Annotated in this window: 102 protein-coding genes and 4 pseudogenes (2 of these 106 running past the window's edge); 46 read left to right on the forward strand and 60 right to left on the reverse strand. The window is 67.0% G+C overall.

Annotation, left to right across the window (positions count from 1 at the left end; genetic code table 11):
• Positions 1-148, forward strand: partial view of a DUF3597 domain-containing protein gene (locus PJ250_RS02480; RefSeq protein WP_271646986.1) — the 3' end only. The gene continues 293 nt to the left of window position 1, outside the view; 148 of the gene's 441 nt are visible here — the last part of the coding sequence; the start codon falls outside the window, past its left edge; it ends in the stop codon at positions 146-148.
• A gap of 79 nt (positions 149-227) precedes the next feature.
• Here PJ250_RS02480 and PJ250_RS02485 read toward each other — a convergent pair whose 3' ends face one another.
• Together PJ250_RS02485 and PJ250_RS02490 are read right to left on the reverse strand one after the other, a co-directional pair.
• Entirely contained in the window at positions 228-449 is a 222-nt protein-coding gene (locus PJ250_RS02485; RefSeq protein ID WP_271646987.1) for a hypothetical protein, read from the reverse strand.
• A gap of 336 nt (positions 450-785) precedes the next feature.
• Positions 786-2627, reverse strand: coding sequence for a methyl-accepting chemotaxis protein (locus PJ250_RS02490; RefSeq protein WP_271646988.1), 1842 nt, complete (start codon positions 2625-2627; stop codon positions 786-788).
• Between the two features lie 182 nt (positions 2628-2809).
• Here PJ250_RS02490 and PJ250_RS02495 point away from each other — a divergent pair, with 182 nt between their 5' ends.
• The 4 genes from PJ250_RS02495 to PJ250_RS02510 all read left to right on the forward strand — a co-directional run bounded on the left by PJ250_RS02495 (position 2810) and on the right by PJ250_RS02510 (position 5720).
• Positions 2810-3367, forward strand: coding sequence for an RNA polymerase sigma factor (locus PJ250_RS02495; RefSeq protein ID WP_271648494.1), 558 nt, complete (start codon positions 2810-2812; stop codon positions 3365-3367).
• On the forward strand, positions 3364-3858 hold the full coding sequence (locus tag PJ250_RS02500) for a hypothetical protein (RefSeq protein ID WP_271646989.1): 495 nt from the start codon (positions 3364-3366) through the stop codon (positions 3856-3858). The genes PJ250_RS02495 and PJ250_RS02500 overlap by 4 nt, the downstream gene beginning before the upstream one ends.
• Before the next feature lie 14 nt (positions 3859-3872).
• Positions 3873-4763, forward strand: a complete 891-nt coding sequence (locus PJ250_RS02505; protein ID WP_271646990.1) for a DUF4097 family beta strand repeat-containing protein — start codon at positions 3873-3875, stop codon at positions 4761-4763.
• A 96-nt stretch (positions 4764-4859) separates the two neighbouring features.
• Complete coding sequence (locus PJ250_RS02510) at positions 4860-5720, forward strand: helix-turn-helix transcriptional regulator (protein WP_271646991.1); 861 nt, start codon at positions 4860-4862, stop codon at positions 5718-5720.
• Between the two features lie 14 nt (positions 5721-5734).
• Here PJ250_RS02510 and PJ250_RS02515 read toward each other — a convergent pair whose 3' ends face one another.
• Complete coding sequence (locus PJ250_RS02515) at positions 5735-6490, reverse strand: SDR family oxidoreductase (protein ID WP_271646992.1); 756 nt, start codon at positions 6488-6490, stop codon at positions 5735-5737.
• Between the two features lie 98 nt (positions 6491-6588).
• On the opposite strand from PJ250_RS02515, the gene PJ250_RS02520 reads away from it, so the two are divergent.
• The 3 genes from PJ250_RS02520 to PJ250_RS02530 all read left to right on the forward strand — a co-directional run bounded on the left by PJ250_RS02520 (position 6589) and on the right by PJ250_RS02530 (position 9021).
• Positions 6589-7497: an AraC family transcriptional regulator gene (locus tag PJ250_RS02520; protein WP_271646993.1), complete on the forward strand. Its 909-nt coding sequence runs from the start codon at positions 6589-6591 to the stop codon at positions 7495-7497.
• Between the two features lie 264 nt (positions 7498-7761).
• Positions 7762-8037, forward strand: coding sequence for a hypothetical protein (locus PJ250_RS02525; protein WP_271646994.1), 276 nt, complete (start codon positions 7762-7764; stop codon positions 8035-8037).
• Between the two features lie 165 nt (positions 8038-8202).
• Positions 8203-9021 (forward strand): glycine zipper family protein, encoded by an 819-nt coding sequence (locus tag PJ250_RS02530; RefSeq protein WP_271646995.1) that lies wholly within the window; start codon positions 8203-8205, stop codon positions 9019-9021.
• Positions 9022-9076: 55 nt separating this feature from the next.
• On the opposite strand, the gene PJ250_RS02535 is transcribed toward PJ250_RS02530, so the two are convergent.
• Entirely contained in the window at positions 9077-10150 is a 1074-nt protein-coding gene (locus PJ250_RS02535) for a GGDEF domain-containing protein (RefSeq protein ID WP_271646996.1), read from the reverse strand.
• A gap of 245 nt (positions 10151-10395) precedes the next feature.
• Entirely contained in the window at positions 10396-11133 is a 738-nt protein-coding gene (locus PJ250_RS02540; RefSeq protein ID WP_271646997.1) for a PspA/IM30 family protein, read from the reverse strand.
• Positions 11134-11377: 244 nt separating this feature from the next.
• On the opposite strand from PJ250_RS02540, the gene PJ250_RS02545 reads away from it, so the two are divergent.
• Positions 11378-12358 carry a Gfo/Idh/MocA family protein gene (locus PJ250_RS02545; protein ID WP_271646998.1) on the forward strand — a complete coding sequence of 327 codons (981 nt, stop codon included), beginning with the start codon at positions 11378-11380 and terminating at the stop codon, positions 12356-12358.
• A 201-nt stretch (positions 12359-12559) separates the two neighbouring features.
• Here the strand turns inward: PJ250_RS02545 and PJ250_RS02550 are convergent, their stop codons facing one another.
• The 4 genes from PJ250_RS02550 to PJ250_RS02565 all read right to left on the reverse strand — a co-directional run bounded on the left by PJ250_RS02550 (position 12560) and on the right by PJ250_RS02565 (position 15486).
• Positions 12560-13048, reverse strand: a complete 489-nt coding sequence (locus PJ250_RS02550) for a TspO/MBR family protein (RefSeq protein WP_271648495.1) — start codon at positions 13046-13048, stop codon at positions 12560-12562.
• Between the two features lie 75 nt (positions 13049-13123).
• On the reverse strand, positions 13124-14023 hold the full coding sequence (locus PJ250_RS02555) for an SDR family oxidoreductase (protein WP_271646999.1): 900 nt from the start codon (positions 14021-14023) through the stop codon (positions 13124-13126).
• 111 nt (positions 14024-14134) lie between these two features.
• Positions 14135-14410 (reverse strand): hypothetical protein, encoded by a 276-nt coding sequence (locus PJ250_RS02560; protein WP_271647000.1) that lies wholly within the window; start codon positions 14408-14410, stop codon positions 14135-14137.
• An 83-nt stretch (positions 14411-14493) separates the two neighbouring features.
• The gene (locus PJ250_RS02565; protein WP_271647001.1) at positions 14494-15486 is read right to left on the reverse strand and encodes an alpha/beta hydrolase; all 993 of its coding nucleotides are present in this window, start codon (positions 15484-15486) and stop codon (positions 14494-14496) included.
• A gap of 158 nt (positions 15487-15644) precedes the next feature.
• Between PJ250_RS02565 and PJ250_RS02570 the strand changes: the two genes are divergently transcribed.
• On the forward strand, positions 15645-17123 hold the full coding sequence (locus PJ250_RS02570; protein WP_271647002.1) for a GGDEF domain-containing protein: 1479 nt from the start codon (positions 15645-15647) through the stop codon (positions 17121-17123).
• Between the two features lie 69 nt (positions 17124-17192).
• Here PJ250_RS02570 and PJ250_RS02575 read toward each other — a convergent pair whose 3' ends face one another.
• The 5 genes from PJ250_RS02575 to PJ250_RS02595 all read right to left on the reverse strand — a co-directional run bounded on the left by PJ250_RS02575 (position 17193) and on the right by PJ250_RS02595 (position 21217).
• Positions 17193-17978: a glutaminyl-peptide cyclotransferase gene (locus PJ250_RS02575; RefSeq protein WP_271647003.1), complete on the reverse strand. Its 786-nt coding sequence runs from the start codon at positions 17976-17978 to the stop codon at positions 17193-17195.
• 75 nt (positions 17979-18053) lie between these two features.
• Positions 18054-18380, reverse strand: coding sequence for a hypothetical protein (locus PJ250_RS02580; RefSeq protein WP_271647004.1), 327 nt, complete (start codon positions 18378-18380; stop codon positions 18054-18056).
• Positions 18381-18530: 150 nt separating this feature from the next.
• Positions 18531-18989 carry a gas vesicle accessory protein GvpU gene (gene gvpU, locus PJ250_RS02585; RefSeq protein ID WP_271647005.1) on the reverse strand — a complete coding sequence of 153 codons (459 nt, stop codon included), beginning with the start codon at positions 18987-18989 and terminating at the stop codon, positions 18531-18533.
• 175 nt (positions 18990-19164) lie between these two features.
• On the reverse strand, positions 19165-20223 hold the full coding sequence (locus tag PJ250_RS02590) for a M28 family peptidase (protein WP_271647006.1): 1059 nt from the start codon (positions 20221-20223) through the stop codon (positions 19165-19167).
• Positions 20224-20545: 322 nt separating this feature from the next.
• Positions 20546-21217 carry a carbonic anhydrase gene (locus PJ250_RS02595; protein ID WP_271647007.1) on the reverse strand — a complete coding sequence of 224 codons (672 nt, stop codon included), beginning with the start codon at positions 21215-21217 and terminating at the stop codon, positions 20546-20548.
• A gap of 847 nt (positions 21218-22064) precedes the next feature.
• On the opposite strand from PJ250_RS02595, the gene PJ250_RS20600 reads away from it, so the two are divergent.
• From PJ250_RS20600 to PJ250_RS02610, 3 genes are read left to right on the forward strand one after another with little or no spacing between them, the layout of a single operon-like run.
• Positions 22065-22247: a DUF3649 domain-containing protein gene (locus PJ250_RS20600; protein WP_333909496.1), complete on the forward strand. Its 183-nt coding sequence runs from the start codon at positions 22065-22067 to the stop codon at positions 22245-22247.
• Complete coding sequence (locus PJ250_RS02605; RefSeq protein ID WP_271647009.1) at positions 22244-23857, forward strand: PepSY-associated TM helix domain-containing protein; 1614 nt, start codon at positions 22244-22246, stop codon at positions 23855-23857. The genes PJ250_RS20600 and PJ250_RS02605 overlap by 4 nt, the downstream gene beginning before the upstream one ends.
• Positions 23854-24183 (forward strand): DUF3325 domain-containing protein, encoded by a 330-nt coding sequence (locus PJ250_RS02610; protein WP_271647010.1) that lies wholly within the window; start codon positions 23854-23856, stop codon positions 24181-24183. The genes PJ250_RS02605 and PJ250_RS02610 overlap by 4 nt, the downstream gene beginning before the upstream one ends.
• 92 nt (positions 24184-24275) lie before the next feature.
• Here PJ250_RS02610 and PJ250_RS02615 read toward each other — a convergent pair whose 3' ends face one another.
• From PJ250_RS02615 to PJ250_RS02630, 4 genes and pseudogenes are all read right to left on the reverse strand, one after another.
• Complete coding sequence (locus tag PJ250_RS02615; RefSeq protein WP_271647011.1) at positions 24276-24806, reverse strand: cold shock domain-containing protein; 531 nt, start codon at positions 24804-24806, stop codon at positions 24276-24278.
• 857 nt (positions 24807-25663) lie between these two features.
• Entirely contained in the window at positions 25664-26155 is a 492-nt protein-coding gene (locus tag PJ250_RS02620; protein WP_333909497.1) for a VOC family protein, read from the reverse strand.
• 490 nt (positions 26156-26645) lie between these two features.
• Positions 26646-27392: pseudogene (locus tag PJ250_RS02625) on the reverse strand (SDR family oxidoreductase); the annotation flags it as partial.
• Between the two features lie 116 nt (positions 27393-27508).
• Positions 27509-28015 (reverse strand): MarR family winged helix-turn-helix transcriptional regulator, encoded by a 507-nt coding sequence (locus PJ250_RS02630; RefSeq protein WP_271647012.1) that lies wholly within the window; start codon positions 28013-28015, stop codon positions 27509-27511.
• Positions 28016-28290: 275 nt separating this feature from the next.
• On the opposite strand from PJ250_RS02630, the gene PJ250_RS02635 reads away from it, so the two are divergent.
• Positions 28291-28845, forward strand: coding sequence for a hypothetical protein (locus PJ250_RS02635; RefSeq protein WP_271647013.1), 555 nt, complete (start codon positions 28291-28293; stop codon positions 28843-28845).
• A 237-nt stretch (positions 28846-29082) separates the two neighbouring features.
• Here the strand turns inward: PJ250_RS02635 and PJ250_RS02640 are convergent, their stop codons facing one another.
• Positions 29083-29688: a TetR/AcrR family transcriptional regulator gene (locus PJ250_RS02640; RefSeq protein ID WP_271648497.1), complete on the reverse strand. Its 606-nt coding sequence runs from the start codon at positions 29686-29688 to the stop codon at positions 29083-29085.
• Positions 29689-29760: 72 nt separating this feature from the next.
• Here PJ250_RS02640 and bdcA point away from each other — a divergent pair, with 72 nt between their 5' ends.
• Complete coding sequence (gene bdcA / locus PJ250_RS02645) at positions 29761-30474, forward strand: SDR family oxidoreductase (RefSeq protein ID WP_271647014.1); 714 nt, start codon at positions 29761-29763, stop codon at positions 30472-30474.
• Between the two features lie 941 nt (positions 30475-31415).
• Here bdcA and PJ250_RS02650 read toward each other — a convergent pair.
• From PJ250_RS02650 to PJ250_RS02705, 12 genes are all read right to left on the reverse strand, one after another.
• On the reverse strand, positions 31416-31838 hold the full coding sequence (locus PJ250_RS02650; protein ID WP_271647015.1) for a Dabb family protein: 423 nt from the start codon (positions 31836-31838) through the stop codon (positions 31416-31418).
• Between the two features lie 438 nt (positions 31839-32276).
• Positions 32277-34205: an alpha-L-fucosidase gene (locus tag PJ250_RS02655; protein ID WP_271647016.1), complete on the reverse strand. Its 1929-nt coding sequence runs from the start codon at positions 34203-34205 to the stop codon at positions 32277-32279.
• Between the two features lie 237 nt (positions 34206-34442).
• Positions 34443-34763, reverse strand: a complete 321-nt coding sequence (locus PJ250_RS02660; protein WP_271647017.1) for a type II toxin-antitoxin system RelE/ParE family toxin — start codon at positions 34761-34763, stop codon at positions 34443-34445.
• Positions 34751-35008, reverse strand: coding sequence for a type II toxin-antitoxin system Phd/YefM family antitoxin (locus tag PJ250_RS02665; RefSeq protein WP_271647018.1), 258 nt, complete (start codon positions 35006-35008; stop codon positions 34751-34753). Before PJ250_RS02665 ends, PJ250_RS02660 begins: the two co-directional genes overlap by 13 nt.
• Before the next feature lie 361 nt (positions 35009-35369).
• Positions 35370-35984 carry an RNA polymerase sigma factor gene (locus PJ250_RS02670; protein WP_333909498.1) on the reverse strand — a complete coding sequence of 205 codons (615 nt, stop codon included), beginning with the start codon at positions 35982-35984 and terminating at the stop codon, positions 35370-35372.
• Positions 35985-36052: 68 nt separating this feature from the next.
• Positions 36053-36853 carry an XAC0095 family protein gene (locus tag PJ250_RS02675; protein ID WP_271647019.1) on the reverse strand — a complete coding sequence of 267 codons (801 nt, stop codon included), beginning with the start codon at positions 36851-36853 and terminating at the stop codon, positions 36053-36055.
• A gap of 362 nt (positions 36854-37215) precedes the next feature.
• A complete protein-coding gene (locus PJ250_RS02680; protein WP_271647020.1) occupies positions 37216-37569 on the reverse strand; it encodes a hypothetical protein in 354 nt (117 codons plus the stop codon).
• Between the two features lie 496 nt (positions 37570-38065).
• Complete coding sequence (locus PJ250_RS02685; RefSeq protein ID WP_271647021.1) at positions 38066-38491, reverse strand: hypothetical protein; 426 nt, start codon at positions 38489-38491, stop codon at positions 38066-38068.
• A gap of 762 nt (positions 38492-39253) precedes the next feature.
• Positions 39254-39544, reverse strand: coding sequence for a hypothetical protein (locus PJ250_RS02690; protein WP_271647022.1), 291 nt, complete (start codon positions 39542-39544; stop codon positions 39254-39256).
• Between the two features lie 56 nt (positions 39545-39600).
• Positions 39601-40149 carry a hypothetical protein gene (locus PJ250_RS02695; protein WP_271647023.1) on the reverse strand — a complete coding sequence of 183 codons (549 nt, stop codon included), beginning with the start codon at positions 40147-40149 and terminating at the stop codon, positions 39601-39603.
• 564 nt (positions 40150-40713) lie between these two features.
• Entirely contained in the window at positions 40714-41871 is a 1158-nt protein-coding gene (locus tag PJ250_RS02700) for a vWA domain-containing protein (protein ID WP_271647024.1), read from the reverse strand.
• A 226-nt stretch (positions 41872-42097) separates the two neighbouring features.
• Complete coding sequence (locus PJ250_RS02705; protein ID WP_271647025.1) at positions 42098-42646, reverse strand: hypothetical protein; 549 nt, start codon at positions 42644-42646, stop codon at positions 42098-42100.
• A gap of 446 nt (positions 42647-43092) precedes the next feature.
• Here PJ250_RS02705 and PJ250_RS02710 point away from each other — a divergent pair.
• The 3 genes and pseudogenes from PJ250_RS02710 to PJ250_RS02720 all read left to right on the forward strand — a co-directional run.
• Positions 43093-43934 (forward strand): annotated as a pseudogene (locus PJ250_RS02710) (IS3 family transposase); the annotation flags it as partial.
• 61 nt (positions 43935-43995) lie between these two features.
• Positions 43996-45095, forward strand: a protein-coding gene (locus PJ250_RS02715; protein WP_271647026.1) for an IS3 family transposase whose coding sequence is annotated in 2 segments (ribosomal slippage) — positions 43996-44257 and positions 44257-45095 — 1101 coding nt in all. Because the reading frame shifts where the segments join, the coding sequence is not laid out codon by codon here.
• Between the two features lie 20 nt (positions 45096-45115).
• Positions 45116-45388: pseudogene (locus PJ250_RS02720) on the forward strand (transposase); the annotation flags it as partial.
• Between the two features lie 142 nt (positions 45389-45530).
• Here the strand turns inward: PJ250_RS02720 and PJ250_RS02725 are convergent.
• From PJ250_RS02725 to PJ250_RS02745, 5 genes are all read right to left on the reverse strand, one after another.
• Positions 45531-45989 carry a hypothetical protein gene (locus PJ250_RS02725; RefSeq protein WP_271647027.1) on the reverse strand — a complete coding sequence of 153 codons (459 nt, stop codon included), beginning with the start codon at positions 45987-45989 and terminating at the stop codon, positions 45531-45533.
• A 427-nt stretch (positions 45990-46416) separates the two neighbouring features.
• On the reverse strand, positions 46417-47475 hold the full coding sequence (locus PJ250_RS02730; protein ID WP_271647028.1) for a DUF4062 domain-containing protein: 1059 nt from the start codon (positions 47473-47475) through the stop codon (positions 46417-46419).
• Between the two features lie 37 nt (positions 47476-47512).
• Positions 47513-48319, reverse strand: coding sequence for a TSCPD domain-containing protein (locus tag PJ250_RS02735; RefSeq protein WP_271647029.1), 807 nt, complete (start codon positions 48317-48319; stop codon positions 47513-47515).
• 113 nt (positions 48320-48432) lie between these two features.
• Complete coding sequence (locus PJ250_RS02740; protein WP_271647030.1) at positions 48433-48927, reverse strand: hypothetical protein; 495 nt, start codon at positions 48925-48927, stop codon at positions 48433-48435.
• 139 nt (positions 48928-49066) lie between these two features.
• Complete coding sequence (locus PJ250_RS02745; protein ID WP_271647031.1) at positions 49067-51220, reverse strand: adenosylcobalamin-dependent ribonucleoside-diphosphate reductase; 2154 nt, start codon at positions 51218-51220, stop codon at positions 49067-49069.
• Between the two features lie 504 nt (positions 51221-51724).
• Here PJ250_RS02745 and PJ250_RS02750 point away from each other — a divergent pair.
• The 7 genes from PJ250_RS02750 (at position 51725) to PJ250_RS02780 (ending at position 58707) form a co-directional block, all read left to right on the forward strand.
• Positions 51725-53185, forward strand: coding sequence for a Do family serine endopeptidase (locus PJ250_RS02750; RefSeq protein ID WP_271647032.1), 1461 nt, complete (start codon positions 51725-51727; stop codon positions 53183-53185).
• A 177-nt stretch (positions 53186-53362) separates the two neighbouring features.
• On the forward strand, positions 53363-53698 hold the full coding sequence (locus tag PJ250_RS02755; protein WP_271648499.1) for a hypothetical protein: 336 nt from the start codon (positions 53363-53365) through the stop codon (positions 53696-53698).
• Between the two features lie 25 nt (positions 53699-53723).
• On the forward strand, positions 53724-54245 hold the full coding sequence (locus tag PJ250_RS02760; protein ID WP_271647033.1) for a phage holin family protein: 522 nt from the start codon (positions 53724-53726) through the stop codon (positions 54243-54245).
• Complete coding sequence (locus PJ250_RS02765) at positions 54242-54790, forward strand: protein sip-5 (RefSeq protein WP_271647034.1); 549 nt, start codon at positions 54242-54244, stop codon at positions 54788-54790. Before PJ250_RS02760 ends, PJ250_RS02765 begins: the two co-directional genes overlap by 4 nt.
• Before the next feature lie 5 nt (positions 54791-54795).
• Positions 54796-55887: an AI-2E family transporter gene (locus tag PJ250_RS02770; RefSeq protein ID WP_271648500.1), complete on the forward strand. Its 1092-nt coding sequence runs from the start codon at positions 54796-54798 to the stop codon at positions 55885-55887.
• A 727-nt stretch (positions 55888-56614) separates the two neighbouring features.
• Positions 56615-57334 carry an HAD-IA family hydrolase gene (locus PJ250_RS02775; protein ID WP_271647035.1) on the forward strand — a complete coding sequence of 240 codons (720 nt, stop codon included), beginning with the start codon at positions 56615-56617 and terminating at the stop codon, positions 57332-57334.
• Positions 57331-58707: a leucyl aminopeptidase family protein gene (locus tag PJ250_RS02780; RefSeq protein WP_271647036.1), complete on the forward strand. Its 1377-nt coding sequence runs from the start codon at positions 57331-57333 to the stop codon at positions 58705-58707. The genes PJ250_RS02775 and PJ250_RS02780 overlap by 4 nt, the downstream gene beginning before the upstream one ends.
• A gap of 78 nt (positions 58708-58785) precedes the next feature.
• Here the strand turns inward: PJ250_RS02780 and PJ250_RS02785 are convergent, their stop codons facing one another.
• The 5 genes from PJ250_RS02785 to PJ250_RS02805 all read right to left on the reverse strand — a co-directional run bounded on the left by PJ250_RS02785 (position 58786) and on the right by PJ250_RS02805 (position 64200).
• Positions 58786-60501, reverse strand: coding sequence for a diguanylate cyclase (locus PJ250_RS02785; RefSeq protein WP_271647037.1), 1716 nt, complete (start codon positions 60499-60501; stop codon positions 58786-58788).
• Positions 60502-60602: 101 nt separating this feature from the next.
• Positions 60603-61205, reverse strand: coding sequence for a response regulator transcription factor (locus tag PJ250_RS02790; RefSeq protein ID WP_271647038.1), 603 nt, complete (start codon positions 61203-61205; stop codon positions 60603-60605).
• Positions 61206-61297: 92 nt separating this feature from the next.
• The gene (locus PJ250_RS02795; RefSeq protein ID WP_271648501.1) at positions 61298-62488 is read right to left on the reverse strand and encodes a sensor histidine kinase; all 1191 of its coding nucleotides are present in this window, start codon (positions 62486-62488) and stop codon (positions 61298-61300) included.
• Between the two features lie 69 nt (positions 62489-62557).
• On the reverse strand, positions 62558-63316 hold the full coding sequence (locus PJ250_RS02800) for an ABC transporter permease (RefSeq protein WP_271647039.1): 759 nt from the start codon (positions 63314-63316) through the stop codon (positions 62558-62560).
• Complete coding sequence (locus PJ250_RS02805; protein ID WP_271648502.1) at positions 63313-64200, reverse strand: ABC transporter ATP-binding protein; 888 nt, start codon at positions 64198-64200, stop codon at positions 63313-63315. The genes PJ250_RS02800 and PJ250_RS02805 overlap by 4 nt, the downstream gene beginning before the upstream one ends.
• Before the next feature lie 231 nt (positions 64201-64431).
• Here PJ250_RS02805 and PJ250_RS02810 point away from each other — a divergent pair, with 231 nt between their 5' ends.
• The 5 genes and pseudogenes from PJ250_RS02810 to PJ250_RS02830 all read left to right on the forward strand — a co-directional run bounded on the left by PJ250_RS02810 (position 64432) and on the right by PJ250_RS02830 (position 70299).
• A complete protein-coding gene (locus tag PJ250_RS02810; RefSeq protein ID WP_271647040.1) occupies positions 64432-65676 on the forward strand; it encodes an efflux RND transporter periplasmic adaptor subunit in 1245 nt (414 codons plus the stop codon).
• Between the two features lie 153 nt (positions 65677-65829).
• Positions 65830-66519, forward strand: a complete 690-nt coding sequence (locus PJ250_RS02815) for an ABC transporter ATP-binding protein (protein ID WP_271647041.1) — start codon at positions 65830-65832, stop codon at positions 66517-66519.
• A gap of 10 nt (positions 66520-66529) precedes the next feature.
• The gene (locus PJ250_RS02820) at positions 66530-67696 is read left to right on the forward strand and encodes an ABC transporter permease (RefSeq protein ID WP_271647042.1); all 1167 of its coding nucleotides are present in this window, start codon (positions 66530-66532) and stop codon (positions 67694-67696) included.
• Positions 67697-67707: 11 nt separating this feature from the next.
• Entirely contained in the window at positions 67708-69033 is a 1326-nt protein-coding gene (locus tag PJ250_RS02825; RefSeq protein ID WP_271647043.1) for an ABC transporter permease, read from the forward strand.
• Between the two features lie 152 nt (positions 69034-69185).
• Positions 69186-70299, forward strand: a pseudogene (locus tag PJ250_RS02830) (alpha/beta fold hydrolase).
• 41 nt (positions 70300-70340) lie between these two features.
• On the opposite strand, the gene PJ250_RS02835 reads toward PJ250_RS02830, so the two are convergent.
• The 10 genes from PJ250_RS02835 to groES form a co-directional block, all read right to left on the reverse strand.
• Positions 70341-70955: a nucleotidyltransferase family protein gene (locus tag PJ250_RS02835; protein WP_271647044.1), complete on the reverse strand. Its 615-nt coding sequence runs from the start codon at positions 70953-70955 to the stop codon at positions 70341-70343.
• On the reverse strand, positions 70952-71959 hold the full coding sequence (locus tag PJ250_RS02840; RefSeq protein ID WP_271647045.1) for an XdhC family protein: 1008 nt from the start codon (positions 71957-71959) through the stop codon (positions 70952-70954). The genes PJ250_RS02835 and PJ250_RS02840 overlap by 4 nt, the downstream gene beginning before the upstream one ends.
• A 41-nt stretch (positions 71960-72000) precedes the next feature.
• Positions 72001-72900: an EamA family transporter RarD gene (gene rarD / locus PJ250_RS02845; RefSeq protein ID WP_271647046.1), complete on the reverse strand. Its 900-nt coding sequence runs from the start codon at positions 72898-72900 to the stop codon at positions 72001-72003.
• Positions 72897-73805 carry a drug/metabolite exporter YedA gene (yedA, locus tag PJ250_RS02850; protein ID WP_271647047.1) on the reverse strand — a complete coding sequence of 303 codons (909 nt, stop codon included), beginning with the start codon at positions 73803-73805 and terminating at the stop codon, positions 72897-72899. The genes rarD and yedA overlap by 4 nt, the downstream gene beginning before the upstream one ends.
• A gap of 175 nt (positions 73806-73980) precedes the next feature.
• Complete coding sequence (locus tag PJ250_RS02855) at positions 73981-76191, reverse strand: carboxy terminal-processing peptidase (RefSeq protein ID WP_271647048.1); 2211 nt, start codon at positions 76189-76191, stop codon at positions 73981-73983.
• Positions 76192-76421: 230 nt separating this feature from the next.
• Positions 76422-77429, reverse strand: coding sequence for a lipoyl synthase (gene lipA, locus PJ250_RS02860; protein ID WP_271647049.1), 1008 nt, complete (start codon positions 77427-77429; stop codon positions 76422-76424).
• 272 nt (positions 77430-77701) lie between these two features.
• A complete protein-coding gene (locus tag PJ250_RS02865; RefSeq protein ID WP_271647050.1) occupies positions 77702-79891 on the reverse strand; it encodes a translocation/assembly module TamB domain-containing protein in 2190 nt (729 codons plus the stop codon).
• Positions 79892-79963: 72 nt separating this feature from the next.
• A complete protein-coding gene (locus PJ250_RS02870; protein WP_271647051.1) occupies positions 79964-81037 on the reverse strand; it encodes a 3-deoxy-7-phosphoheptulonate synthase in 1074 nt (357 codons plus the stop codon).
• Between the two features lie 315 nt (positions 81038-81352).
• Entirely contained in the window at positions 81353-82993 is a 1641-nt protein-coding gene (groL, locus tag PJ250_RS02875) for a chaperonin GroEL (protein ID WP_271647052.1), read from the reverse strand.
• 58 nt (positions 82994-83051) lie between these two features.
• Positions 83052-83342: a co-chaperone GroES gene (gene groES, locus PJ250_RS02880; RefSeq protein ID WP_271647053.1), complete on the reverse strand. Its 291-nt coding sequence runs from the start codon at positions 83340-83342 to the stop codon at positions 83052-83054.
• A 638-nt stretch (positions 83343-83980) separates the two neighbouring features.
• Between groES and PJ250_RS02885 the strand changes: the two genes are divergently transcribed.
• From PJ250_RS02885 to accC, 5 genes are all read left to right on the forward strand, one after another.
• Positions 83981-84376, forward strand: a complete 396-nt coding sequence (locus tag PJ250_RS02885) for a type II toxin-antitoxin system RelB family anti-toxin (protein ID WP_271647054.1) — start codon at positions 83981-83983, stop codon at positions 84374-84376.
• Between the two features lie 90 nt (positions 84377-84466).
• Entirely contained in the window at positions 84467-86722 is a 2256-nt protein-coding gene (locus tag PJ250_RS02890; RefSeq protein WP_271647055.1) for a protein-disulfide reductase DsbD family protein, read from the forward strand.
• The gene (locus tag PJ250_RS02895; RefSeq protein WP_271647056.1) at positions 86722-87351 is read left to right on the forward strand and encodes a TlpA family protein disulfide reductase; all 630 of its coding nucleotides are present in this window, start codon (positions 86722-86724) and stop codon (positions 87349-87351) included. Before PJ250_RS02890 ends, PJ250_RS02895 begins: the two co-directional genes overlap by 1 nt.
• Positions 87352-87600: 249 nt before the next feature.
• Positions 87601-88089, forward strand: a complete 489-nt coding sequence (gene accB / locus PJ250_RS02900; RefSeq protein WP_271647057.1) for an acetyl-CoA carboxylase biotin carboxyl carrier protein — start codon at positions 87601-87603, stop codon at positions 88087-88089.
• 10 nt (positions 88090-88099) lie between these two features.
• Complete coding sequence (accC, locus tag PJ250_RS02905; protein WP_271647058.1) at positions 88100-89467, forward strand: acetyl-CoA carboxylase biotin carboxylase subunit; 1368 nt, start codon at positions 88100-88102, stop codon at positions 89465-89467.
• 74 nt (positions 89468-89541) lie between these two features.
• Here the strand turns inward: accC and PJ250_RS02910 are convergent, their stop codons facing one another.
• Positions 89542-89913: a hypothetical protein gene (locus PJ250_RS02910; protein ID WP_271647059.1), complete on the reverse strand. Its 372-nt coding sequence runs from the start codon at positions 89911-89913 to the stop codon at positions 89542-89544.
• Complete coding sequence (locus PJ250_RS02915; RefSeq protein WP_271647060.1) at positions 89910-90842, reverse strand: hypothetical protein; 933 nt, start codon at positions 90840-90842, stop codon at positions 89910-89912. Before PJ250_RS02915 ends, PJ250_RS02910 begins: the two co-directional genes overlap by 4 nt.
• A gap of 205 nt (positions 90843-91047) precedes the next feature.
• Between PJ250_RS02915 and prmA the strand changes: the two genes are divergently transcribed.
• From prmA to fis, 3 genes are all read left to right on the forward strand, one after another.
• On the forward strand, positions 91048-91971 hold the full coding sequence (gene prmA, locus PJ250_RS02920; protein WP_271647061.1) for a 50S ribosomal protein L11 methyltransferase: 924 nt from the start codon (positions 91048-91050) through the stop codon (positions 91969-91971).
• A gap of 427 nt (positions 91972-92398) precedes the next feature.
• Positions 92399-92905, forward strand: coding sequence for a DUF3426 domain-containing protein (locus PJ250_RS02925; protein ID WP_271647062.1), 507 nt, complete (start codon positions 92399-92401; stop codon positions 92903-92905).
• Between the two features lie 134 nt (positions 92906-93039).
• Positions 93040-93312 carry a DNA-binding transcriptional regulator Fis gene (gene fis / locus PJ250_RS02930; protein ID WP_271647063.1) on the forward strand — a complete coding sequence of 91 codons (273 nt, stop codon included), beginning with the start codon at positions 93040-93042 and terminating at the stop codon, positions 93310-93312.
• 39 nt (positions 93313-93351) lie between these two features.
• On the opposite strand, the gene PJ250_RS02935 is transcribed toward fis, so the two are convergent.
• The gene (locus tag PJ250_RS02935) at positions 93352-93918 is read right to left on the reverse strand and encodes a hypothetical protein (protein ID WP_271647064.1); all 567 of its coding nucleotides are present in this window, start codon (positions 93916-93918) and stop codon (positions 93352-93354) included.
• A gap of 194 nt (positions 93919-94112) precedes the next feature.
• Here PJ250_RS02935 and purH point away from each other — a divergent pair, with 194 nt between their 5' ends.
• The 6 genes from purH to PJ250_RS02965 all read left to right on the forward strand — a co-directional run bounded on the left by purH (position 94113) and on the right by PJ250_RS02965 (position 102931).
• Positions 94113-95699, forward strand: coding sequence for a bifunctional phosphoribosylaminoimidazolecarboxamide formyltransferase/IMP cyclohydrolase (purH, locus tag PJ250_RS02940; RefSeq protein WP_271647065.1), 1587 nt, complete (start codon positions 94113-94115; stop codon positions 95697-95699).
• Between the two features lie 137 nt (positions 95700-95836).
• Positions 95837-97126 carry a phosphoribosylamine--glycine ligase gene (gene purD / locus PJ250_RS02945; RefSeq protein WP_271647066.1) on the forward strand — a complete coding sequence of 430 codons (1290 nt, stop codon included), beginning with the start codon at positions 95837-95839 and terminating at the stop codon, positions 97124-97126.
• Positions 97127-97471: 345 nt separating this feature from the next.
• The gene (locus PJ250_RS02950) at positions 97472-99478 is read left to right on the forward strand and encodes a methanol/ethanol family PQQ-dependent dehydrogenase (RefSeq protein ID WP_333909516.1); all 2007 of its coding nucleotides are present in this window, start codon (positions 97472-97474) and stop codon (positions 99476-99478) included.
• Positions 99479-99552: 74 nt separating this feature from the next.
• Positions 99553-101211, forward strand: a complete 1659-nt coding sequence (locus PJ250_RS02955) for a quinoprotein dehydrogenase-associated putative ABC transporter substrate-binding protein (RefSeq protein WP_271647067.1) — start codon at positions 99553-99555, stop codon at positions 101209-101211.
• Positions 101212-101261: 50 nt separating this feature from the next.
• Positions 101262-101882: a c-type cytochrome gene (locus tag PJ250_RS02960; RefSeq protein WP_271647068.1), complete on the forward strand. Its 621-nt coding sequence runs from the start codon at positions 101262-101264 to the stop codon at positions 101880-101882.
• Complete coding sequence (locus PJ250_RS02965; RefSeq protein ID WP_271647069.1) at positions 101879-102931, forward strand: LpqB family beta-propeller domain-containing protein; 1053 nt, start codon at positions 101879-101881, stop codon at positions 102929-102931. Before PJ250_RS02960 ends, PJ250_RS02965 begins: the two co-directional genes overlap by 4 nt.
• Before the next feature lie 21 nt (positions 102932-102952).
• On the opposite strand, the gene PJ250_RS02970 is transcribed toward PJ250_RS02965, so the two are convergent.
• Genes PJ250_RS02970 through PJ250_RS02995 form a run of 6 tightly spaced genes read right to left on the reverse strand, consistent with a single transcriptional unit; the run spans position 102953 to position 110467 of the window.
• The gene (locus PJ250_RS02970) at positions 102953-103642 is read right to left on the reverse strand and encodes a response regulator transcription factor (RefSeq protein WP_271647070.1); all 690 of its coding nucleotides are present in this window, start codon (positions 103640-103642) and stop codon (positions 102953-102955) included.
• Complete coding sequence (locus PJ250_RS02975; RefSeq protein WP_271647071.1) at positions 103642-105690, reverse strand: sensor histidine kinase; 2049 nt, start codon at positions 105688-105690, stop codon at positions 103642-103644. Before PJ250_RS02975 ends, PJ250_RS02970 begins: the two co-directional genes overlap by 1 nt.
• 13 nt (positions 105691-105703) lie before the next feature.
• The gene (cysW, locus tag PJ250_RS02980) at positions 105704-106549 is read right to left on the reverse strand and encodes a sulfate ABC transporter permease subunit CysW (RefSeq protein WP_271647072.1); all 846 of its coding nucleotides are present in this window, start codon (positions 106547-106549) and stop codon (positions 105704-105706) included.
• A gap of 1 nt (position 106550) precedes the next feature.
• Entirely contained in the window at positions 106551-107432 is an 882-nt protein-coding gene (cysT, locus tag PJ250_RS02985; RefSeq protein ID WP_271647073.1) for a sulfate ABC transporter permease subunit CysT, read from the reverse strand.
• Between the two features lie 30 nt (positions 107433-107462).
• On the reverse strand, positions 107463-108530 hold the full coding sequence (locus tag PJ250_RS02990) for a sulfate ABC transporter substrate-binding protein (protein ID WP_271647074.1): 1068 nt from the start codon (positions 108528-108530) through the stop codon (positions 107463-107465).
• On the reverse strand, positions 108527-110467 hold the full coding sequence (locus tag PJ250_RS02995) for an ABC transporter ATP-binding protein (RefSeq protein WP_271647075.1): 1941 nt from the start codon (positions 110465-110467) through the stop codon (positions 108527-108529). Before PJ250_RS02995 ends, PJ250_RS02990 begins: the two co-directional genes overlap by 4 nt.
• 175 nt (positions 110468-110642) lie before the next feature.
• Between PJ250_RS02995 and yccS the strand changes: the two genes are divergently transcribed.
• Together yccS and PJ250_RS03005 are read left to right on the forward strand one after the other, a co-directional pair.
• Complete coding sequence (yccS, locus tag PJ250_RS03000; RefSeq protein ID WP_271647076.1) at positions 110643-112862, forward strand: YccS family putative transporter; 2220 nt, start codon at positions 110643-110645, stop codon at positions 112860-112862.
• Positions 112863-113152: 290 nt separating this feature from the next.
• Positions 113153-113438, forward strand: the beginning of a protein-coding gene (locus PJ250_RS03005; protein WP_271647077.1) for an SDR family NAD(P)-dependent oxidoreductase. It continues 509 nt past the right edge of the window; 286 of the gene's 795 nt are visible here — the first part of the coding sequence; the start codon lies at positions 113153-113155; its stop codon lies off the right edge, out of view.

Genomic DNA, 113438 nt, shown 5'->3' on the forward strand with positions numbered 1-113438 from the left:
CCTGGATGCGCGCAAGCAGTTGGCCGAGGAACTGGACGTGCACGCCGGCGCCCATGGCAGCGCCGAGCAGAACATCGCCCTGCATAAGGCGGTCATGCGCAAGTTGGCCGAGAACGGCGGCAAGGTCCCCGCCGACCTGAAGGACTGACGCCCGCCCGCCGCCCGCCGCGATCGGCGCCGGGCGGAACGGGGCGCGTTGCGATGGCCCCCCTAGGCGGCCGTCGCGATCAGCTCGCGCTGGCCAGCCGGCGGCCGCCGCCAAGCAGCCTGGCTGGCAGCAGCAGCACGGCCCGCAGCAGCGCGAAGACCGCGCCGAAGGTCACTCCGACCAGCCGGAACGGCAGCGACAGCAGCCACACCAGCGGCCAGGCCACCAGGGCCAGGAGCGCCAATGGCCAGCACAGCACGGCCAACAGGCACCACAGCAACAGCGTCGTCAGGGTCCGCATGGGAAAAACTCCCGGGAGCCGAAGGAAACGCAAGCCTACGCCATCGGCGCCAGGCCCGGCGCAAGGCCGTACGGCTCAGCGCCGGTGGCCGCTGGAAGGTCTGGTCACCATCCGTCCCACCCTGGACGAAGGGCTCCAGCGCGGCGGAGCACAGCATGCGCGCCACGGCCCGCATTGCCTGGCGGGCAGTACGGCGGTCGCCGACGACCGGCGCGATCCCGTCGGCGGCGCGCAGGCGGACATTGAGCAGCCCTCTGGACGATCCCTGTCCGGTGGCGGGTCAAGGCGCGGGCATGTCGGCCGGCGCGACACGCGGCAACGCCGCGCGGCCCCTTTTCACTCCAGCGTATAGCCCACGCGGAAGCCGCCCCAGTGGCGGCGGCCGACCATCACCGGCACCGACAGGTCGAACATGATCTGCCCGGTGTCGCGGCGATAGACCTGCAGGCGATAGGGGTCGGTATGCGCGCCCACGCTGCGACCGACTCGGTCGGTGAAGATGCGCTTGGTGCGGTTGCCGACCAGATCGACCGCCGGGTCCCCGGTCAGCGGCTGGGTGAAGCGCAGGTTGTGGGTGGGCACGTAGCCGTCCGGATTGGCGCAGATGGCGAAGACGATCCACGGCTGGGCGTCGAGCACCGGCTCCTGGAAGGCCGGCAGCACCTGGTCGCACAGCCGGTCGAAGCCGCTGGTGTACTTTTCCGGCGAGGTCCCCGGGATGGGCGTGTAATCGCGGCCGAACAGCGCGGCCGGCTCGATCCGGTGCTGGTCCAGCGCCTGCTGCAGGGCCATGCCGATCCTGCGCGCGGCCTCCTCGGCCAGGGCGCGCACCGTGGCATGACGCGGCTCGCGCATCGGGTCCTCGGGCAGGCGGAACAGGCCCACGCAGTCGCGCAGGGTCTCGGTGCCAGCCCCCAGCGCCTCGCTGCGGCGGGCGACCTGCTCGGCGTGCTCCAGGTTGGAGCGGCCCAGTGCGACCACCGCATCGACCGAGGATTCGATCGCCCGGATCTCGCCCCCCTGTGCGCCCAGCCGTTCGGCCACGGTGGCCATCGCCCCGCTGGCCCGCCCCATCAATGCGCCGATCCCTTCCAGCACCTCCTCGGTCCGGCGGGCGGACTGGGCACCCTCGCCCACCGCGGCGCTGGTTTCATCGATGATCACCCGCACGTCGCGCGCGCCGCTGGCCGCACGTTCGGCCAGGCGCCGGATCTCTCCGGCCACCACGGCAAAGCCCTTGCCGGCGGGGCCTGCGTGGGCCGCCTCGATGCTGGCATTGATGGACAGGATGTTGGTCTGGAAGGCGACCGAGTCGATGACCTCGATCACCTCGCTGGCACGCGCGGCGCGGCGCTCGACCTCCAGCATGGCCGCGTTGAGCCCACTGGCGGCCTCGCGGCCCTGGCGTGCGCGTTCATCTGCGCTGGCGGCCACGTCCATCACCTGGCGCAGTTCCTCGCCCACGCCCTGAAGGCGCTCGGTCAGGCGGCGGGTCGCCTCCATGACCTCTTCCAGGGCCTCGCCCTGCGCCTGCGTCTGACGTGCGAGTTCGTCGTTCTCGGCCACCAGGTGCGGGACCTGGCTGGCAATCTGCACAGACAGCGCCACGGCCTGGCGGATCGCCTCGGCCAGGTTGCCGAAGCCCGCGCGCAGCTTGCCGCCGACCTCGCCTTCCACGTCGGCGGGCATCATCGGCGGGGTCAGTTCGCAGGCCGCCAGCGCCTGCCCGGCCTGCAGCAGCAGCTGGCGATCGGCGGCGGCCTGGGCCAGGCGCTGCACCAGCGGCTGCATCGGGGTGGAGACCGCCATCGGCGTGGCAGTGGTGGTGGTGGACAGTGCGCGCGCATCGCGCAGCAGGGCAGCGGTTTCCACATGCGGCAACGACAGCAGCCAGCCGCCGGCCTGGGCCTCGCGCTGGTAGCGCACCCGGCGCGCGGGGTCATCGCCGGGCGCGACCCACACCCCCTCGGTGCCCAGCACGGCCGGGTCGAGCCCCCACAGCTGCGCGGCCGGCGCGCCGGCCAGTTGCTCGGCGCTGCAGCCCAGCACGTCCAGGGCCATGCGGTTGCCGGCGGTGATCAGGCCCTCGGCCGAGAGCCGAAGCAGGGCCACCGGCACCTCCGGCAGGGTATCGAGCGTGGTTCCGGCGGACTGCGCCGGCGGCGGAGACGACGACATGAGCTTCTCCCTACATCCTTGGAGCACTATCGGCCGCGGTGGCCCCGGGTTGAGCCTGGCGCGACAGGCCGGCCCCGGGGGGCGCCGCGGGCTGGCGAACAGGCCGCGCGAAGGCCGTTTTAAACCCTTTGGCCAACCGCTGCATCACACTGGGCATGCTGACCACGGCCGCCACGATTCCCATGGACGTACCCGACATTGCCCAGGAGGACGTGGATGCGCCGCAGGCGCGCGCCGCCGCGCGTGGCGACACCCAGGCCTTCGAGCAGCTCTACCGGCGGCATGCCGGCCGCGTGCACGGGGTGATCGTACGCTTGGTGGGCGGGCATGGCGCGCGCGCCGAGGACCTGACCCAGGAAACCTTCGTGCGGGCTTGGCGCGCGCTGCCGGAGTTCCGGTTCGAGAGCGCGCTGTCGACCTGGCTGCACCGGCTGGCGGTCAACACCGCGCTGATGGAACTGCGCAGCCGCCGCGGCGGACCGCGCTGGGAAGAGGAAGCCGACCACGACGATGCGGTCATGGTCGACCCACGCGCGCAGGGACCTGCGCTGCGCATGGACCTGGAGCGCGCGGTGGCCACCCTGCCGCCGCGTGCACGCGCGGTGCTGGTCCTGCACGATGTGGAAGGCTGGAAACACGAAGAGATATCCGCGCAGTTGGGCATGGCGGTGGGCAGCTCAAAGGCCCAACTGCACCGCGCCCGCCAGCTGTTGCGGACCCGTTTGGAGGCACACGCATGAACACCGACGACAACGACCTGCGCTTCGCCCTGCGCGGCCTGCGCCAGGACATCGAACCCGGGCGCGACCTGTGGCCGGGCATCGCTGCGCGCCTGGAGGCCGAAGCGGCCGCCCCCGCGCCGCGCCGGGCCCACCGCTGGCGCCGCCGGCGCTGGCAACCCCTGGCCCTGGCCGCCTCGGTCGCCCTGGTGGCGCTGGTCGGCGTGCGCATGAAGGCCGTGCTGGATGCCCCGGCGCCCGCCGCGCCATCGCATATGCCGCTGCGCGCCGAAGCCGTGCGCATGACCCGCGACTACCAGGTCGCCCTGGCCCGCATGCAGGGCGTGGACATGCCGCTGGCGCTGGCCCCGACCGTGCAGGAGCTGGACCGCAGCGCCGACCAGATCCTGCACGCCATCGACCGCGACCCACGCTCGCCGCAACTGCTGCAGACCCTGCGCTACACCTACGACCGTCGCCTGGCGCTGACCCGCCGCGCGGCCCTGAGCTGAAAGAGACCCGACCCATGCGCCCGATCGCCCTGTCCCTGCTGTTTCTCCTCGCCACCGCCGCACGGGCGTCCACGCCCATCGACCAGACCCGCCCTCTGGATCCGCGCGGCAAGGTCGAGGTGCAGAACGTCAAGGGCCGCATCCAGGTCCGCGCCTGGGACCGGCCGGAAGTGCAGATCCGCGGCTCCCTGGGCGAGGGGGTGGAGAAGCTGGAGATCGAAGGCGACCGCGGCAGCCTGGAGATCAAGGTGCGCTATCCGCGCAATGGCGGCTGGGGTGGAAAGTCCAGCGAACCCAGCGACCTGCTGCTGATGGTGCCGCTGCGCGCCTCGCTGGATCTGCACGCGGTCTCGGCCGATGTGGACGTGTCCGGCGTGGCCCCCGACAGCCTGTCCATCGAGAGCGTCAGCGGTCAGGTCACCGTGGCCGCCGCGCCCGGAACGCTGTCGGTGGAGAGCGTCAGCGGCGATGTCACCGTGACCGCCAACAGCCCGGAGGTCAGCATCAACACGGTGAGCGGCGGGGTCGACCTGCGCGGACGCCTGGACGGCAAGGTCGAGGCCGAGACCGTGTCCGGCAGCATCCGCGTGGCGGTGAAGGACCAGGCCCTGCGCGACCTGTCGACCAACAGCGTCAGTGGCGACACCCGGGTGTCCACGGCGCTGGCGCGCAACGGCAAGCTGTCGCTGTCCAGCGTCAGCGGTGGCCTGCTGGTGGTGCTGCCGCGCGCGGTCTCCGCGCACGTCACCGCCGAGAGCTTCAGCGGCACGCTGCGCGCGCCCGATGCCACGATCGAACGCCCGCGCCATGGCCCCGGGAGTTCGCTGGACGCCCGCTACGGCAGTGGCGAGGGCGAGGTCACCCTGGAGACCTTCTCTGGCGATGCCGAGCTGCGCCTGGAGTAGGCCACCGCGCATTCCAGGGCCTGCACGGCCGGCCAGGCCCATCGTGGTAAAAGCTGCGTCCCATCCTAGTAACGCGATGCAGCCAGGACACCCGCCATGGCCAACGATCCCCGCCTCGGCCAATACCTGAAAGACCGCCGCGCGCGCCTGGACCCGGCCGCGCTGGGTTTTGCCTCGGCCCGTCGGCGCACGCCCGGCCTGCGCCGCGAGGAGGTCGCCCAGCGCGCCAGCATCAGTCCGACCTGGTACACCTGGCTGGAGCAAGGACGTGGCGGGGGCCCCTCGGCCGAGGTGCTCGAACGCCTGGCCCAGGCCCTGCTGCTGACCGATGTCGAGCGCGAGCATCTGTTCCTGCTCGGCCTCGGCCAGCGCCCCGGCCCGCGCTACCCCTCGCACGAGGCGATCAGCCCGCGCCTGCAGCGGGTGTTGGACGCCCTGGCGCCCAACCCGGCCCTGCTCAAGACCCTGACCTGGGACGTGGCCGCCTGGAACCGCCCGGCCGCCGTCGTGCTCACCGACTACGGCCGCCTGCCGCCCGAGCAGCGCAACATCCTGCGCCTGATGTTCCTGGACGGGCGGGTGCGCAATGCGCAGCACGACTGGGAAAGCGTGGCGCGCTTTGTGGTGGAGACCTTCCGCGCGGACATCACCCGTGCCGGCGCGACCGAACGCGCGCAGCCGCTGATCGACGAACTGCTGCGCGGCAGCGCGGACTTCGCCCGGCTGTGGGCGACCACCGACGTGCGCCAGTTCGGCGCGGGTCGCAAACAGCTGCACCACCCCGAGCACGGCCCGCTGTCGCTGGAGTTTTCCTCCTTCGTCGTCGAGGGCCGTGCCGATCTGTCCATGCTGGTGTACATGCCCAGCACCGCCGAGGACGCGGCGCGCATCCAGGCCCTGCTGGACGCGGCGCCGGCCTCCACGCGCGCCACCCCCAGCGCGGCCCTGGCGGCCTGAGGCCGCCCGGGGGATCAGACGATCCCGGCCTCGGTGGCCCACTGCCAGGCATCGGTCCCGGCCGGCAGGCGCCTGGGGCAGTCCGGATCGGTGGCCGCGCGCAGCACCGCCTCGGCCACGTCGGTGGCATGGGTGATCGGCCGGTCCGCCGCCCGCAGGCTGTCGAAGGCCTCCTGCACCATCGGCGCGTAAGCGTCGGGGATGGCGCCCTGCATGCGCGGGGCGGCGTTGCGCCCGAACTGGGTGCTGGGCGCGGCTCCGGGCAGCACCAGCGTGGCGCGCACGCCGAACGGTGCGACTTCCACCGCCAGCGATTCGGTGAACGCGTTCACCGCCGCCTTGCTGGCCGTGTAGACCGACAGCAACGGCAGCGGGCGCACGGTGACGGTGGAGGTCACGTTGACCACCACGCCCTGCCCGCGCTCGCGCATCTGCGGGAGCACCGCGCGCGTCATGGCGATGGTGCCCAAGGTGTTGGTCTCGAACACCTCGCGCGCCGCCTCGGCGGAGGTGGCTTCCAGCGGGGTGAGCACGCCGATGCCGGCGTTGTTGACCAGCACATCGATGGGCCCGGCCGCCTGCACGCAGGCGGCGATGCTCTCGGCATCGGTCACATCCAGCGGCAGCACCCGCAGCCGCGGCGAGGCCGGCAACAGGTCGGCCTGCGGCGTGCGCATGGTGGCCACGACCTGCCAGTCATGGGCCAGGAAGTGGCGCGCAGTCTCCAGGCCGAAGCCGGAGGAACAGCCGGTGATCAGGACGGTTTTCATGGTGGAACTCCTCTGCAAGAAAGACGAGCCTCAAGATAGGCGCCCGGATCAGGACGCAATACACTAGAAAGTCCTGGATTCTTCCGCGAGCGTCCGATATGTCCGATCCACTGACCGAGGTCGTCGGCCTGCTCAAGCCTTCGGCGGCCCTGTCCAAGCAGGTCGTGGCGGCCGGCGCCTGGCGGGTGCGCCGCACCGAGGTCGGGCAACCCTTCTACTGCGTGGTCCTGGACGGCAGCGCCCTGCTGGAAGCGCAGGACCAGCCGCCGCTGCTGCTGGAACGCGGCGACTTCGTGCTGCTGCCGGCCGCACAACAGTTCACGATGTCCTCGGTGTCCCCGGAGCCGCTGGAGGACAGCGACCCGGCGCATTTCGTCCTGCGCGACGGGCTGCTGCACGTGGGGGACCCGCAGGCGACGCCCAATGCGCAGACCCTGCTGGGCTATTGCGCCTTCGGCTCGCCCGATGCCCGGCTGCTGGTCTCGCTGCTGCCGCAGCAGGTGCATGTGCGCGACCAGCCCCGGCTGGCGACGCTGGTCGCGCTGGTGCGCGATGAATCGCGCGCCCAACGCCCCGCGCGCGAGGTGATTCTGGCCCGGCTGCTGGAGGTGCTGTTGATCGAAGCCCTGCGCGCCAGCGCCGACACCGGCGCCTCGCCGGGCCTGCTGCGCGGGCTGGCCGACCCGCGCCTGGCCCAGGCCCTGCGCGGATTGCACGCCGCCCCCGGGCATCCGTGGAGCGTGACCGAACTGGCCCGGACCGCCGCGCTGTCGCGCTCGGCGTTCTTCGAGCGCTTCCAGCGCGCGGTGGGCGTGGCACCGATGGAGTACCTGTTGTCCTGGCGCATGGCCCTGGCCCGCGACCTGCTGCGCCACCAGGGCCTGGGCGTGGCCGAGGTCGCCCAGCGCGTGGGTTATAGCTCGGCCAGCACCTTCACTGTGGCCTTTACCCGCCACGTCGGCCAGCCCCCGGCCCGCTACGCGCGCGACACCGCCCACGCGGCCTGAGCGATCGGTCGCCCACAAGACAACATCCCCGGCAGCGGGCCGGGGATGCGGAGGGTTCAGGCGGTCCGGGGAGCCATGCGGCAAAGAACCACCCACCCGCTGCCGGGGTTTTGATCGTGGCGGCACTCCCGGCTGATCCGCCTGGCGCGCAGCTTGGGCATCGCACGCGGCAGGGTGATGACAGCGGCCGAAGCAAAGTCCTGATCGCCGCGTTACATCCGCGAGTTCACCCTCGACGGTTCCCCCACATGCCTGGAGACCTCCATGGACACCACACGCAAGCACTGGCGCTCCGGCCGCGTGGCCGACACCGCAATCCGGGTCGAGATCTGGAGTGGCGAAGACGGCAAGGCCATGGTCCGCGCGATCCAGGTCGGCGAGTTCCCGCCCACGACCTATGGCGATGGTGAACTGCGGGCCGACTCGGCCGACGCCGCCTTTGCCCTGGCCGAGCGGACCGTGCAGGCCGAACTGGACGCACTGCCCGAAGACCAGGTCGGCGCCGCGCGCGATCCCCATCGCGACGCATCGCGCGATTGACCGACGGCAGGCGCACCTGGGCACCTTCACAAGTCGCAACGCCGACCGCCGCGAGCGTCCCGCCCTCACGCGCGTGGCACGTGCCATTAACGGCGCACTTCGCACAGTCGTTCCACACCCCGATGGCCCGCCCCATCCGCCCGGGCCCCCGACTGGAGAATGATCATGAGCGACATCAAGCGCGAACACGACCTGCAGGACCACGATAGAGCCGTCTCCGAAGAACAGGTCCACCCCAACCCCAATCGCGACCCGATCAGCGGCGCGCGTGGTGCGCATCCGGTCGGGGTGGGCGTCGGTGGCGTAGTGGGCGGTGCGGCGGCCGGTGCCGCGGCCGGCACCGTGCTCGGCCCGATCGGCACGTTGATCGGTGCCGCCGTCGGCGTGGTGATCGGTGGCGCCGCAGGCAAGGGCGTGGCCGAGAAATTAGACCCCACCGTGGAAGCCGATTACTGGCGCGCCGCGCACAAGCATCGTCCGTACTACGACCCGTCCAAGGACTTCGATCGCGACTACGCCACGGTCTATGGGTTCGGCCTGCAGGCGCGCGAAGCCGAACCGGAACGTCGTTGGGAAGAGCACGAGGCCGAGCTGGCGCGCACCTGGCCCGAGCGCCGGGGCGATTCCACGCTGGAGTGGGAACAGGCGCGCCCGGCTGCGCGCGATGCCTGGGAACGTGCGGACCGCAGCCTTGATGCCTATACCCGCAGCGACGCGCATTTCCGCGAACGGTTCGAGCAAGCGTCCTATCGTCGCCCGGACGCGGGCTATGAGGACTATGCCCCGGCCTATCGCTATGGCACCCGTGCGCGCTACAGCGAGACCTATGGCGGCCGCATGTGGGACGACACGGTCGAGGACGACCTGCGCCGCGAATGGGACCAGGCGCGCGGCCCGTCGCCGCTGGACTGGGAGCATGCGCGCAGCGCGGTGCGCGATGCCTACACCACCGATGAGCCGTTCGACGGCGGCCGCCGCGGGTAAGCCCTGTGCCGGTCTCGATCGGCCGGCACCCCATCCTTGCGCACCATGCGGTGCCTCAAGCGTCGCTTGCGGGCCTCACCGAGGTCCGCTCCGCGCGCGCGAGCCTGGTTGGCATGCCGCGTGTCGCGTCGTACCAGCAGACCCGATCTCGTCCCGCGTCCTTGGCCTCGTAAAGCGCGCGATCGGCCTGCGCGATGAGCTGACCCAGCGAAACCGGCTCGGCAGCAGCTTGGATGCCGCTGCCGCCGATGCTGGTGGTCAGGACCATGCGCGTCCCGACATGCAGGATCGGGCGCTCGCTCAACGCCACGCGCAGCAGTTCGGCCAACACCTGCGCGCGCGCCGCCGCCACGCCGGGCAATAACACCAGGAACTCCTCTCCGCCATAGCGCCCCAATATCGCCTCGCGGGGAAGTTGGCTGTGCAACCGCTGCGCGGCCTGTCGCAGCACCGCATCGCCTGCATCGTGACCATGCCGGTCATTGATGCGCTTGAAATGATCCAGATCCAACAGCAGCAGCGCGAAGGGCTGCGCGGCGCGGCGGCAGCGCGCCAGGGCCTGGGTGCCGTCGGCGGTCAATGCGCGCCGGTTGCGCAACCCGGTCAACGCATCGGTCCGCGCCGCATTGCGCAGATCCACCATCTGCCGTTGGATGATCAGCAGCAGAAGGGAGAAGCACTGCGCCAGCGTCAGCGCGAACCCCGCCACCATCGTTGCACTGGTGGCCAGCCCGGTCTGAATCAGATCCTGGCTCGCGGTATCGCGTGGCGAGAGCATCGCCATGCGCGCTACGTAACCAAGCGCATCGGCGAGGAAGAACCCCGCCGCCAGACGCCGGCTCAATCGCAAGTCCGCCCGCCCCCGTGCGAGCAGCAGCCAGACCGACCACAGGTCCCAGACCAGCATGTGCACCGAAAACAGGGTCATGCGCACGTAGAGATCGGGGAACCAGGTGAAGATCGTGATTCCCGCTGTCAGGGCGCCCACCAAGGCCAGCGGCCAGCCCCACGACATCCGCACCCCCACAAAGCGCGCCACGCCAACGAGCAGCATCGCGCTGGACAGGCTGAGCAGGGCATTGCCGACGTGGATGGAGAGCGGATCCGGGAGATGCCCGCGCAAGCCCACCAGCAGGGTGCCCGCGCAGATGCACCACAGCCCGCCGGTCCACAGACGCAGGACCGGTTCACCGCGCAGGATCAGCAGGATCAGGCTGAACCCGATCGCGATGCCGACGCTGGTCAAAAATGCGGCAAATCCCAGTGTGGTGAGGTCAAGCGACATCGTCGTTGGGCGGTCGGCGCGTGCGGTGTGGAGAGAATGCTAGCCCAGCGGTCCCGGACAGGCCCGCGGAGAAGCCTGGACCGGGAACGTCAGTGCAGCACGCTGGACACGATCTGGTCGACTTCGTGATCACGCTTGGCGGCGGCCAGCGGATCCATGCGCGTCTGCGCGGTCTTGGCCAGGATGGATTTGATGGCCTCGCTGGCCTCGCCCAGCGGGACTTCCCCGGCCAGGCGCTGGAAGGTATCGCGACTGTTGTAGCCGCTGTTGTCCTTCAGGTAGCGGTCGTACATGGCCACCAGGTCCTCGCAGGCCCGGGCCAGCGCGCGCGGACTGCCTGCGGCCAGCGCGCGTCCCAACTGGTCGAAGCTATGCAGGCAGTCAGCCAACCACAGCAGGTCGTAGCGCGCCTTGGCCTGCTCGCTGCCCTGGTGGCCGCGGGTATAGGCACTGTAGTTGCGGACCGCCACGGCCACGCGCGCGACGTGTTCCAGCAGCGTCCCGACCTCGGCCGACAGGTCCAGGTGATCGAGCATGAGCATCGGCAGGGTCCGCTCCTCGCTCGGCGCCGACGCTTCCTGCGACTCGGCGGCGGCCTGCAGCTCGGCATAGTCGCGCTGCAGACGATCCAGCTCGCGCCGCAAGGTTTCGGCCTGGCTCTTGAGCTGCAGCAAAGCGGCGCGATAACGCTCGATCCTGGCCTCGCTGTCCGCGTGCGCCTGCAGCGCTTCCTCGGCCGTGCGCCCGCGCAGCACCGCCAGCGCCGTGGCCACCACGGCCCAGAGCGACACGAGCGCAACGATCAGATAGGGCACCAGGGCGCTCATGCGATTCCTTGGAAAGACACATCCAAGGTCGGCTGGCGCGGCGGTGACTTGAGACGCCATGTGTCGATCTGTGACGCCCTTGACACGCGCAACCCGCGCGCCCAGGCAAGCGCCATAAAGTGACGCATCGCGTCGCCCGGCGCAGGTGCCGCGGCGCCCTGTCTTCCCGGGTCGCTTATCCTGGCAGGCGCGGCGGAGTGCCGCGCGCCAAATCACGTGTTCCCAGGCCAACAAGGAGCCTGTTTTGGACAAGCCACTGCGCTGGGGCATTCTGGCCACCGGCGGGATCGCCGAGACCTTCACCCGCGACCTGCAGATCGCTGGCCTGCACGTCCAGGCGGTCGGTTCGCGGACACAGGACTCGGCCCAGGCCTTCGCCGCGCGCTTGGGCGTTCCCACCGCGCACGGCAGCTACGCCGCGCTGGTCGCCGATCCGCAGGTGGACCTGGTCTATATCGCCACCCCACACCCACAGCATGCCGATGCCGCGCTGCTGGCGATCGAGGCAGGCAAGCACGTGCTGGTGGAAAAGCCCTTCACCCTCAACGCCGGCCAGGCCGTGCAGGTCGTCGCGCGCGCACGCGCACGCGGGGTGATCGTGATGGAAGCCATGTGGACCCGCTTCCTGCCGCACATGGTGCGCCTGCGCGAGGTGATCGCCGCCGGCACCATCGGCGCGCTGCGCTCAGTGGTCGCCGAGCATCGCCAGCAGATGCCGACCGATCCGGCGCACCGGGCCAATGCGCCGGCGCTGGGCGGCGGGGCATTGCTGGACCTGGGCGTCTATCCGGTGTCCTTCGCCGTGGATCTGCTGGGCGAGCCGGTGGAGATCACCGCCCGCGCGCGCATGAGCGCCACCGGCGTGGACGCGGAGATCGCCACGATCATGCGTCACGCCCATGGCGCGCTGTCCACGAGCGTCTCGGCCCTGGACGCGGCCGGGACCAACAGTGCCGTTGTGTACGGCGCGCGGGGGCGCATCGTGATTGATCCACTCTGGTTCACGCCGACCAGCTTCAGCGTGTACGACGCAAGCGGCGGGCGCGTCGAGCGCTTCGAACATGCCGTGCCCGGCCACGGCATGCAGTACCAGGCCATCGAGCTGGAAGCCCTGGTTCGCGCCGGCCGCGAGTCGCAGCGGATGCCGCCGACGCAGAGCGTGCAGATCATGCGGGTGCTCGACCAGATGCGCGCGCAGATCGGACTGGTCTATCCGGGCGAGTGAGCCGCTCCCCGCCACGATCCGTTCGAGGTGTCGGATGGAGCAAGGCTCACGGGCCGTCGGCGGCCCACCGCAGGATGTGAATTCAACGCGGCGCCTGCGGCCCGGTCCTGATCCGCATCCGGGCACACGGGGCGGCCCTCCCGATGCAGATCGCCCGCGTCGCCGGCACCCTCCGACGCGGCGACCGCAGACGGATGTGCGCTACCCCAGCTCCTGCGGATTGAGCTGCCACACCGCGTAGTTGAGCGCGGCGGCGAAGCTCACCCAGGCCAGGTAGGGCAGCAGCAGCGCGCCGGCCACCGGACTGGTCCGCCAGAACAGCACGATCGTGACCACGATCAGCATCCACAGCAGCACGATGTCCAGCAGCGCCAGCGCGCCCTGATGCCAGCCGAAGAACAGCCAGCTCCACAGCGCATTGAGCGCCAGTTGCAGCAGGAACACCCACAGCGCACGACGCTGCGCGGCGAAACCGCCGTGCCGCCACACCCGCCAGGCGGCCACGCCCATGCAGGCATACAGCACGGTCCACACCGGGCCGAACACTGTCGCCGGCGGCGCCCATGCGGGCTGCGCCAACTGACCGTAGAACGCGGCGGCCTGCACCGAGGCCGCCGCGCCGATGGCCGCCGCGATGAAGACCACCACGATCCAGCCGAACAGGCCCGCCGCCTGCACCTTGCCCGTCATCGTGCGCATCACTGTCCGTCCTGCCTGCTGTCAAGAGCCGGGGCAGACCCTAGCGCAGGCAGGGCGAACGCCGCGTCAGTCGATGGCGGTGTAGTCCATCGCGGCCAGATCGGTGATCAGGTCCGGCCCAGTCGGCGTCCAGTCCAGGCGTCGTCGGGTGATGGCGCTGGAGGCCACCATGGCCGTGCGGGCGAACATCGCCATCCAGCCGAAGTAGTCGGCCACCTCCGGATCGCCGCGCAGCGACACCAGCGGCAGGCCCATGCCGGCGGACACGGTGCTGGCGATCTGGTAGAGCGGCACGCCCTCCTCGGCCACCGCATGGTGGCGCAGGCCGGGCTGGGCCCGATCCAGCGCCAGGGCGTACAGGCGCGCCACATCGCTCACATGCGCGGCCGACCAGCGGCTGCCGCCCTCGCCCACGTAGGCGACCTGCCCCTTGGCCCGGGCGATCGCGATGTAGGGCGTGATCAGCCCCTGCTTGCGGGTGTCGTGCACCTGCGGCAGGCGCACCACCGAGACGTTGACCCCCTGCTGCAGCAGCGCCTCGCCGGCCAGCTCCGAGGCCGCGCGCGGATGGTGGGAATCGGCATCGAAGACCTCCTCCCGGGCGACATCGGTGGGTTGCAGCGCCCCCATGCCCACCCCGGAGGTGATCAGCAGGGGCCGATTCGATCCCTTGAGCGCCTCGCCCATCGCCAGGATCACGCGACGGTCCTTCTCGCAGTTGGCCACGAAGTTGGCGAAGTCATGGTCGAAGGCGGTATGGATCACCGCATCGGCCTGCTCCACCCCGGCGACCAGCGTGTCCGGTGCTTCCAGGGTGCCCAGGAGCGGCTCGGCACCGGCGGCACGCAGGGCCTGGGCGCCGGACTCGGAGCGGGTCAGGCCCAGCACCTGGTGGCCTGCGGCGAGGAGTTCGGGGATGACGTGGGAGCCGATGAAACCGGTCGCACCGGTGAGGAAAACACGCATGGCAGCAGCGCCTGTCTGAAGTCAGCGTGCTTTATCCGCCCACCCGGCCTGGGCGAACAGCCGTGGCGTTACAGGGGTATGCGCACTAACAGGCTGCGCGTGGCCGTGTGCTCAGTACAGCAGTTCGGTCCGCAGCCCCTGGGCCTGCAGCGCGTCGTCGGCCTCCAGGTACCAGCGCTCCGGGCCGGCGGCCACCGCTTCCACATACAGGCCCTCGCCGTCCTGCCGCGGGGGGCGATGGATCTTGACGATGGACACCCGGTGCCGGGGATCGCCCAGCGCCAGCAATGCACGCTGCACCGTGCTGGCCAGCTCCGCCGAACTCATCTGCGCGTCGAGCGGGCGGAAGGCGAGGCGGTAGCTGAAGCTGGGACGCGGTGCGGACATGACGGGCAAGAACATGAGCGGGAGGGTCGATCAGGGTACAGGCGTCCTCGGCGGGCCTGGCCAGGCCATCGGCCAAATTCCCGTCAAGTCGGTGCCCGGCCCAGCACCCGGCGCACGAATGCCGCCACTTCCCGGGCCAGCTCCTCGTCCTCCGGCGCGCCATTGAAGCCGCCATGCGGCATCGCCTCGAACACATGCAGCTGCGCATCGACATCCGCCCGGCGCAGCGCGCGGTGCAGGCGCACGGTGTTGGACAGGAACAGATCGCGCGTCCCACTCTGCAGGAAGGTCGGCGGGAACCCGTCGAAGCGGCCGAACAACGGCGACAGCCGCGGGTCGGCCAGGTCCGCCCCACCCGCATAGAGCAGGTTCTGCGCCATCAGCGAGCCGGGCAGCACCACATCCACCGTGCGGTTGACCTGGAAGCTGTCACCCGACTCGGTCAGGTCCACCTCGGGCGAAAGCAGCACCAGGCCGGCCGGCAGCGGCAGACCCTCGTCGCGGGCGCGCTGGAGCATCGCCGCGGCCAGACTGCCGCCGGCCGAGCGTCCGCTGATCACCACGCGCGCGGCGTCGTGTCGCGCCAGGACCGCGCGGTAGACCGCCAGGCAGTCATCTAGCGCGGCTGGATAGGGATGCGCCGGCGGCATCCGGTAATCCGCGCCGTAGCAGGCCAGTCCGTGCAGATCGGCCTGGACACAGGCGCCGATCCTGCACGCCTGGCCGCCACCGAACACCAACGCCCCGCCGTGCAACTCGATCAGTGCCGCATCCGGGTCCTGCGGCTCGACGGGCGTGGCCAGGTGCACGGTCGCCGTGCCCACCTGCAGGGTCCGCGCCTGGGCACGCACGCGCCCGGCCGCCGCGGCCAGCGCCTGGGCATAGTGCTGCTCCACCGCCGCCTGCATGCGGATCCATCCCTCGGAGTCGTCCGCTGCCGGCACGGCGATCCTGGCGTTGTGCGGCACCCCATCGGCAGCGACCTTGTCACGCAAGTACTCGCGTGCATGCGCGCTGATCGAGGTCGGCACGGGGATCGTGCGCGCTTCGATACGGACGCCGTGACCGTCATCCATGGAGACACCCTTTAGGGAAAGCAGTCGACCGACAAGGATAACCATCGCACCCGATCTAAAGTTTTAGCTCCACGCGCCGCTATTCTTGACGCATCATCTTGGCGCCGCACGATTCGGCGCCCCAGCTCGTCCCCCGAGAGAACGCTCCGCGCCCCGACATGCGTACCGACCTCCAACGCGAACTGCAGCACTGCCGAGGGCTGCCCAGTCCTCCAGGCGTGGCACTGCAGTTGCTGCGGCTGGCGCAGGACCCGGACGCGATGATGGCAACGGCTTCGAACCTGATCGGCAAGGATCCTGCGCTGAGCGCGCGCATGCTGCGCGTGGCCAATTCGCCGCTCTACGCCGCCCGCCAGCGTGTGGAAAATCTCACCCAGGCCTTGTCGCTGCTGGGACTCAACGCCACCCTGACCTTGGCCCTGGGCTTCACCCTGTCGCGGCAGATGTCCCAGCCGGAGAGCAACTGCCCGCGCGAGCGCGTCTGGAAGCGCTGCGTGGTCGCCGCGCTGGCCGCCCGCCTGCTCGGCGAGCGTGTCGGCTTGCGCCAGCTGGAAGAACTGATGCTGGCCGGCCTGCTGCAGGACATCGGGGTGCTGGCGCTGTGCCAGCTGTTCCCCGGCGAATACCAGGCCCTGCTCGAGCAGGCGCTGGACAATACCAACCTGCTGCTGAGCGAACGCGAGACCTACGGCGCCGACCACGCCGAGATCGGCGCCCTGCTGGCCCGGCACTGGAACCTACCCGAGCTGCTAACCGACGCCATCGGACAAAGCGAAGCGCTGGCGCAGGTACAGCTACCGCCCTTCCAGGCCTGCGTGCGGGTGTCCGGCCTGATCGCCGACATCTGGATGGGCCAGGACACCGAACAGGCGCACCTGGAAGCCCAGGCCTCCTGCATGACCCATCTGTCGCTGGGCCCGGATACGTTCAACGGCGTCGTGGAGGATGTGCGCACGATGCTGGCCGATGTCTGCGAGGTCTTCGAGGTGCACATCTCCAGCCCCTCGCAGCTGCGGGCCATCCTGGACGATGCCCGGGAGCTGGCCCAGCTGCGCGCGATGCGCGACCTGCAGGAGGCCGCGCGCGCGCGCGAAGCCGCCGAGGAATTCGAAGGCCGCGCCCGCCGCCTCACCGAGGAGGCCCGCCGCGATCCGCTCACCGGCATTTTCAATCGCGCCCAGCTCGAGCACGTGCTCGGCAAGGAATTCGAGGCCGCCCAGCGCCACGGTTGGCCGCTGTCGGTCGCCTTCATCGACCTGGACGACTTCAAGCAGGTCAATGACCGCTGGGGCCACCTGGTCGGCGACGAGGTGCTGCGCAATTTCGCCCAGGCCCTGCAGGTCTACCTGCGCGGCAGCGACATCGTGGCCCGCTACGGCGGCGAGGAATTCATGATCGTGCTGCCCGGCATCGACGCGGCCACCTCGGCCAACGTGGTGCGGCGCATCCTGGCCGAGGTCGGCCGCCTGCCGATGACCATCATCGACCAGCAGCCGCTACACGTGACCTTCTCGGCGGGCGTGGCCACCCAGGACAGCGCCCATGCCTTCCCCAGCATCGAAGCCCTGCTGACCAACGCCGACAAGGCGCTCTATACCGCCAAGCGCGACGGCCGCAACCGCGTGGTCAGCGACTGAGGGCATCCCGCTGGCGCCTGTGGCGCGCCAACGGCACAACGCCTGCGGCCTCGCGTCGCGCCATGCGTCCTACTGGGCCGGCGCCAGCTCGATCTCGTAAAGCGTGGGCCACTGCTTGCCGGTGACGAAGATGCGATCGTGCGCGGCGTCGTAGGCGATGCCGTTGGCCACGTCGTTGATCGGGTCCTCCAGCGTGTCGCGCGGCGGCACCAGCGGCGCCAGCTCGACCCAGCCCAGCACCTTGCCCGTGGCCGGATCGATGCGGGCGATGCGCGTGGTCAACCAGACGTTCGCCCACAGCTCGCCCTTGATCCACTCCAGCTCGTTGAGATTGCGCAGTGGCTGCCCGTCGGCGGTGACCTCGATGGTGCCGGTCTGCTGCAGGGTCTGCGGGTCCAGCCGCCGGATCTGCGCGGTGCCATCGCTCATGTACAGACTGTGCCCATCGCTGGTCAGCGCCCAGCCCTCGCCGCGATAGGCGAAGCGCGTCTGCGGCTGGAAGGTCTTGAGGTCGTAGACGAAGCCCTGCCCGCTGCGCCAGGTGAGCTGGATCAGCCGGTCTCCGGCGGCCACGATGCCCTCGCCGTAATACGGCGGGGCCAGTTCGGCGCGCTGCAGGACCTGCCCGTTGTCCAGCGCGACCTTGCGGATGCCCGACGCCCCGATCTGCCCGGTACTCTCATAGAGCGCACCCTCCAGATAGAACAATCCCTCGGTGTAGGCCGAGGTGTCGTGTGGATAGGTCTTGACCACGGTGACGCCTTGCACGGGTAGCGCTGCCTGCGCCGCACCGGCGGACAACACGACGCAGGCCAGCAAGGCCAAGCGGGACCATAAGCGGACATGGAAGTTCATGCCGCGATCATCCCATGATCGCCGCGCGCCGGCGCACCCGCGTGCGTGTGCCATGGCGCAGAACTCCGCCCCGCTTCAGGCCGCCATCATCATCCACACGATCCACAGCACCACGCAGGTGAACACCAACATCGGCCCGAGCAGGATGAGCAGCCATAGCGGGATGCGCCGCACGGCCATCGCCAGTGCCGCAGCGGCCACGCTGCCGATCAGCACTGCGCACCAGAAGCTGGCATTGCCGTAGGCCAGGACTTCGTTGGGGAACAGCAGGCTGAAGAGGATGAACAATGCCGCCGGCACCACCAGCAGGCCAGACAGGAAGGCCACCAGCGGACGGACGATGGACTGACGTGCCGCCTCGCGGCGAGCGGGCGCAGCAGGCGGCGTGTAGGGATCGCGCATCAAGATGTCCTGTCGGTCGGCTCGGGTGCCGCGTGGGCGCGTTCGCGTCGATCTTACGGATTCGGCAAGACACCGCGCACACCGCCTATAGGGATGGCGAGGCGGGGCGCACATGGCGACACCGCACCCGCCCCGCTTCGTCACGCGCGCCTACGCGCCCTCTTCCGACAGCAGGCCGAGGCTGAAACCGGAGACCGCGTTGATCTTGCCGCGCCACAGCACCCCGCGATTGCCCGGCAGCGGCTGCCCGCCCGGCGAAAAGCAGCGCGAGTCGATCAAGTGGATGAACTGCGGCGGCGGCGGATCCTTCCCTTCCTCGGAGGTGTAGATCTCCGCATAGCTGGCAAAGGACCGACGGATCTCCTCCTTGCCCTCCGCGTCGCCCGGGAAGGCGGCCGCGAACTCTTCGGCGAAGGTCTCGAAATAGCGCTTGCCGCCCACCAGCAGGCCCGACACGATCGCGCCTTCGACAAACAGCGTGATCCCGAACTGCACGTCGGTACTGTTGACCGTGGTGACCAGACTCTGCAGGTACCAATCGACGCTCTGTCCCTCGACGGTCACCACCATCTCGTCACTGCTCAACGCCTTGCCCTGGTCATCGCTCATCGCACGCTCCTGCAGTTGTGGGTCGGGGGGATGATAGGCGTTCCCAGTGACAGCGGGGCGTGCCGGTCAACCCGGCTTTGCTCACATACCTGTAGAAGCAGGCACAGCGTCCTGGTGATCGAGTGCGTCACTGCGATGGATTTCGCCGTGACATCGCCGCGCCTGCGGCCCTGCGTCACTCTCCATGCAAACGGCGCGCCGCCTCCACGTACTTGGCGGTTTTGGGGTTGCTAGTGTTCCAGCGCGGGGCGACCGGATGGTTGGCGATGGTCCAGACGGCCAGGGCCACCGCGCGATCCACCGCCGCCATGTTGGCGTAGTCGATCTTGTCCCAGGTGTCGGCCGCGCCGTGGTAGTCGGCGAAGTCGTAGGCCACGCTGATGGTATGCGCCGGCACGCCCAGGTCGGCCAGGGCCTGGTTGTCGCTGAAGGCGAAATAGCGGTCGCTGTTGACCGGATGCTTGGTCATGCGGATGCCGGTCTGTTCACCCGCCTTGCGCAGCACGTCGGCCACCTCGGAATAGTCGGCACCGGTGATCGCCGCGGCGCGCACCTGCGGGCCCTCGCTATCGTCAGTACGACCGACCTGCTCCAGGTTGATGTCGGCCACGGTGTCGGCCACCGGCACCAGCGGATGGGCGCCGTAATAGCGCGAACCCACCAGCCCGTGCTCCTCACCGAACACGGTCATGAACACGATGCTGCGCTTAGGCCGCACTTTCTGGGCGGCGAACGCGCGCGCTAGCGCGATCACCGAGACCGTGCCGCTGCCATCGTCGTTGGCGCCGTTGAAGATCGGGTCGTCGCCCTTGTCCTTGCGGATCCCCAGGTGGTCGTAGTGCGCCGTGACCAGCACGTAGGTCTTGCTCAGCGTCGGATCGGACCCGCGCAGCACGCCGACCACATTGCGCACCAGCAGCGGTGCCGACGCGTCGGCGAACTTGGCGCGCTCCTTCTCCGGCGCGATCTTGCGCCAGTCGGCGGTCTGGAAATAGCCGTCATCGCCCAGCGGTTCCAGTCCGGCGCCACGGAACTGGGCGGCGATGTATTCGGCCGCGATATCCAGCCCGCGCGAGGGCGTACCGCGCCCTTCCAGCGCGTCGGACGCCAGGAATGAAAGATCCCCGCGCATCGCGTCGGCGGAAATGGCGGCCAGCAGACTCGCCTGGCGCTGCTGCGGTGGCAGCGGCAACTCCTTGGCCTGCGCGCTGCCGATGGCAAATGCGGCCGTCAAAACTGCAACGCGAAACAACCTGTCAGTCCCCATGTAGCGTCCCCTCATTCGTTGGCCCGGCAGTCTAGCCCGACGGCGCGCAGGCCAGGAGGCCGAGCCAGGGGTCGGGCCTTTGCTGCGTGCTGAAAATGCTCGGTGCCGGCACCGGAGCCGCATTGTCCAAGCCCCGAACCGGGCGCTGCCATCGGACTCCGACGTGCGGCGCAATAGAGGACCTGGAAGTGTCGCCTATCCCGCTCCCGGACCGAGTGTCGGTTCGGAATCCAAACGCAGGCCTCACTCCGCTCCAAGCCGTGCTCGCGCCCGCCGGCGCGCGCGGTCTTCACAGACTCTCATAGACGGTGCGTCCGGCCAGTGACTGCACCGGCCGTGCATTGAGCGGGAACATCTGGCGGAATGCAGCGATGTCGCGCTCCTTCAGCGTCACCGGATGCTTGAGGATCATCCAGCTCACCCCTTCCGAGCACGGCGGTGTGGTCAGCGAACCCTTCAACGCGTAATAGCCATGGTCCTGGGGCAGCAGCGCCGGCAGGAAGAAGTGCCCAGTCGGCTGCGGCGTGGCGCCGGCCTTGCTCATCTGCGCGAAGATCGTGTCCCAGGCCGCGTTGTCGCTTTTGCCAGCGTCGATCAGCAGCGCGACGACACCAAGCTTGCCATCGGCGTCCTTGTGCACAAAGTGCGCGACCATCTCATGGCGGCGGTCGCCGATCGATTCCTCGCTGGGCGTGTGGAAGTGGAACTGCACCAGGTTCCACCGTCGCTCGCCGACGGTGACGCTGTTGCCCGACGGCACGTTGACCTGGATGGTGTGACCGTTGTTGACCATGGTCGGCGCGACCATGGTGTATTCGAACATCAGCGGCGGCATCACCTTCTTGACCGTACGCTGGATATCGACCGGGCTCTGTGCATGGCCCAGCGAACAGGTGGCGTAGTCCTCATCCAGATCGCCCCAATGGGTGGGCCCACCGGGGCCTTGATAGTCCCAGTGCATGGCATGCGCAGCAGAAGGCGTTCCAACCGGCGTGACGATCGTTGCCGTCGATGAAGCGGCGTGGATGTCCTGCTTCGCGCACACTCGCGCCGAGGCTGGCAAGCGCCAGTGCGACAACCACACCGGCAACGTGACGACGTGCATGAGTCCCTCCTGTCAATGATCGTGGCCTCGTGCCGTATTGCCAGCCGCGACCCGCAAGCCCTCCCGCCATGGCCTGTCTCCCTGATGGCCGCAGTACCGACGACGACGCCGTGTGCATCGGCATCGGCATCGGCCGCGCTTGCGCGATCTGCAGGGAAATTTCAGGGGACGCAGACAATCCGCTGACGGGCGGCAACCCAGGCAACCGTCCGCTGCGTCATCGCCCCAGGTCAGGCTGCCGGCAGCACCTGTCGTGGACCGCACGTCCGCATTTCGGTTGACGATGTTCTTTCTCGGATGCGCGGCCATCGCCTCCCCCGATCCGCGGCTCGAGCGTTGACGGCGATCCTTTAAACGATAACAATTCTCATTCATTGGGCGCGCGGTCCGTCCGTCGACCCGCCTTGATCGGCCTCCAGGGCAAGCCTCGGAGCCCTCGGTTGCCCACCCCCACCCGATAACTCGCCATCACCATGCCGACCATCAACGCCGGGATTTCGATCTCAAAAAAGCCCGTGCCTTCCGGCCAGATGCAAGGCATCGCCTGCCGGATGACCAGCGCCTTCGATCTCCCATGAGGACGCCTCAGCCCGCGCCTGCGGCACGCCGGTCCGGCCGCGCCTGGCCCGGCATCCTTTCGCGCAGCCTGGCGGCGATGCTAGGTGGCTACGCATTCGCCGCCAGCACCGGGGCATTGCTTGCCGTGGCGCTGCCCATCGCGCGCAGTCAGGCCGTGCTGACGGGCATGCTGGTGGCGATCGTCGCAGGCGCGTGCGCTGCGTTGTGGGCCTTTGCCTCCCGCAATGCGTGGAAGGCTTGGGCCGGCCTGGCCATCCCCACGGCACTGATGGCGCTGGCGACCTCGCTTCTGCGGGGCGGGTCATGAAGCAGAGCTTTCGCCAGTCCATGGCCTGGCTGCATACCTGGACCGGCTTGCTGGTCAGTTGGCTACTGCTGCTGATCTTCATGGGGGGCACCGCCAGCTACTACCGCGAGGAACTCAATCGCTGGATGCGCCCGGAACTGCCGCGCACGGTGGTCGCGCCGGACGTGGCGGCAACCAACGCGCTGCGATACCTGCAGCGCGAGGCCCCCGACGCGACGTACTGGAACGTCACTCTTCCCGATGCGCGCAATCCGGCACTGGACATGTACTGGATGAACCCGGCCAGGGAAGGCGCCTCCAACGATCGCGCCTCGCGTCGCGCGCGCTTCGGTCAAGCAACGATCGACGCGTCCACCGGCGAGCACTCGCAGGTGCGCGAAACCCGCGGTGGCGACTTCTTCTATCGCCTGCACTTCGACCTGTACGCGATCCCGGTGCTGTGGGCGCGCTACATCGTCGGCTTCTGTGCGATGTTCATGCTGGTCGCCATCATCACCGGCGTCATCACCCACAAGAAGATCTTCAAGGACTTCTTCACGTTTCGGCCGCGCAAGGGGCAACGCTCCTGGCTGGACTTCCACAACGTCAGCGCGGTCATGGCCCTGCCCTACCACCTGGTCATCACCTACACCGGCATCGTCACGCTGATGGTGATGTACCTGCCGCTTGGCATCAAAGCCGCCTATCCGGAAGGCCCGCAGGCCTTCTACGATGAATCCTTCAGCGATCTGCCACCAGCTGGCGACGCCGCAGGCACTCCAGGCACGCCCAAGCCGATCGCCGAACTGCTGGCCAGTGCGCGCCTGGCCTGGGAGGGCAAGGCAGTGGAAAGCTTCCGCATCGACCATCCCGGCGACGCCGCTGAGACGGTCAGCGTGTACCAGCGCGACGGGCGCCGGCTGTCCTACGAAACGCCGGGCGTGCGCCTGAACGCTGCGACCGGCCAGATCATCGCGCACAGCGGTCGCGCAGGCGCGGCGTCGGAGACACGCGGCGTGCTGTACGGCCTGCACATCGCGCGCTTTGCCGACCCGGTCCTGCGCCTGCTGTTGTTCGCCTCCGGCCTGCTTGGCTGCCTGATGGTGGCCAGCGGCGCGGTCCTGTGGGGAATCAAGGAACGCGCCAAGCACCTCAAGTCCGGCAGGATCGGCGTTGGGCTACGCCTCGTCGATGCGTTGAACATCGGCGCGGTCGGCGGCCTGCCGCTCGCCTTCGCCAGCTATTTCTGGGCCAACCGGCTGGTGCCGCTGCATATCGAGGCCCGGCCGGACATGGAGGCCCGTGTGTTCTTTCTCGTCTGGGCCATCGCCATCGTGGCGGGCTTCATACGACCGCGCCGCCAGACCTGGGCCTGGCTGCTGTACATGGCCGCCGGGCTGTTCACGCTGATCCCGCTGCTCAATGCCTTGACCACGCATGTGCACCTGGGTGTCACCCTGCCCCAGGGCGACTGGGCCTTGGCCGGAGTCGACTTGGTCACCTGTTGCATCGGCCTGGTCCTGGGGTACTGCGGCTGGCGAATGCAGCGCTGGCAACCGCCGGTGTCCGCGGCGGAAAAGCGTCGTCGCCAGGCACCACCGCAGCCCCAAATCGAGGGTGGCGCCGCATGAATCTGCTGATCCTCGCCCTGTGTTTCAGCGGCTTCGTCGCGCTGTGCCTGTCGATGGAGCGGTATCAGGCGGTCTTGCCCTCCGCACGCATTGATGGGCCACGGCTGCGCGGCCTGCGCTGGCTGGGATGGGCACTGACCGCCGCAGCCCTCGCCTGCGCGGTTAGCGCAGGCGGCTGGGGCGTGGGCATGGTGCGATGGCTGGCGGCGATGACCATCGCCGGAAGCGCGATCACCTTCGGCCTGTTGCCGTACCGCCCGCATTGGATCAAGCCAGGCGCATTCGTCCTGCCGCTGCTGGCCACGATTTTGCTTTGGGTGCACTGATCGCCCGGGCTGCGCATCACGACAACGGCGATTTGTCATAAGGCACGTGCGATCCGAAGCGTCCTGCCCTGGCTCTAGGAATCCCTCACCGCTCAGTTGCACCATTGCTGCTCACACGGCACGCCATCGTGGTCCCCATCCATCTTGGTGCCGGGGCAATGCTGGAGGAAATATCGCGCCTCTGCGCAGGAGTTCATCTGGGAACACATCGTGCGGCCGTCGCAGGCGAAGGTCGGCGGCGCAGCCGAGATACGCGGGACCTGCGCCGAAGCCGGTTCGGGCGGCGTGGGCGCAAAGCGCGAGTATCCGTAAACGCCCAAGCCGACAAACGCCAGCAGCGCGACCACCGCGCCAACGCCAAGGGACGGTGAATCTGGCTTGCGCTTCGCTCGCGGCCGGGCCGAGGCCGGGCGCTGTCCAGGACGCATGATCCGGACCGCGCGCAGCTTGCCATTCGGCCCGGTCTCGACTTCAAAAGAAATCAGCTCGTTGATCCGAGGGCGCTCACCGTCCCTCGGAAACGCGGAGATGTGGACGAAGATCTCCTGCTCGCCCTGGGCTGGGGCAATGAAGCCGAAACCTCGGTCATCGTTCCATTTCGTCAGCGTGCCGTGCGTGCGCATCGAACTGCTCCTGACAAATCCCTGTTCTCACCGATAGCGACCTGCCCGCCCTACGCGGTGAGGACGCACCAACCGACTTTGAGTCCGTTGACCCAATGCGTGCCTTCTGACTGCCGAATTCCATGGCTGCCTAGATGGACATGCTCACCGAAATAAAGCCCGAGCCCAGCCAGATCAGAAAGCCGAGGAGCGCGCATGGCAGCAGCAGCGGACGAAGACTGGCACCGACGAGGAGCGTTGCCAGAAATGCCAATGTCGAGCCGTAGAACGCGGAGCGTGCCCCGGGCCCCAAACTAACCAGCCGGGTGGTCCGACCAGGGCAGCCATCAGAATGGAGTCACTCGGCAGCCAATCGGGTCGATACAGCACCACCAGGCAAAGCGCGGCGTAAGCGCTTGCCAGTGCGATCAACGATGCTGCCGCAGTGACAGCCGCAGCGGCCAACCGGTGGCCGGGAACACCCGAAGAGCGTCTGATCATTTGAAGGCCTTTGCAAATCCATCCCCGCGCTAAACCACGGGCCACAACGCAAGCCATCGGCCCGATCCATGCAAATTTGCCTCAGTCTACCTGCCCTTGCTGCTGCTCGGATCTTGCTCATCAGCGCCTTGAAGCGGAACTAGCGCCGGAGGATGGCGGGAGGCGCCCCCTTCAAGGCACAGCGGGTTCGAGCGCCGGGCCCCGCCAGGGAGCGAGAGGATCAGATGCATCGCACCGGTGCGTGTCTGGCGCAGGCGCCATGGCCCCTTTGGCCAATTCAAAAGTGACTTGCGCCCATCGCCAGCGTTAACGTTTGTTTCTTGGCACCATCATCAATCAGCAAGGCGCACCTGGCTCTGCTTCTCCGAGCCCTGCGTCTAGGAGCCGGCCGGCGGCTCCCACAGTTCCACCTTGTTGCCTTCCGGGTCCATGACCCAGCCGAATTTCCCATAGTCGGAAGCTTCGGTCTTTTCCAGCACCTTGCAGCCCTCGGCACGTAACGCGGCCAACAGCGCGTCCAGGTCGGCGACCCGATAATTGACCATGAAGGGCGCTTCGCTGGGAGCGAAGTTGCTGCCATCGCCCACCATCCAGGCCGTCGAGCCCGGCGTCGGCTTGCCCTCTGCATCGGCCCAGTGGAACGCAGTGCCACCCCACACCTGTACATCGATTCCCAGGTGGTCGCGATACCAGGCACGCAATGCCTTGGGATCGCGGGCCTTGATGAACACACCGCCGATCCCCGTGACCCGCTTGAGCGCGGGCGTCTGTGGACCGGGCTTGCCCGGTGCCGCTGGCGGGGTCTGGCCCGACGCCAACAGGGGCGGCAAGGCGAGAATGAGGACCACCGCAGTGAACTGCTTACGCATCGCAACACTCCGTCCGAGTTGAGTTGCCGCAAATCGCTTCAGCCCAGCAGCTTGCACGACGCCAAGATGCTGCGCCGCGGATTGTCCGCGCCGGGTGGTCGAAAGAGAAGTGCCGGTGGAGCGCGACCCGAAAACCAGCATTACGCAAGCGCATTTCCGTTATGACGCCCATCCCTTGCGCTTTAACGCCGCCACGCGCACCAGGCGCCGACGGTTGGCGGAGCCACGAAGCGAAGGGCCTCCATGCGCAGCATCGGCGTGCGTCGGCGCCGCGGGTTTCATTCGGCAATTCCTTTAGCCTCACCCTCCGGCCCAGCCTCACCCTCCTGCAAGGCGTCTGGCGTCCAGCGTCTACGCTTGCCAAGACAAGGCAGCTCGGGCGCACGGCGCGCGCAAGCGCCTGTCCTTAAAAACAAACCGGTGCGGGTCTCATTGAATCCGGACCCTTTGCCGATCGTCTCCTTCGAGTTCCTGGCCCGCTTACGCCTAATCAGGAGGCCGCTTTGGCGAACTGCGCGCAGTGATCGTGGACAAAGTCGGTGAAGCCACGCGCAGGCGTGCCGATCAGGCGCTCGATCTCGAAGGTCGGGTCGATGTCGTGATGGCCTGCGACAACATCGGCGAACTGCACCACCAGCCCCTTGGCCATCCACGGCGAGTTGCCGGTCAGGCAAAGGAGTGCGCGGAAGGCCAGGGGCGGCAGGTTGAGATAGCGCACCTTGTGCCCCAGCACGTCCGACAGGCGCTTGGCCGCCTCTTCCATATCCAGTGTTTCCGGGCCGGTCAGCAAATAGGTCGCGCCCACATGATCCGGTTCGGTCAGCACGGCCGCGGCCACGCGCGCCACGTCGCGTGTATCGACCCAGGAGACAGAGCCGCTCCCCGTGACCTGGGGCAGATAGCCCTTGGCAATCGGGTCCTTGAACCAGAGGAAGTTCTGCATGAACGCCGTCGGCTTCAGGAGGGTCCAATCGATGCCCGCAGCGCGCAGATGATGGTCGATGCGCGCGTGGGCTTTCGCCCAGGGAACAGGTGAGCGCACGTTTCCGTCGGAGGCGGAAACCTTGACGATCCTGGCAATCCCCGATCGCTTGGCAGCGTCGATCGCAGCGGTTTCCTGGGTGAACTGTTCTGGCGTGGGCGGCGTAATGAGGAAAATCGTCTGGCACCCGTCCGTGGCAGCCGGGAGTGTCTCCGGGCGATCGAAATCGCCCAGGACGGCCTCAACGCCGCGCTGCCGGAAGTCTTCGACCTACGCCGGCTTGCGGCACATCGCCCGAAACGGCGTCTTGGATTGAGCAAGGAGCCGACAGATCTCGCCACCGATGCCGCCGGTCGCTCCGGAGATCAGGATCATGGTTGCGCGTCCTTGTCGTTGTCAGGGCCGTGAGCGGTCGGATGGGACCCGCGCTCCATCCACGCAGTGATCATGTCGCTCATCTGCGCAAGGGTCGCTTTGGCTTCCTGGAGGCGCTCGCTTCCGATGCGCTCGGTAATGGCCTGATCGATCTGGGCGACGGCCTCTTCGGCCGCTGCCAAGGCCTTGATGCCCGATGGAGTCAGGACAATGAGCTTTGCGCGCCGATGGTGCGGGTTGTCCTGGAACTCCACCATCGCGCGCTCGGCAAGCAGGCCGACGATACGCTGGACCGCTTGGCGGGTCAGCCCCATGTTGCGAGCGAGGGATGCCGTGGGTAGCGGCACCGGTGAATATCGCAACGCGGCGAGCACCTGCCACCAGGCGCTGGTGAGGCCCAGATGCGCGACCAGTTCATTACCAGCGCTGATCAGCCTGCCATTGGCGGCAAAGATCACCAGCGAAAGTTCACGCACGGGATTCGACTGATCGTCCATGCGCATCATATTGTCATTACGACAGCATGCTGTCAATTTGCGCCGAACTTGCGCGTGCCGTGGCCCATCGCGCTGGCATACGCTGAGCGGAGAAAGACACGCCTATCGAGACCGATCGCAGCGAGCTCTCCTCGCGTTAGGTGAGGAAAGGGTGACCGGAGTGGCGACGGAATCGCCGCGCCCAACCGCAGCTGGCGGCCGTAACCGCGCTGCACGGGCATGCGACGCAACCATCACCTTTATCACAGGCCAGAATTATGGCGTTTATTACGGAGACATCTATGACAACCTCCCGACATATTAATTTTGTATTTTCTGCGGCGCTCTTCGGCCATGTTGGATTTTGTTTAGCCGCCAGTGTCGTGCAACCAAGGAAGGCGAGCAATGCTGAATTTAACGCTGCTATGTCCGCAGTCGAGAAAGTGGCGCGATATTTTTCAAGTTCCGGTGACACGTTGAAGCTTGAGGCGCTGATCTCCACGTCTTCGACTGGCGAAACAAAAGCATTCAACACGAAAAATTCAACGATTGAACTAGCTGCTTTCCCCCTCACAAATGCTTTAAGTGCATCCTCCTCTACCCTTTACGTTGATTCGAAAAATGAAGAGCCGAGACTTCTGGCCATGAACGTCTCAGGCGTCTGTCTGTCTAGGAAGCAGTTCGTTGGTCGCTATTCCGACGCGACGCTGATGTCGTTTCCACATGGCCACAGCTCGGAAGAGACATATCAGTACCGAACAGTGATCGATGGTGTCGCGATCATTTCCGAGTTCAAGGAGAAATCGAGAGACTGTATGTCGGCGGTCAAAATCCAACACGCGAATGAGGCGAGCTGATTAAGCAGGGGCCGCAAGAATGGGGAGACAAGGATCAAGTTTAACGTGGCTCCGTTACTCGAGGCCTCCACGATGTCTCCTTGCACAGATCCCGTAGCAAGGTCCACTCGCCCATCGAGAGTCCGGCCGCCGCGCACTGGAAGCAGCGCAAAGCCATGCAGGAAGTCTGCACAGAAGCGGGCACTGTCACCTTGGCACCTCTGAGCCCCGGGCAAGTGCACGCGCACCCTTGCCCCACTATTCGCCCCCCGCCTTGCCAGGCATGGCCAGGGCCAGTGCGGAACCGGCCAGCCGGGCCGAAGCCAGCAGTTGCTCCACGTCATGCCCACTGCGCGCGGCGGCCGACAGACCGGACATCGTCACGACCATGAAGTCGGTGACCTGGCGGGCCATCTCCGGGTGGCGCGCAGCGACGTAGTCATGGATCACGCCCTCGGCGGCTCGGCTGAATCCACACGCGGCCTCGCGCGCGTCGCGGTCCTGACAGCGCGTCCCTTCCAGCACGAGGCAGCCCCTTCCCGTCACCTGCGCCGCATAGCGCCGCGCGGCGTCTTGGAGAACATCGGTCAGCGCCTGCGCCACGTCCAGGTCGGGCCGCAACAGATCGGCAAGCGGGATCGCCCCGGTGTGCGCCCACCGGTCCAGGACCCGCGCGTAAAGACCGGCCTTGCTCCCAAACGCTGCGTAGAAGCTGGGCGGGGTGATGCCCAAGACATTGGTGACGTCCGCCACCGTTACCGCGTCGTATCCGCGCGCATGGAACAGCACCTGCGCCTTGGCCACCGCCTCGTCCGGATCGAACTGGCGCGGCCGCCCGCGCTGGCGCGCCGTTTTTGTAGTCATCGTTATAAATTCCTTGACAAGCGCCAGGGCCACTTATGTAATGACTCCTATATTAATCAACCAGGAACTGAAATGCCCACTTTTCAAGACAAGTCCGTCCTCGTCCTGGGTGGCAGCCGCGGCATCGGCGCGGCCATCGTCAAGCGCTTTGCGGCCGATGGGGCCAAGGTCACCTTCACTTATTCCGGCTCCCCGCAGGCCGCCGAGCAGCTGGCGGCGCAGACCCAAACCACGACGGTACAGACCGACAGCGCGGACCGGGATGCGGTGATCGCCCGCGTGCGCGACAGCGGCCCCCTGGACATCCTGGTGGTCAACGCCGGCATCGCGATCTTCGGCGACGCGCTGGAGCAGGATCCCGATGCCATCGATCGCCTGTTCCGGATCAACGTCCATGCGCCCTATCACGCCGCAGTGGAAGCGGCGCGGCAGATGCCGCAGGGCGGGCGCATCATCATCATCGGCTCGGTCAACGGCGACCGCATGCCCCTCCCCGGCATGGCGTCCTACGCATTGAGCAAATCGGCGTTGCAGGGACTGGCGCGCGGCCTGGCCCGCGATTTCGGACCACGCGGGATCACCGTCAACGTCGTGCAGCCAGGTCCGATCGACACCGATGCCAATCCTGCCGACGGTCCGATGAAGGACCTGATGCACAGCTTCATGGCCATCAAGCGCCACGGCCGACCGGAGGAAGTCGCGTCCATGGTGGCCTGGCTGGCCGGCCCCGATGCCAGCTTCGTCACCGGTGCGATGCACACCATTGATGGCGCTTTCGGCGCGTAACTGAAGCGCGGGTCAGGGACAGGGCGCGATAGACCGCGCATCCTGGAGACTACCTTCAGCGTCCTGCGCAGCTAACAAGCGATGGCCGTGACCGTCGCTTGTTTCTGCAACCAACCGCGTCAGCCCATGCGAATGCGGCATCGCCGCTAGGCGCGGCCCCAGTCTGCTGGCACATGCGCCATCGTGCACCGGAGCTGACAACTCGCTATGCCGCCGGATAAAAGAAATAAGCTAGAAGTGAAATGACCGGCGCTTCTGTGGAAACCATCATGCCTCGCTGTCGTCATCTCCGCGCCTGCTTTGCCGTGGCCGCCTTCGCGAGTCTCTCGGTGCAGGCGCAGACCGCAGAAGGCACAACGAGTCCAGTCGGATTCTTTTGTGCGTATGAAAGCTCAACCTTGGCCACGCTGCATTGGTTCAATGCAGACGTAGCACGCCCCCCAATCTGTAGGCCATCTGCGGATCGGCCAACACCGGTGCGGCGGACGGCATCCGGTCCACGCTGGAGGTTGGTTGACTCCGGTAGGCGAGCAGAGCTTCTTTCAAATAGCTCAAGGACCTGACTGCCGATAAGAGGATGTTCCTCGTAGAGCGGAGTTCCTTGTAGAGCGGAGCTTGCTCCGCTGCACTTCGATCAGCCTGTTGGTAAAGCCCAGCGGAGCAAGCTCCGCTCTACGTTTCTCCATTCAGAGTGATTTTTGCTCTGAAGGAAATTAGCGTTGCCCTTCTCTTCCTTGGGACGGCGCTTGTGGCTTTGGCCTTTGCCCAGACAAAAGTAGCTCGCACACAGCGCGTGCGAAAGATCTTGCTTCGGCCTTGAGGATCAGGAAGTAAAGCTGCCCAGGCTTTTGGACCCGGATTGCGCAATCTCCATGTGGGCGGGACTCCCTGCTGGATCTATGCCACAGGCGATGCAGCAGGCCTGACCAGGCGCAAACAGGCTACGGCGCGGCGGCCTTGACGTCATACACGACGACGCGTTGCCACAGGTGCTCGCAGTCGGCGACGAACTGCTTGTGGATGGGGTGGACCTGATAGGCGTTCTGTCCGGCGACATCATCGAAGAACAGGAGTTCCGAGGCGCTGTAGCTGGCATCGACGACGCCGCGTTGCTCGGTCTGCGCCGGCACGCCGATGTGGATGCCTCGCACGCTGTCGATACCGGCCAACGTTCGCAAACCGGTGAGCAGCTTGGCGAGATCCTCCTTGGAATCCGGATGCTTCAGCCAGAAGAACACGTGGTGCACGATCGGCGGGAACGCCGCCTTGTCGGCGGGCATGGCCGCGCGGGAGCCTGTGGCGGTCACGCTGGCAGCCAAGGCGGTCGCGGCAACGATGAGGTCACGGCGCGTGCGATCGGTCATGATCCACCCTTCAGTACGTGGTCTGCGAGCCTGCGAGTATAGGGCGGCAAGCGCGGGGCCGGGCTCACTCGCCAAGCAGTGCCAGCGCGCAGTGACGGGGGCGCGGCCCTTCATTGAAACCGCACACCATCCCTTGGCTTCGCTGCCAAGCGTGCTCAAACATGTCGTTTACCTGCCAGGGCTGGAGCGCGCGGCGACAGCGCCTCCGCGCTCCCCAATCCGCTGAGCGGCCTCGGTCACCGATGCGCGGCACCGGCGCGTGTTCTTCAATCCCATCTTGTGGACCGGCGCCAGCGGCGTGACGTGGCACCTCCCTGTGCCTCGCCGTTCTACACGGCGCATCCCGCGCAGTGGCTACTTTTTTGCCAAGGTAACCGTGGCTCGCAGGCACTGCTTGCTTCTGGCCCCAACCCAACCTGCAGCCTGTTCCCCACGCCATCAACGCAAGCGCGAGAACGCACCAATCCCGGCGATCGCCAGCCGCTCGGCGGGCACCGCCGTTTCGGCGAACGACAGCCGCAGGTAGCGGATCTGGCGGACCTCGGGGAAATTCAGACGCTGGGTCGAGAGCGCATAGGCGATGTTGGACAGTTCGCCGGCACCGGCCGGTTGCCAGTGCTGGCCATCCTCGCTGCTTTCGGCGCGATAGCCCTTCGGTGGCGCCGCGCCGTTCAGCACCGCGCGCGAGGGCGTGAGACTGAAGCCGGCGACCTGACGCAGCGCGCCCAGGTCGATGGTCACCTGCGCGGGATGGCCTGGCGTGGGCGCGGGCACGATCCAGATCGTGCTGGCGTCATCGTCAAGCAGCTTCTCCGCGCCCGGTGCGCTGGCCTGGACAATGCGCCAACCCGCGGCGGACAACACGTCGGGCGCGTTCTCCGTCGGCCGCGCGACCGCGACCGGCGCAACCGCGCGGAACAGCGCGAATTCGCTGATCGCCGGGCAGACCGGCGCCGCGAGCACGACCAGCCGCACACGGCGCGCGGTGAGCGGGCGGTCGAGCCGCACGATCCGCTGCGCACCGATGCATTCGGCTTCGGCCAAGCGCTGCCATTGCCCATCGACCTCGGCTTCAACCGCGAAGCGGGTGACGCGCACGCCCAGCGGCAGGTATTCCCGCAGCCGGATCAGGTCGAAGCTGCGCGCCGCCGACAGTTCCAGCGTCAGCGTCGGCGTGGTGACATCGTCCGGCGTCGACCAGTAGCTGTCTCGCTGGCCATCGAGCACGCGCGCCGGATCGAATCCAGGACCGCGCGACGCACTGGCGCTGGCCTTGGCGCCCTTGGCCAGATCGAGGGCGAAGCTGGCACGGATCGCATCGCCAAAACTCTGCAGCACCGCCACGTCGTGGTCGGCGATGCGGCCGCGTCGGTCGGGTGGCAGATTGAGGTTCATGTTGGTGCCGCGCGCGACTGAGGTGTCGAAATAGCGCACCAGATTCTCCGGGCTGCGCACCTTGCCGTCTTCATCGGCATGGTAGAACCAGCCCGGGCGGATCGAGGTGTTGGTTTCGGCCGGCCACCACAGGGCCGCCCCACGCACGCCGGCATTGCCGTTTTCCTGGGTGTAAGGGGCATTGGGCATGGTCGGCCAGCATGGATCGCCCGCGATGCCGTCCTCGTTGCCCACCCAACGGATATCGGCGCCGAGCGGGTCGAAGGTGCAGGCCATCGGCTGGTGCTGGTGGACCAGCGCGATCATCCGCGGCCAGTTGTAGTAGGCGGGCGCATCGATCTTGCGCGTTTCGCGCGCGCCGCCGTAGTAGCCATCGCCGCCATTGGCGCCGTCGAACCAGAACTCGAACAGGTCGCCGTAGCCGGTGCACAGCTCGACGATCTGCTTGCGGAAATAGTCGAGATATCCCGGGCGACCGTACTCGGCGTGGTTGCGATCCCAAGGGGACAGGTAGATGCCGAAGGCCAGGCCCGCGCGACGACACGCCGCGGCCATTTCGCCGACGATGTCGCCCTTGCCGTTCTTGTAGGGCGAATTGCGGATGCAATGCTCGGTCAGGCGCGTGGGCCAAAGACAGAACCCATCGTGGTGCTTGGCCGTAAAAATGATCCCTTTCAGATTGCCGGCCTTGGCAGCGGCGACAATTTGATCCGCGGAGAAATCGCTGGGATCGAACTTGCGCGGGTCCTCGGCGCCGTAGCCCCACTCCTTGTCGGTGAAGGTGTTCATCGCAAAATGCACGAAGGCGTATTGCTCCCGCCGATGCCATCGCAGCTGTCGCGCGCTCGGCACGGCACCCCACGGCGAAGGCCCCTTGGGGCGCGGCGCGGCCACGACCTGCGCGGCCGATGCACTGAAACCTGCGGCGACGGCCACAGCCCCTGTGGCAAGAAAGGTACGACGATCGATCATTCGTGCATCCAACTGTGTACGAGTTCAGATCTTAGCGTCTCCAACAGCGCGAACGTGCTCCCACGAGCCCATGAAACCGGCGTATTGAGCGGCTGAAGACAGGCAAGTCCACTGCGTCCCCTACACTGCTGCGAGCCAGACACGGGCGAGACAAAAGAACCCCTCGTCACGTCGCGTCAGCGCAATGGGGCGACCTGATGATTTCGTTCGTGGACATCCGGCTGCTTGAACGGATCGTCAGATCCCTACCTGCTTTGAGCGAGCAGCAAGCGGCCCCTTGCGGAGCAGGCGCTCGGAACGCATGACATGCAGGACAAAGACCTTGTGGCCGTCATAACGATAGAAGACCCGGCATGGCGGCTCCACTATCTGGCGATAACGCGACTTCCCAAGTTCTGGCGGCCGACTGCCACTTTCGGGATGGTCTGCAAGCTGCTCGACATGACCGAAAATGCGTTTGACCAGTTCCGAGGCGGCGACCGGGCTTTCCAGTGCGATGTAGTCGGCAATGGCGTCCAAATCCGACAATGCCGGCTCGGACCAGACTATTTCAGCCATCTGGCAAGGCGTTTCCTGGCTTGAGCGTGTGTCGTCGCACGCCCCTCAGCGAGGGCCTGCTCTCCACGCGCGATGCCTTCAAGGATCGCCATCCGCTGTTGCATGAGCTGATAAGTCTCAACGTCCAGGAGATATGCGCTTGGAAGTCCATGCTGGGTGATGAGGATGGGCTCCTTGTCCCGCTCGATGTCAGCGAGGAGTTCGGTGGCCTGTCGCTTGAGCGTTGTGACGAGTTCGGTGCGCATGGAGTGACACTAGAGTATCACTCCAAGTTGCGCAAGTGCTCGGCCAAAGACCCGACCCACGCGTTGAGCGGGACCGGTTTGCGGCGGCGTTAGAGCCGCAGACCGGCGGGAATCTGGCAGTGGAACCGGTGACCGGACACCTGAAGCGGGAGCACCGACTGGACCGGTGCTGGCGAGTCCTCCCTCGGAATGGTGTCTGCGGTCCTGGCTGCTTCTCCGAGACAAAAGTGGCTCGCACGCATCGCATGCGAAAGCTTTTACTCCCACACTTTGGCCAAGGAAGTAAACCTGACCCCGCTATCCGTTGCAGCTACGGACGGCAAAGGACAACACAGGGACGGCGCCGGAGACACGTCAAAACTCACTCCACCGCCCTGCGGCAGGCGGCCAGCGCACGGCTCACGTGTTTCTCCACCATCTTCACCGAGATGCCCATGGCGGCTGCCACTTCCGGATAGCTCAGACCTTCGAAGCGGTGGAGTTCGAAGGCCTGGCGGCATTTGGGTGGCAGCATGGCGAGCGTATGACTGGACAAGCGCGCCAGGAAGCGACGCGCATCCACGACGTCGGCCACCGATGAACCATCAGCCAGCAGCGGCGCGACCAGGTCCAGCGATACATGGTCTGCCGCATAGCTTCGATGGCGCCTGCGCCAATGCTCCAGCAAAAGGTTGTGGGCGATGCGGTACATCAGCAATGGATAGCTCTGGATGCCGGGCGCGTCGCGGTAGTGCAGCATGCGCAGCAGCGTTTCCTGGGTGAGATCCGCGGCGGTGTGTGGGTCGCGCAGACGTTGGTGCATGTAGATGAGAAGCCGTGGCCGCAACTCGGCCACGGCTGTGTCGAACCGTTCCCTGCACGACGCTGTCTCCTCACGCACACGCCAGCGACGCGTCAGACGACGAGGCGCGTAGAGACCTCCGGACACTGCGTAGAGCGGCGCCGCCTCGCGCGCGCTCCCGAGCCCATCCCGCACGCCGCTTCAGCTCCGTGGCAAACACAGTCCATACGCGAGCGGTGTCGTCGCCATCGCTACGGGACTCCTCAATGCAAGCGCAGCCCGCCTCGGCTTGGCGCGTAAGCCTGCAACGACGAAGACAGCGCCGGCGCCGCACGTGGTCCGTGATCCGCCTCGGATGTCGCCGGCACGCAATAGGCAGGTCGCGGCTCTTCCACCGAGAAGCCGGTGCCGGGGCGTGGGGTCAGCATCTGTGCGTTGATGGCCGTGACCAGTTCGTCCAGCTCGTTGGCGCGGTCGAAGATCGTGTGCCCCAGCGTCGCCAGGGTGCCGGGCGCGAAGTCCGCCATGTCGTCGGCGGACACCGCATCGCCATAGGCCATGATGCGGTCGACCAGCAGATTGAGTTCATCGATCTGCTCGGTGGTCACACCGAAGACGTAGCGGCCCGTCTCGAGCCCGGACTGCCCGGCTTGGTGGACTTCCGGCTCTTCCTCTTCCTCTTCCTCTTCCAATTCCTCCGCGTCCGGCGCATCGTCGTGCGGCGCCGGATCGTCCAGGCGCGCTTCGGCCGGCGCCTGCTGCGCGGTGTCGACTGCCTCGGGCTTCGTGTCCGACGCACCCTGGTGCGCCGGCCACGTCACCTCCTGCAACACCAGGTCCAACTGCTCGGCCAGCTGATCCAGGCAGAACATCAACTCCGCCATGCCCACCACCGGCGCCCACTCCTTCGCCTCGTCCGCAATGCGCGGCTGCGCCAGTCGCGCCAGAAAGTGGATGTGATTCCTGACCTGCGTCAGCAACAGCTGACTGTCCTCCGGCAGGAAGTAGCCGGTGTCCTGATCATCAAACGTCTGTTCCGTCATCGCCGCTTCTCCTTTCACCATGAAGTGACCGCCCGCCATGAACGGCGGACGGGAAGTCGGGAGGCTAGAAACCGCAGAGAGCCGGCGGGCGTATTCCCCTTGCGGGTGTTGTATTAGCCGCCCTCCCGACGCAGGCATCGCGTCGGTTGCACCTGCAAGGCATGCAGGCACAAAAAACCCACCTGTTTGACGGAGGTGGGTACCGCTCTCTGCGGAGTTTCTAGGCTCCTTGCAATGAAGATTGCTAGCCCTGAATGCCGGTGTCAACCACTCACGGCATGCATGCGCGACGCGACCGACCAACGGCCAGACACATCCTGCTTGCGGCGTGTTCGTGTGTCCCGCCGTCGAATGGCGTCCAATCTAGCCGCCTTCGTGCCGTGCTACCTCGGCATCGACACCAGCACCCACGCCACCCAAATCGGCAGGCACCAAAGCGTACCGATCAGGATGGCGGCAAGTCGCCAGAGTAGATTCGCTGCAGCGGGCAAACGCACGGCCCGCACGATCCAGAGCGCCAGCGTGGCGCTCGTCGCGACCATGAAGAGTTGGCGAGGCGAAAGCCACGCAACCACCACGAGCAGGATCGCCCCGAACAGAGCCACCCCATAGCGTACGTACACGGAGAGATCGCGGCGGGAGAGATAAGCAAAATGCGAGCAGGTCCCCAGCCATGCCAGTGCAACCAAGCAGAAGGCCAGGACAACTTCCTCATGTGACGCGATCGAAAACGGCATCGTCTACTCCCTTAAGCCCGCCTTCCGCATCATCGTTGCTGTTGCTGTTGCTGTTGCTGTTGCTGTTGCTGTTGCTGTTGCTGTTGCTGTTGCTGTTGCTGTTGCTGTTGCTCAGATCTTGATCCTCAGCGCCCTAAAGCGCCGAGCACCGGAGGATGGCAGGGCAGAAGAAGCGCCCTTGTCTGAGCGTAGCGGGTTTGGGCGCCGTCCCGAAGAGGGATAAATGCCCCGCCAGCCGCGGAGCACAGGGAACCGATGCACAGCATCGGCGCGCGTCAGGCGTTTGCGGTTTGACTCGGCACATCCATGTGCCTCGCCCTTCGGGTCGGCTGCGCCGTTCTGCACGGCTCCTGCCGTGCAGTGGCTACTTTTGCCAAGACAAAAGTAGCTCGCGCGCACCGCCTGCGGAAGCTCTTACTTCGGCTCACAAAGCCAAGAAGTCAACCTGACACCGTTAGTCAACCAGAGGATGATGAATTGAAAATGCGGGAACACCTCAGGGCCTGATCACGCCAGCCCGGAGACGCCTCCACGCGAAGTACAAGACCACAGCAACGGTGATCTGGAACGGCGCAGAAACCATCAGCTCAGCCGAAAAATTCGGCAGAATCTTATGGACATCCCCGCCTGATTCTTCGTATGCCGCAACTCCAGCTGGAATCGCCCATGACCCATATAGACCAATCACCACGAGCACTCTGATAGCGGCCGAATTGCGACCCCATACCCTCGACACAACAGGAGCCAAGACCAATAAGACAAGGCTTGCGAGGCCCACAACAGAAGACACAATGAAGACCTTGTCCGCGTCTCCCTTACCAAACATCGCCCCCAAGCCGAAATACAGAATAACCGGCATTGGCGCCACACCGTGTCCGGCGACGATCAACGCGATCGAATATGTAGCCAACACCGCTGCCATGGACTTCCAACCCATAAAATTCCTCTTTGCCCCTTGAATCGCAACTAAGACTGAATTGCAAACAAAAATTGCCCCAAACTTTTCAGCGCGGCACGCCGGCGATCCTGACCACTAACTTTCTTCCCCACAGCGATGCGCTGCGCAACCCGGCAGCAACATCATCGCCGCAACGAACACGGCGATTACGCACTGACGCATTTCCCTTCCACCGATAGGCGCCACGCTCCTGTGGCCAGTTTAGCTTTCCCTGTAACACGCGGTCACATCAAATCCCCCATCCCCGATGGCCTGGGAGTCACGTTCCAAGCCCCTGTCCTGCGCGCCTTTGAGCGCGTCGAGCACCGGAGGATGGCAGGGCCGAAGAAGCGCCATTGTCTGAGCGTAGCGGGTTTGGGCGCCGTCCCGAAGAAGGGATAAATGCCTTGCCAGCCGCGGAGCACAGGGCACCAAAGCGCAGCATCGGCGCGCGTCAGGCGCTTGCGATATTGGCCACTTTTGCCAAGACAAAAGTAGCTCGCGCGCATCGCGTGCGAAACCTTTGATCTTCAGTATTTCCCAACGAAAGAAGGTGCACTTTGGTCCTTTTTTCGGTACCGACACAGAGTTGGAAAGCGCACTCTGACCCCTGTTTCGGCAGCGCGCGAAAGCCCTTGCTTCGTTCAGAAAGCCCAGAATTCAACCCGACCCCGTTACTCACGCATCGCGTGCGAAAGCTCTTGCCTGTAAAAGCGACATTGACGAAATCAATCACCCCCATCTCCTTCAGCTCGATCCCTGATCATTGCGATCAAGCTTTTCGATCAGATCGAGCAACTGGTGCCCCCTTGGCGAGTACCTCTGGGTGTCCACGACAAGATACAGATACCCACTGTTTGGCACGTTCTGGTAGGACATGACGGCCGTGACGTCTTCGTATGGCTCCAGTGCGTCAATGATCCTTCCGCAGTAAGGGACTGCAATAGACTTTGTACCTTCGACAGCCGCGTAGCCGTCGGCTACCACTGCATCTACGGCGTTATATATATTTTCTGGCGGGACGAATATTCGCACCATGGACACCCTCGCTTTGATATTGCACGCTTTATAGGTTACAGGAAATAATCCCAACCTCAATTGCTAATGAGCCAACCATAAAAGCGCACACCGACCACCGTTTCGCTTGCCATTAGAGCTCGACCGAGTACGAACTTAATACCCCCTCCCTCCTTAGCTGCTAGGCACTGTGCAGAATCGTCGAACGAAATAGCGATGTGACGAGTTGGATAGCGAGAAGCACCCCCGAAAGCTATAGCGAAAGGCACGAGCGCCTCGACATAGAACGGGACCTGCAAGACGGCGAGACGAGCCAAAACCACCAAGCCCGAGGCCGAGCATACGTAGGCACCCAGTTGGAAAAATTGAAGCGGCTGGCGAAAATCGAAAGGATTGAGTCGCCATGAGGGGCGCGCCCATTTCTTTGCAGAATCTAGAGCAACAAGATGAACCATGAATATCGCCGCCATGCCCACGGTGCAGAATAGGAATATCACCAGCAACGCGCCCCATTCGATTGGGGGCGACGCCTGCGGGCGAAGGGGCGTGAACAGCGCGCCAGCCGCTGACACCAGCATGATTGCACACCTCAAGACGACCCATCTGCGCATGTTCTTGATGCCCACCTAGCCAATCGCCAGCCATGGATTAGACCTGACTTTGCTGTTGCTGTTGCTGTTGCTGTTGCTGTTGCTGTTGCTCGTATCTTGATCTTCAGCGCCTTAAAGCGCGCCGAGCACCGGAGGATGGCGGGGCCGGAGAGGCGCCCTTGTCTGAGCGCAGCGAGTTTGGGCGCCGTGCCCCGCCAGCTGAGGAGCGGAGGGGACCGATGGGCAGCATCGGCGCGCGTCAGGCGCTTGCGGTTTTGGCTACTTTTGCCAAGACAAAAGTAGTTCGCGCGCACCGCGTGCGAAAGCTCTTGCTTCGGGTTCGGAGCCAGGAAGTAAACCTGACCCCGTTAGTCCCATCTTGGAACGCCAGGCTGACGAGCGGCTGACAATCGGTGTCCGGGGCGAAAGCCAATCTACATAATCCGCTACATGTGGCTCAGTTATAACATCGCGGCTGCACTTTCGCGTACGTCTCGAAGCGTCGAGGGTTCTCAAAGATCGCTTAGAGAATGTCTGCAATATCAATAATTTCAATGCTAAGTCACAGCGCCCGAAGTGTGGGCGCCGTGACGAAAAGCGTTACGGACCAAAATCTACTTGGAGCGCCTTGTTGGCATAATCCGTTATTCCCTGAACCTTGAGATAATAGGTGCCGGCAACCGGATGACTTACGCCGATCGACTTGGGGCTAGTAGTCCCGTTTGCCGAAGCGGCCCAATCCGAGCCAAGAGCTGTTGGTATTTGCTCTCTGCTAAGGTAGATCGCTACCTGTCCTCCTGATGCCCACTCCCTTATCCGCAGCTGATTTACGTTTTCTGGCACTGCAATCTCGTAAAGATTAGATGATCCAGCGGCGCCTTTAATCGTGGTTATGCCCACCGGTAGATCTTGGGAGTCAATACTATCAGCTTCAAAGCGATCTCCTATGAACGCGACGTAGTCATCCACCGTGCCGTTTGGGGAGTATTTATATACGCCTCCAGTGGACTCCGCGATATCGGAAAAGAAATCTTGGGCGGATACAGCATTTTGAACTAAATTAGGATCTGAGGCGCCGTTTATTGACATAACCCCTATTGACGTCGACGTTGCGGCGCAATCGCCTGTTAATAAGACGGTTATGGGAATATTAAGAGCGTTGGCTTTTTGCTTGATTTGGCTCCGGAGATCATTCGTCGGCGACGCGTCAGTAACTAGCAGAATTGACCCAGCGCGATCCTCGTCTGCTTCAAGCTGATCAAGCGCCGTCAGGAGTGCTTCGCCGGAAGATTCGGGACATTCACCACCGCCCGACGGAGTGATTGCGTTTAGCGCGGCAAGCAGCGGAGAGACGTCAGTTGATATTGGCGAGCGGGTGGTGACATTGTCTTTAAAAGTCAAAAGACTGTAAGCGAATTCGCGATCGTAGTTGAGAGTGGACTCCTCGGTTAGGCTTGATTCAATCGCAATCTTTATTGCGTCAATCTCATTTTGCATGGAACCCGTATCATCGACAACCAACGTTTTAGTCTTGCCAGGCCAGACATGGTCGTATGTGGCAGATCCTGGTAACTGGGTTCCGCACTCAAGCCAATGCCGAGCTTCAACAGTTGTTTTGTTTTCGATTTTCTTGGCTCCGCCGGTGATCAAGTTTAGGGAAAAACTAACTCCGGCGTCGGCTGGGGAGGTGTTCAGTTTTGATCCAGCTATCGGATCACGATTACCTCCGATTCTGAACATTATTCCGTCGATGCCCACGAGGTGACTTGAGGAAGGACAGAACATTAAATTAGTGTATGCGTCGGCATGAAGTATGCGGCCAGTTTGGCCTGAGCCGCTTGCAAACCAGATCACCCCCGTTGATGCATATGACCCAGGGATTCTTACCTCGCTATGAGCTGTTCCGGCGCAACCAAGGGCAATGGCAATTGTCAGAATTCTTAAGGTGGATATAGTGTCCATACGCGCCTCCATGGCATTCCAGTTAAAAAGGTATTATTGAAAACGTAGAGCTCGATCCTTCTTTTGTCTCGCCGTGAACTTCAATGCCAAGCCTTGCATCTATTTTAATGTAGCGGCGGTCATAAATTGCACAAAGCTCAAGCGACTTCGAAAGCATGTTTAGTGCCGTAGTAATTGTCGCCATCTTTTTAAATAATGCTGGGTCGTTGTCTGGACTGACCGGGGCCACCTCCTCTAGTGATTTTATTGAATTAATAAAAGCGAGTATTTGCGACGCATCTCCGATCACGGATAATGCGGCCTCTGATAAGGAGAGCCATTTCTTCTCAATATCGCCCTTACCCTCAATGAGCCGAAGGTCACGAATTTGAGCTCCTGCAAGTTCATAAATCGACTTGGCGACTGGGGCTAGGTCTAAACTCGATATGGCGGTCTTAACCTTCTCGGCCGTTCGCTTTTCCGTTGAGACAAGAGTGCTTGCGCGATCGGAAGACAGTGAGATGACAAGATGGCCGTATGGCGATACGTCGCGGGCGCGGACTGATAGCTTTAGCCGGTCTGCAACTTCCATGCTCCGCACCAGGTCGCTTGCCTGCTGTGAGTCATAGAAGATCTTTAGACATATAGGGCAACTGACATAGAAGCCAGATGGGGCGCCCTGAGTAGCCATTGCCGGACTACAGCAAAGCGGACAAATTACGGTGATAGTGCCGAGATCCATTCGAAGTCCTATTCCCGACTGTATTGGAAATTCCTCAAGACATTTTCCTCACAGTCACCGCTATCCCTGTGGGGCCTTCATAGCATGCCTTGCTCTCTAAGGCAACGCTGATCAAGTCCCCGCGTAAGCTCCTCCGTCAAGTAGATATTTCAAACGTAGAACTTTCGATGGCTGTGACCTCCTCCCCGTACTAGGCCCAAGCAGGACCGGAAAATTCGGCTTTTGTCGACTCCCCGTAATCTTGGTCCGGACATAGCTGGAGGTCTCCGGGCAAACTAGCCCCAAGGAGACCGAAGATGCGCAAGAGCAAGTTCACCGAGAGTCAGATCGTCGCGACGCTGAAACAAGTCGAAGGCGGTCGGCAGGTCAAGGATGTGTGCCGCGAGTTGGGTATATCGGACGCCACGTACTACGTGTGGAAGTCCAAGTAAGGCGGCATGGAAGCGTCGGACGTACAGCGACTGCGCGACGTCGAGGCGGAGCATGCCAAGCTCAAGCGGATGTATGCCGAGCTGGCGATGGAGAACCACGCACTTAAGGATCTCATTGCAAAAAAGTTGTAGACCCGGCGCACAAGCGCCCGCTGCTGGCGTGGTTGATGAATCGCTACGGCTGGAGCGAGCGTCGGGCTTGTTCGGCGATGGGCTTGTCGCGGTCGACGGCACGTTACCGCAGCCGTCCGGATCGCGATGAGGAAGTGATCGCGCTGCTAGCCGAATTGGCCGAGCGGTTTCCTGAGCGCGGCTTCGACAAGCTATTCCAGCTGATTCCCCGACGCGGTCTGGTTTGGAACCACAAGAGGGTGTGGCGCGTGTATTGCCTGATGCAACTCAACCGCCGCCGACGCGGCAAGAAGCGCGTACCGAATCGGCATCCGATGCCCTTGGTGGCCGGCGATCAAATCAACGGCAGCTGGTCGATCGACTTCATGTCCGATGCCCTGTGGGACGGGCGGCACTTTCGCACGTTCAACGTGATCGATGATTTCAGCCGGGAAGCACTGGCGGTCGAAGTGGATCTCAATCTGCCTGCCACGCGTGTGATCCGAACCCTCGAACGCATCGCTGCCTGGCGCGGTTATCCGGTGAAGCTTCGCCTAGACAACGGCCCGGAGTTCGTCGCCCTGGCGCTGGCCGAATTGAAGCGTCCCCGTTAATTCGATCCACTTGGAAGTAGAGTTCCACCTCAAGGAGCTCTGCATGAAGAAGTCAAAATTCACCGAAGAACAGATGGTCCGGATCCTCAAAGAAGTCGAGGCCGGCGCCAAGGTCGGCGAGACCTGCCGCAAGCACGGGATCAGCGAGCCGACCTATTACGTCTGGAAGTCCAAATACGCAGGCATGGAGGTGTCGCAGTTGCGGCACGTGAAGGACGTGGAAGCCGAGTTGGCCCGGATGAAGCGCATGTATGCCGAGCTGGCACTGGATCACCACGCGCTCAAGGACGTGCTGTCGCGAAAAGGTTGAGCCAGGCTCGCCGATTGGAATTGAGTCTGGCCATGCAATCCGCTCACGGCCTCAGTGCCCGTCGAGCTGATCGGGTGCTGCAGCTATCCCGATCTGCACGGCATTACCGTCCGCGCCAACGCGACGATGGCCCGCTCATCGCCGCAATCGAGGAACATCTGAAGGACAACCCCGGACACGGTTTTGGCCTACTGATGGATGGGGCATTGCGGCCGCGGGGCTGGGGCAAGACCCGCGCCTGGCGGGTCTACACCGCGCTGAAGCTCAACCTTCCACGTCGCGGCAAGCGCCGCCTTCCTGATCGCATCCGCTCGCCGCTGGAGATTGCGCAAGCGGCCAATCACACCTGGTCGGCGGACTTCATGTCCGATGCACTGTGGTCTGGGCGTCGCTTTCGCACTTTCAACATCAACGATGACTTCAATCGCGAATCGATGAAGATCGAAATCGACACCAGCCTGCCCTCGACACGGGTCATCCGCGCACTGGACGAGTTGGTCGAGCTGCGTGGTGCCCCAAGGCGACTGCGCCTAGACAACGGCCCGGAGTTTATCAGCGCCGCGCTCAGGCAGTGGGCACAGCAGCACGGCGTCACCCTGATCCACATCCAGCCCGGCAAGCCCACCCAGAACGCCTACATCGAACGCTTCAACCGCACCTTCCGCACCGAAGTGCTGGACCGCTTCGTGTTCACCACGCTCGATGAAGTGCGTCGCATGGCCGAGGACTGGCGCCATCGATACAACCACCAGCGACCACATCGGTCGCTCGGCGGGTTGCCGCCCATGCGATTCGCAATGGCACAATCAACAACTACCTCTGCTTCTGAGTGACTCGAAGAAACGAGGACGCTTCAGAATGGGCCGAGCGCAAAGGCATCGTCCTGGACTTCATCGAGCCCGGCCGGCCGATGCAGAACGGCTTCATCGAACGCTTCAACGGCAGCTTCCGCCGCGGCGTGCTGGACATGCACGTCTTCCGAAATCTCATCGAGGTACGCGAGCACGCCGAACGGTGGCTGGCCGACTACAACAACGAGATTCCCCACGACAGCCTCGACGGGCTCACCCCCGTCGAATTCCGACTTCAGAACGACCCGGCAACCTCTAATTTAGCCTGGCACTGATTTACGGGGAGTCGACATACTCTGGCCTCGGCTCTCAATACTCCAAGGCATGGTGCTTGTCTCCAGCAATGAGCGCCAAACGCGTCCACCATGTCTACGCGCGCTTGCCGCCGATGTTTCACGTCCTTACACACGGATGGCGCTACTCGTTTCTTCTCGAAGCGCGAAATGAATAACTCGACGGTTCCACCTTAAACAGAATATCCGAAAGCCGGGTTTCGAACGGGATGCGATCCTTCCGCAGGCTAGAGCGCATGGCTCGACAGAGGTTTGCATAAGCAAGGACCTCCTGTTCCTTCTCTAACGTGCCGCCCTGAAGCCAAAAGCGCTCCAAGGCCTCCAACACCTCGGCATCGCCACACACACAGATCCTCGCTTTGGCGTCGTTTAGGACCCCAAGCTCAGTTAACTCATCTATCGTTCTTCCGATCCGGCGGGCAGCGACCAGATGCGAGGTTGCCCTGAGAAAGTCGCTGTAAGCATCTAAACGCATCCGCGCCCACTCATCGTTCCGACTTTTACGTTCGGCTAGCGAATGACCGACTGCGGCACCGATCAAGCCACCTATCAGCGACAGCAGCGCTCCGAATATTGCAGGCATCTTTCATCCTTGATCCCAGCTATGAAGAAGCGATAGTAGCTCGCTTGCACAAGCTGTTGCTGTTGCTGTTGCTGTTGCTGTTGCTGTTGCTGTTGCTGTTGCTGTTGCTGTTGCTCGGATCTTGATCTTCAGCACCTTAAAGCGCGCCGAGCACCGGAGGATGGCGGGGCCGAAAAGGCGCCCTTGTCTGAGCGCAGCGAGTTTGGGCGCCGTGCCCCACCAGCCGAGGAGCGCGGGGGACCGATGCGCAGCATCGGCGTGCGTCAGGCGCTTGCGGTTTTGGCTACTCTTGCCAAGACAAAAGTACCTCGTGCGCGTCTCGCGAAAGCTCTTGCTTCGGCTCAGAGAGCCACAAAGTAAACTTGCCCCCGTTACTCTGGATACCTCAGGCTCTGGCTGCCATTCTCGCGCAACCACAGCACTTCAATCAATCCTCTTTATTAGATGTTCGCCTCTTTCGAAACTTAGGCGAATTTAGCGTTGAGGTGAAATTATTTGAATCTTCATCAACGTTGATGCCTGAATCCACGTACCCATTAGACTTCACAATAGAAATTGCATCCACGAGATCCCTCTTGGCCTCCGCACTATGCTCTAGGGTCATCCTAATATGATCCACGACACGCACTTCAAGCCCTTCCTTAGCGATTTTCTTTGAGAAGTCCTCAACCCCTTCACACTCAGAAACTAAATTTATAAACCTCGAGAGCCCGATATCAGCCTCTTTGTTGAAGTATTTAAACCAATTATTAGCGCGTATCAGCGCATTAATTCTCGCCCTTTTGAGGCGCCCTTCCTCAGAAGATATCAGAGCTTGAGAATTGTCAACCGTCTTCGACAACACCGCCTCAAGGTAATTCTTCATCGTCTCGTTTATTTGAGACAACTGATTCACCTGCTCAGTGAGGGCGGTTAATTGTTGAGATTCCGATTGCCTAGCAAGCAAGTCACGAAATAAGCCAGCCCACTGATCTCTTAGCCAAGACTCGATGTCGTCATATCTTTCAAAAGTCTTGACCTGATTATTCCTCGGCTTCGCCAATATCTCCTCAATCAGGCGAAATATATTGACCGAGTCCACGTGCGCATAGTTGATCGACTCCAGCCCCTTGTTGCGTTGATAGGTCAGATACTCAGCATACACACCGGACTCGATGAAAATATATATCGGAACATCACGCCTGGCCGCGGTCTCATACTCTGTTTTTGTAATGCTTTCGTAGCGCTCATAGAAACCCTTACTCCCTGCAGCATCAGCGCCAGACTCAGACCCGTATCTACCGCCGATAATCAAAACAAAAAGATCTGAACTCTCAGCCTCTCTGTAGCACGACTCATCTAAAGCGCGGTCATGCGCATACGCGATGTCGCCTTTCTCCGAAAGAATCGGCTCGTAACCAAGTGATTTTATAAAAACATCAAGCGAGGCCCGGACGTACTTAAGATCAAAATATGTTGAGCTTACAAAAACCCTTGGCTTTGCCATTACCCCGCCCCGGTTATCTATTCAGGCAAAAATTAACTCACCCGCACTTCGAATACCCACAATTCAAACACGTCTGACACCCATCCATGATCACCATCGCCTTGGTGCTGCACTTGTGGCACATGCTGGCGCTGGGCGGGAAGCTGGCGCCGTCGCCGGTGACTTCCACGTCCTCGACGTGGTCGGCGGTGCTGGTGGGGATCGGCGCGGCGGCGGCCGGGGCGGCTACGACGTCAGTGTTTTTTTTTGAGCGGTCCTCGTACTGCTTGCGCTTTTCGGCTAGCAGGGCCTTCTGGTGCTCGGACATTTCCGGGTCGTGCAGCAGGCCGATGGACTTCATGTGTTCTTCCACAATCGCGCCCAGCTCGGCCACCAGGGAGGGCATGTACACGCCGCCGGCCTTGAAGTAGCCACCGCGCGGGTCGAACACGGCCTTCATCTCGTCCACCACGAAGGTTACGTCACCGCCCTTGCGGAACACGGCCGACATGATGCGGGTCAGGGCGACGATCCACTGGAAGTGCTCCATCGACTTGGAGTTGATGAAGATCTCGAAGGGACGGCGGTGCTCGTGCTCGGTGCCGGCGTTGAGCACGATGTCGTTGATGGTCACGTAGAAGGCGTGCTCCACCATGGGCGACTTGATCTTGTAGGTGCTGCCGATCAGCACGTCCGGGCGCTCGATGCGCTCGTGCATCTGGATGACTTCGGCCACCGGCAGTTCGGCCTCGGCGCTGGCGCGGCTGACGGATGCGGCGGGCACGGCCGGAGCGGCGTCGCGCGCCTTGTCTTCCGGGGTGAGCACGCTGTAGCCCTTGATTTTCTTGTCGATCTTGACGGCCATGGCCTTCGGTCCTGAATTGCGAATGTGGAATGCGGGAGGGACACCGCGCCGCGCCGGGCGCACCCGATGCGGCGTGGAAGGGCCCGCCGCGCGCGGCAGGCCCTGGGGGTGGATCAGACGGTTTTCTTGGCCGTCTTCTTGGCGGGGGCCGGCTTGGCCGGGGCCTTTTTGGCCGGCGCAGGCTTGGCCGGGGCCTTCTTGACCGCCGGCTTGGCCACGGCCTGTGTCGCGGCGGCCTTCTTGACCGGGGCCTTGGCGACCTTGGCAGGAGCCTTCTTGGCCGGTACGCGCTTGGCGCCCACGCCCTTGGCCTTGAGGGCGGCGGCCTCGGCCTTGGCCGATGCGCTGGCGACGGTCAGCTTTTCCTTGGTGGTGGCCACGGTCTTCTTGACCGCCTTGGAAGCCTTGGCGGTGCGCTTGTTGACGGCCTTCTTGGCCAGGGCGAGCTTGTGGCTGACGGTCTTGCTGGCCTTGGCCGCGCGCTTGGCGAGCTTGTCGGCGGTCGCGCTGGCCGAGTCGGCCACGGTGGTGGCCAGTTCGGTGGTCTTGCCCTTTACGCTGCCGGCGGCGTCGGACAGCGTGGCGGTGATATCCGTTCCCTTGCTCATGTGCCCTCCAAAGGGCTGGAAGTTGATGACGACCACGATGCTAGTGCAGCGACAGTGAAGCGCGGGCGGTGCCCGCCCCGGCCCCAGCGCTGCGCGAGGGGCGGGACACGAGGGACCTCAGAACTTGCCGTGACCCTTCTTAAAACTTGCCGTAATACCCTTCTTTCAGCGCGTCGAACAGGTTGGCGGCGGTGTGCATCTCGCCGTCGTACTCGATCTGCTCGTTGCCCTTGACCTCCACGATGGAGCCGTCTTCCAGCTCGAAGCGGTAGGTGGTGTTTTCCAGGTCGGCTTCCTTGACCAGCACGCCCTGGAAGGCGGCCGGGTTGAAGCGGAAGGTGGTGCAGCCCTTCAGGCCCTGCTGATAGGCGTAGCGGTAGATGTCCTTGAACGACTCGTAGGGGTAGTCGGTGGGGACGTTGGCGGTCTTGGAGATGGAGCTGTCCACCCACTTCTGCGCGGCGGCCTGGACGTCCACGTGTTCCTTGGGATGGATGTCGTCGGCGGCGATGAAGTAATCGGGTAGCTTGGCCTCAGCCTCCTCGGAGAACGGCATGGCCTTGGCGTTGATCAGCTCGCGGTAGGCCAGCAGCTCGAAGGAGAACACGTCCACCTTCTCCTTGGACTTCTTGCCCTCGCGGATCACGTTGCGGCTGTAGTGATGGGCGAAGGAGGGCTCGATGCCGTTGGAGGCGTTGTTGGCCAGGCTCAGGGAGATGGTGCCGGTCGGGGCAATGGAGCTGTGGTGGGTGAAGCGCGCGCCGACATCGGCCAGCTCGTCCACCAGTTCCGGGGCCACGGTGGCAATGCGCTGCATGTAGCGGCTGTACTTGGCGTGCAGCACCTTGCCTTCGATCTCCTGGCCGACCTTCCAGCCGTCCTGGGCCATCTCCGGGCGCTGGCGCAGCATGGCGGCGGTGACCTGGAAGCGCTCTTCCATGATCGGGGCGGCGCCCTTTTCCTTGGCCAGGGACAGGCCGGTTTCCCAGCCGGCCACGGCCATGTCGCGGGCGATCTGTTCGGTGAACTCGCACGACTCGGCGCTGCCGTACTTCATGCGCAGCATGGTCAGGGTGGAGCCCAGGCCGAGGAAACCCATGCCGTGGCGGCGCTTGCGCATGATCTCCTGGCGCTGCTGCTCCAGCGGCAGGCCGTTGACCTCCACCACGTTGTCGAGCATGCGGGTGAACACGCGCACGACTTCCTTGTATTCCTCCCAGTCGAAACGCGCCTGGTCGGTGAACGGGTCGCGCACGAAGCCGGTGAGGTTGATCGAGCCCAGCAGGCAGGCGCCGTACGGCGGCAGCGGCTGCTCGCCGCAGGGGTTGGTGGCGCGGATGTTCTCGCACCACCAGTTGTTGTTCATCTCGTTGACCTTGTCGATCAGGATGAAGCCCGGCTCGGCGTAGTCGTAGGTGGAGACCATGATCATGTCCCACAGGTGGCGGGCGCGGATCTGCCCGTACACCTTGCAGGCCACCAGGCCGTCGTCGCGGGTGACGTAGGTCTCGGCGTTGGGCCACTCGCGCCAGACCACCTGCTCGGCGCTGGTCAGGTCGATGTCGGCCTCTTCCTTCTTGTTGACCGGGAACACCAGCGGCCAGTCGGTGTCGTTTTCCACGGCCTGCATGAAGCCATCGGTGATCAGCAGCGAGAGGTTGAACTGGCGCAGGCGCCCGTCCTCGCGCTTGGCGCGGATGAAGTCCTTCACGTCCGGGTGGGACACATCGAAGGTGCCCATCTGCGCGCCGCGACGGCCACCGGCGCTGGACACGGTGAAGCACATCTTGTCGAAGATATCCATGAAGGACATCGGGCCGGAGGTGTAGGCGCCGGCGCCGGCGACGAAGGCGCCCTTGGGCCGCAGGGTGGAGAACTCGTAGCCGATGCCGCAGCCGGCCTTCAGCGTGAGGCCGGCCTCGTGGACCTTCTCCAGGATGCCGTCCATCGAGTCGGTGATGGTGCCCGACACGGTGCAGTTGATGGTGCTGGTGGCCGGCTTGTGCTCCAGCGCGCCGGCGTTGGAGGTGATGCGGCCGGCGGGGATGGCGCCGCGGCGCAGCGCCCACAGGAAGCGCTCGTACCAGTAGGTGCGCTTTTCGACCGTGGGCTCGGCATCGGCCAGGGCGCGGGCCACGCGCTGGTAGGTGCCGTCGATGTCGGCATCGATGGCCACGCCGGCCTTGCTCTTCAGGCGGTACTTCTTGTCCCAGATGTCCTGGGACGCGGGCTGCATCGGGATGACGCGGGCCGCGTGTTCTTTCTTGACCGCCTCAAGGCGCACCGTGCTCATGGGTTGGAGCTCTCCCTAGTGAAAATGATGCCGCCGCGCGTGGGACGCACGGGAGGCGTGTTGATGGTGGTGCCGGGGCGTGGACCGCGGCTGCAGGGCGGCGTGCCGTGCCTCAGGGGCGGGCATGTGCAGGTGATGTCGATTGTGTTGGCGGGCTGGAATCCCGCGACCACCACCTGCTGCATGCGCCGTCTCCCCTGTGGCGCTGGGGTTCCCAAGCAAAACCCTACCGCTTGGGGCCGTCACGCGACCCCTTCGCTACATCTTGGGGCCGCAGGCCGAGGAAGTTAGCCCTGCCACGGGGGCGTGTCAACCGCGAAAAAGCCGTTCTGCGTGGAACCGTCAAAACCCGGTTCCATGACCCCCGAAAGGGGTGGGATCGGGCGTTTTCATTGAGGATTTAAGGGCTGGACATCACACTCGTTCAGGTTCGCCCATGCGGCGGTGCGCCATGGGCGGGCCACGATGCGGCGCCTTCGACTCCATCCACTTCCAAGCCACGCCATGCGTCCCTTTCCGACCCTGCTCGCCCTGACCGCTGCCGCTGCCTTTGGCGGCTTTGTCGCCCTCGGCCTGTACCAGACCGTCGAACATCCCGCCCAGGCCCGCGAAGACGCCCCGCCGACCAGCTCGGTGCTGCCGGCGGCGGCCGGTGCCGCCCTGCCGTCGGCCGTGGATGGCGAGCCGATGCCCTCGCTGGCGCCGATGCTCAAGCGGGTCACCCCGGCGGTGGTCAGCGTGTACAGCCGGCAGACCGTGCGCGTGGCCAGTCCGCTGGGGCCGTTCGGCCAGTTGTTCGGGATTCCTGACATCCCGCGCGAGCGGGTGCAGCGCGCGTTGGGTTCGGGCGTGATCATCGATGCCAAGCGCGGCCTGATCCTCACCAACCACCACGTGGTGGAAAACGCCGACGGCGTGTCGGTCACCCTCAACGACGGGCGCACGGTGGAGGCCGAGTTCCTGGGCTCGGACCCGGACACCGACGTGGCCCTGATCCGCATCCCGCCCAAGGACCTGACCCAGATCCCGCTGGGCGACAGCGACCAGCTGCAGGTCGGCGATTTCGTGGTGGCGGTGGGCAACCCGTACGGGCTGGGGCAGACGGTGACCTCGGGCATTGTCTCGGCGGTGGGCCGCAGCGGCATCCCGGTGGCCGGCTTCCAGAACTTCATCCAGACCGACGCGTCGATCAACCCGGGCAATTCCGGCGGCGCGCTGGTCAACCTGAAAGGCCAGTTGGTGGGCATCAATACCGCCAGCTTCAATCCTTCAGGCTCGATGGCCGGCAACATCGGCCTGGGGTTCGCCATCCCGATCGACCTGGCCCGCAACATCGCCGAGCAGCTCTACACCAACAAGGGCGTGGTCAAGCGCGGCACGCTGGGGGTGACCACCCAGGACGTGACCCAGAAGCTGGCCGACGCGCTGGGCATGGACGCGCCGCGTGGCGCACTGGTGACCGGCATCTATCCCGATTCGGCCGCCGCCGCCGCGGGCATGCAGCCCGGCGATGTGGTGCTGCAGGCCAACGGCCAGCGCATCGACAACGGTGGGGCCCTGCACAACTTCGAGGGCCTGCAGGGCGTGGGCAGCAAGGTGACCCTGAGCCTGCGTCGCGACGGCAAGCCGCTCACCCTCACCGCCACGCTCAAGGAACAGCTGCGCGAAGCCAATGGCGCGGACCTGGACGCGCGCCTGGCCGGAGCGACCTTCGACGAACTGGACGAAGCCACGCGCCAGCAGTTGCGCGGCATGGGCGCCAACGGCGGGGTGCAGGTCAGCCAGGTGCAGCCGCGCAGCCGCGCGTGGAACAACGGACTGCGCCAGGGCGACATCGTGTTCGCCGGCAGTGGCGGCAACTTCAGCGACCTGGCGGGCTTCCGCGCGAGCTTGCGCGACACGCCGCGCCAGCTGGTGTTGCGAGTGCTGCGTAATGGCGAAGACGGCCAGTTGCTGATGCGCTGAAGCTGCGGCCGCGCCCTTGTAGGCGCGGCCGAACTAACAGGGCGTTCATGCGGTCGTGCGGTAGATTCAAAACGTACCGTTGCATCCACAGACACGGAGAAGACCACCATGAGCGATCCCAACCCCACCCTCGGCACCGCTGCCCACAGCGCCGCCGCCTCCACCGCCGCCGATCAGATGAAGACCAACCTGGGCGAGGCCGGTTCGCACCTGAAGTCCGCGGCCACGGCAGCCAGCGAAGCCCTGCGCGGCGCCGCCGGCGTGGCCGGTGACGAACTCAAGCTGGGCAAGGCGCAGCTGAAGTCCGAGCTGTCCGACAGTGCCCTGGCCGGCATCAGCGCCGCGGAATTTGGCGGCGAAGCCGCGCGCGAGCAGATGGACGCGCTGATGGACAAGGGCCGCGACCTGATCGACAGCGCCGCCGAAGTGATTCGCGAGCGTCCGCTGACTGCTTTCGGCGTGGCCCTTGCCACCGGTTGGGTGATCGCCAAGCTGGGTCGTCGCGGCGACTGATCCGACGCCGACGCGAGGGGAACGCGTGAGCGACACCGAGCATCAAGAACAAGCCCCGGGCGGGGCGACGCCATCGCTGGAAGACAGCCTGCGCCAGGTCGGCCGCTCCGGAAAGGCAGGGCTGACTTCGGCGCTGGACACTGCCCGTGCGCTGCGCAAGCTGGCCCTGGCCGACTTCGCACTGGCGCGCGTGGCACTGGCCCGCGCGATGGTGTGGATGTCAGTGGCCGCGGTCTTCGGCGTGTGCAGCTGGTTGTTGCTGATGGGCGTGCTGATTGCCCTGCTGCAGCACAACGGATTTTCATGGCTGGCCTCGGTGTCCATTGCCGCAGGGTTGAGCCTGTTTATGACGATCCTCGGCGTGGTGCAGACCTTGCGCTACTTCGAGTTCACTCGCATGGAAGCCACCCGCCGCCAGCTCAAGGCGATGGGGATTGGCGATGATGACGAGGATGAAGACGAAGACACCCCTGGTGTGAGCGGCACGCCAGTCCCGCAGGCGGCCGCACCCACGCCGGCCGGCGTAGCCGAGGGAGGCCGTCCATGAAGTTCGCCAAGCTGAAGCATCGCGTGGTCCGCGCCGAAACACTGGTCGAGGGCCGGCGCCAGCAGACCATCGACAATGCCGGCGCGCTGTTGAGCCACTGGAAGCGCAGTTGGACGCCCTGGCGCATCGTCCTGGTGGGTCTGGGCGTGGGTTATTTGACCGGCAGCTCGCATCCTTCGCGGGTCATGGGCGCGACCAAATGGCTGCGCGTGGTGAGCATGGTGTCCGGCATGTTCACCACGCTGCAGGCGTCGATGGCCGCCTGGCAGGCCGACCAGGCCGCGGACAAGGCCGACGAGGCCGCCGACAGCGCCCAGGACGCCGCGCAGGCCACCCAGAGCACTCAAGCCGCCGCCGGTGTCGCCGCCGCGCAGGCCGCCCGCCACGCCGCCAGCACTGGCGCGGGCCCGGCACGTGACGTCCCGCAACGCGCCGCGCCAGGGCCGGGCAATGCCCCGCCTGTGGACGAGCACGGGGAAACCGAACGCTGGACCGCCCATCCGCCGCAGCCGGCGGAAGCCGCCACTCACCTCTCCGAGCGGTGAACGCCCTGGACGCAGATCTGGCGGACCCCGAGGCCGACCCGGCGCCCGCGCCGCCCCCGCCCCGCCCGCGCGGTCCTTTGTCACTGGTGATCCTGGCGTTCCTGGCCTGCGGCTTTACCCTGTGGGTAGCGCAGGCGGTGATCCTGCCGGTGCTGCTGGCGTGCTTCCTGGCGCTGGTGGGCAATCCGATGATCCGCGGCCTGCAGCGGCTGTACCTGCCCCGCTTCGTCGGAGCGGTCCTGGTGTTGGTGCTCGGCCTGGCGGCGGCCGGCGCGCTGGCCTACCAGCTAGTGCCGCCCGCCGCCGCCTGGGCCAAGGCCGCCCCACGTGAACTGCGCCAACTGGCGCCCAAGCTGCGTGCGCTGACCAAGCCGGTCTACGACGCCAACGAGGCCGCCGAGAACTTCGCCCGCGCCGCCGCCGGCGACACCGGGCGCCGCCCGCAGGTGATGCGCACGGCCGAAGATCCCTTCCGCAAGCTGACCACCACCCCACGCATGCTGGCCTCGGTGCTGGCGGTGGTGCTGCTGACGTTCTTTTTCATGGTCTACGGCGAGAACCTGCAGCGGCATGCCATCGCGCTGCTGCCCAAGCGCCAGCAGCAGAAGCTCACCGTGGGCATCCTGCAATCGATCGAACGTTCGGTCTCACGCTACGTGCTGACCATCACCATCATCAACGCGGTGGTCGGCCTGCTGTTCGCCGGGGCGCTGTACCTGCTGGAATTCCCCATCGCCGACGCGCTGTTGTGGGGCACGCTGGTGGCCATCCTCAACTTCGCCCCGTACGTGGGTCCGCTGGCCGGCATGGTGATGATGCTGGTGGTGGGCCTGACCACGTTCGACGACGCCTGGACCTCGCTGCTGCCAGCGGCGATCTACCTGGGCCTGCACACGCTGGAAGGCCAGTTGGTCACCCCGATCATCCTGGGCCGGCAGATGCGCTTGTCGCCCTTGATCCTGATCCTGGCGCTGATGGTGTTCGGCTCGCTGTGGGGGATCATCGGTCTGCTGCTGGCGGTGCCGATGTTGGTGTGCATCAAGTTGGTGCTGGCGCAGGTGCAGGGGTTGGAGGGTTGGGCGCGGTTGATGGAGTAGGCGCCGCTTCCGAGCGGCCCTGACCAGCACAAGGCTTGTCCCTTGCGGTTGCGGTTGCGGTTGCGGTTGCTCGTCAGCCTTTGACGTTGCCTTTGCCTTTGCCTTTGACGTTGGCTCCACCTGACCGAGCCGTAAAGCGCGCCGAGCACCGCAGCGAAGCAGGGCCGAAGAGGCGCCCTGTTTGAGCGAAGCGAGTTTGGGCGCCGTGCCCTGCTTTGCGAGGAGCACAGGGGATCGACGCGTAGCGTCGACGCGCGTCCGGCGAGAAGCGGTTTTGCTTCCTTTTGCCGCGACAAAAGGAAGTCGCGCCCGAGGGCGCGAAAGCTCTTGATCCTGCTTGCAGCTTCAAGCCCGCGCGGCGGAATCATCGCCATTTCGGCCAAGGACTCAAAAGCATCGCGCCCATGGCGCGACAGATGCAAAGCTTTCGCGCTTGCAGCACGAGTGACTTTTGTCGCGGCAAAAGTCACCAAAACCGCTACTCGCCGGACACTCGCCGCCGCTACGCGGCGGTCCCCTGCGCTTCTCGGAAGTCAGGGCACGTCGCCCAAACTCGCTGCGCTCAGACAAGGGCGACTCTTCGGCCCTGACTTCCTGCGATGCTCGGCTCGCTTTACGGCTCAGACAGTTGGAGCACAAAGCAAAACAAAGCAGAAGCAAAGCGACGGCAAGCCACAGCAAAAAGCGGTATCGGGCCTGCCTGCGCCCGGCAGGCTAAAATACTGCGATGAATTTCGATATCCGCGCCGTCACCCTGGACCTGGACGACACCCTGTGGCCGTTCGCGCCGATCGGGGCGCGCATTGAGCAGGCCCTGCACACCTGGCTGGAAACCCATAGCCCGGCCACCGCCGCGCAGTTCCCCATCGAGGTGATGCGCGAGGTCCGCGAACAGGTATTTGCCGACAATCCGCACCTGCTGCACGACCTGTCGGCCATGCGCCGGCTCACCCTGGAACACGCCCTGCGCGAGAGCGGTGCCGACCTGGCCCTGCTGGACCCGGCCTACGAGGTGTTCTATGCCGAACGCAATCGCGTGGCGTGCTACCCCGACGCGGTGCACGCCCTGGAACGCATCGCCGCGCGCCTGCCGGTGGCGGCGCTGACCAACGGCAATGCCGACCTGGCGCGCTGCGGGCTGGACCAACACTTCGTGTTCCAGCTGGGCGCACGCGAGCACGGCGCGGCCAAGCCGGAGGCCAGCATCTTCCATGCGGCGTGCGCGCAGTTGGCATTGCCACCAGAGCAGGTGCTGCACGTAGGCGACCACATGCTGATGGACGTGGCCGGCGCGGCGCGCGCGGGCCTGCGCGCGTGCTGGCTCAACCGCATCGGCGCACAGTGGAGCATCGACGACGTGCAGCCGGACCTGGAGTTCACCACCCTCACCGCGCTGGCCGACTGGCTCGACGCCCACCTGGATACCAAGGACACCGCTGCCGCATGAGCCAGACCGCCTTCATCGAGGACACCGCCACCGCCTGCCTGCCGCTGCACGTGTTGCAGCGCGAGCAGTTCCAGGACTGGTGTGCCACCCAGCCCGGCGCGACCGTGGCCTGGCTGCAGGCGCAGGGCTTCAACGCGGCGCCGGGCACGCTGGCGCTGCTGCCCGGCGCCGATGGCCTGGCGGGCGCGGTGCTGGCCATCGGCGATGCCGCCGATCCGCTGTCCTATGGCCATGCGCCGATGGGCCTGCCGCCGGGCAGCTGCTGGCAGGTCGAGGGCAACGGGCTCTCCGACGAGGCGCGCGCCGCGCTTGAACTGGGCTGGGGCCTGGGTGCGTATCGCTTCGACCGTTACAAGACTCCGCCGCGCGCACCGGCGCTGCTCCAAGTCGCCGCTGGCGCCAGCCGCACCCGGGCGCTGCTGGCCGCGTGCCTGCGGGTGCGCGACCTGGTCAACACGCCCACCGAAGACATGGGCCCGGCCGACCTGGAAGCGGTGGTCCGCCAGATCGGCGCCGACCACGCCGCGCAGGTGGAGGTGATCGAAGGCGCCGACTTGCTGGCGCACAACTTCCCGGCCATCCACGCGGTCGGCCGCGCCTCGCATCGCGCGCCGCGGCTGATCGCGCTGCGCTGGGGCGCCGAAGACGCGCCCAAGGTCACCCTGGTCGGCAAGGGCGTGTGCTTCGACACCGGCGGGCTGGACATCAAGCCGGCCGACGGCATGCGCAACATGAAGAAGGACATGGGCGGCGCGGCGCATGCGATCGCCCTGGCCGAGCTGGTCATGGACCAGCGGTTGCCGGTGCGGCTGACCCTGTTGGTGCCGGCGGTGGAGAACGCCATCGGCCCGGACGCCTTCCGTCCCGGTGAGGTGATCGCCACCCGTGCCGGCATCAGCGTGGAGATCGACAACACCGACGCCGAGGGCCGGGTGATCCTGTGCGATGCGCTGGCCTATGCCGGCGAGGACCAGCCCGAGCTGCTGTTGGACTTCGCCACGCTCACCGGCGCGGCGCGCATCGCGCTGGGGCCGGAGCTGCCGGTGTTGTTCTCCAACGACGATGCGCTGGCCAACGCCTGGCTGGCGGCGGGCGAGCAGACCCGCGATCCGCTGTGGCGCCTGCCGCTATGGCGTCCCTACCTGCGCTACCTCACCAGCCATGTGGCCGACCTGGCCAATGCCGGCTCGCGCATGGCCGGCGCGGTGACCGCAGCGCTGTACCTGGAGCGCTTCGTCCCGGCCGGGACGCCGTGGGCGCATCTGGACGTGTATGCATGGAACGACGGCGATCGCCCGGGCCGCCCGGCCGGCGGCGAGGCCATGGCCCTGCGTGCGGCCTTCGAGATGCTGCGCGCCCGTTACGCGGGCTGATCGTCCACGGCGACGCGCAAGGATTTTTGGAAAGCTCAGCCGCCCCCGGCGGGGCATTCGGGAACGGCGCGATCCGACTCAGCTGGCGCCCGTGCTACTGGAAGGAGTCACCAGGGTGTGGACCGAATGACCGCTCTCAACCCGGTTACGGCCACGCGCCTTGGCTCGGTACAAGGCCCGGTCGGCGTGGCTGACCAAGCTCTCCGGGTCGCCACCGTCGGCCGGGAAACAAGCCAGGCCGATGGACACCGTCACCGCCGGCAGATCCTTGCCCAGATGCTGGACGCGCAAGGCATGCACGGCCTCGCGGATCTGCTCTGCCCGCTCCAGGGCCGCCTGCGGTGAGGCTTCGGGCAGGATCAGGGTGAACTCTTCGCCACCGTAACGGCAGGCGATGTCTTCCTGGCGCGAGAGCGTCTGCAGGAGTTGACCGAAACCGGCCAGCAGCGCGTCGCCGCCCGGATGGCCATGGGTGTCGTTGAAGCGCTTGAAGTGGTCCACATCCAGCATCATCACCGCCAGCGGCAAGTTGCGGCGCTCGCAGCGGGCCAGCTCACGCGACAAAGATTCCTCCAGATAGCGACGATTGAACAAGCCGGTCAGCGGTTCACGGATGGACTGGATGCGCAGGCGGTCCTGCAACTGCAGATTGGACAGCGCCATGGCCAGCTGTTCGGCGACGGTTTCGATCAGCTGGACGCGGCCCAGAAACTCGCCGTCGTTGGCCGATACATACAGGAAGCCCAACTGATTGCCCTGTGCATTGAGCGGGATGCAGGCGGTGGCTCCTTCGGTGGATTCGATGTGCTTGCAGCGCACCGTATCGGCTGGACCGTGGGCCAACTGCGACTGGCCGCGACGCAAGGCCCAGCAGTGCTCGTGTGGCAGCATCTGCGCGCTGGGCACCACATGCTCGCCCCATTGCGCCATGGCTTCGGCGTAATCCTGCGAAGCGCGGATGCGGTAGATCGTGCCGCCGGTGCCAGGCAGCAGCCGCGTCATCAGCTGGATGGTCAGGTCCAGCGCTTCTTCGGGCCGCACGCAGCTTTGCAGCATGCTGGCGAAATGACTCAGCTCACGCAGGTCGGCGCCGGTGTGCTCCAGCTCCTCCACCGTGCTGATCAAGCGCGCGTTGCTGGCGATGGTTTCGCGTTCGGCCTGGTCGCGGCCGCGGATTTCGCGCAGCATCAAGACATACACCATCGCGATCACCGCGATGCCGGCAGGAATCCCCGCCAGGGCCAGGGCCCTGAGCAGCATCGCGCTACGGTCACTGGAAGCCGCACGTCCCCGCAACAGCTCGCGCTCGGCCTGGCGGGCCGTTCGCATCTGGATACGGATGGCGTCGGAGGTGGCCTGGGCGTTGGCCCCGATGGCCTGCTGTGCGGCGGTCTGTCCCTGGGTCTGATAGACGTCCAGCACCTGGTCGGTCTGGCGCAGGCGCTGATCGATCAGGGCGCGCAGATCGCGGACCCGCCCAAGTTGCTCGGGATTGTCCCGGATCAGCCGTTCAAGTTCGGCGAACTGATCCGGCAGCTGGCTTTTCCCCAGCCGATAGCTCGCCAGGTAGTCCACCTGCCCGGTCAGCAGGAAGCCCCGCTGGGCCGACTCGGCATCGCGCAGTCGCGCTTCGATTTCGTCGATCCGTGCAATCACTTCGTTGGTGTGCGACACCCACCGGGCATCCTCGGCGAAGCGCTCGGTGCCACGCAGGATGCCCAGACCGACGACCACGAAGATGGCCGTGGCCAGCAGCGGGCCAACCTGATTGGTGATACGACGAAGAGAGATCATGAAAACGTCATTGCAAAGCGTGTGCCAATTTTAGGGCGGGGCCGGCGCGCTGGGCTCGGAACAAACCGGCGCTGCATCACTGTTTCCGCAGAAAAACGCTTTCAGAGCCAGCCCTTCTGCCGGGCCAGGCGATAGGCCTCGATGCGATTGCCGACCCCCAGCTTGCTGATCGCTTCGGACAGGTAGTTGCGCACGGTGCCATGCGAGAGGTGCAGGCGGATGGCGATCTCCGCGGCGGTCAGGCCCTCGCCGGCCAGGCGCAGGGCCTGGCGCTCGCGCTCGCTCAGAGGGTCGGTTTCCGACCAGGCTTCCAGCGCGAGTTCCGGGGCGATGGCGCGGCCACCGCGATGCACGCTGCGCAGCGCATCGGCCAGGTGCTCGGGCGGCGCGTCCTTGAGCAAGTAGCCGGCCACGCCGGCATCCAGCGCGCGGCGCAGGAAGCCCGGTCGGGCGAAGGTGGTCACGATCACCACGCGCGTGGGCAGTGCATGGCGCTGCACCCGCTGGGCCAGTTCCAGCCCGGACAGGCCAGGCATCTCGATGTCGGTGACCAGCACGTCCGGCCGCAGGCGCTGCAGTTCACGCCAGGCCGCCTCGCCATCGGCCGCCGCCGCCAGCACGTCGATGTCTGCTTCCAGGCCCAACAGTGCAGCCAGTGCGCCGCGGACCATGGCCTGGTCTTCGGCCAGCAGGACGCGGATCACGGGGTGTTTTGGGTCGGCGGCATGGTCAGGATTCTAGAGCGCGAATGCGCGGCTTGCGGCTTCCGTGGGAGTCGCCATGGCGACGATGAGCTTCAGCCGGGTAGCTTCATCGCCGCGATGGCGGCTCCCACGGCATGGTTTGCGGCAACCGATGCAGGCCTTGGCACCCGCGCAAGGACCGTGGTGCCGCTGCCGCGCGCGCCTTCGACCTGCAGCGTGCCGCCCAGCGCCTGCACGCGGGCGCGCATGCCGTCCAGGCCGTTGCCCGGCACCATGTCCCCCCCGCGGCCGTCGTCGTGGATGCGCAGCGACAGGGCCGCGTCGTCGCCTGCCACGGCGATCTGCACCGAGCGCGCCTGTGCGTGCCGCTGCACGTTGGTCACTGCCTCGCGCAGGACCAGGGCGAAGGCGGTTTCCACCGCGGGCGGTAGCGGCACGTCGTCGACGTGGTAGCGCAACGCCACGCCACAGGATTCCAGCAGCAGCCGTGCTGAAGCCAACTCGGCCGCCAGCTCGGCCGACCGGATGCCGCTGACCGCGCGCCGCACCTGGGCCAGTGCCTCGCGCGAGACACCGCTGACCTCGAGCATCTCGCGTCGTGCGGCGTCCGGATCGCGTTCGACCAGGCGCACGGCCAGGTCGGACTTCAACGCCACCAGCGAGAGCGTGTGGCCGAGCAGATCGTGCAGGTCGCGGCCGATGCGCTCGCGCTCGGCCACCGCGGCCAGGCGTCGCACCTCTTCGTGGCTCAGGCGCAGGGCGGCATCCTTGTGCCGGTTGAGCTGTTGCACGCCGATCACCGCACCAGTCCCCAGGACCGAAATCGGCAACCACACCAGCATCTGCCACGGATACCCCAGCCACAAGGCACAGGCCAGGAATGCCAGGTTGAGCAGGATCAGCAGACCGAGATAGCGGCGCAGCGAATGCGGCCCGTCGATGGACAAGCTCAGGCAGCCGAACACGAAGTAGCTGATGCCCGAGGGATACACCGGCAGCAGGGCCGTGCTCATCACGATCATCGCCAGCGCATAGCGATTGCTGGTGCGCCGCGAACGCAGCAGGGTCATCGCATACAGGAACAGGAACGTGGGATAGGACAGCAGCGTCCACCCTGCCCAGGACAGGTTATAGCCGCCATTTCCGAACAGCGGCACCACGAACACCCAGGCCGACCACAGCAGGTGCACCGCCTCGGTCCAGGGCGACTTGCCCTGGCGCATGCGCTCGGCGGCATCGGAATCGGCGTCCGGGGTGAGCCAGGCGGGCAGCGAGCGGCGGATCATGGCGAAGGACTCACGGGCATGCGCCGATCTTGCCAGCCAGATGCAGGCCACGCGCGCGCGTCGTGCTCACGCGCGCTGCAGCCGGCGCCGGGCCAGGCCTAAGCAGGCGGCGGTCACCACGATCAGCACCAGCACATGCAGCCAGGCCGGGTGCCCCGCGTCTTGCCCCACCACCTTCAGCGCCAGCTGGCCCAGGTGCCAGGCCGGCCAGAGCGGCGCGATCTGGCCGAAGAAGGGCGGCAATATCGACAGCGGCAACCACAGGCCCGACAGCAGCGCCAGGGGCAGGTAGACCAGATTGACCACCGCCGGTGCGCCACTGCCGCTGACCAGCGTGCCGATCAGCAGACCCAGCGCGCAGAACGGCAGCACGCCCAGCACATCGATCGCCAGCAACGTGGCCATCTGCGCCAGCGACAACTGCACGCCGCCCAGCATGCGCCCGGCCAGCATCAGCAGCACGCCGATGCAGGTGGCAAACAACATCGCCATGACCATCTTGGCGGCCAGCGGCGCGCCGGCCGGGACCGGCAATGCGCGTTTGAGGGTCAGCAGGCCGCGTTCGCGATCCAGCGCCAGGCTGACGCCGAAGCCGAACAGCCCCGGCCCCATCACCCCGAATACGCTGTAGCTGGCCATCAGGTAGCGGCTGGCTTCGGGGTTGGCGCGATTGAGCAGCACGCCGAACAGCAGGTAGAACATCAGCGGAAAGATCAGTGTCGGCAGCGCGAACGAGGGCGTGCGCAACAGGCGCAGGCATTCGTAGCGCGCCTCGTGCAGGTATAGGCGCAGCGTGGAGGGTGCGTTGGGGACGGTGGCGTTCATGCGGCTTCCCGGGTGATGGCGAGAAATGCGTCGGCCAGGCCGGCGCGTTGGATTTCCAGGTCGCACAGCTGTGGATCGTCCCGCAGCAAGCGGGCGACCACCGCTTCGGCCGGTTCGGCGTGGATCTCCAGCACCGCGCCGTCGCGACGCGCGGCGCGCACGCCGGGCCAGTCCAGCACCGCTTCGGGATCGATCGCAGTCTGCGCGCGGATGCAGCGCTGCAGCACCCGGGCACGGATCTGGGCCACGCTGCCCTGGGCCACGATGCGCCCGGCCTGCAGGACCACCACCTCGTCGGCCAGGGCCTCGGCTTCCTCCAGGTAGTGCGTGGTCAGCAGCACCGCGCAGCCGGCGGCGGCCAGCGTGCGGATGGCGGCCCATAGCTGCTGCCGCGCCTCGATGTCCAGGCCCGTCGTGGGCTCGTCGAGAAACAACACCTGCGGGTGGCCACAGATGGCCAAGGCGAACTGCACCCGCCGCTGCTGCCCTCCGGAGAGTTGGCCATAGCGGCGCCGCAGCAGCCCATCGAGCCCGGCCATGCCTATGCAGTCGGCCACACTCAGCGGCGTGGCGTAGTAACCGCGCGCCTGGGCAAGCAGTTCGCCCACGCACAGGGTGTCGGGCAGCGCGGCCTGCTGCAGCATCACCCCGACCGCCCGGCGCGCGGCCAGTTGATCGGGAGGCCGGCCGCACAGACGCACCTGCCCGGCATCGGGCTGTTGCAGGCCCAACAGCACGGATACCGCCGTACTCTTGCCCGCGCCGTTGGGGCCCAACAGCGCGAGTACGCGCCCGGGTTCCAACGCCAGGTCCAGCCCGTGGAGGGCCAGCTGCGCGCCGTAGCGTTTGTGGACCGCGGACAGGCGGGCCGGTGAAGCGATCATCTCGATCGGGGACATGGACGTATCTGCGGTTACCGGACGATGCGGTTAGCCTGCGTCCCGGGGAAGGGGTGACATCAGTGCAGGCCATCATCCAATCGAGATGACAGCTGTCACTGGCCCGCGCACGGGCCGCTGCGCATCCTGATGCCCGACATGTTGTGACTTCCGGCAACTTGGTGCGAACCATCCGGTCGGTCACATTCCTGCTTCGACGACGTCATCCATGGACCTATGAACGCTTCCGCCGAACTGTTGAAAGAGCTTCGCATCGACCGCGGCAAGGCGCCGCCCCCACCCTCGCGCAAGGGGCTGTGGATCACGCTCGTCGTCCTGGTGGTGCTGGCGCTGCTGGCGGCCATCGCCTGGTGGATGCTGGGCCGGGCCAAGCCGGTCCCGGTGCGCACCGCAACGGTGGTGGCCATGGGCAGCGGCGGGTCGCAGTCCGCCTCGGTGCTCGATGCCACCGGCTATGTGGTGGCGCGTCGCATCGCCACGGTCTCGGCGCAGATCACCGGGCGCGTGGAAGAGGTGATGATCGAGGAAGGCCAGCACGTGGATGAAGGCCAGGTCCTGGCGCGCCTGGACCCGATCAACGCCGATGCCGAGCAGCGCCTGGCGCGTTCGCAGATGGCCTCGGCGCAGAGCCAGGTGCAGAACGTGCAGGCCCAGCTCACCCAGGCGCAGGCCGAGGCCGGACGCCTGCAGTCGCTGGTCGAGCAGCAGTTGGTCTCGCGCTCGCAGTACGACCAGCAGGTCGCCACGCGCGATGCGCTGCGCGCCCAGCTGGAAACCGCGCGCCGCAACGTGCAGGTCGCGCGCGACCAGCTGAAGATCTCCGACATCGGCAAGGACTACACCGTGGTGCGCGCGCCGTTCTCCGGGGTGATCACGGCCAAGGCCGCCCAGCCTGGCGAGATCGTCTCGCCGCTGTCGGCCGGCGGCGGCTTCACCCGCACCGGCATCGGCACCATCGTGGACATGGACTCGCTGGAGGTCGAAGTGGACGTCGGCGAGGCCTACATCGGCCGCGTGCAGCCCAAGATGCCGGTGGAAGCCACGCTCAACGCCTACCCGGACTGGAAGATCCCGGCCGAGGTCATCGCGGTGATCCCCACCGCCGACCGCGGCAAGGCCACGGTCAAGGTGCGCATCGCGTTGAAGGTGAAGGATCCGCGCATCGTCCCGGAGATGGGCGTGAACGTGAGCTTCCTGGAAGCCGCACCGAAGCAACAGGACGCCACCCCGCCGGGTGTGCGCGTGCCGGCCGCCGCGGTCACCGAGCGCGATGGCGCGCCGGCCGCATTCGTGGTGAACGCAGACAAGGTGGAGCAGCGCACGCTCAAGGCGGGTGCCACGCTCGCCAACGACCGCCAGATCCTCGGCGGCCTGCAGGCGGGCGAGACCGTGGTCCTCGACCCACCGCCGACACTCAAGGATGGCGACGCGGTGGATACCACCGCCGGCGCCGGCACGTAACCATCGCGCCATTGCGCGGCGCCAGGATGTCGAGGCGCCGCATGCTCGACCGTCGTTCGTAACGCAGCAGTCGCGCCGGAGTCGGACCTTCCGTGCGCATGCCGTCCTTCCGATCGGGCCCGTCCACCCGAGCAGACCGCACGAGGCAACGCCATGACGTCCCTGGTTTCCATCCGCAACCTCACCAAGACCTACCAACGTGGCCCGGAAAAAGTGCACGTGCTGCATGGGCTGGATCTGGACATCGCCGCCGGCGACTTCGTCGCGCTGATGGGGCCTTCCGGCTCGGGCAAGACCACCCTGCTCAACCTGATCGGCGGGCTGGATACGGCCAGCGATGGCCAGATCGAGATCGACGGTCAGCACCTGGAGTCCATGTCCGCCGGCCAGCTGGCGCAGTGGCGCAGCGACCACGTCGGCTTCGTGTTCCAGTTCTACAACCTGATGCCGATGCTGACCGCGCAGAAGAACGTCGAGCTGCCGCTGCTGCTCACCCATCTGTCAGGCGCCCAGCGCAAGCGCAATGCGGAAATCGCGCTCACCCTGGTCGGTCTGGCCGACCGCAAGTCGCACAAGCCCAACGAGTTGTCCGGCGGCCAGCAGCAGCGCGTGGCCATCGCCCGCGCCATCGTCTCCGACCCCACCCTGCTGATCTGCGACGAGCCCACCGGCGACCTGGACCGCAACAGCGCCGAGGAAATCCTGGGCCTGCTGCAGATGCTCAACCGCGAGCACGGCAAGACCATCGTGATGGTCACCCACGACCCCAAGGCGGCCGAGTACGCCAGCCACACCCTGCACCTGGACAAGGGCGTGCTGGTCGAACAACCCGCCCACGCGTAAGGAGCCGGCCATGAAATACCTGCACCTGGTCTGGGCCGCGCTGCTGCGGCGCAAGACCCGCACGATCCTCACGCTGGTCTCGATCCTGGCGGCGTTCCTGCTGTTCGGCCTGCTCAACGGCGTGCGCGAAAGCTTCGCCCAGGCCGGCCAGAGCGCGCTGGGCGCCAAGCGTCTGCAGACCGGTTCGCGCCTGTCCTTCATCGATACCTTGCCGCTCTCGCTCAACGACCGCATCGCGCGGGTCGACGGGGTGACCAAGGTGACCTACGCCAACTGGTTCGGCGGCGCCTACCAAGACGCGCGCAACCAGATCTTCAGCTTTGCGGTGGCACCCAACTATCTGGACCTGTATCCGGAGATCGAGGTCGATCCGGCCCAGCGCGAAGCTTTCGCCAACACCCGCACCGGCATCCTGGTCGGGCAGGCGCTGATGAAGCGCTTCAACTGGAAGGTCGGGCAGAAGATCCCGCTGATCTCGACCATCTTCCCCAACAGTGACGGCAGCAAGAACTGGGCATTCGACATCGTCGGCGTCATGCGCGGCGCCGAGAGCAGCACCTCGGGCTGGGACGACCAGATGATCCTGATGCACTACAAGTACTTCGAGGAGTCCTCGCCCTACGTCGACGGCGACGTGGGCTGGTACGTGGCCGGCGTGGCCGATCCCAACCAGGCCGATCGCGTGGCCAAGGCCATCGACGCGCTGTCGGTCAACTCCGACCACGAGACCAAGACCCAGACCGAATCGGCAGCGATGGCCTCGTGGATGAAGCAGACCGCCGACATCGGCCTGATCGTCGGCTCGATCATGGGCGCGGTGTTCTTCACCCTGCTGCTGCTGACCGGCAACACCATGGCCCTGGCCGTGCGCGAGCGCACCGCCGAGCTGGCGGTGCTCAAGGTGCTGGGCTTCCGCGATGGCGCGGTGCTGTCCCTGGTGCTGGCCGAGTCGGTGCTGCAGGTGGTGCTGGGCGGGGTGATCGGACTGGGCATCGCCGCTCTGCTGGGTCCGATCCTGACTGCCGGCAGCGGCGGGATGCTCAACCTGCCGCCGGTGGGCCTGCACAGCTGGGCGCTGGGCCTGTCGCTGATGGTGGGCATCGGCCTGCTGGTCGGCCTGCTGCCCGCGCTGCGCGCCGGGCGTTTGAACATCGTCGATGCCCTGGCCGGGCGCTGAGGAGACCTGACATGCGCTTCCTGAAATCCTTTGCTCGCGGCGTGGGGCTGTTCGTCGTCGTGCTGATCGGCCTGGCGGCCTGGCTGGGCCTGCCGTGGTTCGTGCTGCTGGCGCTGGCGGTGGTGTTCGCCGCATGGATGCTGCTGACCCGACGCGGTCGCCAGGCCGGCTCGGTCACCCAAGTCGGGCTGAGCACGCTGCGCGAGCGCATCGGCTCCTCGGCGGTGATCGTGGTCGGCATCGCCGGCGTGGTCGCGGTGCTGGTGGCACTGCTGGCCATGGCCGAGGGCTATCGCGCCACGCTGCGCGCCAGCGGCAGCGAGGACACGGCCATCGTGCTGCGCGGCGCGTCCTCGGCCGAGGTGATGTCCACGCTCTCGCACGACGCGGTCAACCAGATTGCGCAGGCGCCGGGCGTGGCACGCAGTGCCGACAACCAGCCGCTGGTCTCGCCCGAACTGGTGGTCGCGGCCAACCTGCCACTGCGCAAGGGAGGGCCGGACGAAACCGGCAGCGTGCAATTGCGCGGCGTCGGCCCGGCCGCCTGGACCGTGCGCCCCAACGTCAAGGTCGTGGAGGGCGGCAAGTTCACGCCCGGGCGGCGCGAACTGATGGCCGGCGTCGGTGCCCAGCGCCAGTTCAAGGGGCTGGAACCGGGCAAGCAGATCCGCCTGGGCAGCCAGCTGTGGACGGTGACCGGCATCTTCCGCGCCGGCGATGCCAGCGACTCGGAGCTGTGGGCTGATGCCGAAGTGGTGGCCACCACCTATCGCCGCGGCAGCACCCGTGCCTCGGTCACCGCCAAGCTGACCAGCCCGCAGGCCTTCGCCGGATTCAAGGCGGCGCTGGCCGCCAACCCGCAGCTGGACGTGGAGGCCGACACCACGCTGGACTACTACAGCAAGCAGTCCCAGCAGATGACCACCGTCATCCGCATCATCGGCATGGTGGTGGGCGCGATCATGGGCATCGGCGCGGTGTTCGGCGCGCTCAACACCATGTTCGCCACCGTCGCCGCGCGCGCCCGCGAAATCGCCACCCTGCGCGCCATCGGCTTCCGCGGCCTGCCGGTGGTGGTGGCGGTGATGCTGGAGACCATGCTGCTGGCCCTGCTGGGCGGCGTGCTCGGCGGCGTGCTGGCCTGGGTGATCTTCAACGGCTTCACCGCCTCGACCCTGGCCGGCGGCGTGGGCCAGCTGACCTTCGCCTTCGACGTGTCTCCGGCGGTGCTGTGGACCGGCATCAAGTGGGCGCTGGCGATCGGCTTCGTCGGCGGTCTGTTCCCCGCCCTGCGCGCCGCGCGTCAGCCGATCACCGTGGCCCTGCGCGAGGTGTAAGCCACCCTCGCCGCGCGCCTGCCAGGCACACGCCCTGGCAGGCGCCACCGGTCGGCGCAGGTTGCAGGTGTCATGACATTGTCATGCCGGTGCGATAGCACCATCACCGGCACATCGCTAGCCTGCCGGGCCATCCTGTCGTCTCCACGCCGATGTCCCGCCTGTTCCTGCTGGTCTGCGCCTGCTGCATTGTGCTGGCCGCCTGCATCCCGCCCACGTCCACCTCGCTGAGTGAACGCCTCGTCGCCCCCGGCGGCGTGTCTCCACTGCTGGATGGCGCACGCGTGGAAAGCCTGATGGCGCGGCTGCCCACCCGCAGCGGCCGACTGGCGGGCGCGGGCGATGTCCCGATCTTCTGGCGGGCGCTGGATCCGGGCGACTACGCGCTGGAGTACCGCTACACCGGCAATCCCGATGGCACCGCGATGCAGCAGGTGGCCTTCGGCATCGGCTTCAAGACCCCTGGCACGCACCTGGCGCCGCGCGGCACCGTGATCCTGCTGCACGGCTGGATGATGGATGGCGACTCGCTAATGCCCTGGGCGCTGCAGTTGGCCCAGGCCGGGTATCGCACCATCACCCTGGATCTGCGCAACCACGGTCGCTCCGGCCGTGGACCCACCGGCTATGGCACGCGCGAGGGTGAGGACGTGGCCAAGGTGGTCGGCGAGCTGCGCGCGCGCGGTGAGATCAGCGGGCCGCTGTATCTGTTCGGCGTGTCCTATGGCGCGGCCACGGCGATCTTTGCCGCGCACGACCTGGGCCATCAGGTGGCGGGCGTGGTGGCGATGGAGTCCTTCGCCAACGCCGGACGCGGCATCCGCGACATGGTCCCGCACATGCTCAGCGCGCGCCCTGACACCTGGAAGACGGCCGCCGCGACCCTGATCGCACAGGCCACCTACGGCCGCCAGGACCTGGATGCGGTGATCGCCGCAGCCGATGCACAACTCAACCTGGATCTGGACAGCGTGGACGTGACCAAGGCCCTGCGCGCCACCCCAGCCTGCGTGCTGCTCATCCACGGGCGCAACGACCACCACATCCCGGTCGCGCATGGCCGCACGCTCGCCGAGGCCGCGCCACGACCGTTACATCGAGGTTCCGGGTGAAACCCATCTGAGCCTGCCGATGCGCCTGGATCGCCTGGCGCCCACGGTGGATGCATGGTTCGCGCAGACCGCCGATGCGCCATCGCAGTGCCCGCGCGCAGGCACCACGCTGCCCGCTCCCGCCTCCGGCCTGGTGGCGCGCGCCGCGCGCTGATGACAGCCACGCCGTGCCGCGAGCGCGGCGCGGCGCGGTGGCTAGACGCTGGCGCGATCGATCAATCCCTGTTGCGCGGCGAGGTCCAGATCGGGGGGCGTATCCAGGTCCATGCACAGCTGTGGCGCCACGACCATGCCGGCGCACGCGGGCGGCATGGCGTTGAGGAGTTCGCGCAGCCCGGCATCGCCATGGGGATCGGCCTGGCGCAGCTGCGCCAGGGACACCACGGCGGGGATGCCGATCCGCGCGCCGTGGACGATGCCAGCACAGCCTGCCGGCGCCTGCGCGGCGGCGTGCAGGAGCGCGGTCAAATGGTCGATCTCCAGTGCGGGCTGATCGCAGGCCAGCAGCATGCACCCGGTGGCAGGGTCCTGCTCTTCGGCCAGTGCGGCACGCGCGGCCAGGACGCTGCTGGACAGGCCATCGCGCCAGCGCGGGTTGACCACCACCTGCACATCGTCGGCCTGGACCAGGCCGACGATCTCGGCGGCGCGTGCGCCGACCACCAGTAACAGGCGCCGGGGTGAGGTGGCCCGTGCCAGGCGCAACGCACGGCTCACCAGCGTTTCGCCGTTACGTCGGATCAACTGCTTGGGACGTCCCAGGCGGCGGCTGCCACCGGCTGCGAGCACGATGGCGACATGACCGCTCACGCCACGCGCCCGTGGTGCCAGGCCTGCAGCTGCGCGGCGATGCTCAGGGCGATGGCCTGTGCCCCGCGCCCCCCCAGGTCCAGGCCCACCGGCGAGCGCAGGCGCTTGCCCAGGGCCGACACCGCCGCGGCTGGCAGCAGCCGGAACAGGTCGTCCCGGCGACGGCGCGGACCGAGCAGGCCGATGAAGGGAATATCGGACGCCGCCAGCGCCTCCAGCGCCTCGCGATCCAGTTCGAAATTGTGGTGCATCACCAGCGCTGCATCGGCGCCGGCGACCGATGGCTGCATCACGCCGGCCGCAGGTGTCCTGGCTTCCCAGTGATCGGGCATCGGGGTGACGCCGGTGTCCGGCGACCAACGCGGACGACGCTCGACCAGGGTGATGACCCAGCCGGCGTCGCGCAGCAACGGCAACAGCCAGGGGGTCTCCGGCCCGGCGCCGAACAGCACCATGCGCGGGGGCGCCTTGAGCAACAGACGCACGCCGGCCTGGACCTGGCCCGGCACCGGCGTGCTTGGGAGACGCCAGTCGGTCTGGCCCAGTCCCAGCGCGATGCGCTGCTCGCCAACGCTGCGCAGTGTCAGCTCCAGGTCCGTCCCGTCGCGCCACGCCTCCACCGCGCGCGTCCAGCCCGGTAGCCAGGCCAGCGGCAGCAGCGCCAGCAGCAACCGGCCACGGCACCCCACCGCCGAGCCGGAGAGCAGATCCTCATCTGCACGGGTGTCCAGTTCCATCCAATCGACTTGACCAGCCTGTGCGGCGGCCAGCGCCCTGGTCTCGATCTCCGGTTCCAGGCAGCCGCCGCTCAGCCAGCCCACCTGACCGCCCTGCCCGTCGAACAGTGCCATCGCCCCGGCCCGCACATAGGTCGAGCCCTCGGTGTCCACCACCAGGGCCAGCGCCGCGTGGGCATCGTCGGCCGACGCGGCCGCTTCCATCACGGTGCGATGTACGTCGGCCACCGGGGCGATGGGAATCACGTCGTCCTTCATGGGCCGCATGGTGCCCTCCTGGACTTGAGAGCCTTGTGATGCTGCCAGCCTCAGACCCGCAGGCGACGGGTGCGCAACAGGGTATCGCCGATGAACGCCACCAGCCCGACCCAGATCAGGACGAAGCCGATGGCACGCGCCGCGCCGAAGGGCTCCCCGAACACCACCACCCCAAGCAGCAGTTGCAACGTCGGCGCGATGTACTGCAACAGCCCCACCAATGACAACGGAATGCGCCGCACGCCATAGGCGAAGCCGACCAGCGGCCCGGCCGTGATCACGCCCCCCAGGACCAGCAGCAGGTCCGTGCCCAGGCCCCAGCCGGCATGGAAACCGCCCCCGTGCCCGGTCTCGCCCCAGGCCACCAGCCCGAGCGCCGGCAGCAGCAGGTACAGGCTTTCCAGGCCCAGGCCCGGCACCGCGTCCACCTGCACCAGCTTGCGCAGCAGGCCGTAGGCACCAAAGGAGGTCGCCAGGCCGATCGCGATCCACGGTGCTCGTCCGGTCTGCCAGGTCAGCCATGCCACGCCCAGCCCGGCCAGCACCACCGACACCCATTGCAGCCGGGTCAGCCGCTCGCCCAGCACCAGGACCCCCAGCAGCACGCTCACCAGCGGATTGATGAAGTAACCCAGGCTGCTTTCCACCACATGGCCGTTGTTCACCGCCCAGATGTACAGCCCCCAGTTGAAGCTGATCAACACGCTGCTGGCCGCCAGCGTGGGCAGCGCACGCGGCTGGGCGGCGATCCGCCGCAGCCACCCACCCCCTTGGCACAGCGTCAGCCATCCGACCACCAGCACGGCGCTCCACACCACCCGGTGGGCGATGATCTGCAGTGCCGGCACCTCGCGCAGCAGGTGCCAGTACAGCGGAAACAGGCCCCAGGCGACGAACGCAGCGACGGTCGCCGCGACGCCGCGCCGGTCCACGGCCGCGACCGCCGTCATTTCCTGCGCACCTTGGCCAGGCTGATCACCACCACGCCGGCCAGGATCACCACCATCGCTCCCAGGTCATGCGCGGTGAAGCGCTCGCCCAACAGCCAGGCCCCCAACGCCACCGCGATCACCGGATTGACGTAGGCGTAGCTGCCAGCCAGTGCCGGACGCACGTGGTGCAGCAGCCATACATAGGCGGTGAAGGCCACGATCGAACCGAACACGGCCAGATAGCCCACGGCCAGCACGCCCTGCAGCGGCGGCGGCCAATGCGGGAACCCCTCGCCGCGCAACGCGCCGACCAGCATCAGCAGGATCCCGCCACAGAGCATCTGCGCGGCGGCGGTCATCACCGGCGTCGGCAGGTCGCGCCCGCGCGACCACACCGAGCCGAACGCCCAGGCCGCCGGCGCGACCAACAGGCACAGCAGACCCATCGGACTGCCGGTGAGCGTGCCCCCCGCATTGAGCCAGACCACGCCGGCAAAGCCGAGCACGATGCCAACCCATTCGGCCCGCGTCGCGCGCTGCCCGCGCAGCAGGCCGAACAGCCCCATCCACACCGGCATCGAGGCCACCGCCACGGCCGCCAGCCCGGAAGAGACCGTGGTTTCGGCCAACACCACCAGGCCGTTGCCCATGCCCAGCAGCAGCGCACCCATGATCGCCACGTTGCGCCACTGCGCCCGGGTCGGCCCAGCCACGCCACGCCAGCGCAGGACCGCGAACGTCAGGCTGCCGGCGACCACGAAGCGCAGCCCGGAGGTCACCAGCAGCGGCGGCATGTGGTGCTCCAGCGCCACCCGGATCCCCAGGTAGGTCGACCCCCAGACCACGTACACCAGCAACAACGCCGTCAGCACGGCAAGACCAGCGTGGCGGGACGGGGCGGTGCTGGAATCGGGGGGCGACATGGGGGCGGCCGGCGTGGGGGCCGCACAGTCTAGGGGAGCCGCAGGCCCCTCGACCGGCGCGCAAGGCCAGGACACCTGGAAAGTGGCGTTGCACGACTGCACCCCACTTCGGGAACCCCAATGCACGACGGGCGCCCTCAGGCGCCCGTCGCGACGTGCTTGCGGTGTGCGAGGCTCAGTCGGCCCAGCTGCCCGGCGCGGTGGACTCGGGCAGGACCACGGCCGACAGCTTCTGGTCCTGATCCAGGACCTGGATGGCGTCTCCCAGGATCGCAGCGGACTCATGCAGCAGCGGGTCCGGACGCTCATCGGCCAGCTTCTCGCGCTGGGCATCCTTGACGATGTCGCGCTCGCTCGCGCCCAGCCCGTCGTCAGCCAGGTCGCCGGCCAGCGGGTCCAGCGGCAGGCCAAGCGTCTTGCGCTCTTCCTGGCGCTCCTTGCGCTGGGTCTGCTGCTTGTCGCGCTCGCCACGGCGATCGGCCTCGTTGAGCGAGACGTACTTCTTGGCCGCCTCGGCGCGGAAGGTCGCCACGTCCTCGGACCACCACTGGTACTCCTTGTCGGTCTTGACCCGGGTGTCGTGCATGGCTTCCAGCTTGGGCAGGATCGGCGCGAAATTGCCGTACTGGGTGTGCTGGACCGGGGCGATCTTGGTCCACGGCAAGGCGTTGTCGTAGGTGTCCTCACCGTATTCGGTCGCATCCACCGTCACCGGGAAGGCGATGTCCGGCACCACACCCTTGTGCTGGGTGCTGCCACCGGCCACCCGGAAGAACTGGGCGATGGTCAACTTCAGCTGGCCGAAGCGCTGCCCGCCTTCGTTGGCCGGCCACCGGTCCAGGTCGATCAGGTTCTGCACGGTGCCCTTGCCGAAGCTGGTCTCGCCAATCACCAGGCCACGGCCGTAGTCCTGGATGGCGCCGGCGAAGATTTCCGAGGCCGAGGCCGACCCACGGTTGATCAGCACCGCCAGCGGACCATCCCAGGACACGCCCGGGGTGGTGTCGCCACTGACCGAGACACGGCCGCCGGATTCACGCACCTGGACCACCGGGCCCTGGTCGATGAACAGCCCGGTCAGGTCGACCGCCTCGTCCAGCGAACCGCCGCCGTTGTTGCGCAGGTCCATCACCACGCCGTCGAGGTGCTGCTTCTTGAAGCCGTCCAGCAGCTTGCGCACGTCGCGCGTGGCCGAGGTGTAGTTGTTCGGATCGCGACGACGCCCCTCGAAGTCCTGATAGAACGCCGGCAGCTTGACCACGCCGATGCGGCGCTCGGGCTCATCGCCGCTGGCTGGCAGGGTCATGATCTCGCTCTTGGCGGCCTGCTCGGCCAGCTTCACCTTGTCGCGCACGATGGTGACCATGCTGTGCGCGCCGTCCAGGCCGCCCTCGGGCGGGATGAACTCCAGGCGCACGCGGGTGCCCTTCTTGCCGCGGATCAGGTCGACCACGTCGTCGGTGCGCCAGCCGATCACGTCGGTGATCGCACCATCGCTGCCCTGCCCCACGCCGACGATGCGCGAGCCAGGCTGCAGCTTCTTGGACAGGTCGGCCGGGCCGCCGGGGACGATTTCGCGGATCACCACGGTGTCGTCCTGGCGCTGCAGCACCGCGCCGATGCCCTCCAGGGACAGCGACATCTGCTGGTTGAAGTTCTCGGCGGTCTTGGGCGTGAAGTAATCGGTATGCGGGTCGATCGCCGAGGTATAGGCGTTCATGAAGGACTGGAAGACGTCCTCGCTATCCAGCTCGTCCACACTGCGCTGGATGTTGGCGTAGCGCTTGTCCAGGGTCTGGGCGATGGCGTCGGGCTTTTTGCCGGCCAGCTTCAGGCGCAGCCAGTCGTTCATCACCGACTTGTACCAGATGTCGTCCAGCTCCTTGCCGTTGGCAGCCCACGGCGCCTTCTCGCGGTCGTAGTACCAACGCGCGTCAGTGTTGAAATCGAAGTTCTGGTGCTTGACCAGATTGCGCGCGTAGGCGACGCGCTCGGCGACGCGCTTGCGGTACACGGCGAAGATGTCGTACGCCGGCGCCAGCTGGCCACTCTTGATGGCGTCGTCCAGCTTGGTCTCGTAGGGCATGAAGCCCTGGATGTCCTGCGCGGTGAAGAACTGCTTGCTGCCATCCAGCGCGTCCAGGTAACGCTTGTAGATGTCCGCCGAGAGCGCATCGTCCAGCTGCCGCGGCCGGTAGGCGTAGCGGCTGTCCGAAAGCAGTCCGTACACCAGCTTGGAGGTGGTCTGCTGGTCGGCCGTGGGGCCCATCGGCACCACGCTGGTGTCGGTGGGGGCCGCCGGTTTGGCGGTGTCGGCCTGCGCGATGAGCACGGCGGGAACCGTCAGGGCGAGGGCCAACAGGGTGTAGGAGAGCTTGGCTTTCATTCAGTGGACTCGCGGCGCGGACGCCGACTGTGACGTGTATGGGGAATGGCTGGACGTATCGACAACGTCACAGTGCCGAAAGTTGCGCGCACTGTCACCTGCGATTCCAGCCTAGCGGGGCATTGGTAGCGAAACGTGAACGAGACCTGCGCCCGAGCCTCGAAACAAAACGCCGCCGGACCTCGGGGCCGGCGGCGTCACGATCACGCAGCGGAAGGGCGTAGGCACGTTCAGCCGGCGACACCCGCGCCCATGGCCTGCTGGTCGGCATGGTAGGACGAGCGCACCATCGGCCCGGACGCGACGTGGCTGAAGCCCAGCTCGTAGCCGTAGCGCTCCAGCGCCTTGTAGTCCTCAGGCGTCCAGTAGTGCAGGACCGGATGGTGGTGCGCGGTGGGCTGCAGGTACTGACCGATGGTGATCATGTCCACATCGTGCGCGCGCAGGTCGCGCATCGTGGCCTGGATCTGTTCGAACGTTTCGCCCAGGCCCAGCATGATGCCGGACTTGGTGGGGATGTCCGGATGCTGCGCCTTGAAGTTCTTCAGCAGGGTCAGCGACCATTGGTAGTCGGCACCGGGACGCACGTTGCGATACAGGTCCGGCACGGTCTCGATGTTGTGGTTGAACACATCCGGCGGGTTCTGCGCCAGGATCTCCAGCGCGCGCTCCATCCGGCCCTTGCCGCGGAAATCCGGGGTCAGGACCTCGATGCGCGTGCCCGGCGAGCGCTCGCGGATCGCGGTGATGCAGTCGACGAAATGCTGGGCACCGCCATCACGCAGGTCGTCGCGATCCACGCTGGTGACCACGACGTACTTCAAACCCATGTCGGCCACGGTGTTGCCCAGGCTGGCCGGCTCGTTGGCATCAGGCGGCTTGGGACGACCGTGGGCCACGTCGCAGAACGAGCAGCGCCGGGTGCAGACCTCGCCCAGGATCATGAAGGTCGCCGTGCCGTGGCCGAAGCACTCGTGGATGTTCGGGCAGCTGGCTTCCTCGCAGACGGTCACCAGGCGGTTCTCGCGGAGCTTGGCCTTGAGGTTGGCGACCGCGTTGCCGGAGGGGATCCGAACGCGGATCCAGGAGGGCTTGCGCAGCGCCGGCGCGTCGGCGAACTGAACCGGCGACCTGCCGATCTTGTCGCCACCGAGCTGCTTGGAGCCCGCTTCCAGCGAAGCGGTCGGTGCGGCCGTCACGACCTGCAGCGGGATCTGGCGGGGAGTGGTGGTATCCATGCGGTCATTCTATCGCCTGCCCCCTGGCGATGGGCCCGCCGGCGTCCCGTCGAGCGGAACGCAGCGATGACAACGGTGCGGGCTTGAACCGCAGCGGCAGGCCGCCATGGCTGCAGCCGAGCCATCGACGGGCAATAAAAAGCCCGCAATGGCTTTCACCAGTTGCGGGCCTGCTCCCTCCCCCACGTCGGGATGCGGGTCAATCCTGCGCCCGCTCCTTGAACAATGCACGCTGCACTGCAAAACAAATTGCGACTGAAACTGAACGCCCGCTACGGCAGGTAGGAAGGTTGGGCCTCATACCAGCGTTTGGCGCCAAGTACATGGAATTGGTGGTGCCCGTCGCGCAACTCGACGGCGGTGCCCAGCACCCCCCAGCGCGCGTACAGATCCCCTTCGGCCTGGCGCTGGTCGCGCAGGCGGAAGCGTCCGATCAGGTCGAATCGGTCGTTGCTGGCATCGATCTGGTCCAGGACCAGGGCATCGCGCCGCCAACGCACTTTTGCCTTGGCCTGCACCGTGCCGTCATCGACAAGCTTGACCATCCACTTGGGGTAATCGTGGTCCTGGGAGAACAGGTCCAGCAGAAAGCCTACGTCCTTCATCCGGGTCTGCACTTGGCCTGCGACCGACAGCCGCCCATCGTCGACGTCCAACCGCGCGCGCGGCAGGTCCACCTGTGCCCACCAGCCGGCGCGGGCATTGCTGCGCTGGGTGAAGCTGACGTTGCGCAGGGCCACCTGGCTGCCATCGACCTCGAAGCGCTGGCGCGCCAGGTCGGCGCGCTTGAGGCGCAGGTCGACGTCCACGTCGGCGCGCAGCGCCAGCCCGGCGGCCGTGACCTGAGCATGCCGGCCCGCCACGCGCACCCGGCCACTTGCGGCGTTGCCCGAAGCATCCAGCGCCAGGGTCCCGCTCAGCGTGCCGGCGCCGTCATCGAACCGCATGTGATCGTTGGGCAAAAAGCGGTTGTACGCGCGCAGGTCCGGCACCCGCGCATCGGTGAAGTCCAGCCGCGCCTTGAGCGATTGCCGGGCCTTGGCCAGGTCCGGGTCGCTTTCGGTCCGCAGGCGCAGGTCGTCGCCGCGGATATAGGGCTGCGACAAGGCATCCAGGGCGGCCACGCTGAACTCGGTCATACGCACGTCCACGCGCGAGCGCTTGCGCCCGTCGGCCTCCTCGGTCAGCGCTGCCTTGGCGCTGGCCGTGCCGGTAATCCGCTGCCCCAGCACGTCCGCGCGCGCGTCGATGTGGGGAATCTCCAGCCGACTGCCCGGGGCCAGCACCCCGTGATCCAGGGTGACATCGCCCTGCACCCGCCCGGCGCCCTGCAGCGACAGCCACGGCACGTCGATAAACAGGGCGGTGATCCACTTCAGCGAACTGAACTGCCACTGGCCGGTGACCCGCCCCGAGGTGCGCGGCAACAAGGTCCGGAAGTTGTCCAGGGGAATCTGGGTCCCATCGGCGCGCAGGTCCGCGTCGATGGCCAACACACCGTCGGGCTGGGGCGGCAGCGTCGCCTTCAGATGCAGGTCGCGATCGACCGAAAGCTGCGCGGCCAGGGTGCTGCGATGCGACTTTCCCTGGAGGTCGATGAGGGTCACCGGCATGCGCCAGGACAGGACACCACCGGAAGCCAGCGCCGCTTGCTCCAGCGCCAGGCTGCCCTGCACATGCCCCTGTCCCGGCTGCAGGGTGAGCGCCAGGCGCCCGGTGTCGGTCTGGTGCGCGGACAGGGCCGGGGTCGCGCCCTCCACGGTCACCGCGATTCGCGTGTAGCGCAGCTTCTGCGCACCCTTTGCCTGCGAGCGGGCGACCGGTGTCATCCCGAAGTCCGCCTTCAGGGAGGCGTCCTGCAGCAAGGCCACCTGGTCGCGCGCCAGCCGCAGTTGCTCGAAATGGGCGGTGGAAGCGAGCAGTTCGGCCGGACCGCCGCGCAGGCGCTTGGTGAACCCGACCTTTGCCCTGCCCTGCCCTTGAACGGTCAGGGCGCCCACCTGCCCTCCACGGATGCTGTCGCTGGTGATCGCCGGGAAATTCAGCAACCAGCCGCCCGGGCGCACCGGTGGCGGTGGCATTTCCTGCGCGACGCGTTCCACCCGGCCGGTCACCTCATCGGCGCGCACCCGCGGCACATAGACCTCCTTGTGCAGCAGGTTGAGCAGCGACACATGCCCGCTGGCACGCGCGGCCTGGATCGACCACACCGTGCGGCCGACGTGGCCGCGCATGGAGACCTTCCACAGCACCACCTCACCGGGCCACCAGGTCAGCGCCGGACCCCAGTGCATGGCGAATTTGTCCGGCTTGCGGTTGACACTCCAGGGACCCAGCGCGGTATTGAGGAACAGGTTGCCGGCGAGCAGGTAGAGCACGTACAGCGCCAGCAACGCCAGGGCGATGCGGCGCAACCAGCGCGGGACGGGACGGCGCGAAGCCGCCTGTATCGGACGATCCATCGGGTGCAGGATGCCCGATGCCCCTGTGCACTGCGTGTCCTCGCCCGCAGCGCCCCGGCCAAACGCTCAGGCTCAGGCGGCCTGCGAGACCTTGCGCGCGCGACGTGCCTTCACCGCCACGGCCAGGCGCTCGAGGACGGCGACCGAATCGTCCCAGCCGATACAGCCGTCGGTGATGCTCTGCCCGTAGGTCAGCGACTGTCCGTCGACCAGGTCCTGACGCCCGGCCACCAGGTGGCTTTCGACCATCACCCCGACGATGCGGCGCTCACCGGCCTCGAGCTGTCCGGCGATATCGTCGATCACCCTGGGCTGGTTCTCCGGCTTCTTGCTGCTGTTGGCGTGGCTAGCATCGACCATCAGCCGCGGTGCCAGGCCGTTCTTCTCCAGCACCTCGCTGGCCGCCTGCACGCCGGCCGCGTCATAGTTGGGCACCTTGCCGCCGCGCAGGATGACGTGGCAATCCGGGTTGCCGGTGGTCGAGGCGATCGCCGACTGCCCGTCCTTGGTGACGGCCAGGAAATGATGCGGATGCGAGGCCGCGCCCACCGCGTCCACGGCGATCTTCACATCGCCGCTGGTGCCGTTCTTGAAGCCCACCGGGCAGGACAGGCCGCTGGCCATCTCGCGGTGGATCTGGCTTTCGGTGGTGCGCGCACCAATCGCGCCCCAGGCCACCAGGTCGGAAATGTACTGCGGGGAAATCACGTCCAGGTATTCGCAACCGGCCGGCAGGCCCAGCAGGTTGATCTGGCGCAGCAGGCTGCGCGCGGTGGCCAGGCCTTCGTTGATGCGGAAGCTGCCATCCAGGCGCGGGTCGTTGATCAGACCCTTCCAGCCCACGGTGGTGCGCGGCTTCTCGAAATACACACGCATGATGATTTCCAGTTCGCCGCCCAGCGCATCGCGCAGCGGGCGCAGGCGACGCGCGTATTCCAGGGCAGCGGCCGGATCATGGATCGAGCATGGCCCGATCACCACCGCTAGGCGATCGTCACGCCCATGCAGGATCTCGTGCAGTGCGGTGCGGGCGGCGGCCACGGTATCGGAGGCGACGTCGTCGCAGGGGAATTCGGCGATCAGCTCGGCGGGCGTATGCAACGGCTCGATTTTGCGGATGCGCAGGTCGGAAGTGAGCGGGGCCATCTCGGTATCTCGTGTCGGGTACGGCGTGGATTGCGGTGGAGCGGACTGGCAACAAAAAAGCCGCCAGTGTCGCTGGCGGCTTTCGGGATGCGTCTGAAGGGTCTCTTCAGGGTGAACGCGCTCCTTCCTCCGCCGTGGGCGTCGGAAACCAAAAGTAATAGCGGGCGCGGTGTGCGTTCATGGGCAGCATTGATAACACGACTTTCCAGCGCGTGCCAATGTTTCATTGGCAACTCACCGGATCCTGCGCAAAAAAAGAAGCCCCGCCGAGGCGGGGCTTCTTTCATGCAGCAGCAGCCAGGCTGCGCGGCGGGCTTAGAAGCCCATGCCGCCCATGTCGCCCATGCCACCGCCCGGCGGCATCGCCGGCTCTTCCTTCTTCGGGCTATCGGCCACCATCGCTTCGGTGGTGATCATCAGACCGGCGATCGAAGCGGCGTTCTGCAGCGCGGTGCGGGTCACCTTGGTCGGATCCAGGATGCCGAACTCGACCATGTCGCCGAACTCGCCGTTGGCGGCGTTGTAGCCGAAGTTGCCCGAACCTTCCTTGACCTTGTTGACAATCACGGAGGGCTCTTCACCGGCGTTGGTGACGATCTCGCGCAGCGGGGCTTCCATGGCGCGCAGGGCGATCTCGATGCCGTGGTTCTGGTCTTCGTTGATGCCCTTGATCTCGCCCAGGTTGGCCTTGGCGCGGATCAGCGCGACGCCACCGCCCGGGACCACGCCTTCTTCCACCGCAGCGCGCGTGGCGTGCAGGGCGTCTTCGACGCGCGCCTTCTTTTCCTTCATCTCGATCTCGGTCGAGGCACCGACCTTAATCACAGCCACGCCGCCAGCCAGCTTGGCCACGCGCTCCTGCAGCTTCTCGCGGTCGTAGTCCGAGGAGGTCTCCTCGATCTGCGCCTTGATCTGCTTGATGCGCGACTCGATGGCCGAGGTGTCGCCAGCGCCGTCGATGATGGTGCTGTTTTCCTTGGTGACCTGCACCTTCTTGGCGCGGCCCAGATCCTTGATCGTGGCCTTCTCCAGCGACAGGCCCACTTCCTCGGAGATCACGGTACCACCGGTCAGCACGGCCATGTCTTCCAGCATCGCCTTGCGACGGTCACCGAAGCCAGGAGCCTTGACAGCCACGACCTTGACGATGCCGCGGATGGTGTTGACCACCAGGGTCGCCAGCGCTTCGCCTTCGACTTCCTCGGCGACGATCAGCAGCGGCTTGCCGGCCTTGGCCACGCCTTCCAGCACGGGCAGCAGGTCACGGACGTTGGAGATCTTCTTGTCGTGCAGCAGGATGAACGGGTCGTCCAGATCGGCCGACTGGCTCTGCTGGTTGTTGATGAAGTACGGCGACAGGTAGCCGCGATCGAACTGCATGCCTTCGACCACGTCCAGCTCGTTTTCCAGGCCCGAGCCTTCCTCGACGGTGATCACGCCTTCCTTGCCGACCTTCTTCATGGCTTCGGCAATGATGTTGCCGATCGACTCGTCCGAGTTGGCCGAGATCGTGCCGACCTGGGCGATGGCCTTGTCGTCGGCGGTGGGCTTGGAGATGTTCTTCAGCTCGGCGACGGCGGCGGTCACGGCCTTGTCGATGCCGCGCTTGAGGTCCATCGGGTTCATGCCGGCGGCGACGGCCTTCATGCCTTCGCGAATGAAGGCCTGGGCCAGCACGGTGGCGGTGGTGGTGCCGTCACCGGCGTTGTCGGAGGTCTTGGAAGCGACTTCCTTGACCATCTGCGCGCCCATGTTCTCGAACTTGTCAGCCAGTTCGATCTCCTTGGCGACGGACACGCCGTCCTTGGTGATCGTCGGGGCGCCGTAGCTCTTCTCGAGCACGACGTTGCGGCCCTTCGGGCCCAGGGTGGCCTTGACGGCATTGGCGAGCACGTTCACGCCGCGCACCATGCGCGAGCGAGCGTCTTCACCGAAACGAATGTCTTTGGCAGCCATTGCTATTACCTCGGATGTCTAATGCGAATGATTGGGAAACGGGAATGACGCGCCGGGCTCAGCCCAGGGTCGCGAAGATGTCGTCTTCCTTCACCACCAGGTAGTCGGTGCCGTCCAGCTTCACTTCCGTGCCGCTGTACTTGCCGAACAGGACCTTGTCGCCCACCTTGACCTGCGGCGCGCGCACGCTGCCGTTGTCCAGGGTCTTGCCGGCGCCGACGGCGACGACTTCGCCCTTGATCGGCTTCTCGGTGGCCGAGTCCGGAATCACGATGCCGCCCGCGGACAGCTTTTCTTCTTCCATACGCTTGATGACCACACGGTCGAACAGCGGCTTGATGTTGCTCATGTCAATCCTCTTAAGTGATTGATTGGACTAGGAAATGGCCGGCGATGTTAGCACTCTGCCGTAGCGAGTGCCAGCAGCGCTGGCGACAAAAACCCGGCATCGGCAAGGATGCGAGGGGCTGACTGGGCAGATTGGGCGGTCGCGACGCCCTTTCAAGGCCGGCGCCGCAGATTTTTTCAATCGAGCAAGGCAGAAACGCGAGGCTTGCGCGTACGGCGCACATAAAAGAAGAGCACGCATGTGCGGCATGCGTGCTCTTCAAGGGAATGGTAAGGGATTCCTATCCGTCGAGTCCTGACTTGCGCCAACTCCCCCCGCCGACGTCCTGTCTGTGCCGGCTTCCGTGCCGACGGACATAGAGATACCAACCCCTGACACGCGGCGCAAAGCCTGAACTCACGCAAAACCCCGCTTGACTAGTGACCTGCGGGGTCATGAATCCCTACACACGCCGTGCTGATTGGAACTAGCAAGCAAAGGGTGACCAATAGCGGACAACGTATGCCTATTTTTGGTCACCACGTTAGTATTGTTGTCAATTTCCATTCCGCTCCTTTCAACGTTTGGCTATGGTCACAAAAGTTTCTGGATGGCGATCGCCACGGAGAGGTTTGATGGATGCACCCGAGCGAATCCGCATGGCACGTCGCCTTGCGGGACTTTCGCAAAGTCAGTTGGCAGAAGCGGTGGGGGTGCAGCGAAGCGCAGTCAGCCACTGGGAGTCGCCGAAGGGAAAGAGCCCCAGCGTGTCCCACTTGCGCGAGGTCGCCCTGGCGACCGGCACGCAGTTCGAATGGCTGGCGACCGGACGCGGCGGCATGACGCTTTCGCGCGAGGTGGAACTGGATTCGATCGCCACCGCCGAGGCGATCCTGGTGGAAGATCCATTGGAGTTCCGCCTGGTGCGCGCCTTCCGCGAAGCGCCGCTCAAAGCACGCCTGTCATTGCTGGAAGTCATGGAAACCCTGGCCTCGCAGCGCACCGGTCGGGTGCGGCCGCGCGGCGCTGGCCGCACGAGCGAATCGCGCAGCTGACCTCGCGCGCGGCGACAGGCGCCTGGATGCAACAGCGTATTGCCCGCCTGGTGGCGCTCGCGGAGCCGCCGCTCCGCTAAGCTGCGCGCCATGTCACTGATCCTTCGTCTGGCCGGCGTGCTGGCCCTGCTACTTCCGACCCTGTCCGCCACAGCCGCCGATCCGGCCAGCCTGCTCCCCGTCGATCAGGCCTTCGTGCTCCGCGCCGACGCCACCGACCAGGGCATCGCCGTCCATTGGAAGATCGCCAAGGGCTACTACCTCTACCGTCACCGCACCTCGGTGTCCGCCGAGGGCGCGGGCTTCCAGGCCGGCGCGCTGCAGCTGCCGGACGGTGACAAGCACACCGACGAGTTCTTCGGCCCGGTGGAGACCTATCGCACGCAACTGGATGCCCTGCTCCCCGGTCAGGCCTCCAGCGACGGCACGGTGGCGCTGACGGTTCGCTACCAGGGCTGCGCCGACGCCGGGGTGTGCTACCCCCCGCAATCGCGCACGCTGCAGGTCCCGGTGCATGCGGCCGCCGGCAATGCCGGCAGCGGCCTGGGTCTGGGCGCAGCGCGTACGAGCTCCCTGCTCGGCACCACGCCTGGCGTCGCCGGCGCTACCGATGCGACGCCGCTGCCCGAGGCGCAGGCTTTCGGATTCGAAGCCATCGCCTACGATGGAAATCAGCTGCTGCTGCGCTTCACCCCGGCCAAGGGGTATTACCTGTATCGCGACCGCACCTCGCTGTCGCTGACCGGTAGCGACGCGCTGGAGCTCGGCCGGCCGACCTGGCCGGCCGGCCAGGCACATCACGACGAGCACTTTGGCGATGTCGCGGTGTACTTCGATCAGGTCGAGGTTCCCGTGCCGGTCCTGCGCACGCGCCCCGAGGCCGCCAAGGCCGCGCTCCACGTCATCTTCCAGGGGTGCCAGACCAATGGCATCTGCTATCCACCGATGACCCGCTCGGTGGACCTGTCGATCCCTGCCGGCACGGTCACCCCTGCCGCCGAGCGTGCCGCCCTGCAGCAGGCCGCGCCCATCCCCCTCGAGGGCGATGCCGGCCCAGCGACGCCGGCTGAAGTCCCCCGCTCGACGCCGCCACCGGACGTGCTGGCGCGCGCCCAACAAAGCGGCGGCGCCTCGACCTGGCTGCTGGCCTTGCTGGCCGCGTTGCTGGGCGGACTGATCCTCAATGTGATGCCTTGCGTCCTGCCCGTCCTGTCGCTCAAGGCGCTGTCGCTGGCCGAAGGCGGCCGCGGCCACGCCCACGCCCGAGCCAGCGCGCTGAGCTACGCCGCTGGCGTCATGTTGAGCTTCCTGCTGGTCGGCGGTATCGCGCTTGGGCTGCGCGCCACCGGACAGGCCCTGGGTTGGGGCTTCCAGCTGCAGCAGCCGCTGGTGATCGGCGCGCTGGTCTATGTGATGTTCGCCGTGGGCCTGAGCCTGTCGGGCGTGTTCGCGGTGGGCTATGGCCTGGCCGGCACCGGCCGCGGATTGACCGAGCGTGGCGGCCTGGGCGGGGATTTCTTCACCGGCGTGCTGGCCGTGGTCGTGGCCAGCCCGTGCACGGCGCCGTTCATGGGCACGGCGCTGGCCTTTGCCTTCGCCGCGCCCCTGCCGCTGGCCCTGGCGGTGTTTGCCGCACTGGGCCTGGGAATGGCGCTGCCCTTCCTGCTGATCGGCCTGGTGCCGGCGCTGGCCGGGAGCCTGCCGCGTCCAGGGGCCTGGATGGAAACACTCAAGCAGGTCCTGGCCTTCCCCATGTACCTGACCGCGGTGTGGATGCTGTGGGTCCTGGGCCAGCAGCGCGGCGTGGATGCGGTCGCACTGGCGCTGGCCGGGCTGGTGGTGCTGGCGCTAGGCCTGTGGGCGTTTGAGCGCGTGCGCTTCCAGACCGCGCCGCTGCGCCGCACGCTGGCGGTGGCGATCGTGCTGGCCTCGATCGTGCCGCTGGCGCTGCTGCACCGCGTCGCGCCGCCGGCCCGGGAGACCGCCAGCGCAGCCGATGGCGTGGAGACCTTCTCGCCGGACCGGCTGGCCGAACTGCGCACGCAGGGCAAGGTCGTGTTCGTGGACATGACCGCCGACTGGTGCGTGACCTGCAAGGCCAACGAGAAAGCCGTGCTCGATCGGGACGCCTTCCGCCAGGCCATGCAGCAGGCCGACGCCGTGTTGATGCGTGGCGACTGGACCAATGTCGACCCGCAGATCACCGCCTTCCTGCAGGCCCATCACGCCGTGGGCGTCCCGCTCTACGTGGTGTTCCCGCGCGGCGGGGGCGAGGGCGAAGTGCTGCCGACCGTGCTGACCCCGGCCCTGGTCCAGGACGCCCTGAAGCGCGCTTCGGCCCCCTGATGGCCCGCCCCGGCGCCCGCTTGCTGATGGTGGCGGTGGTCGCTGGCGTGGCCGGCATCGCGGCTGGCGTGTGGACACAGGCCGGCTGGCATCGCACCGACACCGGGCAGCGTGCCCTGCAGGCGGCACTGGACGCCAGCGCTCCGGCGCCACCGCCGGGCGTGACGCCCGCGCGGCGCGGCGACCCGATGCCTTCCCTGCGGCTGCCCGATCTGGAGGGCCGGCCCATCGAGTTGCGGAGGCTGGCACCGGGCCGCCCGCTGCTGATCAACGTGTGGGCCAGCTGGTGCGCACCGTGCATCAAGGAAATGCCCGAACTGGACCGTTTTGCCCGCAGCCAGGACGCCCACGGTGTTCAGGTGGTCGGCCTGGCCCTGGACCGGCCCGAGGCGGTGCGCGCGTTCCTGGAGCGCGTCGCGGTGCGCTACCCCATCGTGCTGGACACGCCGGGCCCCGCCGACGCGAGCGTGTGGCTGGGCAACCGCGCCGGTGTCCTGCCCTACAGCGTGCTGGTCGGGCGCGACGGCCGGATCCTCAAGCAGCAGGTCGGTCCGTTCGCCGACGGTGCGCTTTCCAGCTGGGTCGGCGCTACGGCGACATCGCCCGGGCAAATTCAAACGCGCGATTAAATCACTGAAAAGTTCGGCGAACTGGACAGCATTGCCGGCTTCCTCCAGACTGCCGCCTTCTTCGCGGAGCGCTTGATGATCCACCCGCCGTCCCGGTCGATGCCTCCGGCAGCACATCGCCTGCCCATGCGCCGCACCGTCGGCCGCCCCGACATCACCGCACCCGACCGGACACGCCCGTTTCCACACGCCGGTCATCGCGCCGTCGCTCCAATTTTTCGCACCAACGCATAACCACAGAGGCCTTTCATGGACCTGCGCAAGATCAAGAAACTCATCGACCTGCTGGAAGAATCCAATCTCGCCGAAATCGAGATCAAGGAAGGCGAAGAATCCGTCCGCCTGGCCCGCGTCCCGCAGGGCAGCTTCGCTGCGCCGGCCGCGGCCCCGATGACCTATGCCGTCCCCACCGCCGCGCAGGCCGAAGGCAAGCCGATGCCGATGAGCTCGCCCACCGAGGCCTCCACCGGTGGCACGGCCAAGGCCGCCAGCGGGCTGCCCGATGGCCATGTGGTGCGCTCGCCGATGGTCGGCACCTTCTATGCCTCCCCGTCGCCGGACAAGCCGGCCTTCGTGACCGTCGGCCAGCAGGTCAAGGCCGGCGAGACCCTGGCCATCATCGAGGCGATGAAGATGTTCAATCCGATCGAGGCCGACCAATCGGGCACCGTGGTCGCCATCCTGGGCGAGAGCGGCCAGCCGGTCGAATTCGACCAGCCGCTGTTCGTGATCGGCTAAGGCGCTGGCCATGCTGGATAAAGTCGTCATCGCCAACCGGGGCGAGATCGCGCTGCGCATCCTGCGCGCCTGTCACACCCTGGGCATCCGCACGGTCGCGGTGCATTCCACCGTCGACCGCAACCTCAAGCACGTGGCCATGGCCGACGAGTCGGTCTGCATCGGCCCGGCGCCCTCCACCGAGAGTTACCTCAATGTCCCGGCCCTGATCGCCGCGGCCGAGGTCACCGACGCGCAGGCCATCCACCCCGGCTACGGCTTCCTGTCGGAAAACGCTGACTTCGCCGAGCGTGTGGAGGAGTCCGGCTTCGTGTTCATCGGTCCCAAGGCCGACACCATCCGCCTGATGGGCGACAAGGTCGAAGCCATCCGCGCGATGAAGGCTGCCGGCGTGCCGTGCGTGCCCGGCTCGGGCGGCCCGCTGGGCGATGACATCGTGGCCAACACCAAGATCGCCCGCGAGATCGGCTACCCGGTGATCATCAAGGCCTCCGGCGGCGGCGGTGGCCGCGGCATGCGCGTGGTCCATGCCGAAGCCGCGCTGAAGTCCTCGATCGAGACCACCAAGGCCGAGGCCAAGGCGGCCTTCGGCAATGGCGAGGTCTACATGGAGAAATACCTGGAGAATCCGCGCCACGTGGAGATCCAGGTGCTGGCCGACGGCCAGGGCAACGCCATCCACCTGGGCGAACGCGACTGCTCGATGCAGCGCCGCCACCAGAAGGTGGTCGAGGAAGCCCCCGCGCCGGGCATCACGCCGGAACTGCGCGAGCAGATCGGCAAGGTGTGCGTGGAAGCCTGCATCCGCATCGGCTACCGCGGCGCGGGCACCTTCGAGTTCCTGTTCGAGGACGGGCGCTTCTACTTCATCGAGATGAACACCCGCATCCAGGTCGAGCATCCGGTGACCGAGCTGGTGACCGGGATCGATCTGGTATGCGAGCAGCTCAAGATCGCCGCCGGCCAGAAGCTGTCGATCAAGCAGAGCGACGTGGTGCTGACCGGTCACGCCATCGAGTGCCGCATCAATGCGGAAGATCCGGAAACCTTCATGCCGCATCCGGGCCTGATCCAGCACTTCCATCCGCCCGGTGGCCCGGGCGTGCGCGTGGATACCCATATCTACGAGGGGTACCGCGTGCCGCCGAACTACGACTCGATGATCGGCAAGCTGATCGTGCACGGCCCGGACCGCGCAACCGCGATCGCACGCATGCAGGTGGCACTCAACGAGACGGTGGTCGAAGGCATCAAGACCAACGTCCCGCTGCAGCAGCGCATCATGCGCGACAAGGGCTTCCAGGCCGGTGGGCAGAACATCCACTACCTGGAAAAGCGCCTGGCCGAACGCAAGACCAAGTCGATCTCGCTGACCTGATCGGCGCCTCGGCGCTGGTGGTTTACGACAGGGCCGCGTCCTCCCCGGACGCGGCCCTGCTTGGTTGGATTCCCTTACCGCGTCGGATCGGGCGCCGGCTGCTGGGTTCCGGGCACCGGCACGGTGCCGGCCGCGGATGTCGGGTCGACGATCATCATCGTCTCGGTCGACCCATCGGGCCACACGATCTGGAAGGTCGCGCCCGCCGGCAGCGTGGAGAACGGCATGCCGCTCTGCGCGCGGTACACCGCGGCGACCTGGCCGGCGCCATTGCGGCGCGCCTGCGGTTCCTGCTTCACCGAGGTCAGCTTCACCTGCGACAGCTGCTGATAGCGCAGGTCCGAGGCATCGATGACCACCACGCCGATCGCCGTGGCCGAATACGCCACGAACAATGCCGGCCACAGCCAATGGCGCGCCTTGTGCAACCTCTGGCGGATCTTCATGAGGTTTCCCCCTCGGTCTGGATCAAGGTGTTCACCAGTTCATCCATCTTGTCAGCTCCCTGCCCCGGTACGGCGGCATCGAACACGAAATTCGAAAAATTCTGCGTGGCATCGCGCGAGCAGATCCCGGCATTGGCGCAGTAGCCGGTCATCAGCGCGCTGTCCGCGCCACAGTCCAATCCAAGCCGGCATGCCGCAAGCTGCCAGGCCAACAACGCAAACTGGTCGCCGGCGACGAAACCGCGATAGGCCGCATCCCCGTTGGCTGCCGCGCCCATCGCCGGCGCGATGGCGGCGAAGGCCTGCGGATCGCGCGACGCCAGTACCCGCTGCACCAGCCCACGCCGATAGTCGGCCGAGTCCTGCAGCGGACGGCCCAGCGCCAGCAGCGATGCCTCGCTGGCCAGACTTCCCGCGCGCGCGGCCTGCACGCGCTCGTCCAGCACCGCCTGCGCCCCCAGTCCATCGGCGGGCGAGAAGCCGGCGCAGCGCCGCGCCACCCGTGCCCGGGCGCGGACCATGGCGGCCACGCCGGCATCGGTGCTGGTCTCCAGGCGCCTGCTGTCCGCCGCATAGCCCGAAGGATCCTGCGCATAGGCCGCGCAGTAGTCGTAGACGCGACTGAGGGTCCAGGCCGCCTGTGCATCGCCCTGCTCGGCGGCACCGGCCAGGGTGCGTGCGTACTGGTAGAAATCGCGCTGCGCGTCGAACCCCGAGGCGGCGGTCGGCACGGCCAAGGCATTGCTGCGCTCGGCCAGGAATCCATCGCCCACCCGCATTGCCGGGATGTCTGCGACCTGGGGATCGCGGTGCGCGGTGCGTGTCGTGACCCGCCCCCCCAGGCCCTCGCCCCCATGCCACGCGAACGCCGCCAGCGCGAGCGCCGGGAGCGACAACCACCACAGCAGACGAGAGCGGGCGAGCGGCATGCGGTCGGAAGGATCCAGAGAGCCACGGCCCGGCCCGAGGGCGCGCCATGGCGAAGGCGGCATTCTATCGCAGGGCCTGCCACCCGCGGCCGCGTCTGTGCTCGCGCTGGACCTGCGCGCTGAACCGCGATGCGCTGCACGACACCCGGCACGTCATGGCCGAGTCGTCTAGGATGCCCGCTCCTCGAAGCCGACCGACCGCGCCATGCCCTTCCTCGAACTCTCCGTCCCCTGCTCCGAGGCCCAGCAGCCCCGCTACGAGCACGCACTCGAAGACGTCGGCGCCCTGTCGGTGACCCTGGTCGACGCCGACGCCGAGACCAGCAATGAGCGCGCGATCCTTGAGCCGGGCGTGGGCGAGACCCCGCTGTGGAATGCGCTGGTGCTCACTGCGCTGTTTCCCGCCGAGGCCGATGCCCTGGTCCTGCTGGCGGCCCTGGAGTCCTTCGATCCCGGGCTGGACTGGACCGGTGCCTCGTTTCGCGCGGTCGAAGACCAGGACTGGGAGCGCGCCTGGCTGGACCAGTTCCAACCGATGCGCTTCGGCGCGCGGACCTTCATCGTGCCGTGGAACCACGCACTGCCGGACGAGGCGCAGGATCAGGCGGCCGCGGTGGTCCGGCTCGATCCCGGCCTGGCGTTCGGCTCGGGCACCCACCCGACCACGGCACTGTGCCTGACATGGCTGGACGAGCTGGCCGCGGCGGGCCGGCTCGAGCGGCAGCCGGTGCTCGACTTCGGCTGCGGCTCGGGGATCCTGGCGCTGGCCGCCCTGAAACTCGGCGCCGCCCAGGCCATCGGCGTGGACAACGATCCGCAGGCCCTGCTGGCCACGCACGACAACGCCGAGCGCAACGGCGTCCAGGACCGGTTGCAGGTGTTCCTGCCGCAGGACGAACCGGTGCAGCGCTATCCGGTCGTGGTCGCCAACATCCTGGCCTCGGCCCTGGACGCGCTGGCCGAGACGCTGGCCGCGCGAGTCGCGCCCGGCGGACGCATCGCCTTGAGCGGCATCCTGCACGGACAGGAAGACGCCCTGCTCACGCGCTATGCCGCCTGGTTCGACGACTTGCGTGCCACCCGGCAGGACGACTGGATGCGGATCGACGGCGTGCGTCGCGACGCGTGAGTCAGCCGGCTGTCGCCCACGCGCGCGGCCATGGTTGAATACGCCGATGCCGGACCTCTGCCCGCACTGCCAGCACCCGCTCGCTGCCACAGCGGGCATGGCGCCAACGCATTGCCCCCACTGCGGGCATGCCCTTCCACACGAGTCGGCCCGTGGTCCCAGTCTGGCCAGCCTGCTGCGCCCGGATACCGATGCCACCTCACCTGTGCCTGCGCCGCGCGTGCAGGCGCCACCCGCGGCCTCCCCCGAGCCGCAGGCCAACATCATCGACCACGGGGGGACCGTGCCAACTGCTTCTTTCGAAGACACGACCGAAAACGCACCTGCCCTGGACCCAGCCGCGCCAGCGACGCAGACGACGGCATCGCCTGAAGCAGGCACCGACGAGGCGGCGCTTTCCCCGCCAACGGCGGAACCGGCGCCCACCGTGCCCAGCTTCACCCGGGCACGCACCAGACCGCCGCCGCGCCGCGTGCCGGCGTGGCAGTGGGGCGCGCTGGTCGTGCTCACCTTGTTGCTGGGGCTGCAGCTGTTGATCGCCAACACCTCGCACCTGGCTCAGGACGCGCGTTGGCGACCGGTGTTGGCGTCGATGTGTGGCCTGCTGCGCTGCACGCTTCCCACCTGGCACGACCCGCAGGCCTACACCATGCTCGCGCGCGATGTGCGTCCCGTGCCCGGGCGCACCGGCGTCCTGCAGGTCCGCGCGACCTTCCGCAACGACGCGGCATGGCCACAGCAGTGGCCATCGGTCGGCCTGTCCCTGTCCGATGCCGATGGACGCGTGGCCGGCGCGCGGATCCTGGTGCCCGATGATTACCTGGACAAGGATCAGGAAAGCACAACGCTTGCGCCAGGACAGAGCGGCCAGCTCGCCGTCCAGGTGCACGAACCACGCGGAGGCGTCGTCGCCTTCGCGTTCGACTTTCAATGAATGCGACAGATTTGGAAGTTGGGTGATGCGCGTGGGGCGACCACGCGCTAGACTCCCTCCCCCGCCGCGTTCCGCCACAAGCGTCGATCGCTGGCCGGGCCTCCACTCCGCTGCATCCAGATCCCGGGGACGCCTTGAACGCCGCTTCGACCCGCCAGGACTCCAGTCGTGGCACGCCCAAGTCGCCGTTGCGCGAACACGTTGCACAGTCGGTGCGTCGTTACCTGCGCGACCTCAATGGCTGCGATGCAGACGATGTCTACGAGATCGTCCTGCGCGAGATGGAAATCCCGCTGTTCGTCGAAGTGCTCAATCACTGCGAAGGCAACCAGAGCCGCGCCGCCGCGCTGCTGGGCATCCACCGCGCCACTCTGCGCAAGAAGCTCAAGGACTACGGCCTGGCGTGAAGCCCTGTCGCAATGCCCCTGGGCATTGCGCATCGGCCGCTATGCGCCGCCTGCCACCAGCACCAACGCCATCACCAGGCACAACGCCTGCAGGCAGGTACAGGCCATCTGCCAGGACAGCCAGCGCTTGAGACGCGGCCAGGGCGCCACCAGCAACGGCAAGGGCTCAGGCGTCCCGCCGACCTCGGCCAGCATCAGGTCCACCGACAGCGCCACGTCATCCACCGCGTCATGCGCCTGGATGGCTTCGCGAAACAAGGCACCGGCCACGTCGGTCCCGAACTGCACTCCCAGCGCGCATCCGAACTGCATCAGCCCGAGCGCGGCGCTGAACACCAGTGCCCAGCCCACCGCCCCCGACAAGGGGGCCACGCCGGCCAGCGACGGCAACAGCAGCGCCGCGGCGGCCAGGGCCAGCAGCAGCGCCGACAGCGAGCGCAACGGTGCGGACAAGCGCAGCCAGGCCAGCATGACCTGGGGAGAGGCGGCAGGCGCTGGCGCGGACGCCAGCACGGCAAGCGATTGACTCGCCGGCCGGGGCGATGGCGCGCCCTGAGACGAGGCCCCCTGGATCCGGTCGGCGCTGTGCTTGTTGAGTCCTGGCATCGCATTCCCCCTGGCAGCGGGCCGGTCGGCCGCCACTCCGCGCGAGCCTAGCGCTTCGCGCGCAAAAAGCCATGGCGCGGTGCGCGTCGCGTGCCCTGCGTCTCATTCCCGCCATGGCGGGGCCTGCGCCACCGCGCCGGGCCCGGCTCGCTCGGGCCTTACACTATGCGGCCGCTCCGTCACCCTCCGCTCCCATGTCTTCCGATTTCCTGCCCGTGCGCCGGGCCCTGTTGTCCGTCTCCGACAAGACCGGCCTGGTCGCGTTGGCCAAGGCCCTGGCCGCCCGCAACATCGAACTGCTCTCCACTGGCGGCACCGCCAAGGCGATCCGCGAGGCCGGCCTGCCGGTCAAGGATGTCTCGGAGGTCACCGGCTTTCCGGAAATGATGGATGGCCGGGTCAAGACCCTGCACCCGCTGGTGCATGGCGGCCTGCTCGGTCGCGCCGGCACCGACGACGCGGTGATGGCCGAGCACGGCATCGGCGCCATCGACCTGCTGGTGCTCAACCTGTATCCGTTCGAGGCGGTCACCGCCAAGGCCGACTGCAGACTCGAAGACGCCGTGGAAAACATCGACATCGGCGGCCCGGCGATGCTGCGCAGCGCGGCCAAGAACTTCGCCCGGGTCGCGGTCGCGACCTCGCCCGACCAGTACGCCGACCTGCTCGCCGAACTCGACGCCCATGATGGCCAGCTCTCGGCGGCCAAGCGCTTCGCACTGTCGGTGGCCGCCTTCAACCGCGTGGCCCAGTACGACGCGGCGATCAGCAACTATCTGTCGGCCGTGATCGACACGACAGAAGACGTGCCGGCGCGCAGCGCGTTCTCCGCGCAGGCCAATGGCAGCTTCGTGAAGGTGATGGACCTGCGCTACGGCGAGAACCCGCACCAGCAGGCCGCGTTCTACCGCGACCTGTACCCGGCGCCGGGCTCGCTGGCGACCTTCACCCAGCTGCAGGGCAAGGAACTAAGCTACAACAACATCGCCGACAGCGATGCGGCCTGGGAATGCGTGCGCCAGTTCGACGCGCCGGCCTGCGTCATCGTCAAGCACGCCAATCCCTGCGGGGTGGCCGTGGGCGTGGCCTGCGGCGATGCATACGAGCTGGCCTACGCCACCGACCCGACCAGCGCCTTCGGCGGCATCATCGCCTTCAACACCAAACTGGATGCGGCCACCGCCAAGGTCATCCTGGACCGCCAGTTCGTCGAAGTCCTGATCGCGCCGGACTATGAAGAAGGCGCGCTCGAATACGCCAAGAAGAAGGCCAACGTGCGCGTGCTGCGCATCCCGATGGCGCCGGCGTCACAGCACTTCATCGACACCAAGCGCGTCGGCTCGGGCCTGCTGATGCAGACCGCCGACGACCGCGTGGTGACCCGCGACGAACTCAAGGTGGTGACCCGGCAGGCGCCGACCGAGGCGCAGTTCACCGACCTGCTGTTCGCGTGGAAGGTGGCCAAGTTCGTCAAGTCCAACGCGATTGTCTATGCCAAGGACCACCGCACCATTGGCGTGGGCGCCGGGCAGATGAGCCGCGTGTACTCGGCGCGCATCGCCGGGATCAAGGCCGCCGACGCCAAGCTGGGCGTGCCCGGCTCGGTGATGGCTTCCGATGCGTTCTTCCCGTTCCGCGACGGCATCGACGCCGCCGCCGAAGCCGGCATCAAGGCGGTGATCCAGCCCGGTGGTTCGATGCGCGACAACGAGGTCATCGCCGCGGCCGACGAACACGGCATCGCGATGGTATTCACCGGCGTGCGCCATTTCCGGCATTGATTCCGGCTGCGCCGGCATCAATCCCAAAGTTCGCTGCGCAAACTTCGGGCCCCGGCCTTGCGTTTCCACACCCCTATTCGCGCCATAGGCGCGAATCGCCCCCTCACTCAGGGGGCTCCACTTTCGGAGACATTGCGATGAAAGTCCTCGTCATCGGTGCAGGCGGCCGCGAACACGCCCTGGCCTGGAAGCTGGCCCAGTCTCCTCGTGTCAGTGAGGTGCTGGTCGCGCCTGGCAACGCCGGCACCGCTACGGAAGATCGCTGCCGCAATGTGCCGGTCAAGGTGACCGACATCGCTGGCTTGCTGAAGCTCGCCCAGGACGAAAACGTGGGGCTGACCGTGGTTGGTCCGGAAGTGCCGCTGGTGGCCGGGGTGGTCGACGCCTTCCGCGATGCGGGCTTGCGCATCTTCGGGCCGACCGCCGCCGCCGCACAGCTGGAAGGCAGCAAGGCCTTCGCCAAGGACTTCCTCGCCCGCCACGGCATCCCCACCGCGTTCTACCAAGTGCATACCGAGCTCGATGCCGCGCTGGCCTACGTGCGCGACAAGGGCGCGCCGATCGTGATCAAGGCCGATGGTCTGGCCGCGGGCAAGGGGGTGGTGGTGGCCATGACCCTGGCGGAAGCCGAAGCCGCCGTGCGCGACATGCTCTCGGGCAATGCGTTCGGCGATGCTGGCGCGCGCGTGGTGATCGAGGAATTCCTCGATGGCGAGGAAGCCAGCTTCATCTCCATGGTCGATGGCGTGACCGCACTGCCGATGGCCACCAGCCAGGACCACAAACGCGTCGGCGACGGCGATACCGGCCCCAACACCGGCGGCATGGGCGCGTACTCGCCCGCGCCGGTGGTCACCCCCGAGGTCCACGCGCGCGTCATGCGCGAGGTGGTCAACCCGACCGTGGCCGGCATGGCGGCCGATGGCGTGCCGTTCACCGGCTTCCTCTATGCCGGGCTGATGATCGATGCCAGCGGCGCGCCGAAAGTCATTGAGTTCAACGTGCGCTTCGGCGACCCGGAAACCCAGCCGGTGATGCTGCGCCTGCAGTCGGACCTGGTGGACCTGGTGGACGCGGCCATCGACGGCAAGCTGGAGGTGACCGAGGCGCAGTGGGATCCGCGTCCGTCGCTGGGCGTGGTGATCGCCGCGGCGCCCTACCCCGAAACGCCGGTGACCGGCGAGATCATCACCGGCCTGGACACCGTGCCGGCCACGGCCAAGGTCTTCCACGCCGGGACCGCCTTGAATGCGGACGGCGACGTGATCAGTGCCGGCGGCCGCGTGCTGTGCGTGGCCGCGCTGGGCGACAGCGTGTCCGACGCGCAGCGCGCGGCGTATGCCGGTGTCGCAGCCATTGCCTGGCCCCATGCCTTCCATCGCACCGACATTGGCTGGCGCGCGGTCGCACGCGAACAGGCGCACTGAGCGCCACGCCCCCGCCGCTGGCTTGTGGAACGACGCGCCTTCGGGCGCGTCGTCGTTTCCTGGCGGGGGATCAGATGCCCTTCGGTCCGACCGTCCGGCAGGATCGATTCCGCTTTTTGCGCGCCGGATGCTTTGCAGTGCAGCAAATGCACAACGCCGCAGTGCATCACGAATTTCCCTAAAACGCTGAAATAAAGGGTTTTTTCAATTACTTCCCCCATGTGATCGGATACTCCCCCCGACTATGTTGGCAACACCGGTTTGACGGGACTAGGCTCGCCCCCACGCCATCGCGCCATGCATGGCGACTAGCTGGTCCACATATCACCGGAGGGGTGTATGTCCATGCTTTCCAACGCGTCTCGAATCGCCGCGCCGCTCATCCTGACGGCCGCCGCACTCTCCCTCGCCGCCTGCGGCAAACACGACGAGCAATCCACCGCACAGACCCCCACGGCAGCGCCGCCGGCCAGCAGTCCGCCGCCGGCCGCCGTGGTCGATACCGATGCCGAGTTCCAGGCCAATGCTGCCAAACCCGAGAACTGGGGCGGGATCGGGCGGGACTTCGCATTGACCCGCCATAGTCCGCTGTCGGACATCAACACCGACAACGTCAAGAACCTCAAGATGTCCTGGGAGATGAAGAGCGGCGCGACCCGTGGCCACGAGGGCCAGCCGCTGGTGATCGACGGGGTGATGTACACCGTCAGTGCCTATCCCAACATCGTGCATGCCATCGACGTCTCCCAGCCGGGCGAGCACAAGGAGCTGTGGAGCTATACCCCGGACCAGGACGAGCGCTCGGTCGCCGTTGCCTGTTGCGATACGGTCAACCGTGGCGGCTCCTACGCCGATGGCAAGTTCGTCTTCAACAGCCTGTCCGGCGAGGTCATCGCCCTGGACGCCAAGACCGGCAAGGTGGCCTGGAAATACAAGGGCGCCGACCCGGGCAAGGGCGAGACCATGACCATGGCGCCGATCATCGCCGACGGTAAGGTGATCGCCGGCATCTCGGGCAACGAGTTCGGCGTGCGGGGCCGCGTGGAAGCGCTCAACCTGGCCGACGGCAAGCCGGTGTGGACCTGCCATGCCACTGGCACCGACAAGGACATCTGCCTGGGCCCGGACTTCAACAAGGCCCACCCCGAATACGGCCAGCTGGGCGATCTGGGGGTCAAGACCTATCCGGACGACGAATGGCAGCGCGGCGGCGGCGCGGCATGGGGCTGGTACAGCTACGATCCCAAGCTGAAGCTGGTCTACATCGGCACCGGCAACCCCGGGCTGTGGAGCCCGAGCTATCGCTGCGGCGCCAAGCCGGTCACCCAGGAGGCCTGCAACAACGGCGACTGGGACAACAAGTGGTCGATGACCATCTTCGCCCGCAACGTGGATACCGGCGAGGCGGTGTGGGGCTACCAGATGACCCCGTTCGACCAGTGGGACTACGACGGCATCAACGAGCCGATCCTGGTGGACATGGACATCGACGGCAAGCAGGTGCCCTCGCTGGTGACCTTCAACCGCAATGGTCACGCCTACGTCCTGGACCGGCGTGACGGCACCCTGCTGCGCGCCCACACCTATGGCCCGGTGGACTGGGCCGAGCGCATCGACATGAAGACCGGTCGCCCGGTCAAGGTCGCGGCGCATTCGCCGCTGGAGGTGGGCAAGATGGTCTCGGCCTCGCCCTCGGCGATGGGCACCAAGGACCAGCAGCCGTGCTCGGTCGATCCCAAGCAGCCGAACATCTTCTTCTGCGGCACCAACAACTGGTACATGGAACTGACCCCGCAGGAACGCGGCCGCACCATGCAGGGCATGCCGTACGTGTTCGCCAACGTGGCGATGAAGCCGCACAAGCCCGGCGCGCTGGGCATCGTCAAGGCCTTCGACGTGCTGACCGGCAAGGAGAAGTGGAGCATCGAGGAGAAGTTCCCGACCTGGAGCGGCACCCTGGTGACCGATGGCGGGCTGGTGTTCTACGGCACGCTCGATGGCTGGTTCCGCGCGGTGGATGAGGAAACCGGCAAGAAGCTGTGGGAGACCAAGCTGCCCAGCGGCGTCATCGGCAACCCGATCGCCTACAAAGTCGGCAACGAGCAGTACGTGGCGGTCTACTCGGGCATCGGCGGCTGGATCGGCCTGCCCATCGCCGGAGGTCTGGATCCCAGCGATCCGTATGGCGCCCTGGGCGCGGCGGGCCTGGCCTTCAAGAACGGGTTCGACAAGATCCCGCTCGGCGGCATGGTCCACGTGTTCCACCTGGGCACCGATGGCGTGCCGGACGGTGCAGCGTCCAAGGCCACCGCCTCGACCCAGACCGCGAAGGGCACCACGCCCGCCTCCTGATCCGCACCGACGGATCGTTCGGAAGCGGCGGCCAGGCGCCGCCGCTTCACCCCCCATTGTTCCAGGCTCGCACCATGCGTACTCCCCATCTGATCCTGGCCGCCGGCGCGCTCGCGCTCGGCGCCTGTTCGCCATCCTCCTCTTCCTCCGACGCCGCCTCGACAGGCGCCAAGCAAGCCCCCGCAGCGGCCGCCTCGCCTGCCCTGGCGCAGACCGACACCAGCGGCCCGGCGCTGCGCATCTGCGCCGACCCGGGCAACATGCCACTGTCCAACCAGGCCGGCGAGGGTTACCAGAACAAGATCGCCCAGGTCCTGGGCAAGTCCATGGGCCTGCCGGTGAAGTACTACTGGCGCACCTACTACGAACGCGGCCTGGCCCGCGGCACCGTCAACAGCGGCAAGTGCGACGTGCTGATGGACATGCCGGCCGATTACGAGATGGGCCTGACCACCAAGCCCTACTTCCGCTCGACCTACGTGCTGGTCAGCAGCGGGGACGCTCCGCTCAAGCCCACCTCGCTGGATGATCCAGCCCTCAAGCAGGCCAGGATCGGCGTCTTCCAGAGTTCGCCCGCGCGTGGTGCGCTGTACGACCACGGCATCAAGGGCGAGGTGCAGTATCTGTTCTACGACTCGGCCCGCAATCCGGAAGAACACCCCGCACGCCTGGTCGAACAGGTCGCCAAGGGCAAGCTGGACGCCGTCGAATCCTGGGGCCCGGTGGCCGGTTACTACGTCAAGCGCAACCAGCTGACCATGGTGCCGCTCAATCGCATGAGCGATACGGTGCTCGAATATTCCATGTCGCTGGCCGTGAGCAAGGACAACAAGGCACTGCGCGACAGGCTGGACCAGGCCCTGGTCGAGAACCGCGATGCGATCCGCGCCATCCTCACCGAGTACGACGTCCCGCTGGTGGCCTGCGCCGACTGCGTGATTTCCGGCGAGGTGCCCACGCATGGGCCCTACGCGCCGCCTCCGCCGTTCCAGGACCAGCCGGTCTCCGATCCGCAGGTCCTGGCGCAGATGCAGGCGCGCATCCGTGCCGGCGCCTCGCCCGAGGCCGAGTTGGGCGCGGCGGTGGCCGCCAACGATCCGGACCGGGTGCGCTGGCTGCTGGCCCATGGCGCCAACGGCGACGCCCTGGACGATCAGGGCCGGCTGCCGCTGCAGCACGCCATCCGCCTGCGCGAGCTGGCCGTCGGCGATGCCCTGCTCAATGGCGGCGCCAAGCTGGAGGCACGCGACGGAGATGGTTGGACACCGTTAATGACCGCACTGTGGACCGGCGATGCCGACACCGTCGACTGGCTGCTGCGCAAGCGGCCCAGGCTAAATGTGGTGTCCACCGATGGCTGGACCCCGCTGTCGGTGGCCATCCATAACGGCGACGAAGCCCTGGTGGCCAAGCTGCTGGATGCCGGGGCGCCGCCGGCGCAGGTCAATCCTGCGGGCTTCACCCCGCTGATGTTCGCCGCGGTGGAAAACCAGCCTGGCACCGTGCAGCGGCTGCTGGAGGCCAAGGTGCCAGTCGACCACGCCAACCAGGCCGGCATCACCGCCCTGATGCTGGCCGTGGCCGCCCATCGCCAGGACCTGGCGCGCACGCTGATCGACGCCGGTGCCGACCCCAACCACCGCGATGAAAAGGGCGACAGCGCGCTCAGCCTGGCCCGCCAATCGGGCGATGCCGACTTGCTGGCCCTGGTCTCCGCGCAAATCCCCCACTGATCCCTGTCCCACGTCCTGCGCAAGCGAACAGCAACAGAAAAGGAATCTCCATGTTCGACGCAACACGCAAAGCGTTCAAACCCCTGCTGGTCGTGCCGGCGATGGTCCTGGCGCTGGCCGCCTGCGGTGAAAAGGCCCAGCCGGCCGCCGCCACGCCGACGGCCTCGACGCCCGCCGTACCTGAAACGACCGCACCCGCGGCCTCGGCGCCGGCCGCGCCCGAGGCCAATGCCACCGCGACCGCAGCACCAGCCGCCGCGCCCACGCCGGTCCCGCACATCGACAACATCCAGGTGAATCCAACGCTGGTGGCCGAGGGCAAGAAGCTGTTCTTCACCGCAGGCTGCAACGCCTGCCACGGCGGCACCGGCGGAGGCGGCATGTGCCCGCCGCTGACCAACAAGGTCTGGGTCTACGGCAGCGACGACAGCACCCTGCACGCACTGATCAAGGAAGGTTCCCAGGCCATGCAGACCACCCACGGGCTCAAGCGCGTGGGCCACGAGAACGTGGTCGGCATCATGCCCGCGTTCGGGCCGATCCTGAGCGATGAGGAGATCAACAAGATCATGGCCTTCATCCACTCCATCAATCCCGACGCCGGCAAGGGCCAGACGCCGACGGCGGCGGGCGAGGCTGCGGCGCCGGCCGCTGCCGGCAGCGGCTCGTGAGGGTCGACCTGCGACGCCCAGTCGGGCTGCTGGCCGCGGCCGGGCTTGCCTTGTTCGCCGGCTGCCAGCGGCCGGCGGCGGAGACATCGGCACCTGCCCCGGTCGCATCCACGCCTGCATCGACCGCGGACACCGCCCCGCCGCCGGCAAGCGCCGTGCACGCCTACGTGCCCAACCAGAAGAGCGGGACGATTTCGGTGATCGACACCGGCAGCGATACCGTGGCGCGCACGCTTTCGGCGGGCGGCACACTGGGCAACCGCCTGCAGCAGATTGCACTGGGGCCCGACGGCAAGGCCTTGTACGTGGTCGATGCCGAGCACCATCGCCTGCTGCAACTGGACATCGCCAGCGACGCAGTCCAGCGCACGCTGGACATCGGCGAAGGGGCCGAGGGCGTGGACCTGTCGCCGGATGGCCGGCAGATCGCGGTGTGCGTGGAGCAGCAGAACCAGGTGATGTTCGTCGACACCGCCAGCTTCAAGGTCACCGGGCGAGTGGACACCCAGGGCAAGGCGCCCGAGCACTGCGCGTGGACCCCCGACGGCGCCCAGGTCATCACCAGCAACGAGGCCTCCGACAACCTGGACGTGATCGACGTGGCCGCCGGCAAGTCGGTGGCCAGCATCGCGGTCAGCGGCCACCCGCGCGACATCGCCTTCGCCGCCGATGGCAAGCGCGCCTACGTGGCGCAGGAGTCGGCCAACGTGGTGGACGAGGTTGACCTGGCGGCGCGCAAGAAGATCCGCAGCCTGCCGGCCGGCCTGCGCACGGCCGGCGTGGTGGTCGCCTCCGACGGAAGCCGGATCTACGCCTCCAACGGCGGGGCTGGCAGCGTAACCGTCACCGATGGCGCCAGCGGCAAACTGCTGGCGGAGATCCCGGTCGGGCAACGTCCGTGGAACCCCGCCCTCACGCCCGACGGCGCCAAGCTCTATGTCGCCAACGGGCGCTCGGACAGCGTCAGCGTGATCGACACCGCCACGATGAAGGCCATCGCGCAGATCCCCGTGGGGCAGATGCCGTGGGGCGTGGTGATGGGCCGCTGAGCGCCGTGGCCTGGCGCGCGCTCAGTCCGCGCGCGCGTTGGCCAGCGCGTAACCGGCATTGGGGACGTGCTCGATCCAGTCCCCGCTGCCGCCAATGCGGATCAGCTTGTGGCGCAGGCGGTGCACCAGCTGCTTGAGTGCATCGCGGTCGGCGCTGTCGCGATCGGACCAGACAAACCCGATGATCCGATCCGGGTCGACCGGGCGCCCACGGTGGTTCATCAACAGCCGCAGCAGGCGCAGTTCCAGGGTGGATAGCCGCGCCACCTCGCCGTGCTCGATGCGCATCTCGCTGCGCTCCGGATCCAGGGTCAACGCGCCACTGCTGAGCAGGGGCACTTCCCCCTCGCCTTCGCTGCCCCTGCGCAGCAGCGCACGCACGCGCGCCAGCAGCGCGCGCGGACTGAAGGGCTTGCGCAGGTAATCGTCCGCGCCCAGGTCCAGCCCGCGCACTTCGTCCTCCTCCGAGGCGCGCACGGTCAGCATCATCACCGGCACCTCGCTGTGCCGGCGCAAGGCCTCCAGCACCGAGAACCCATCGCGGCGCGGCAGATTGACGTCCAGCACCACCAGCTCCGGGGCGTGCTTCTCGAACTGGCTCAGCGCGTGTTCGCCGTCGAACGCGCTCACCACCTCATAGCCGGCACTGCTGAGCGCGAACTGCAGCAGACCGACCAGTTCGACATCGTCGTCGACCACCAGGATGCGCATCAGGCAGGCTCCAGCGGCAGCACCACGCCAAAGCGCGCGCCCTGCCGATGACGGGGCTCGGCCAGGACCACCTCGCCGCCATGCTGCTCGACCAGGGCGCGCACGATGGCCAGCCCCAGGCCGGTCCCGCGCTGGGAGGGCTCCTGGTCCGGCGCGCGCCGGAACGGCGCGAACAGGTCGGCGCGGTGGCGCAGCGGCGGCAGGCCCTGGCCTTCGTCCTCCACCCACAGTGAGACCGTCTCCTCGCCCCAGACCAGTTCGATCCAGATGGTGCTCTGGTCCGGCGCGAATTTGTTAGCGTTGGCGAGCAGGTTGATGGCCACTTGCGACAGCCGCTGCGCATCGCCCATCAAGCGACGCGTGCTGTGCGGCAGGGACGCCATCACATGCTGGTCGCGCTGATCGGTCAAGGGCCGCATCAGTTCCACCGCATCGCGCACCAGCGCCGGCAGGTCGACGACCTCCCGACGCAGGCGCATCTGCCCGCTCTCCAGGCGCACGCTGTCCAGCAGGTTGTCCACCAGTTGCGACAGCCGCAGCGCGCCACGGTACTGCGCATCGACCAGCCGGATCGCGGTGGTGTCGCCGCCGGCGTGGACGTGCTCGCGCAGCATCTCCACCGAAGCGATCTGCGCGGCCAGCGGGGTCTGGAACTCATGGGACAGGTTGGCCAGGATGGCATCGCGCATGGCCCGCGCGGCCTCGGCGCTGGTCTCCTCGCGCACGATCGCCACCTGGCGCCCGTCCGGCGGCGCACTGGAGCGGATCACCAGGTTGCGCACGCGGCCACGCAACAGATAACGACCCGACGCCTGGGCCAGGCCATGCCGGCGCGCGTCGTGCATCGGGTCGGCCGCGTGGGTCGGACCCGCCTCGCTGGCCGCCTCCGGGGTCAGCACCGCTTCGTAGGGCTGGCCCACGACCTGGTCCTCCTCGCGCCCGACCAGGGCCAGGAAGCGGCGATTGGCGTACTGGATGCGGCGATCGACACCCACCGCGATGATGCCGTCCTCCACCCCGTCCAGGATGGCGTCCAGCTCCTGTCGCTGGCGGCGCTCGCGCTCGGTGGAGGCCCGCAGCTGCAGGCGCATCGAATCCAGGCTGCGGGCCAGGGCCACCGGCTCGGCCAGGTCGGTGGGCGGCACCACCACCGGGGTTTCCAGATCGCCCACGCCCAACCGCTCGGCCGCGCGCGCCACCTGGCCGAACGGCGAGGCGATGCGCCGCGCCAGCCACACCGCGATGCTGGCGGCAATCAAGGCCAGCAGCAGACTGCCCACGGCGAAGGCGGTCAGCCAACGTACGCCATCGCGTGCCACCACCTCGCGCGGCAGGGTCACCAGCAGCAGCGACTCAATGTCGCCATTGGGGCCGCGCACCGGCTCCAGCCGGGAAACGTCGCCCTGGCTGTCCGCTGCCAGGGTCTCGCCGATGCCGGTATTGCGCACGTGCCGCCACGAGGCCTGCAGGTTGGTCTGGTCCGCCGGGGCCACCGCCTTGGCGTCGTTATCCTTGTCCAGCAGCATCACCCGTTCGCGCTGGCCGCCATGGCCGGCCAGCTCGGATGCATCCAGGCGCCGAGCCGCCACGACCTGGCCGTGGTCCAGCTGCGCCATGGCCTGCCGCTGTACCAACCAGTGGTGCCCGCTGCCGTCGGCCACCAGCCCACTGGCCATGCCGTCCGGCGGCGCCTGCCCGACCTGGGCGAGCAGGCCGTCGCCACGCATGGCCAGCAGGTAATCCACGCGCCCGGTCTGGCGAAAGGCCTCCAGGAAATCCGCTACCGCCTGCATCCGGCCCTTCTGCATTTCCGCGTGCAAGGTCGGGCGCTCGGACAGCAGCACCGCGACCACGGCCAGGTCGCGGCGCGCGTCCTCCAGTCGCGCCAGCGCATCGGCGCTGGCCTGCGCGACCTGCGCCTGGGCACGCTCGCGCAGCACCGCACGCAGCGTGCCCGCGCCGGTGGCCAGCAGCAGCGCGCACAGCAGCAGCGCCAGGCCGACATGGCTGAGCACGAGCAGGCGGGAAAGATTTCGGGGGCGGGGCATGCGCGCGTGCTCCTCAGTTGCGCGGACGACGACGGTCCTGCAGATGCTCGATCCAGGTCTTGGCCAACAGCGTCACCAGGCCCAGCATCGCCAGCAGCGAGGCCACGGCGAAGGCGGCGGTGAAGTCGTACTCGTTGTACAGAACCTCCACGTGCAGCGGAATGGTATTGGTCAGGCCACGGATATGCCCGGATACCACCGACACCGCGCCGAACTCGCCCATCGCCCGCGCATTGCACAGCAGTACGCCGTACAGCAGGCTCCAGCGGATCGAAGGCAAGGTCACGTGGCGGAAGGTGGCCCAACCTCCAGCGCCCAGGGTGAAGGCGGCCAGCTCCGGGGCGGTGTCCTGCTCCTGCATGAAGGCGACCAGTTCGCGCGCCACGAACGGGAAGGTCACAAACAAGGTCGCCAGCACGATGCCGGGCACCGCGAACACCACCTTCCAGCCCGTGGCCGCCAGCAGCGGCGCAAACCAGCCCTGGCTGCCGAACAACAGCACCAGCAGCAGGCCGGCCACCACCGGCGAGACCGAGAACGGCAGGTCGATCAGCGTCACCAGCAGCGACTTGCCGCGGAAGGCAAAGCGCGACAGCGCCCAGCCGGCGACCACCCCGAACACCACGTTGAGCGGCACGGCGATGGCGGCCACGGTGAGCGTGAGCCGGATCGCCGCACGCGCGTCAGGATTGGTCAGGGCGGCGACGAAGGTGTCCCAGCCGCCGGCCAGCGCCTGGCGAAACACCAGCACCAGCGGCAGGCCCAGGAACACCACCAGGAACAGCATCACCACGCAGATCAAGCTGCGGCGCAGCCACGGTGGGTCGCTGCGGGCCGGGGCATGGTCCAGCTCGGCCATGTCAGCCCTCTCCCTTGCGCCGACGCCCGCTCCAGCGCTGGGCCAGGTTGATCAGCAGCAGCATCAGGAACGAGATCACCAGCATGGCCACCGCCAGCACGGTGGCGCTGGCGTAGTCGTACTGCTCCAGGTGCACCACGATCAGCAGCGGCGCGATCTCCGAGACCATGGGAATGTTGCCGGCGATGAAGATCACCGAGCCGTATTCGCCAATCGCGCGCGAGAAGGCCAGGGTGAAGCCGGTCAGGGCCGCCGGCAGCAGTTGGCGGATCAACACCCAACGCAGCACCTGGGCCCGACTGGCGCCCAACGTGGCGGCGGCCTCTTCCAGCGCCGGGTCCAGGTCCTGCAGCGCCGGCTGCACGGTGCGCACCACGAACGGCAGGCCGACGAACACCAGCGCCAGCGCGATGCCCGCCGGCTTGAACGCCACGTCGAGCCCAATCGCGGCCAGTGGCGCGCCCAGCCAGCCCGAAGGCGCATACAGGGTGGCCAGTGCGATGCCGGCCACCGCGGTGGGCAAGGCAAACGGCAGGTCGATCATCGCATCGAGCAGGCGGCGCCCGGGAAAGCGATAGCGCACCAGCACCCAGGCGGTGAGCGTGCCGAACACCAGGTTGACCAGCGCCGCGCCCAGCGCCAGGCCGAAGCTGAGCCTGTAGGCGGCCAGCGCGCGCTCACTGGTGGCGATGCGCCACACCTCGGCCCAGGGAATCCCGGCCACCTTGATCAGGGCCGCGGCGATGGGCAGCACCACGATCAGCCCCAGCCAGGCCAGGGTCAGGCCCAGGGTCAGGCCAAAGCCGGGATGCACGCGGTGCACGCCTCGCCCACCGGCGCGCGAGGCGCCAGGGACGTCGGAGGAAACGGCAGTGATGTTCATGGCGAGCGCGGCGGCCTGCAGAGCACGCGCCTAGGGCGCGCGCGCGGCGAAGATGCGATCGAACTGCCCGCCATCGGCGAAGTGCTCGGCCTGGGCCCGCTTCCAGCCACCAAACATCTCATCGACGGTGAACAGGCCCATCTGCGGGAATTCGGCCGCGTGCCGGGCCAGGACGTCGGCCTGGCGCGGACGGAAGTGGTGCTCGGCGGCCAGCTCCTGCCCTTGCGGCGAGTAGAGGTATTGCAGGTACTCGCGCGCCAGCGTCTCGGTGCCGTGCTGGCGCGCGACCTTGTCCACCACCGCCACGCTCGGCTCGGCCAGGATGCTGGTGCTGGGCCGCACGATCTCGTACTGGTCGCTGCCGAATTCCTGCAGCACCAGCAGCGCCTCGTTCTCCCAGGCCAGCAGCACATCGCCGATGCCGCGCTGGACGAAGGTCGTCGTCGCCCCGCGCGCGCCGGTGTCGAGCACCGGCACCGACTTGAACAGCCGGGTCATGTAGGCCTGCGCGTCGGCCTGGCTGCCGCCGCGCTTGAGCACCGAGCCCCACGCGGCCAGGTAGTTCCAACGCGCGCCACCGGAGGTCTTGGGATTGGGGGTGACCACGGCCACGCCGTCGCGGCCCAGGTCGGTCCAGTCACGGATGTGCTTGGGATTGCCCCGGCGCACCACGAACACCACGGTCGAGGTGTACGGCGCACTGTTGTCGGGCAGCCTGGACTGCCAGTTGGCATCGACCAGGCCGTGGTCGACCAGGGCATCCACGTCCGAGGCCAGCGCCAGGGTGACCACGTCGGCCTCCAGGCCGTCGATCACCGAACGCGCCTGCTTGCCCGAGCCGCCGTGGGACATGCGCAGCGTCGGCGCGCTGCCATGCTCAGCCTGGTAATGCTGGACGAAGGCCTTGTTGAAGGCCGCGTAGAACTCGCGGGTGGGGTCGTAGCTGACGTTGAGCAGGGTGACGTCGGCCGCCGCCTTGGTGGCCGGCTTGGCCGCTTCGCCAGGGGCCGGCGCATCCCCGCCGCAGGCGGACAGCACCAGGCTCAGACCGGCGCCAAGCGCGGCCAGGGAGAGGCGACGGATCAGGGGGAAGGTCATGGGGTATTCCTGTCGACAAGCGCCGCCTGCGCGGCAAGGGGAACAGCGGTGCGCCCGTGCAGCGCGCTGCTGGTGGGGGCCAACCCCAGGTCGGCTTCGTCGGGCTGCACGATCAGCCAGGTCCAGCGCCCGGCCAGCGCCTGGATCCAGGTCTGCTGACGCGGACCCAGGCCGGCACGCGGCCCCAGGTCCAGCACGGTCAAGGCGGCGGCGGGATCCAGGGCAGCGCCGGGGCCGGCATCGACCTTGGCCGTGGCCGTGGCCGTGGCCGTGGTGCCCAGGGTGGTGAAGGGAATCCGGCGCAGGGTCAGGGCATCGCGCCAGCGCTGCGGCGGCGCCGTCGCCGCCGGGGGCGGCAGGTGCCCGTCCAGGTCGCGCACCTCCACCCGCGCGCCCAGGCGCTCGGCGATCTCGGCCGGCAGCTCCAGCTCCGGCTGGGCGCTGGAAAACGCCCGCAGCAACATCGACCAGTGCCCGCCTTCCGGCCAGGCCGCCGGCGCATCGCCGGCCAGCAGGACATGGCGCAGGTCGCGTTCGGCCAGCAGGTCCAACAAGCGCGGGCCATGGGCCAGGCTGGCCGGCAGCACCACCAGGTCATAGCGCTCGCCGTCCAGGTGGGCGCGCGCGGCCTGCCACAGGTCCAGCCCCACCGAGCCGGTGTCCACCAGCTTCAGATCGCCGGCGAAGGACTGGCGGAACTGTTCCAGCGGCTGCCGCAGCTGCGCATCGCTCACCGCGCCGCCCAGCACGGTGAGCAGCGCGTGCTGGCGCTCGCCCCAATGCAGCAGCGCGGTGGCCAGCGCGCGTCCATCGCGGGTCGCGTCGGCCAGGACCAGCACGCGCAGATCCGGCTGCGACACCGCATGCAGGGCGCGCACGCAGACCGACACCCGGTCGCCCGGCTGCACCGGCATCAGGCGCGCTTCCTCCATCGAGCGCAGGGCCTCGATGCGATAGCGGCGCCCGCCCGCCTCAGGCTGGACCGGGTCAATGGCATCCAGCTCCAGGTAGACCCGTTCGCTGGCGCCCAGGTACTCGGCGCGCTTGACCAGCGCCTCGCGCACGAATCGCCCCGGCGCCGAAGCCGGCTCGCGGTCCGGCTCGTCCAGCCACAGTTCCTCCGGGCGCAACAGCACCTTGACCCGCTGCGGGATCGCATCGTCGGCCGGCCGGTCGCCTTCCAGGCGCACCCGCACCCCGCCGGGGGTCAGCTCGCCGGGCAACAGGTTGGCGCGCCCGACGAAGCCGGCCACGAACTCGGTGCGTGGCGCGCGATAGAGCTGCTGCGGCAGTCCCTGCTCCAACAGGCGACCGCGGTGCAGGACCATGATCCGGTCGGCCACCGAGAACGCTTCTTCCTGGTCATGGGTGACAAACACCGCCGTGGTGCCGATGCGCTTGAGCACCTCGCGCAGGCCCTGGCGCAGGTCCTGGCGGATGCGTGCGTCGAGTGCGCCGAAGGGCTCGTCCAGCAGCAGCAGGCGCGGCTGGTGCGCCAGCGCCCTGGCCAGTGCGGTGCGCTGGCGCTGTCCGCCGGAGAGCTGGCCGGGATACTTGCGCGCGCTGCCGCCCAGACCGACCAACTCCAGCAGTTCGTCGCGGCGACGCTGACGGGTGAGACGGTCGACCTTGCGCACGCGCAGGGCGAACTCGACGTTGTCGGCCACGGTGAGGTGCTCGAACAAGGCGTAGTGCTGGAACACGAAGCCCAGGTCACGCTCGCGCGGCGGCAGCGTGGTCACATCCTGCCCGTCCACGCGCACCGTGCCGCTCTCGGCGCCAGCCAGCCCGGCGATCACCCGCAAGATGGTGCTCTTGCCGCTTCCCGAAGGCCCGAGCAGGGCGACCAGTTCACCATCGTCCACGCGAAAGCTCACGTCGTGGACGACCGCGCGGCCCGCGTAACGCTTGGTCAGATGGGAGACGTCCAGGGACATGGGCCGTCCAGGCTTGGCGTGGGGGATGGCCAGTGTCGACAGCGCCGGTCACGGCGTCAGTTGCGGCCCGGTTACGGCACGGTCACGGGTGCGCGCAGCGCCGATGGCAGAACGCGCCTTCACGCGGGCGCCGCGGTGCCGGGATAATGCCGACTCCCTTGTCGCCTCCCCCCGCATGTCCCGTACCGAATCGCGCCTGAGCCAGCTGTGGGCACACGAGAAGGCCAGTTATGGCCTGCGTGTGTTCATCGCCCTGGGCGTGGTCATGGCCGTGTGCTGGAGCCGCGGCACGCTGCTGGCGATCCCCTCGCTGTTCCTGGGCATCATCGCCAGCGCCCTGGCCGAGACCGACGACAACTGGTGGGGGCGAACCAAGTCGGTGCTGCTGTCGCTGTTGTGCTTCGCCCTGGCCACCAGCGCGGTCAAGCTGCTCATGCCCTACCCGCTGGCCTTCGTGTCCAGCATGGCGGCGGCGACCTTCCTGCTGACCCTGCTGGGCGCGCTGGGCGAGCGCTATGCCTCGGTCGCGGTGGGCACGGTCAGCCTGTCGATCTACACGATGATCGTGATGGACCACGGCGCGCCGGTGGGCGAAAGTGCGCTGGCCTCGTGGCGCAACCCGGTCCTGCTGATGATCGGCGCGGCCTGGTACGGCGTGCTGTCGATCGCCTGGGCCGCGCTGTTCGCCAACCGCCCGGTGCGCGAGCGCCTGGCCCGGCTGTTCCGCGAGCTGGGCCTGTTCCTGCGGCTCAAGGCCGACCTGTTCGAGCCGGTGCGCCAGGCCGACCAGCAGGCGCGGCGCTTGGCCCTGGCCCAGCAGAACGCCAAGGTGGTCGAGGCGCTCAACGCGGCCAAGACCGCGATCCTCAGCCGCTTCGGGCGCTCGGGCCGGCCGGGTGTGCAGTCCGGACTGTATTTCCGCCTGTATTACATGGCCCAGGACTTCCACGAGCGCGCCAGCTCCTCGCATTACCCCTATGAGGCGCTGACCGAGGCGTTCTTCCACAGCGACGTGCTGTATCGCTGCCAGCGCCTGCTGGCGCTGCAGGGCAAGGCCTGCGCGGCGCTGGCCACCGCCATCCGCATGCGCATCCCGTTCGAATACGGCGAGCGCACGCGCATCGCCACCGCCGACCTGGGCGAGTCGCTGGCCTTTCTGCGCGCTCAGCACAACCCGCAGTGGAACCGCCTGATCGGCTCGCTGGAACTGCTGGGCACCAACCTGCAGAGCATCGAGCGGCGCCTGGCCGAGACCGCGCTGGCCGACACCACCAGCGAGGGCATCGACACCCGCCTGCGCGATTCCTCGCCGCACACGCTGCGCGAAATGGCCACGCGCCTTGCGGCACAGTTCACGCGCAAGTCGCTGCTGTTCCGCCATGGCCTGCGCATGGCCATCGCGCTGGCCGTGGGCTATGGCGTGCTGCGCGCGGTGCATCCCGAACACGGCTACTGGATCCTGCTGACCACCGCGTTCGTGTGCCGGCCCAGCTACGGGGCCACGCGCCTGCGCCTGGTCCAGCGCGTGGCCGGCACGCTGGTCGGCCTGGGGATCACCTGGGCGATGATGCAGCTGTTCCCGGACACCGAACTGCAGCTGCTGATCGCCCTGGCCTCGGCGCTGCTGTTCTTCGTGACCCGCACCGACCGCTACATGGTGGCCACCGCCGCCATCACCGTCATGGCGCTGTTGTGCTTCAACCTGCTGGGCAACGGCTTCCTGCTGCTGTGGCCGCGCCTGCTGGACACACTGATCGGCTGCGCCATCGCCGCGGGCGCCTCGCTGCTGATCCTGCCGGACTGGCAGGGCCGGCGCCTGCACCTGGTGATGGGCAGCGTGGTCCAGGCCTGCCAGCGCTACCTGGACGAAGTGCTGGCCCAGTACCGGGGGCGTGGTGGCGACGACCTGGGCTATCGCATCGCCCGGCGCGACATGCACAACGCCGATGCCGCCCTGTCCGCGGCGCTGGCCAACATGGTGCGCGAGCCAGGCTTCCTGCGCGGCAACCTGGAGGCGGGCTTCCGCTTCCTGGCGCTGTCCAACACCTTGCTGGGCTATCTGTCGGCACTGGGCGCACATCGCGCCGCGCTGGCACCGCATCCCGACGATGCCCTGGTCGACCAGGCCGGCCAGCGCCTGCACCTGGCCCTGGTCACCCTGCACGAGGCCTTGTCCGCGCGGCGCCCGCTGCCGCAGGACCTGGAGGCTGGCACGCCCGAGCTGGCCGATACGCTGGAACAGATGCCCGAGGACATCGACGGCAAGCAGCGCCTGCTGCGCACCCAGTTGGCCCTGGTGCTGCGCCTGCTGCCCAAGCTGCGCGCGGCCGCCGATGAGGTGATTTCCGGCCCGGCCGTCGAACCTGAAACCCCGCCACGGGCCGCGACGGCCTGAAGCGTCGGCGGCCGCGGCGCATCATCGGACGGTCTGAGGTCGCGCCGCTGCGCCTGCGGCTTTGGGCGAGGCGGGCTCGAGTGTTCGGCGAGAACTGCAATGTTCTTGCGATCCCAGCACCGCGCGTTGTGCTGCTGTACCGCCAGCTGATCGACGAACAGCCGCCCGGCCTCAGCTCATCGCCCGCGTGATCTGTACCTGGCCTCCACCGCGGATGCGACAGGCTGGGCCGTCCTGGTCGATGGTGGCGGCGCCATCGCCTGCTTTCCCACGCTCTCAAAGGAGTCCCCATGAACATCGATCTTTCCGGAAAGACCGCGCTGGTCACCGCCTCCACCGGTGGCATCGGCCATGCCATCGCCTACGGCCTGTCCGAATCCGGCGCCCACGTGATCGTCAACGGCCGCAGCCAGGCCAGCGTGGACGCCGCGCTGGACAAGCTCGCCAAGGCGCTGCCCACCGCGCGTTTCACCGGCCTGCCCGCCGATTTGTCCGATGCCGCGCAGACCGAGACCTTGATCCAGGCGTTGCCCCAGGTGGACATCCTGGTCAACAACGCCGGGGTCTTCGGGCAGA

The organism is Pseudoxanthomonas sp. JBR18 (assembly GCF_028198165.1).
Lineage (GTDB): Bacteria > Pseudomonadota > Gammaproteobacteria > Xanthomonadales > Xanthomonadaceae > Pseudoxanthomonas_A.

Bases quoted from the DNA above. Each gene is read 5' to 3' on its own strand.
- PJ250_RS02485 (WP_271646987.1), bottom strand. From the start codon at position 449: ATGCGGACCCTGACGACGCTGTTGCTGTGGTGCCTGTTGGCCGTGCTG.
- PJ250_RS02490 (WP_271646988.1), bottom strand. From the start codon at position 2,627: ATGTCGTCGTCTCCGCCGCCGGCGCAGTCCGCCGGAACCACGCTCGAT.
- PJ250_RS02495 (WP_271648494.1), top strand. From the start codon at position 2,810: ATGGACGTACCCGACATTGCCCAGGAGGACGTGGATGCGCCGCAGGCG.
- PJ250_RS02500 (WP_271646989.1), top strand. From the start codon at position 3,364: ATGAACACCGACGACAACGACCTGCGCTTCGCCCTGCGCGGCCTGCGC.
- PJ250_RS02505 (WP_271646990.1), top strand. From the start codon at position 3,873: ATGCGCCCGATCGCCCTGTCCCTGCTGTTTCTCCTCGCCACCGCCGCA.
- PJ250_RS02510 (WP_271646991.1), top strand. From the start codon at position 4,860: ATGGCCAACGATCCCCGCCTCGGCCAATACCTGAAAGACCGCCGCGCG.
- PJ250_RS02515 (WP_271646992.1), bottom strand. From the start codon at position 6,490: ATGAAAACCGTCCTGATCACCGGCTGTTCCTCCGGCTTCGGCCTGGAG.
- PJ250_RS02520 (WP_271646993.1), top strand. From the start codon at position 6,589: ATGTCCGATCCACTGACCGAGGTCGTCGGCCTGCTCAAGCCTTCGGCG.
- PJ250_RS02525 (WP_271646994.1), top strand. From the start codon at position 7,762: ATGGACACCACACGCAAGCACTGGCGCTCCGGCCGCGTGGCCGACACC.
- PJ250_RS02530 (WP_271646995.1), top strand. From the start codon at position 8,203: ATGAGCGACATCAAGCGCGAACACGACCTGCAGGACCACGATAGAGCC.
- PJ250_RS02540 (WP_271646997.1), bottom strand. From the start codon at position 11,133: ATGAGCGCCCTGGTGCCCTATCTGATCGTTGCGCTCGTGTCGCTCTGG.
- PJ250_RS02550 (WP_271648495.1), bottom strand. From the start codon at position 13,048: ATGACGGGCAAGGTGCAGGCGGCGGGCCTGTTCGGCTGGATCGTGGTG.
- PJ250_RS02555 (WP_271646999.1), bottom strand. From the start codon at position 14,023: ATGCGTGTTTTCCTCACCGGTGCGACCGGTTTCATCGGCTCCCACGTC.
- PJ250_RS02560 (WP_271647000.1), bottom strand. From the start codon at position 14,410: ATGTCCGCACCGCGTCCCAGCTTCAGCTACCGCCTCGCCTTCCGCCCG.
- PJ250_RS02565 (WP_271647001.1), bottom strand. From the start codon at position 15,486: ATGGATGACGGTCACGGCGTCCGTATCGAAGCGCGCACGATCCCCGTG.
- PJ250_RS02570 (WP_271647002.1), top strand. From the start codon at position 15,645: ATGCGTACCGACCTCCAACGCGAACTGCAGCACTGCCGAGGGCTGCCC.
- PJ250_RS02575 (WP_271647003.1), bottom strand. From the start codon at position 17,978: ATGAACTTCCATGTCCGCTTATGGTCCCGCTTGGCCTTGCTGGCCTGC.
- PJ250_RS02580 (WP_271647004.1), bottom strand. From the start codon at position 18,380: ATGCGCGATCCCTACACGCCGCCTGCTGCGCCCGCTCGCCGCGAGGCG.
- gvpU (WP_271647005.1), bottom strand. From the start codon at position 18,989: ATGAGCGATGACCAGGGCAAGGCGTTGAGCAGTGACGAGATGGTGGTG.
- PJ250_RS02595 (WP_271647007.1), bottom strand. From the start codon at position 21,217: ATGCACTGGGACTATCAAGGCCCCGGTGGGCCCACCCATTGGGGCGAT.
- PJ250_RS02605 (WP_271647009.1), top strand. From the start codon at position 22,244: ATGAAGCAGAGCTTTCGCCAGTCCATGGCCTGGCTGCATACCTGGACC.
- PJ250_RS02610 (WP_271647010.1), top strand. From the start codon at position 23,854: ATGAATCTGCTGATCCTCGCCCTGTGTTTCAGCGGCTTCGTCGCGCTG.
- PJ250_RS02615 (WP_271647011.1), bottom strand. From the start codon at position 24,806: ATGCGCACGCACGGCACGCTGACGAAATGGAACGATGACCGAGGTTTC.
- PJ250_RS02620 (WP_333909497.1), bottom strand. From the start codon at position 26,155: ATGCGTAAGCAGTTCACTGCGGTGGTCCTCATTCTCGCCTTGCCGCCC.
- PJ250_RS02630 (WP_271647012.1), bottom strand. From the start codon at position 28,015: ATGCGCATGGACGATCAGTCGAATCCCGTGCGTGAACTTTCGCTGGTG.
- PJ250_RS02635 (WP_271647013.1), top strand. From the start codon at position 28,291: ATGACAACCTCCCGACATATTAATTTTGTATTTTCTGCGGCGCTCTTC.
- PJ250_RS02640 (WP_271648497.1), bottom strand. From the start codon at position 29,688: ATGACTACAAAAACGGCGCGCCAGCGCGGGCGGCCGCGCCAGTTCGAT.
- bdcA (WP_271647014.1), top strand. From the start codon at position 29,761: ATGCCCACTTTTCAAGACAAGTCCGTCCTCGTCCTGGGTGGCAGCCGC.
- PJ250_RS02650 (WP_271647015.1), bottom strand. From the start codon at position 31,838: ATGACCGATCGCACGCGCCGTGACCTCATCGTTGCCGCGACCGCCTTG.
- PJ250_RS02655 (WP_271647016.1), bottom strand. From the start codon at position 34,205: ATGATCGATCGTCGTACCTTTCTTGCCACAGGGGCTGTGGCCGTCGCC.
- PJ250_RS02660 (WP_271647017.1), bottom strand. From the start codon at position 34,763: ATGGCTGAAATAGTCTGGTCCGAGCCGGCATTGTCGGATTTGGACGCC.
- PJ250_RS02665 (WP_271647018.1), bottom strand. From the start codon at position 35,008: ATGCGCACCGAACTCGTCACAACGCTCAAGCGACAGGCCACCGAACTC.
- PJ250_RS02675 (WP_271647019.1), bottom strand. From the start codon at position 36,853: ATGGTGAAAGGAGAAGCGGCGATGACGGAACAGACGTTTGATGATCAG.
- PJ250_RS02680 (WP_271647020.1), bottom strand. From the start codon at position 37,569: ATGCCGTTTTCGATCGCGTCACATGAGGAAGTTGTCCTGGCCTTCTGC.
- PJ250_RS02685 (WP_271647021.1), bottom strand. From the start codon at position 38,491: ATGGCAGCGGTGTTGGCTACATATTCGATCGCGTTGATCGTCGCCGGA.
- PJ250_RS02690 (WP_271647022.1), bottom strand. From the start codon at position 39,544: ATGGTGCGAATATTCGTCCCGCCAGAAAATATATATAACGCCGTAGAT.
- PJ250_RS02705 (WP_271647025.1), bottom strand. From the start codon at position 42,646: ATGGAAGTTGCAGACCGGCTAAAGCTATCAGTCCGCGCCCGCGACGTA.
- PJ250_RS02725 (WP_271647027.1), bottom strand. From the start codon at position 45,989: ATGCCTGCAATATTCGGAGCGCTGCTGTCGCTGATAGGTGGCTTGATC.
- PJ250_RS02730 (WP_271647028.1), bottom strand. From the start codon at position 47,475: ATGGCAAAGCCAAGGGTTTTTGTAAGCTCAACATATTTTGATCTTAAG.
- PJ250_RS02735 (WP_271647029.1), bottom strand. From the start codon at position 48,319: ATGGCCGTCAAGATCGACAAGAAAATCAAGGGCTACAGCGTGCTCACC.
- PJ250_RS02740 (WP_271647030.1), bottom strand. From the start codon at position 48,927: ATGAGCAAGGGAACGGATATCACCGCCACGCTGTCCGACGCCGCCGGC.
- PJ250_RS02745 (WP_271647031.1), bottom strand. From the start codon at position 51,220: ATGAGCACGGTGCGCCTTGAGGCGGTCAAGAAAGAACACGCGGCCCGC.
- PJ250_RS02750 (WP_271647032.1), top strand. From the start codon at position 51,725: ATGCGTCCCTTTCCGACCCTGCTCGCCCTGACCGCTGCCGCTGCCTTT.
- PJ250_RS02755 (WP_271648499.1), top strand. From the start codon at position 53,363: ATGAAGACCAACCTGGGCGAGGCCGGTTCGCACCTGAAGTCCGCGGCC.
- PJ250_RS02765 (WP_271647034.1), top strand. From the start codon at position 54,242: ATGAAGTTCGCCAAGCTGAAGCATCGCGTGGTCCGCGCCGAAACACTG.
- PJ250_RS02775 (WP_271647035.1), top strand. From the start codon at position 56,615: ATGAATTTCGATATCCGCGCCGTCACCCTGGACCTGGACGACACCCTG.
- PJ250_RS02780 (WP_271647036.1), top strand. From the start codon at position 57,331: ATGAGCCAGACCGCCTTCATCGAGGACACCGCCACCGCCTGCCTGCCG.
- PJ250_RS02785 (WP_271647037.1), bottom strand. From the start codon at position 60,501: ATGATCTCTCTTCGTCGTATCACCAATCAGGTTGGCCCGCTGCTGGCC.
- PJ250_RS02800 (WP_271647039.1), bottom strand. From the start codon at position 63,316: ATGAACGCCACCGTCCCCAACGCACCCTCCACGCTGCGCCTATACCTG.
- PJ250_RS02805 (WP_271648502.1), bottom strand. From the start codon at position 64,200: ATGATCGCTTCACCGGCCCGCCTGTCCGCGGTCCACAAACGCTACGGC.
- PJ250_RS02810 (WP_271647040.1), top strand. From the start codon at position 64,432: ATGAACGCTTCCGCCGAACTGTTGAAAGAGCTTCGCATCGACCGCGGC.
- PJ250_RS02815 (WP_271647041.1), top strand. From the start codon at position 65,830: ATGACGTCCCTGGTTTCCATCCGCAACCTCACCAAGACCTACCAACGT.
- PJ250_RS02820 (WP_271647042.1), top strand. From the start codon at position 66,530: ATGAAATACCTGCACCTGGTCTGGGCCGCGCTGCTGCGGCGCAAGACC.
- PJ250_RS02825 (WP_271647043.1), top strand. From the start codon at position 67,708: ATGCGCTTCCTGAAATCCTTTGCTCGCGGCGTGGGGCTGTTCGTCGTC.
- PJ250_RS02840 (WP_271647045.1), bottom strand. From the start codon at position 71,959: ATGCGGCCCATGAAGGACGACGTGATTCCCATCGCCCCGGTGGCCGAC.
- rarD (WP_271647046.1), bottom strand. From the start codon at position 72,900: ATGACGGCGGTCGCGGCCGTGGACCGGCGCGGCGTCGCGGCGACCGTC.
- yedA (WP_271647047.1), bottom strand. From the start codon at position 73,805: ATGTCGCCCCCCGATTCCAGCACCGCCCCGTCCCGCCACGCTGGTCTT.
- PJ250_RS02855 (WP_271647048.1), bottom strand. From the start codon at position 76,191: ATGAAAGCCAAGCTCTCCTACACCCTGTTGGCCCTCGCCCTGACGGTT.
- lipA (WP_271647049.1), bottom strand. From the start codon at position 77,429: ATGGATACCACCACTCCCCGCCAGATCCCGCTGCAGGTCGTGACGGCC.
- PJ250_RS02865 (WP_271647050.1), bottom strand. From the start codon at position 79,891: ATGGATCGTCCGATACAGGCGGCTTCGCGCCGTCCCGTCCCGCGCTGG.
- PJ250_RS02870 (WP_271647051.1), bottom strand. From the start codon at position 81,037: ATGGCCCCGCTCACTTCCGACCTGCGCATCCGCAAAATCGAGCCGTTG.
- groL (WP_271647052.1), bottom strand. From the start codon at position 82,993: ATGGCTGCCAAAGACATTCGTTTCGGTGAAGACGCTCGCTCGCGCATG.
- groES (WP_271647053.1), bottom strand. From the start codon at position 83,342: ATGAGCAACATCAAGCCGCTGTTCGACCGTGTGGTCATCAAGCGTATG.
- PJ250_RS02885 (WP_271647054.1), top strand. From the start codon at position 83,981: ATGGCACGTCGCCTTGCGGGACTTTCGCAAAGTCAGTTGGCAGAAGCG.
- PJ250_RS02890 (WP_271647055.1), top strand. From the start codon at position 84,467: ATGTCACTGATCCTTCGTCTGGCCGGCGTGCTGGCCCTGCTACTTCCG.
- PJ250_RS02895 (WP_271647056.1), top strand. From the start codon at position 86,722: ATGGCCCGCCCCGGCGCCCGCTTGCTGATGGTGGCGGTGGTCGCTGGC.
- accB (WP_271647057.1), top strand. From the start codon at position 87,601: ATGGACCTGCGCAAGATCAAGAAACTCATCGACCTGCTGGAAGAATCC.
- accC (WP_271647058.1), top strand. From the start codon at position 88,100: ATGCTGGATAAAGTCGTCATCGCCAACCGGGGCGAGATCGCGCTGCGC.
- PJ250_RS02910 (WP_271647059.1), bottom strand. From the start codon at position 89,913: ATGAAGATCCGCCAGAGGTTGCACAAGGCGCGCCATTGGCTGTGGCCG.
- PJ250_RS02915 (WP_271647060.1), bottom strand. From the start codon at position 90,842: ATGCCGCTCGCCCGCTCTCGTCTGCTGTGGTGGTTGTCGCTCCCGGCG.
- prmA (WP_271647061.1), top strand. From the start codon at position 91,048: ATGCCCTTCCTCGAACTCTCCGTCCCCTGCTCCGAGGCCCAGCAGCCC.
- PJ250_RS02935 (WP_271647064.1), bottom strand. From the start codon at position 93,918: ATGCCAGGACTCAACAAGCACAGCGCCGACCGGATCCAGGGGGCCTCG.
- purH (WP_271647065.1), top strand. From the start codon at position 94,113: ATGTCTTCCGATTTCCTGCCCGTGCGCCGGGCCCTGTTGTCCGTCTCC.
- purD (WP_271647066.1), top strand. From the start codon at position 95,837: ATGAAAGTCCTCGTCATCGGTGCAGGCGGCCGCGAACACGCCCTGGCC.
- PJ250_RS02950 (WP_333909516.1), top strand. From the start codon at position 97,472: ATGCTTTCCAACGCGTCTCGAATCGCCGCGCCGCTCATCCTGACGGCC.
- PJ250_RS02955 (WP_271647067.1), top strand. From the start codon at position 99,553: ATGCGTACTCCCCATCTGATCCTGGCCGCCGGCGCGCTCGCGCTCGGC.
- PJ250_RS02960 (WP_271647068.1), top strand. From the start codon at position 101,262: ATGTTCGACGCAACACGCAAAGCGTTCAAACCCCTGCTGGTCGTGCCG.
- PJ250_RS02970 (WP_271647070.1), bottom strand. From the start codon at position 103,642: ATGCGCATCCTGGTGGTCGACGACGATGTCGAACTGGTCGGTCTGCTG.
- PJ250_RS02975 (WP_271647071.1), bottom strand. From the start codon at position 105,690: ATGCCCCGCCCCCGAAATCTTTCCCGCCTGCTCGTGCTCAGCCATGTC.
- cysW (WP_271647072.1), bottom strand. From the start codon at position 106,549: ATGGCCGAGCTGGACCATGCCCCGGCCCGCAGCGACCCACCGTGGCTG.
- cysT (WP_271647073.1), bottom strand. From the start codon at position 107,432: ATGAACATCACTGCCGTTTCCTCCGACGTCCCTGGCGCCTCGCGCGCC.
- PJ250_RS02990 (WP_271647074.1), bottom strand. From the start codon at position 108,530: ATGACCTTCCCCCTGATCCGTCGCCTCTCCCTGGCCGCGCTTGGCGCC.
- PJ250_RS02995 (WP_271647075.1), bottom strand. From the start codon at position 110,467: ATGTCCCTGGACGTCTCCCATCTGACCAAGCGTTACGCGGGCCGCGCG.
- yccS (WP_271647076.1), top strand. From the start codon at position 110,643: ATGTCCCGTACCGAATCGCGCCTGAGCCAGCTGTGGGCACACGAGAAG.